Source organism: Xanthobacter sp. YC-JY1, from assembly GCF_021730305.1.
Taxonomy (GTDB): domain Bacteria; phylum Pseudomonadota; class Alphaproteobacteria; order Rhizobiales; family Xanthobacteraceae; genus Xanthobacter; species Xanthobacter flavus.
In genome coordinates, this window is sequence record NZ_CP032674.1 from 2305626 (window position 1) to 2416227 (window position 110602).

Below are 110602 nucleotides of genomic sequence, written 5' to 3' on the forward strand. Positions count from 1 at the left end.
TATCATCGGCGCGACCGCTGAGCTCGATCCGGCCGGCGGCGGCTACATCCTGACCTTCACCCTCGAAGAGGGCGATCAGTACCGCTTTGGCAAGGTCGATGTGATCTCCAACATTCGCGATCTGGCTGCCGACTCCTTGAAGCGCGTGGTTCGCGCTCAGGACGGCCAGATCTATAACGCCGAGCTCGTCGAGAAGTCGGTCGAGAACCTCACCATCGAGGCGTCCAAGGCCGGCTATGCGTTCGCCCAGGTGCGTCCGCGCGGCGATCGCGACTTCCAGAGCAAGCTCATCAACGTCTCGTTCGTGATCGAGGAAGGCCCGCGGGTCTACATCGAGCGCATCGAGATCCGCGGCAACACCCGCACTCGCGACTACGTCATCCGTCGTGAGTTCGATATCGGCGAGGGCGACGCCTACAACCGCGTGCTGGTCGATCGGGCCGAGCGCCGGCTGCGCAACCTCGGTTACTTCAAGAACGTGAAGATCACCACCGAGCCGGGCTCCGCCCCTGATCGCGTGATCCTTGCGGTGGACGTGGAAGACCAGCCCACGGGCGAGTTCTCCATCTCGGGCGGCTACTCGACCGCGGACGGTATCATCGGCGAGGTCTCGCTGGGCGAGAAGAACTTCCTCGGCCGTGGCCAGTACGTGAAGGTCTCCGGCACCCTCGGCCAGTACTCCCAGGGCGCGGAATTCTCCTTCACCGAGCCCTACTTCCTCGGCTATCGCCTCGCGGCCGGTTTCGACCTCTACTGGAAGAACACCGAGACCACGAGCTACACGCCGTACGGCACCAACATGGTTGGCGGTGGCCTGCGCTTCGGCCTGCCCATCACCGACGAGATCACGCTGGCCCTGCGCTACAACCTCTATCAGCGCTCGATCAACCTGTGCAGCGGCTATGGTGATCCGGGAACTGCCTATTATAACTATTGCGCAACCTCGATTTCCTGGGCCATTCGTGATGCAGAGGCTCAGGGCGCGACCATCACTTCGGCGCTGGGCTACACCCTCTCGTTCAATTCGCTGGACAGCAACCAGAACCCGACGCAAGGCATCTATGCCGAGCTCAAGCAGGATCTGGCTGGTATCGGTGGTGACGTGAACTTCATTCGCACCACGGGTGACATTCGCCACTACACGCCGTTGCCGTACGACAGCGTGCTCATTCTGCGCGCGCAGGCTGGCTATGTCTCGTCCTGGGGCAATCAAGACCTCGACGTGCTGGACAACTTCTACATGGGTCCGAATCTGGTCCGCGGCTTCGCGCCGTCCGGTATCGGTCCCCGCGATATCGCGCCCTGCGCGTCGACGAATAAAGACACGCCCCTTTACTATAACTGCGCCAACAACCAGCTGAATGCGCTGGGTGGCACGACCTATTGGGGTGTGTCCGCTGAAATCCAGTTCCCCTTCGCCTTCCTGCCTAAGGACATCGGCATGAAGGGTGCGATCTTCGCGGATGCCGGTTCACTGTTCGACTACGGCGGCCCGACGAAGTTCCCCGGCGTGTACAACTGGGATGGCAGCAACTTCTACGGAAAGCCGAACCTCGTGCCCTGCCCGGGTATCGGCAAGACGTGGGGCTACAACAACGTCTGCGTCTATGACGAAGACACCATCCGCTCGTCGGTCGGCGTGAGCTTGATTTGGCAGTCGCCGTTCGGACCCCTGCGCTTCGACTATGCTTGGGTGCTCTCGCAGGCATCTTACGACCAGACCCAGGCGTTCCGCTTCTCTGGCGGTACCCGTTTCTGATCGGGCTCTACGGAGGGGCTACGGCGGCATTTGCTTCCGAAGCTCCAACGGGATGAGATCTTCTCCCTGCCTCTCCGGTGCGTTGCATCGGGGAGGCAGTCTCGTTATGGGAGAGGCGCATTTCGACCACGCGAGCCCTTTCCTGCAGCACAGCCTCTCCGGCGAGGTCTTCCCCCTCGCGCTGTCTTCCGCGTCACGACGCCGTCGTCGTCGGTTAACGTTCCTTGCCCCGAGCGAGCCGGCCCAAGAACAATTCAATTGGGAGAACGACGCGTTGCAGATTGGCGCCGGCAGCAGGGCACCTGCCCGGTGGAATGTCTTGCTCAGGACAGACCCCGCAGCGGTTGACGGCAACCTCCAGCTGGGACTTGCGCGTGGTTGGGGCTTGCCCGGAGGCCCCCTTGCCGCGTACGTGAAATCTCCTGTTCCGTCCTCCGGCGTCTGGGCGTATCCGTCATGAGTCACGACCTCTTCTTCCCGCTTCCGGAGCCGCTGACCCTCACGGAAGTGGCAGCCCTCTCCGGAGCGCGGCTTGCCGCTTCAAGTCCCGCGGAGGAGGCCGAGCTTGGTGCCCGGCGTATCAGCGGCCTCGGTACGCTGGAAACCGCCGGCCCCGACGAACTTGCCTTCTGCGATTCCTTTCTCTTCGCGGAAAAGCTCGGCAGCGTGCGCGCCGGCGCACTCATCACCTCTGAGCGCTTCGCCCCGAAGGCCCCGGCCGGCCTGCCGCTGCTGATTGCCCCGCGACCTGCCGCGGCCTTCCTCGCCGTGTCACGGCGCATGTTCCCCGCTGCGCTCCGTCCGCTACCGATCTTCGGTCATGAGGGCGTTGCCCCCGGCGCTCAGGTCCATCCGAAGGCGCGGCTGGAGGACGGGGTAACGGTCGATCCCGGCGCCGTCATCGGGCCCGGTGCCGAGATCGGCGCGGGGACCGTCATCTGCGCCGGCGCCATCGTCGGGCCGAACGTACGCATCGGCCGCAGCTGCGCCATCGGCCCCGGCGCCAGCGTGATCCACGCTTACCTCGGCAACGGCGTCATCATCCATGCCGGTGCCCGTATCGGCTCCGACGGTTTTGGCTACCAGCCGAGCCCGGCCGGCCACGTGAAGGTGCCGCAACTCGGCCGCGTCGTTGTGCAGGACAATGCGGAGATTGGCGCCAACACCACCATCGACCGCGGTGCTATCACCGACACGGTGATCGGTGAGGGCAGCAAGATCGACAACCTGGTGCAGATTGCCCACAACGTGGTGATCGGCCGCCATTGCATCGTCGTGTCCCAGACCGGCATTTCGGGCTCCACCACCCTCGGTGATTTCGTGATGCTCGGCGGGCAGGTGGGCGTGGTCGGCCATGTCACCATCGGCACCGGGGCGCAGATCGCTGCCTCCAGCAATGTGAAGGGCGACGTGCCCCCCGGCGTGCGCTGGGGTGGCTCGCCCGCAAAGCCCGTGCGCGAGTGGTTCCGCGAGGTCGCGACGCTCAAGCGCATCGCTGCGGCGAGCGCCCGCCGCGGCAAGGACGACGAGGAAGGGGAAGGACCGCAGGAATGAACGACACCACGCGCGCAGCCGGCGAGGCCGGCGCGGCCCAGGCCGAAGCCCCCAAGGTGCTCGGCAGCGCGGACATCCAGAGGGTGCTCGCCTGCCTGCCGCACCGCTATCCCATCCTGATGGTGGATCGCGTGGAGCAGATCGACGGCGATCTCTCCTGCATCGGCGTCAAGAACGTCACCGCCAACGAGCCGCACTTCCTCGGCCACTTCCCGGGCAATCCGGTGATGCCCGGTGTCCTCATCATCGAGGGCATGGCGCAGACCGCGGGCGTCGTCTGCGTGCTGGGCAAGGAAAACAAGGAGAAGCCCTCGCTGGTCTATTTCATGACCATCGACGAGGCGAAATTCCGCCGGCCCGTAGTGCCGGGCGATGTGCTCGAATACCACATGACCCGCATCAGCCGCCGCCGCAACATGTGGTGGTATCGCGGCGAGGCCAAGGTGCGCGGCGAGCTGGTGGCCGAGGCCAAGGTCGGCGCGATGATCGTGGAGAACAGCTAGTGGCGAAGATCGATCCCACCGCCCGGGTGGAGAACCCGGCGGGGCTCGCGGATGATGTCGAGATCGGTCCCTATGCCATCCTCGGTCCCGATGTGGTGCTCGAAGCGGGCGTGAAGCTCCACGCCCACGTGGTCATCCAGGGCGTCACCACCATCGGTGCGCGCACCCAGGTCTTCCCCTTCGCCTCTCTGGGGTCCGCGCCCCAGTCCGTGCACTACAAGGGCGAGCCGACGAAGCTCGTCATCGGCACGGACTGCATGCTCCGTGAGCACGCGACCGCCAGCACGGGCACGGTGGGCGGCGGCGGCATCACGCGCATCGGCAACGGCGTGATGATGATGACGGGCTCCCATGTGGGCCATGATTGCACGGTCGGCAACGGCGTCATCTTCGCCAACAATGCGGTGCTCGGCGGCCATGTGAGCGTGGGTGACTTCACCTTCCTCGGCGGCCAGTGCGCGGTGCACCAGTTCACCCGCATCGGCGCCCAGTGCATGATTTCCGGCCTCACCGGCGTGCGCGAGGACGTAATCCCCTTCGCCAACGTGCTCGGGCAGGCCGGCAAGCTGGTCGGCCTCAATGTGGTGGGCATGAAGCGGCGCGGCTTCACCAAGTCCGATCTGCACGCGGCCCGCGCGGTCTACCGCGACCTTTTCTTCGGCGAGGGCACGTTCGACCAGCGCCTTGAGAAGGTCCGGCAGATGGTGGGGGAATCGGCGTTCGCGGCGGCCGTGGTGGCCTTCATCGATGCCGACCGCAAGCGCCCCATCTGCCATCCCGCCCGGGGTGTCATCAAGGAGGATTGAGCCGTGGGCCTGCCGGGGGAAGACGGGCATGGGCGTGCCGCGGGGGCGGCATGCGGCCCGGACGCGGCCGGCCTCGGGGCGTCGCAGAAGCCGAACCCCCATGGCAAGGCCCCGCTCGGCATCGTGGCCGGCGGTGGCTCCTTTCCGGCGGCGGTCGCCGAGGCGGCGGCGGCGGATGGACGCGAGGTGGTGCTGTTCCTCATCCAGGGCTTCGCCGATCCGGCGTTGGAGCGCTGGCCGCACCACTGGTTCCGCCTCGGCTCGCTCGGCTCTGTCACCTCGTGGGCCAAGGCGCGCGGGGTGCGCGAGGTGGTGATGGTGGGGGCGCTCACCCGCCCGCGCATGCGCGACCTCGGGTTCGATTTCACCATGCTGCGGCTGCTGCCGCGCATTGCCCGCCTGTTTCGCGGCGGCGACAATCATCTGCTCTCGGGCGTGCTGGGCCTGGTGTCGGAACAGGGCTTCACCCTGGTCGGCGCGCATGAGGTCGCGCCCCGCCTCCTACTCCCCCAGGGTGTGCTTGGCGCGCTCCAGCCGAACGAGACCCAGGAGGCGGACATCGCGCGCGGCCTCGACGTCATCCGCGCCCTCGGTCCGTTCGATGTGGGGCAGGGGGTGATCGTGGTGGATGGGTTGGTCGCGGCAGTCGAGGCGGCCGAGGGCACCGATCAGATGCTGGCGCGCTACGGGGAGATGCGCCGCTCCGGCCGGCTGCGTTTCGGCGCCGGCAAGGGCGTGCTGGTGAAGGCGCCTAAGCCGGGGCAGGACCGCCGGGTGGATCTGCCTTCCCTCGGCCCGCAGACCGTGACGCGTGCGGCGGAGGTGGGCTTGGCCGGCATCGCCTTCGAAGCGGGCGGCGCCATCGTGCCGGATGCGCAGGCGCTGGTGGAGGCGGCGGACGCCGCCGGCCTGTTCGTCGCCGGTATCGGAGGGCGTGGCGCGTGACCGCACAGGATGCGAGGCGCCCGCCGAAAATCTTCATCGTCGCGGGTGAGGAATCGGGGGATCAGCTGGGCGGTGCGCTGATGGAAGCGCTGGCCGAGGTCGCGCCGGGTACCTCCTTCCGGGGGGTCGGCGGCCGGCGCATGGGCGCGTCGGGGCTGGAAAGCCTCTATCCCATGGATGACCTGACCGCCATCGGCATCGCTGCCGTGGTCGGCAAGCTGCCCACCATCCTCCGGCGTCTCAGGGAGACCGTCGAGGCTGTGCTGGCCGACCCGCCGGACGTGCTGGTGCTGGTGGATGCGCCGGATTTCACCCACCGCGTCGCCGCGCGGGTGCGGGCGCGCAACCCGAACATTCCCATCGTCAAATATGTCTCGCCCACCGTGTGGATCTGGCGGTCGGGGCGGGCGGCGGCCATGCGGCCCTATGTGGACGCGCTGCTTGCCCTGCTGCCGTTCGAGCCGGAGGTCCATCGCAAGCTGGGCGGGCCGCCGACCTTCTATGTGGGCCATCCCCTGCTGCAGAGGCTGGGCGAATTGCGGCCGTCGCCCGGCGAGGCCGAGCGGCGACAGGCGAAACCACCGCTGGTTCTGGTGCTGCCGGGCAGCCGGCGGCGGGAGATTTCACGCATCGGTGCCGATTTCGGTGCGGCTTTGGCCGAGGTCGGTCGGGTCCACGAGATGGAACTGGTGCTGCCCACCCTGCCACGGCTGGAAGGGCTGGTGCGCGAGACCATCGCCAGCTGGCCGCTGAAGCCGCGCATCGTGACGAGCGAGGTGGAGAAGCTTGCCGCCTTCCGTTCCGCTCATGCCTCGCTTGCCGCCTCCGGCACGGTGACGCTGGAACTGGCGCTCGCCGGCATTCCCCACGTCGCGGCCTATCGCATCGGCTGGCTGGAGGCGCAGATCGGCCGGCGGGTGCTGAAGGGCACGACGGTGATCCTCGCCAATCTGGTGGCCGGGGAGAATGTGGTGCCCGAGTTCCTGCAGGAATATTGCACGGTGCCGGCGCTCGTCGGCGCCCTCTCAGCTCTGCTGGAGGACAGCCCCGCGCGGCGGCGCCAGGAGGCTGCGTTCGCGCGCTTCGACGATATCTTCGGCATTGCCGGGCCGAGCCCCAGCGCGCGCGCAGCCGAGGTGGTGATCCGCCTCGCGCGGGATGGGCGCCCGGGCGCCCTGCCGCCGCCGGCCTGAAGGTCGGCGCACCGATACGGCTCCCCAAACGAAAAACGCGGCCCGAAGGCCGCGTTTTCCTTTTTCAGACGACCTCCAGCGCTCACTTGCGCTTGGACATGGCCACGTAGTCGCGCTGGGCGGCGCCGGTGTAGAGCTGGCGGGGACGGCCGATGCGCTGGCTCGGGTCCTCGATCATCTCCTTCCACTGGCCGATCCAGCCCACGGTGCGGGCAAGGGCGAACAGCACGGTGAACATGGTGGTGGGGAAGCCCATCGCCTTGAGGGTGATGCCCGAATAGAAGTCGATGTTCGGGTAGAGCTTCTTTTCGATGAAGTAGTCGTCGTGCAGCGCGATGCGCTCCAGCTCCACGGCCACATCGAGCAGCGGATCGTCCTTGATGCCCAGCTCGGTCAACACTTCATGGCAGGTCTGCTGCATGATCTTGGCGCGCGGGTCGTAGTTCTTGTAGACCCGGTGACCGAAGCCCATCAGGCGGAAGGGATCGTTCTTGTCCTTCGAGCGCTTGATGTATTCGGGGATGCGATCCACCGAGCCGATCTCGGCCAGCATCTTGAGGGCCGCCTCGTTGGCGCCGCCATGGGCGGGGCCCCACAGGCAGGCGATGCCGGCGGCGATGCAGGCGAAGGGATTGGCGCCGGAGGAGCCGGCGAGGCGCACGGTGGAGGTAGAGGCGTTCTGCTCGTGGTCGGCATGGAGGATAAAGATCTTATCCATCGCCTTGGAGAGAACGGGATTGACCTTGTATTCCTCGCACGGGACAGCGAAGCACATGCGCAGGAAGTTCGACGTATAGTCGATATCGTTCTTTGGATAAACAAACGGCTGGCCGATGGAATACTTGTAGGCCATGGCCGCCAGCGTCGGCATCTTCGCGATCATGCGGATCGATGCGATCAGGCGCTGGGTGGGGTCGGAAATGTCGGTGGAGTCGTGATAGAAGGCCGACAGCGCGCCGACCGAAGCCACCATGATGGCCATCGGGTGTGCGTCGCGGCGGAAGCCCTGGAAGAAACGGGTCATCTGCTCGTGAACCATCGTGTGATTGGTCACGGACTTGTCGAACTCCGCCTTCTGCGCCGCAGTGGGGAGCTCGCCGTAGAGCAGCAGATAACAGGTTTCGAGGAAGTCACCGTTCTCGGCGAGCTGCTCGATGGGGTAGCCGCGATACAGCAGCACACCTTCGTCGCCGTCGATGTAGGTGATCTTGCTCTCGCAGGAAGCGGTCGAGGTAAAGCCGGGGTCGTAGGTGAACATCCCCGTCTGGCCGTAGAGCTTGGAGATGTCGACCACGTCGGGTCCGATGGAGCCTTCGTGGATCGGAAGGTCCCAGCTCTTCTCCCCCAAGCTTAGCTTGGCCGCTTTTGCCCCGGTGTTGGTGGTGGCGTCCATGGATCCCTCATCCTTTGGGCGGACAGACCCGTTTTCGGCAGAGGTCCGGAGGTGGCGGTCCGGTCTCCGAGCGGCAAGTCCGTCTCCGCTCCGGCATCTTCGCGAATGCGAAGCCGCCGTCCTGCAGTCCTAAACCCTCCCCAATCCTGCCGCAAGCATGACCATGCTTCATCGGCGGGCAGCGAGGCGTTTCTCTGCAATGGCAAGGTCTTCCGGCGTGTTCACGTTGAAGAATGGGTCATCCGGAAGGCCCTCCCAAGACACCGTTACGGCATTCAGGGCATCGAGGAGAAGCCCGACTTTCAGCCGTCCCGCCTCAAGGCTTTGCCGCAGCGCGGTGCAAGCCGCCACGGGCCACAGGGCGATCACGGGGTGCCGCTGCCCACCCGATTCTGCGCACACCACGGTGCCGCTCTCCCGGTACCGTTCCGTCAGTCGCGCGATGAGATCATCAGGCAGGAAGGGCGTATCGGCGGCGACCGTCACGAGGCTGGAGGCTGCGCCTGTTTCGGCCAGATGGTCGAGACCCGCCAGCACGCCGGCGAGCGGTCCCGGATAGCCGGCGATGGTATCGGGAAGTACTGGGAGGCCGAATCCCTCATAGGTGCCGGCCGGGGCATTGGCATTGATGAAGAGGGGGCCGGCCTGCGGCCTCAGGCGCACGATGACGTGCGCGATGAGGGGGCGACCGCCCAGCGGCACCAGCGGCTTTTCCAAGGCTCCGAGCGTCGGCGCATTGATCCGCCGGCCCAGGCCACCCGCGAGGATCAGGGCCGGGGGGAGCGGGGGGAGGGGGGAGACGGGCGGCTGATCGGACATCGCGGCTCAGGGGAGGACAAAAAGAAACGCCCGGCGCGAGGGCCGGGCGTTCGGTTCAGGTCTGGGGCCCCGCTCAGTCCGCGACGGCGGGGGGCGCATTGAGGCCGAGGCGGCGGGGCACCGCCGCGAGCTTGGCGCGGATGACCCGCCAGGTGGCGAAGTCATTGAGGCGCGAGGGCTCGAAGGCGCCGATCATCGCCGCAGCCACGAACGGCAGGCTCTGCACCAGCAGCGCGATGCCGTAGAGGTTGATCTCGCGGATATGGCGCCAGTCGTTGGAGGTCTTCACGATGGAAGAGCCCGGCAGATTGTTCGCCACCAGCATGTAGGCGCCCGCGGCGATCAGGAGACCGCCGATGATCGCTTCCGGCAGGGCCGGGAAGGAGCGCGCCGCCCCGGCGAGCCAGTTGTTGCCCTTGGCGGTGCGGGCGAAGGCGAGGTCCTTGTAGCGGAAGCCGTCGACCACCGCCTTCGCCACCGTGAACTGCACCGCGCTGGCCGCCACAGCCGCACCGAGCATGCGCAGCGGCGTGGTCTCCACCCTCAGGCGGTACAGGCTGATGAAGTGCAGCACGTACACCAGGAAGGTGATGAGGATCGGCAGCGTCAGCACGTGCGCCGGCACCGAGATGGAGAAATAGGCGACGAACGGCACGAACATCAGGGAGGCGATGGCCATGAAGGCGCCGACCGATTCCGAGCCGAGCCAGGAGATCCAGCCGAGCACGAAGTGCCGCTTCTGGGCCGTGGTGAGGCGAGAATTGTTCGGCAGGAACCGGCGCCAGTGCTTCTTGATGATCTGGAAGCCGCCATAGGCCCAGCGGTGACGCTGCTTCTTGAACGCCTCGAACGAGTCGGGCAGGAGGCCATAGCCGTAGCGCTTGCGGGTGTAGTGGGTCTTCCAGCCGTTCTCGGCGATGGAGAGGCCGAGGTCGGTATCCTCGCAGATGGTGTCGGACGACCAGTTGCCGGCCTCCACCATGGCCGCGCGGCGGATCAGGCACATGGTGCCGTGGACGACGATGGCGTCGTCCTCATTGCGCTGCACCATTCCGATGTCGAAGAAGCCGGCATATTCGGCGTTCATCGCCTCGTGCAGCGGGCTGCGGTGGCCGTCGCGGTGATCCTGCGGCGCCTGGACGAGGCCCACGGTCGGGTCGTCGAAGGCGGGGACGAGGTCCTTCAGCCAGTCGGGCGTCACCACATAGTCGGCATCGATCACGCCGATGATCTCGGCATCGGGAGCCGTCGCATCGAGGGCGATGCGCAGGGCACCGGCCTTGAAGCCCGCCACCTTCTCGGCGTTGATGAACTTGATGTGGTCGCCGAGCTTGGCGCAGTGCTCGCGCACCGGCTCCACCATCGCCGGATCCGGCGTGTTGTTGACGATGATGATCGCCTCGTAGTTGGGATACTCCAGCCGGGCGAGGGCATCGATGGTCTGGATCAGCATCTCCGGCGGCTCGCGATAGGCGGGCACGTGGATGGAGACCTTGGGGAATCGCGTGGGCGCGGCGTGCTTCTGCTCCTCGACGAGGCGCTTGGGACCGCTGCCGAAGGCCACGGCCGCCAGTTCCTCGATACGGTAGAGCAGCACGAACACCAGGGGCACCAGCATCACCACGCTCAAAGCGAGCGTGAGGTAGTCACCGCCCGACACGTAGTGGTTGAGCCAGTAGTCCACCACCAGTGCCAGCCACGCGGCGACACCGTTGGCCGAGGCGGCCAGCACGAGGCCCTGCGTCAGCGTGAGGTCACGCATGCGCAGCAGCGGCAAGGTGAAGAGCACGCCCAGCAGCAGCGCCAGGATGGCGGTCTGGTTGTAGGTCTTCTCGAAGATCGGTCCGGTGAGGGGGAACTTCAGGGTGCGGTCCGCATCGAACACGCCCCAATACTGGCCCACCGAGCCTTCGTTCTGCTTCTTGGGCAGGTCGAACGCCTCGATGATGTTGTACTCGATGCCCAGCGCATCGGCGCGGGCGACGAAATTGCGGATGATCTTGGCCTGCTCCATCGGGTCAGGCACGGAGGCGCCGCGGTTGTAGCCGTGCGAGGGCCAGCCGAACTCGCCGATCACGATGCGCTTGCCGGGATAGGCGGCGCGCAGGCGGTTGTAGGCGTTGATGGCGTAGTCGACCACCTGGTCGGCCGGCACGTCCTCCCAATAGGGCAGGATGTGGGCGAGGATGAAGTCCACGGACGCCACGAGCTCGGGCGCGCCCGGCTCCAGCCAGGTGTTCCAGATCTCGCCCGTGCTCACCGGCACGTTGACCTGACGCTTGACCTTGCGGATGACGGCGGCAAGTTCCGGCTTCGTCATGTCGCCGCGGAGAATGGTCTCGTTGCCGACGATGACCGCGTTCACGTTGCGGTTCTGGCGGGCGACCTTGACCACGTTCTCGATCTCGCGGTCGTTGCCCTCCTTCGCGAGAATCATCTCGCCGGTCTTCTTGTCCTTGACCTTGATGGGTTCGCCGGTCTTCTCGTCGACTTCCTTGTTGAGCCACGCACCGGCGGTCACGCGCAGGCCCTGCTCGGCCGCGACGGGGGCGATCAGCTCCTTGCCGTTGGTGGAGGAATAGGTGCGCACGCCGCGGCTGTAGGGCGCCACCACCGCCATGTCCGAGCGCACCTGCGCTTCGGTGGTGGGTGCATCGCCCTCAGGGCTCATGTTGCGCGCGAAGGGCGCGAAGGACAGGCTTTGAAAGCGGTCCGTGATGTTCGGAGCGCTCGCCTCGGGACGCATGGAGAGCCACATCGCGGCGTGGAACGAGGTCACAACCGCAATGACCGCTGCCGCAGCAGCAAGACCGGGACGCATGGCGATGCCCACCCATAGGGGAAGTCGGAACCCAACGCTGGCTTAAGGCACAGGTTCCAGAGGACGTTTCCGGGAGTTACGCGAACGTAGGATTTACGCGAACGGTGGGCACCCTTTCGACCTGCCCCAAGGTCGGCATTGCAGCATTAATGGTAAATTTACGCTGCAATGCATCGAGACACTAACACTCTCACGCAGAGAGATAAATCCCGATCATGGCGCCTCTTCGACGCCGCTGCGTCAGGCGGGTGTCTGCGTGATGATCTTATTGTTGCCCGGTAGCGGGAGCGGCAGGCGCTGCGCCCGGGGCGGTACCAGCCGCGGGGGCCGGAGAGGCGGCGACATATTCGGGGTTCACCCAGCACTGCTGAGCCCGGGCGGCGACCTTTTCGCCGGCCTTGGTGTCGATCTTGCCCTGCCGCACGAGGCAGCGCACCGCCACCTTCAGATGCTCGGTGGGGCAGCCGAAGCGCTCGTAGAATTCGAGATGCCGCCGCGCGGTGTCGACGTCGTCGTTCCAGATCAGTGCGGCGATCCGCCGCCCGGTGAAGACGCACTCGGGCAGGCCGGCCGCGCCGGGCAGCTTTGCGGCCTCGTTGAACTCCTCGACCGAGCGGCGCTGCTCGGCCGCGGCCTTCTGCTCGGGGGTCTGCTCCGCCGGCGGCTTCTGGTCGGCCGGCTGGGTCTGGGCCGAGGCCGGCGAGAGGCACGCGAAAACGATTGCGGCCGCGAGCAGCGGGAGGCGGTAGGGGTGCATGAGGATCATGATCTCGAGAAAATGGTCGGCGGGCGCCGCGCCCGACACCCTAGGAGAAGGAAGAGAATTTGTCAGCATGACGGCGCGTCGTTCGGCACATGCCGTAGGGAAAGCGTGGCTTTCGCTTACCGTCCCCCCATAGCTGCGCGCGGAGGCTTCACACCGCCTGTCCAAGGCTCTATGTGGCGCGGGGGACACCTTCACCTCTGGAGACGAGATGCCTTCCTCCGTGCGGCTGCCTCTGGTGCTGGCGCTCCTGGTCTGCGGCCTCATCGCGGGCCTGTGGACCTATCTGGGCCGTCCGGTGTCCATGCCCCCGTCGCCGCTGGCCGCGGGCGAGAAGTTGCCCTGCGTCTCCTACGCCCCGTTCCGCGATGGCCAGTCGCCGTTCCAGAAGGGGCTGGTGATTCCCGAGGCGCAGATCGAGGAGGATTTTGTCCGCCTCGCGCAGATCACGTCCTGCGTGCGCACCTATTCCATCGAGATGGGCCTCGACAAGGCGCCGGCGCTGGCCCGCAAGCACGGCCTGACCATGCTCCTCGGCATCTGGCTGGGGCCGGACGCGGACCGCAACCGCATCGAGCTGGAGACCGGCATCCGCCTCGCGAAGGAAAATCCCGACGTGGTTAAGGCCGTCGTCGTCGGCAACGAGGTGCTGCTGCGCGGCGAGATGTCGGCCACGGAACTTGCCAACGTGCTCGCCCGCGTGAAGCGGGAGGTGGGCGGAGTGCCCGTCACCTATGCCGATGTCTGGGAGTTCTGGGAGCGCAACAAGGGCCTCACCGAGAACGTGGATTTCGTCACCATCCACATCCTGCCCTATTGGGAGGACCTGCCGGTCTCCGCCGAGGATGCCGGCCCGCATGTGGACGAGATCCGCCAGCGCATGGCCGAGGCCTTTCCCGGCAAGGAGATTCTCATCGGCGAGACCGGCTGGCCCAGCGCCGGCCGCATGCGCGAGGATGCGCTGCCCTCGCCCGCCAACCAGGCGCGGGTGATGCACGACGTGGTGGCGCTGGCCAAGCGCCAGGGCTACCGGGTCAACGTCATCGAGGCCTTCGACCAGCCGTGGAAGCGGCGCAGCGAGGGCACGGTGGGTGGCCATTGGGGCGTGATTGACGCCGACACGCGCCTGCCCAAGTTCGCCTGGGGCCAGCCGGTGGAGGATTTCCCGGGCTGGCGCATGCATATCGCCGTGGGCATCCTCTCGGTCGTCGCGGTGTTCGGCTCGGCCCTCGCCGCCGCCCGCCGCCGCGAGGAGCCGGTGCGGCCGCTGGAATGGTATTCGGTCGCCGCCATCGCCCTGTTCGGCGGGGCGATGCTCGGCGCCGCGCTCTCGGCGCTGCCGCTGGAAAGCCTCGGCTTCGTGGGCTGGCTGCGCAACGGCCTCATCCTCGCCGCCGCCGCGCTGGCCATGGTGACCATGCCGGTCGTAATCGTGCGCGGGCAGGGGCTCGCGCCCTTCTCGGTCGCCCTCGATTCCCGCCGCTGGCCCGCGACTTCGGGCGCAGCGATCGCGTCCGCGGCGGTGCTGGCCATCGCCACGGTCGCGGTGGGTTCGGTGGCGTTCGAGCTGGTGTTCGATCCGCGCTACAAGGATTTCCCGGTGTTCCCGCTCACCGCGCTGGTGGCGGCGGTCGCGGCGCCGTTGTTCGTTCGGCGGGCGGATCGCGACGGTGCCGGCCTTGCCGAGCTGATCGCCATGTGGGGCCTGCTGGTGGCCGGCATCTATGTGCCGCTCAACGAGACCCTCGCCAACTGGCAGGCGGCCTGGTTCGGCGCGCTCTGCCTCGTCATGGCCTTCACGCTGTGGCGGGTCCAGGCCGTGCAAAGGAGAGGATGAGCATCATCGCCGCCAGCGCCCCGGCGACTTCGTTGTGGAAGACGAGGGCGAAGCTCGCGAACACCATGCCGACGGAGAAGGTGGCGAGGCCCGGCGCCAGAAGCTGGATCAGGGCCACCACCAGCGCCACGGCGCCGAACACGTTCCATAGCGACAGCGCCAGCACTGCGGCGCGGCCGTAGCAGCCGGCGCTCTCCAGCCCCGCCTCGCAAGCGAGGGAGACGAGGGTCGGCTCCACCACCATGTAGCGCATATAGAGGGCCCAGCCGACGGCGCCCATGCCCAGCGGGATCATCCAGTTGAGCGTGCGCGGCCCGGGGCGGAAGAGCGGGCGCTCCGAATAGGGCAGGGTGGTCATCTGGCGAAATCTCCGTCCGGTCGGCGGGGCGTTCATAATGACATGGAGACGGCGCGGTCCAGCGAAAAGGGCGGATTGCCGGCGGAAGGCTTCACAAACGGCGCGGGGATCACTAGACGCAGCGGGAGGCACCTGCCCCTCCGTCGCTTTGCGGAGCGGCCGGCGCCGCATCCCCAGATCCCGTGCCCGCATCCTCATCGGAGGCGGGCGCCCGTACCCGTCCCACCCCCCGGGAGGAGCGCATGCGCGACGATGCTGATGAGGCCGGCGCTGAGGTGATGCCTCTGACGGTGCGCGACGAGGACGGCAATCTTTCGGACTCCTTCCGCAACCGGGTCAACGAGGCCATCGAAGCCCGCGATGTGGATGCGCTGAAGGCGCTCGTCGGCGATCTGCACGAAGCCGACATGGGCGACCTCATCGAGGAGCTGGACGCCGACGAACGGCGCCGGCTCATCGAGCTGCTTGGGCCGGCCTTCGACTTCACGGCCCTGACCGAGCTGGACGAGACGGTGCGCGTCTCCATCCTGCGCAGCCTCTCGCCGATCACCGTCGCGCGTGGAATGCGGGACCTCGATTCGGATGATGCCGTCTACATCCTCGAGGATCTCGACGAGGACGAGATGGCCGCGGTGCTGGAGCACCTGCCGGCGCCGGAGCGGGTGGCCCTGCAGCGCTCCCTCGACTACCCGGAAGAAAGCGCCGGCCGGCGCATGCAGACGGAGTTCATCGCCGTCCCGCCCTTCTGGACCGTCGGACGCACCATCGACTACATGCGCGAGACCGCCGATCTGCCGGACACCTTCTATGAGGTGTTCGTGGTGGACCCCGCCTATCGCCTCGTCGGCTCGGTGCCGCTGGACCGTCTATTGCGCACCCGCCGCCCGGTGCTGATGAGCGCGGTGAAGGCCGAGCAGGCCAAGGTGGTGAAGGCCTCGGAAGACCAGGAGGACGTGGCGCGCATGTTCGAGCGCTACAACCTCGTCTCAGCGCCAGTGGTGGACGATGCCGGCCGGCTGGTGGGCGTCATGACCATCGACGACGTGGTGGACGTGATCCAGGAGGAGGCGGATGAAGACCTGCGCGCCCTCGGCGGCGTGCGCAGCGACGAGGAACTGTCGGACACGGTGGCCTTCACCGCCCGCAGCCGCCTGCCGTGGCTGGTGGTGAATCTCGGCACCGCCTTTGTCTCCGCCTCCATCATCAGCCTGTTCGAGGGCACCATCGAGAAGATGGTGGCGCTCGCCATCCTCATGCCCATCGTCGCCTCCATGGGCGGCAATGCGGGCACGCAGACCATGACGGTGGCAGTGCGCGCCCTCGCCACCAAGGAACTCTCCAGCCACAACGCCCGGCGCATCGTCTTGCGCGAGGTGCTGGTGGGGCTGGTGAATGGCACGACGCTCGCGTGCCTGCTCGGTGTCATCGCCGGGTTCTGGTTCGCCAATGTCCATCTTGGCGTGGTGATCTCCTCGGCGCTGATCCTGAACATGATCGCCGCCGGCCTGTTCGGGATCCTGATTCCCCTCGCCATCTCGAAGCTCAAGCTCGATCCGGCGGTGGCCTCGGGCGTTTTCGTCACCATGGTGACGGATACGGTGGGATTCTTCGCCTTCCTCGGCCTCGCCACATGGTGGTTCGCCACTTGATCGGCCCGGCTTGCATTCCCCTGCGATCTCCTCAACAAGGATGCGCCCGGCCGTTGCCGGGAAGCGGTGAAGGGTGAGCGCATGCGGACTACGGCTTGGAATTTGGCGGCGATGGCAGTGGCCGCAGGGCTCCTCTCGACGGCTCCCGCTTTTGCCGACAAGGCCGCCGCCGACCGCTGCGCAGCCAAGCTTTCCAACGATGCCCGCGCCATCTACGTGGCGAGCGCCCCCCTGCTGGTGAAGGGCGCCGACGGCCGCGCCGTGGTGACGGACCAGACCCGCTCGCTGGTGCTCTCGGGCAAGGTGAGCCACCTCACCGCGGCCGAATCGGCGCAGGCGGCCGCGGAGTGCCTGATCCTGCGCTGAGGCGTGCGTGCATGGGGCGCGGCGCCGTGTTCGGTTGCCTCGCCCGCGTGGCTTCACTATAGACGAAACAGACGAAACGGGCCGCCCGGCAGGGGCCGCCCGGCATTCTGACGGGTTCGAACCATGGTCGCTCGCATCTACAAGCCGTCGCGCAACGCCATGCAGTCCGGCGTGGCGAAGACCAAGCACTGGGTGCTCGATTACGAGCCGGAGCATGCGCGCCGGGTGGAGCCCCTGATGGGCTACACCTCCTCGGCCGACATGCGCAGCCAGATCCGCCTCTCTTTCGAGACGAAGGAAGAGGCCGTGGCCTATTGCGAGAAGCGCGGCATCCCCTACCGGGTGTCCGAGCCGCACGAGGCGGGACGCCGCCGCATGGCCTATTCCGACAATTTCGCCTTCAACCGCACCGGCCAGTGGACCCACTGAGCCGGCTGCGTTCCGATCCCGACCGGGAAAGGCGCTTCCGCTGTGCGGCCGCCCGCCGTAAAAGGCGGAACGAGGCCCCGTAGCTCAGCTGGATAGAGCAAGTGCCTTCTAAGCACTAGGTCGCAGGTTCGAGCCCTGCCGGGGTCGCCAATTGCTCGCCGTGCCCTGGCGCGCCCATTGAGCCTTCTCCATTTTCCGCCCCTGCTACCGCTGCCCTGCGTCGCGAACATCCGTGTTCTGCGTGTTGTGCAGTGCAACAATTATTCTTCCGGGTTACGCTCTTTCTGCCGCAGTGCAGCAAGGGTCCAGGAGATGCAGACCGTCGTCGCAATCATGCTCATCGGCTCCGTGGTCATGGTCGCCATCGCGGCGCTGGATCAGCCCAACAGCTGACAGCGCAGCGGGACCGACGGGAGCCTACATGCGGCCGGCGATGGTGCCGTCCGCCGCATGGAGTGCGCGCTCGGGCACCTTCTCGGCAGCGGCGCGCAGGCGGGGAAGGATGTCTTCCGCCCGATCAGCCGTGAGCATCTCCACCGGCGTGTCCGAGCGGATGAAGCCGGCGCCGCGCATGTGATCCACCAGCGTCACGAACGGGTCCCAGAAGCCCGCCGTGTTGAGGATCAGGATCGGCTTCTTGTGCCGGCCGAGCTGGGCCCAGGTGAGCTGCTCCACCAGTTCCTCCAGCGTGCCGACGCCGCCGGGCAGGGCCACGAAGGCATCCGCCCGCTCGAACATCAGCCGCTTGCGCTCGTGCATGTCCTCCACGACGATCATCTCCGCCTCGTGGGCGAAAGCACGCTCGCGGGTCATCAGGAAGCGCGGGATGATGCCGGTGACGGAGCCGCCGGCCAGCGCCACCGCGCTCGCCACTTCGCCCATCAGCCCGATGCCGCCGCCGCCATAGACGAGGCGCACGCCCTCCGCGGCAAGGATACGCCCGAAATTCCGGGCCTCTTCGGCAAACACCGGATCGCCGCCGGTGGCGGAGCCGCAATACACACAGACACTGTCGATTCTGGCCATGCGCGCACTTTACCAAACTTGGCGGCCGGTAGGGCAGGCCGCCCGAGGGCGAATAGAGCGCGAATAGTGCGCACCCGCGACGACGGCGTGACGCGGGCAGGGGCAACGAGCTTGTTCGATGGTCGTTCATCGTCTATCGTCGATGAACGATGAGTGCTCCCTCCTTCCCAACCCCGGACCCCGCCGCTGCCGATGAAACCGGCACCGCAAGGGCCGATCTCGCGGCAAAGCTGCGCGCGCTTGCTCATCCGGCACGGCTCGCCATGTTGGAGACGTTGGCGGGGCAGGAGCGGTGCGTGTGCGGCGAGATCGTCCGGGCATTGCCTCTTGCGCAGTCCACCGTCTCGCAACATCTCAAGGTTCTCCTCGACGCCGGGCTGATCCGCGGCCGCACCGAGGGGCAGCGGTCCAGCTACTGCCTCGACAAGGCGGCGCTTGATGCGCTGGCTGAAGAGATCGACGCGCTGTTCAAGGCGCTCCGCCGGCCGTCGGGTTGCTGCACCCCCGGCGCACCGGAACAACGTTAGGCCATCATGTCCCAATCCCAGAAGCCCGCAGCCCGGCGGGCCGCCGTCTCTTCCGACGCCATGTTCTCCACCCTGCGCGGCCTGTGGCCCTATCTGTGGCCGGCCGACCGGGCGGACCTGCGCGCCCGTGTCGTCGTCACCTTCGTCCTGCTCTTCGCCTCCAAGGGTGCCACCATGGCGGTGCCCTTCCTGTTCAAATGGGCGACCGACGCGCTGACCGCAGAGGTGGCCGCCGGCAAGGCCGCGACGCCGGATGTCGGCTTCTGGGCCCTCGTCATCGGCGCCCCGGTGGCGCTGACGCTGGCCTACGGGCTCGGACGTATCCTCATGGCGGGCGTCACCCAGCTGCGGGATGGTCTGTTCGCCAAGGTGGCGCTCAATGCCGTGCGGCGGCTCGCCATGGAGACGTTCGAGCATATGCACGCTTTGTCCCTGCGCTTCCATCTGGAGCGCAAGACGGGCGGGCTGACGCGCGTTCTGGAGCGGGCGCGCTCGGGCATCGAGACCATCGTGCGCATGCTGGCGCTGCAACTGGCGCCGACCATCGTCGAGCTGGTGATGGTGCTCGGCGTGCTGCTGTTCGCCTTCGACTGGCGCTATGTGGCGGTCGTGTCGGCGACGGTGGTGCTCTATTCGCTGTTCACCTATGTCGCCAGCGAGTGGCGCCTCGCCATCCGCAAGGAGATGAACGAGAGCGACACCGACGCCAACACCAAGGCCATCGACAGCCTGCTCAACTACGAGACGGTGAAGTATTTCGGCGCCGAGCGCTGGGAGACGGCCCGCTACGACCGCTCCATGGCGCGCTACGAGAAGGCGACGGTGAACACCTACACCTCGCTGGCGTGGCTGAACGCCGGGCAGGCGCTCATCTTCTCCATCGGCCTCGCGGCGGTGATGGTGATGTGCGTGCTGGACATCCGGGCCGGGCGGCAGACGGTGGGCTCGTTCGTCATGGTCAACGCCATGATGATCCAGTTCTACATCCCGCTGAATTTCCTCGGCTTCATCTATCGCGAGATCAAGCAGGCCATCGTGGACATCGAGGCCATGTTCGCCGTGCTTCAGGTGGCCCCGGAAGTCACCGATCGTCCCGGTGCGCCGGACCTCGTGGTCTCCGGTGGCACGGTGCGGTTCGAGGATGTGCGCTTCTCCTACGACGCCGGCCGGGAAATCCTGAAGGGCATTTCGTTCGAGGTGCCGGCGGGGCGGACGGTGGCCATCGTCGGGCCGTCGGGCGCGGGCAAGTCCACGCTCTCGCGCCTGCTGTTCCGTTTCTATGATGTCTCCGGCGGCCGCATCACCATCGACGGGCAGGATTTGCGGGAGGTGTCGCAGGAGAGCCTGCGCGCCGCCATCGGCATGGTCCCGCAGGACACCGTGCTGTTCAACGACACCATCGCCTACAACATCCGCTACGGCCGCCCGGCGGCGTCGGAGGCCGAGGTGGAGGAGGCGGCGCGGCTTGCCCGCATCGACGGCTTCATCCGCGCCACGCCCAAGGGCTTCAAGACTGAGGTGGGCGAGCGCGGCCTCAAGCTTTCCGGCGGCGAGAAGCAGCGCGTGGCCATCGCGCGCACACTGCTGAAGGCGCCGCCCATCCTGGTGCTGGACGAGGCAACTTCGGCGCTGGACAGCCACACGGAGAAGGAAATCCAGGACGCGCTGGACCGCGTGTCCGAGGGGCGGACCACACTGGTCATCGCCCACCGCCTGTCCACCGTGGTGAGCGCGGACGAAATCCTCGTTCTCGCCGATGGCAAGGTTGCCGAGCGCGGCTGCCACGTGGAGCTGCTGGCGAAGGGCGGGCTTTATGCCGCCCTCTGGAACCGCCAGCGGGAAGCGGAGGACGCCGCCGCGGTCCTCGCCCGTGCGCAGGCGGAGGAGGCGCTGGAGGCCTTGCCCGCCCGCCACCCCGACGAGGAGGGAATGGACGAGGAGCGCGTGCGCGCGGTCGGCTGACTTCGCGCGCGCCTCGAACCCGCTTCAGCGCGGCTGGTTGAACGCCCAGAGCACGCCGAACGGGTCGCGCACCTGCGCATAGCGGGCACCCCAGAACATGTCCTCCGGCGGCATCACCGGCGTCGCGCCGGCTTCCACCGCGCGGGCGAAGGCGGCATCCGTGTCGCCCACATGCAATGAGAGGTTGAAGCCGCCGAGCTTCTCCACGGGGCCGGAGCAATATTCCGGGTAGGGGTCGGCCAGCATCACCGACGAGCCGTTGATGTAGAGGTGGACGTGCATGGTGCGCCCGCTCTCGTCCGGCGGAATGGCGAAGGCGAGCTCCGCACCGAGGGCTTGTCTGTAGAAGTCGGCAGCCTTCATGGCGCCTTCCACGGTGACATAGGCCGTCACGCCGCCCTTCACCGGGGGCATGGCGGCGGGATCGATGGACGGCATGGTGGTCTCGGCAGTGTCGGACATGCTTTCCTCCTCCGGCGCCGGAGCGCGCCTTTTGTGATGACGGGCGGGCGGCGCCGATCCCGACAGCCTGCCCGCATTTTTCCTCAGGCCCGTGACTGGATGAGATCGATCTGCGCGCGGATGTGCTCCGCCTCGGCCGGCGTGTTGGCGAGCGCGATGGCCCGGTCGAAGGCGACGCGCGCCTCCTGATGCCGGCCCAGCTCCAGCAGGAATGCGCCGCGGGCACCGAAGAAATGGAAATAGCTGGAGAGCCGCGGCGCCAGTGGATCGATCATGGCGAGCGCGGCCTCCGCACCTTTGACCTTGCTCACGGCGACGGCGCGATTGAGCGTCACCACCGGGGAGGGTTGGAGAAATTCGAGCGCCGCATAGAGCGCGTCGATCTGCACCCAGTCGGTCTCCTCCGGCGTTGCCGCGCGGGAGTGGAGGCCCGCGACTGCCGCCTGGATCTGGTAGGCGCCGGGGCGGCGGTGGCGCATGGCCTTGTCGATGAGCGCCAGCCCTTCGGCGATGCGCTCGCGATCCCATCTCGTGCGATCCTGCCGGTCGAGCAGGATGGCCCGGCCGTCGGGATCGAAGCGGGCGGCGGCCCGGGCATGCTGGAGCAGCATGAGCGCGAGGAGGCCCATGATCTCCGGCTCGGTGGGAAAGAGCCGCAGCAGCAGTCGGCCAAGGCGGATGGCGTCGTCGCACAGGCCGGCGCGGCTGGGTTCGCCACCGGCTGAATAGCCTTCGTTGAAGACGAGATAGACCATGGCCGCCACCGTCCCCAGCCGCTCGGCCCGCTCCACCGGGCCGGGGGCCTCGAACGGCACGTCGGCGCGCGCGATCCGCGCCTTGGCGCGGGTGATGCGCTGCTCCATGGCCGCTTCGCTGACGAGGAAGGCGCGGGCGATCTCCTTCACCGTGAGGCCGGAGACGATGCGCAAGGCGAGGGCGATCTGCTGCGTCGCCGGCAGTTCCGGATGGCAGCAGATGAAGAGCAAACGCAGCACGTCGTCGCGATAGTGGGAATTGTCCAACCGCTCGGCCAAAGGCGCCTCAGCGTCGTCGAGGTCGGAGAGCTGGTCGTCCGGGGGCAGGGGATCGTGCTTCGCCCGCTTGCGCACGCCGTCGAGGGCGGCATTGCGGCCGACGAGGATGAGCCAGGCGGCCGGATCGCGCGGCGGGCCGTTCATCGGCCAGGTGCGCAGCGCCCGCAGGCAGGCTTCCTGAAATGCCTCCTCGGCGGTGTCGAGATCGCGGAAATAGCGCAGGAGCGCAGCCACGGCCTGGGGCCGGGCGGCGGTGAGGGTGCCGTTGATCCAGTCGGGATCGTTGAGGGCAGGGGTGGTCATGTCCCGGTCTTCTGGCCCACGCGCTCGTCGGGGAAGAAGGCGCGAACCGGCCGAATCTCATAGGTGGCGCCGGGATTGACCTCCGAGAGGTCCTTGACGATGGCGAGCACGTCGTCGAGGTCGGCGGCGTCCACGAGATAGAAGCCCAGCAGCTGCTCCTTCGTCTCGGCGAAGGGACCGTCAATGACGAGGGGCGCTTCCTGCGTCTTGCGCAAGGTCGTCGCCGCGGTTGTGGGCAGGAGGCGGAGCGAGGCGCCCATCTTGCCGGCCTTGGTGAGCCGTTCCTGAACCACGGCGATCTTGGCCATCACGGCGTCGTCCTGCTCCTGGGTCCAGGAACAGACCACATCTTCTTCGTGGTAACAGAGGATGGCGTACATCATGGCGGGGCTCCCTTGGTCATCTTCTGAAGGACGCCTGAGTATGACCATGGCCGACAATGCGGGGCAAAATCTGCGCGGCCAAAGGCGGGCGCCGCACCATGACGCCCGCTTGACGGCGCCGATGCCCGCTTATAGGCCGGACGCATGACCTCGCGCGCCTTCATTGCCGGCTGTGCCGGCCCGAACCTTTCGGCCACCGAGCGCAGCTTCTTCCGCGATGCGGAGCCCTGGGGCTTCATCCTGTTCGCCCGCAACGTGGCGGACCCGGATCAGGTGCGCGCGCTGGTCGCCGACCTGCGCGAGGCGGTGGGCTGGATGGCGCCAGTGCTCATCGACCAGGAAGGCGGCCGCGTGCAGCGCCTGCGCCCGCCCCACTGGACGGACGATCCCCCCGCCGAGGCCTTCGGCCAGCTCTACCTCTCCGATCCCAGCGCGGCGCTGGAGGCGGTGCGGCTCAATTCGCGGGCCATCGCCGCGGACCTCTACGCCCTCGGCATCGACGTGGACTGCCTGCCCTGCGCGGACCTGCGCCACCCGGATGGCCACGGTATCATCGGCAATCGCGCCTATGGCACCGAGCCGGTCGCAGTGGCGGCTCTGGCGCGGGCGGCTGCGGTGGGGCTGATGGAAGGTGGCGTGCTGCCCGTGCTGAAGCACATCCCCGGCCATGGCCGCGCGCCTGTCGACAGCCACGAGAAGCTTCCCGTCGTCACCGCCACGCGCGGCGAACTGGAAGGCATGGACTTCGCCGCCTTCCGCGACCTGTCCGACCTGCCCCTCGGCATGACCGCCCACGTGGTCTATGCCGATATCGACCCGGACCGCCCCGCCACCACCTCGCCGGTGGTGCTGTCCGAAGTGGTGCGCGGCTCCATCGGCTTCGACGGGATGCTGATGAGCGACGACCTCTCCATGGGCGCGCTCGCCGGCACCATGGAAACCCGGGGCCGCGACGCGCTGGCGGCGGGCTGCGACATGCTCCTCCACTGCAACGGCAAGATGGAAGAGATGGAGAAGGTGGCCGCCTCCGCTCCCGTTCTGACCGGCGAGGCCTATGCCCGCGCCGCCAAGGCCCTGTCGTTGCGGGTGGTGCCCGATCCGGTCGATGCCAGGCAGCTGCGGGCAGCGGTCGCGGCTCAGCTCAAGACGGTGGGCTGACCCCATGTCCGCGCCGACCTCGGGCGATTCCGGTCCGGACGCCTTCGAGCTCGGCACCGACCGCGCCCAGGTCGCCGCCGACGAGGCGTTCGTGGTGGACGTGGACGGCTTCGAGGGGCCGCTGGACCTGCTGCTCGCGCTGGCGCGGACGCAGAAGGTCGATCTCTCGAAGATCTCCATTCTCGCCCTCTCCGACCAGTATCTCGCCTTCATCGAGGAAGCCCGCCGCGGCCGGCTGGAGCTTGCGGCTGATTATCTCGTGATGGCGGCGTGGCTCGCCTACCTGAAATCGCGCCTGCTGCTGCCGGCGCCGCCGCAGGAGGAGGGGCCGAGCGCGGAGGAGATGGCCGCCGCCTTCGCCCGGCGCCTGAGGCATCTGGAGCGCATCCGCCGCGCCGCCGCGCAATTGATGGCGCGTCCGCAGATGGGCCGCGACGCCTTCGCCCGCGCCCTGCCGCCGCCCTCGAAGGAACCGCTCTACACGGTCTACACGGCCACCATCTACGACCTGCTCTCCGCCTATGCCCGCCAGCGCCAGACCAAGGCGCTCTCGCACGTCACGCTCAAGACCCGCACCGTCTGGTCTCTCGCCGAGGCCCGCGCCCGGCTGGAGCGTCTGCTCGGGGCGGAGGTGGTCGGCGAATGGATGCGGCTGGACCAATTCCTGCTAGATTACATGACGACGCCCGAGCAGCGGGCGACCGCGCTCGCGTCGAGCTTCTCGGCCAGCCTCGAGATGGTGCGGGAGGGGATGCTGGATATCCGCCAGGATGCCCCCTTCGCCCCCTTGTGGCTGCGTCCGCGCCCGGCGGTGGAGCCTGAGCCGCTGCTGCCGTTCGATGCGTCCGACCCGGCGCCGGGAGAGGAGAGATGACCCGTTCCGCCCCGCGCATCGACCTGTTCGACGTGCGTCCGGAGGACGAGCGCGCCTATGCTTTCGCGCGCGATTTGAGGGCCATCGAGGCGCTGCTGTTCACCTCGCCGCTGCCGGTGGACGTCAAGGCCATGAAGCCGCACCTCTCCGCCGACGCCGATATCGGCGCGCTGATGGAGGCGCTGACAGCCGATTACGCCCGGCGCGGCGTCAACATCGTGAAGGCCGCCGGCGGCTGGATGCTGCGCACGGCGCCGGACCTCGCCCGTGTCGTCGCCGGCCCGGTGCCGGAGGCGCGCAAGCTCTCGCGCGCGGCCATCGAGGTTCTGGCCATCGTCGCCTACCACCAGCCGGTCACCCGCGCGGAGATCGAGGAGATTCGCGGCGTCTCCACCTCCAAGGGCACGCTGGACGTGCTGCTGGAGACCGGATGGGTGCGCCTGCGCGGCCGCCGCAAGGCGCCGGGGCGGCCCGTGACCTATGGCACGACGCCGGCCTTCCTCGTCCAGTTCGGCCTCGATGCGGTGCAGGATCTTCCCGGCCTCGACGAGCTGAAGGGCGCCGGCCTCATCGACGGGCGCATCCCCGCCGGCTTCGCCATTCCGCTGCCGTCCGACGATCCGGGCCTGCGCGAGGACGAGGAGGCGCTGGAGCCGGACATGCTGGATTTCCACCTCTCGCCCCCGCCGGAGGACGAGGAGCCGGGCGCGAACGCGCCCGAAGATGATGGCGACGCGTGAGGAGGCGGTTCTGGTTGACGAGATCGAGACCCTGGGGATGACCCGCAGCCGCACCCCTGCCGCCTTCGCCAAGGGCCTTTCCTTCGAGGCCGTGCAACTCGCCTATGGCGACGTCGCCGCCGTGCGCGGCGTGAGTCTCGCGGTGGAGCCGGGGGAGGTGCTGTGCCTGCTCGGCCAGTCGGGCTGCGGCAAGACCTCTCTCCTGCGCCTCGCGGCGGGCATCGAGCAGCCGGACTCCGGCCGAATCCTCATCGATGGCGAGGTGGTGGCGGGGCAGGGGGCCTTCGTGCCGCCCGAGCGGCGCGGTGTCGGGCTGGTTTTTCAGGACTATGCCCTGTTCCCGCACCTCACCAACCTTGAGAACGTGATGTTCGGCCTCAACGGCCTGAAGCGGGCCGAGGCGGCGCGGGAGGCGCGCCTCGCGCTGGCGCGGGTAGACCTCGCCGATCTCGCCGAGGTCTATCCCCACGAACTCTCCGGCGGGCAGCAGCAGCGCGTGGCGCTGGCCCGCGCCATGGCGCCGCGTCCGGGCATCCTTCTCCTCGACGAGCCCTTCTCCGGCCTCGACCGCCGCCTGCGCGACCAGGTGCGGGCGGAGACGCTGGCGGTGCTGCGGGATGCCAAAGCGACGGTCGTCATCGTCACCCACGATCCCGAGGAGGCGATGCGCCTGTCCGACCGCATCGCTTTGCTGCGCAAGGGCGAGCTGGTGCAGCTCGGCCCACCGGAGGAGCTCTACCGCCGCCCGGCGGATCTCGGCGTGGCGCGATTCTTTTGCGAGCTGAACGAGATCGCGGCCGAGGTCGTCGGCGGCATAGCGGACGCGCCCATCGGCCGGTTCGCGGCGCCGGGACTGGTGGACGGGCCGGCCATCGTCGCCATCCGCCCGCAGGGCATCGCGCTGGCGCCAGCCGGGCGCGGCATCGCGGGACGGCTGCTTGAGCGGCGCTTTCTCGGCGAGCTCGATCTCGTGGAAGTGATCGTGGAAGGGGTGGAGCGTCCGCTGGTGCTGCGCCTGCGGGACGCGGGAAACGTGAAAAAGGGCGACGAAGTGGGCCTTCTGGTCGATCCCGGTGAAGTCCTTGTTTTCGCCGCGGGCCGAGCCTAGTGTCGCCGTCCGAACGGCCCTGCGGTCTGCCGCCGGGGCCACAAAGAATATCCTTGGAGGATGGTTAGATGGGTTCGTTGAGCATCTGGCACTGGATCGTAGTGCTGGCCGTGGTGCTCCTCCTGTTCGGTCGCGGCAAGATCTCCGATCTGATGGGCGACGTGGCCAAGGGCATCAAGTCCTTCAAGAAGGGCATGGCCGACGATGACGAGCCGGTGAAGGCTCCTCCGGCCGCCCCCGAGGCGCCGCGCCCGCTTCCGCACCAGACGTCGAGCGCCCCCGAAGCCGAGAAGAAGCCCGTCTGACGGACCTCTGCCCCTGAACACTTGAAGAGGGCGGCGGCACCACCGCCGGACAGACGGGCTCATGTTCGATATCGGCTGGTCCGAGCTGATGCTGATCGGCATTGTCGCGCTGATCGTCATCGGTCCCAAGGAGCTGCCTACGGTGCTGCGCACCGTGGGACGCACCGTCACGAAGCTGCGCCGGATGGCCGGCGAGTTCCAGGGCCAGTTCCAGGAGGCCCTGCGCGAGGCGGACCTTGCCGACATGCGCAAGGAAATCAGCGACGTCACCGAGACCGCCCGCTCCACCCTCGCCACCTCCGACATGTTCGATCCGCTGCGCTCCATCCGCGAGGAGATTCGCTCCACCGTGGAGGGCGCGAATCCGACCCCGCCGGCCGCCGCGCCCGACATCCCCGTCGCGCTGCCTGATCTGCCCCCGCCCGTGGAACTGCCCGATCCCATGGCCGCCATCCGCGCCGAAATCCGCCGCTCGGTGGAGGCCGCCGTGCCCCCCGCGCCGGTTGCGCCGCCTGCCGCAGCCGTTGAGCCGGCTCCCGAGAGCCTGCCCGTCGCCGGCGAGACGAAGAGCGCGTGATGAGCGACCAGGACGAAATCGACGCCTCCAAGGCTCCGCTCATCGAGCATCTGATCGAGCTGCGCTCGCGCCTCATCAAGTCGCTGGTGGCGTTCCTCGTGGCTTTCATCGCCTGCTTCATGCTGGCGAAGCAGATCTACAACATCCTGCTGTGGCCCTATGAGTTTGCCTCCGGCTTCGGCACCGGGGTGAAGCTGATCTACACGGCGCCGCAGGAATTCCTGTTCACCCAGATCAAGCTCGGCATGTTCGGCGCCGCCTTCATCTCCTTCCCGGTGGTGGCGACGCAGGTCTACATGTTCGTGGCGCCGGGGCTCTACAAGCACGAGAAGGCGGCCTTCCGGCCCTATCTCGTCGCCACGCCCATCTGCTTCCTGATTGGCGCGGCCTTCGTCTATTTCGTCGCCATGCCGCTGGCCATGACCTACTTCCTCGGCATGCAGCAGGTGGGCGGCGACGGGAAGGCCGAGATCTCGCTGCTGCCGCGGGTCTCCGAATACCTTTCGCTCATCACGACGCTGATTCTGGCGTTCGGCATCTGCTTCCAGCTTCCCGTCATTCTCACTTTGCTCGGGCAGATCGGCGTGGTGACGCGGGAAATGCTGGTGAAGGCCCGGCGCTATGCCATCGTCGGCGTGTTCGTGCTCGCCGCGGTGCTGACCCCGCCGGATGTCATCAGCCAGCTCTCCCTTGCCCTGCCGACGCTGCTTCTCTACGAGGTGTCCGTCTATCTGGTGGGCGTCGTCGAGAAGCGCCGGCTGGTGGCGGAAGCGGCGCGCAACGCAGCCGACGCCGCGACAGCGGACTGACGGCGGGGCCTTCCCGGATTATTGGAATTTGGGCGCGGGGTGGGTCTTCTCCCGGTCCGTCATGGCCGGGCTTGACCCGGCCATCCACGTGGCGCGGCTGGGCGCGTTTTCCGACCGCTAGCGCTGTCGGCCCGACGTGGATGCCCGGCACAAGGCCGGGCATGACGGTTGTGTTGGGGGGGGCACGCGGCGGCCCATGAGGCGGAGCTTGCCATGCACGACATCAAATGGATCCGGGACGAGCCGGCCGGCCTGATCGACGCCCTCGCGCGGCGCGGCAACCGCTCCGACGAAGCCAAGGCGGCAGCGGAGGCTCTGGTCGCCAAGCTCCTCGACCTCGACACCCGTCGCCGCGAGACTCTGACAAAGCTCGAAACCCTGCTCGCCCGCCGCAACGCCGCCTCCAAGGAGATCGGGCAGGCGAAGGCGAAGAAGGACGAGGCCACAGCTTCGGCCCTTATGGCCGAGGTGGCGAAGCTGAAGGAAGACGTGCCGGCGCTGGAGGCGGAAGCCAAGAGCATCGAGGCCGAGCTGAACGGCGAACTGGCCGCCATCCCCAACGCCCCCCTCGCCGAGGTGCCGGAAGGCGCCGACGAGCACGACAATGTGGAAAAGAGCCGCTTCGGCGCGCCCCGCACCTACAGCTTCCCGCCAAAGCAGCATTTCGAGGTGGGCGAAGGCCTCGGCCAGATGGATTTCGAAACCGCCGCCAAGCTCTCCGGCGCGCGCTTCGTGGTGAACAAGGGCCCGCTGGCGCGGCTGGAGCGGGCGCTGGGGCAGTTCTTCCTCGACGTGCATACGGATGAGCACGGGTACATGGAGGTCAATCCGCCGATCTTGGTGCGGGATGACGCGATGTTCGGGACGGCGCAACTGCCGAAGTTTGAGGAAGATCAGTTTGCCACGTCGCGAGCGCGAACGGACTTTGAACTCAGGGCTCATGCCTTCCTAAATGCTGTCGAAGAATTTAGGTGTAAAAATCCAGAAGTTCAGCTGGATCAGCAGCATCTGTCTGAGTTGCTGGAAATCCAGAAGCGCATAATTGGGACGGTTGAAACAACAGATCGCCTCTGGCTCATCCCCACCGCCGAAGTCCCGCTGACCAATCTCGTGCGCGAGTCCATCCTTTCCGAGGAAGAGCTTCCCATGCGCCTCACCGCCTGCACGCCCTGCTTCCGGGCCGAGGCCGGCGCGGCGGGGCGGGATACGCGGGGGATGATCCGCCAGCACCAGTTCACCAAGGTGGAGCTGGTCTCCATCACCACGCCCGAGAAGTCGGCCGAGGAGCACGAGCGCATGCTCGCCTGCGCCGAGGCGGTGCTGAAGAAGCTGGACCTCGCCTATCGCGTCGTCACGCTCTGCACCGGCGACATGGGCTTCGCCTCGCAGAAGACCTACGACATCGAGGTCTGGCTGCCCGGGCAGAACGCCTATCGCGAAATCTCCTCCTGCTCCGTCTGCGGCGATTTCCAGGCGCGGCGCATGAATGCCCGCTACCGGCCGGCGGAAGGGAAGGGGCCGCGCTACGTCCACACGCTCAACGGCTCGGGTGTGGCGGTCGGCCGCGCCCTCGTCGCGGTGCTGGAGACGTACCAGCAGGAGAACGGCTCCGTCGCGGTGCCCGAGGCGCTGCTGCCCTACATGGGCGGGCTGAAGATGGTCGAGAAGCTGAAGTAGTTGGCTTTCCCCTCTCCCCGCGAAGTCGGCTATTGCCGACTTCGCCCTTAAGTGAGCCGAACGCGGCAACAGCCGTGTTCGGGCGGGAGAGGGTGGATCGCGGCGCAGCCGCGAGACGGGTGAGGGGGCGCCGGCGGTTCACGCACCCGGCGTTGCTTACCCCTCACCCCCGGCCCCTCTCCCGCAAGGGGAGAGGGGAGCAGCGGTTGTGCCGCAACGAGGATTTTGCCATGCGCATTTTGGTCACCAATGACGACGGCATCCACGCGCCGGGCCTCGAATCCTGCGCAGCCATCGCGCGCACCTTCACCGACGACGTGTGGGTGGTGGCCCCCGAGTTCGACCAGTCGGGCGTCGCCCACTCGCTTTCCCTCTCCGATCCGCTGCGGCTGCGGCAGGTGGAGGAGCGCCGCTATGCGGTGAAGGGCACGCCCACCGACTGCGTCATCATGGCCGTGCGGCATCTGCTCATCGACAATCCGCCGGACCTCGTGCTCTCCGGCGTCAACCGCGGGCAGAACATCGCCGAGGACGTGAGCTATTCCGGCACCGTCGCCGGCGCCATCGAGGGCACCATCCTCGGCATCCCCTCCATCGCGCTCTCGCAGGCCTTCGGGATGCGCACGCGCGAGAACCCGAACTTCGTCACCGCCGAGACCCATGCCCCGCGCATCATCAAGATGCTGCTGGACGAGGGCATTCCCCCCGGCATCGTGATGAACGTGAACTTCCCCGACCGCCTCCCGGAGGAGATCACCGGCATCGCCGCCACCGCCCAGGGCAAGCGCGACCAGCGCCTGATGCGCATCGACGAGCGCCGCGACGGCCGCAACAACCCCTATTACTGGATCGCCTTCGAGCGCCGTATCTACGAGACGTCTCCCGGCACGGACCTGCGCGCGCTGGACGAGGGCCGCATCTCGGTCACGCCGCTGCGCCTCGACCAGACCGACGAGCCCTGGATGACCCGCCTCGCGCTGCTGTTCGACGGGAAATAGGCGATGGGGCGCCCTCTCCCCGTGCGGGGGGAGGGGAGATGCCTTCCGCTGCGGCATCTTCGCGAGGTGAGTCCCGCGTCGCCGAAACCGATGCGGTCCGGCGCCGCCCCAGTCTTTTCAACAGCTGCGTGAGCCAAGCGGCCCCGCGTTTGCATTCGACGGGGCGGCCGCTATAGTCCCGCCGCTTCGCCGGACCCCGGCGGAATGCGGATTCCCTTCACAGACGAACGAGGATCGAGATGTTCATCACGCCCGCTTTCGCCCAAGGCGCCACGGGAGCCGGCGGCGGGGCCGACATGCTCATTCAGCTCGCCCCGTTCCTGCTGATCTTTGTGGTCATGTACTTCCTGATCCTGCGTCCGCAGCAGAAGCGGGCCAAGGCGCATCAGGAACTGGTGAACTCCCTGCGTCGCGGCGACGTGGTGGTCACCGGCGGCGGCCTCGTCGGCAAGGTCACCAAGGTGATCGACGAGAACGAGGTCGAGCTGCAGATCGCCGACAACGTCCGCATCCGCCAGATTCGCGCGCAGATCGCCACCGTGCGCGCCAAGGGCGAACCGGCCAAGGACGAGGTCTCGGCCGGTTGATCCGGCCGCATCACGCTTTCTGAAAGACCGCGCGCGATATGCTGCACTTCTCCCGTCTCAAGACCACGGCGATCCTCGTCACCATCGCCATCGGGATGCTGTTCGCGGTGCCCAACGTGCTCTCCCCGGGCATGCTCGACCACCTGCCCTCGTGGCTGGCGTCGAGCCGGGTCACGCTGGGCCTCGACCTGCAGGGCGGCTCGCACATCCTGCTGGAGGTGGACGGGCCGGCGCTGCGCAAGGAGCGCACCGAACAGCTGCGCGACGAAGTGCGCCGCGTGCTGCGCGACCAGAAGATCGGCTATTCCAACCTCGCGCTGCGCGATACCAGCGTGACGCTACGCCTGCGTGACCCCAACGACACGCAGAAGGCCGTCACCGAGCTGAGGAAGCTCGCGGCGCCCGTCACCAACGCCTTGTTCGGCAATTCCTCCGGCGAGATGGACCTCACCGTCTCGTCGGGCTCCGACGGCACCGTCACGCTGCAGCTGACGGACGCCGGCCTCACCGCCAAGATGCGCTCGGCGGTGGACCAGTCCATCGAGATCATCCGCCGCCGTATCGATCAGCTCGGCACGGTGGAGCCCAACATCCAGCGCCAGGGTCTCGACCGCATCCTGGTGCAGGTGCCCGGCCTGCAGGACCCGCAGCGCCTGAAGAACCTGCTCGGCCAGACCGCCAAGCTTTCCTTCCGCATGGTGGACCAGTCCATGTCGCCGCAGCAGGCGCTGGAAGGCCGCGCGCCGCCGGAATCGGAAGTGCTTAAGGGCCAGGACGGCCAGCCCTATCTGGTGGAGAAGCAGGTGCGCGTCTCCGGCGAGGATCTGGTGGATGCCCAGCCGGGCTTCGACCAGAACTCCCGCGAGCCCATCGTCTCCTTCCGCTTCAACAATAACGGCGCCAAGCGCTTCGCCGCCGTCTCGCAGGAATCGGTCGGCCGGCCCTTCGCCATCGTGCTCGACAACCAGGTGATCTCGGCTCCGGTGATCCGCGAGCCGATCCTCGGCGGCGCGGGCCAGATTTCCGGCGCGTTCACCGTCCAGCAGGCCAACGACCTCGCCATCCTGCTGCGCGCCGGCGCCCTGCCGGCCCCGCTGAAGGTGGTGGAGGAGCGCACGGTCGGCCCGAGCCTCGGCGCCGACTCGATCCAGGCGGGCAAGACCGCGGCCTATGTGGCCGGCGGCCTCGTCACCGTGTTCATGCTCGCCGTCTACGGCCTTTTCGGCCTTTTCGCGCTCATCGCACTGGCCGTGCACATCATCCTGATGTTCTCGCTCCAGTCGGTGCTGGGCGCCACGCTGACCCTTCCGGGTATCGCCGGTGTCGTCCTCACCATCGGCATGGCGGTGGATTCCAACGTCGTCATCTTCGAACGCATGCGTGACGAGGCGCGGGAAGGGCGGTCCGCCATCTCGGCCATCGACAAGGGCTTCGTGAACGCTCTGGGCACCATCCTCGACGCCAACATCACCTCTCTCGCCACGGCGGTCATCCTGTTCCTCATGGGTGGGTCGGGTCCGGTGCGCGGCTTTGCCGTCACCTACATCCTCGGCCTTCTGACCACCATGTTCACCGCCTACACCCTGACGCGGCTCATGATCGCCTACTGGGTGAAGTGGCGGCGGCCGGCGAAGCTGCCCATCTGAAGGTGCGCCGCACATGCCTTTGATCGATTACATCCCGGCGCAGACCAACATCCACTTCATGCGCCTGCGGCACTGGACGTTCCCGTTCTCCGCGGTGCTGTCCATCGTCGCCTGCCTGCTGTTCGCCATCCACGGCTTCAACTTGGGCATCGACTTCAAGGGCGGCACGCTCATCGAGGCGCAGACCAGCCAGCAGCAGGCCGACATCGGCGCGCTGCGCGAGCACCTGACCGACCTCGACGTGGGCGACGTGCAGATCCAGGAGTTCGGCTCGCCCCGCGACGTGCTGATCCGCATCGGCGCCTTCGGCACCACGGACGAGGCCCAGCAGGCCATCCTCGCCAAGGTGCAGGGCGTGCTCGGCACCGACTACAGCGTCCGTCGCGTGGAGACGGTCGGCCCGAGCGTGTCCGGCGAACTGGTGCGCCAGTCCATCCTCGCGCTGGTGCTCGGCGCGGTGGCGGTGCTCGGCTATCTGTGGTTCCGCTTCGAGTGGCAGTTCGCGGTGGGCGCCATCGTTACGACGATGCACGACATCTTCGTCACGCTGATGATCTATTCGGCGTTCGGTATCGACTTCGACCTGACGTCCATCGCCGCCATCCTCACGATCATGGGCTATTCGCTCAACGATACGGTGGTTGTGTACGACCGTATCCGCGAGATGCTGCGCCGCTACAAGAAGCTGCCGCTGCCCGAACTGCTCGACATCGCGGTGAACGCGACCTTCTCGCGGACCATCATCGTTTCCACCACGACCTTCTTCGCCACCCTCGCGCTCTATTTCTTCGGCGGCGAGGTGCTGCGCGGCTTCTCGCTGGCGATGACGGTGGGCGTGGTGATCGGCACCTATTCCACCATCTTCGTCGCCGCCCCCATCCTCATCCATCTCGGCCTGCGCGCTTCCACGGTCAGCCTGCCGACGAAGGACGCGGCTGATCCGGAGGTGAAGGAGCTGGACGAGCTGGTGAAGATGGAGGCGAAGGACGCCGCCGCCGCAGTCCCGCCCGAGGCCGCGCCCGCGACCGGCGTGTCGGCCGGTGGCGGTTCGAACAAGGGCGGCAAGGGCAAGAACGGAAAGCCCAACGGCAAGGCTGGTCCCGCCCGCCCGGCCAAGGCCTGAGGCGCGGGTGGTGGCCGCCCCGGACGGCGCGCCCTTCCTGCCGCGGCAGGTCGCCATCGACGGTTATGGGGACACCTTCTTCCACTTTGCCGGCATGTCCCATGCCGGCTCCATCCTCGCGCTGCCCTCGGGCATCCGCGGCTGGCCGCCGCTGCGCATGGTCGAGATCGACGCCGCCTCGCTCGCCCCCGTGGTGGCGGATGCCGCTTCCGTCGAACTCCTCCTCATCGGCACGGGAAAGGACCCGGCGCACCTCAAGGAGCCGCTCAAGCAGATCCTGCGCGAGGCCGGCATTCGTTTCGAGCTGATGCCCACGCCGTCCGCCGCCGCCACCTACAACGTGCTCCTCGCCGAGGGCCGGCGGGTGGGTGCGGCGTTGATCGCGGTCTGAGCCATGGAAAACCCGGCGCTCGACGACAAGGCTCTCGACGAGGCCTATGCCTATTGCGCGGCGCAGGTGCAGGCGCAGGATCGCGATCGCTTCCTCGCCGCCTTGTTCGCCCCGCAGGACAAGCGCAGGCACCTCCTCGCGCTCTACGCCTACAATCTCGATGTCGCCCGCGTGCGGGAGGTGGTGCGCGAGGCGCTGCCCGGCGAGGTGCGCCTCGCCTGGTGGCGGGAGGTGATCGAGGGGGAGGGCAGGGGCGATGTCTCCGGCCACCCGGTGGCCGCCGCGCTGCTCGATACTGTCGCCCGCTTTCGTCTGCCGCGCGCAAGCCTGATCGCCATGGCCGACGCGCGGGTCTTCGACCTGTACGACGATCCCATGCCCACCGTGGGCGATCTTGAGGGCTATGCAGGCGAGACGGCCTCGGCGCTGCTCCAGCTTTCCGCGCTGATCCTGCTACCGGACGTCGGCCGCTCCGGCGACCTTGCGGGGCACGGGGGTGTCGCCATCGCCATGACCGGCCTGATGCGGGCCTTCCCCATCCATGCCGCGCGCGGGCAGTGCTACATCCCGGTCGATGTCCTCACCCGCCATGGCGTGGGGCGGGAGGAGGCAGTGTCGGGCACGGTCACGCCCGGGCTGCTGGCGGCGCTTGCGGAGCTGCGGGAGACGGCGGCCCGTCACCTGTGGGAGGCACGGGAAGCGGCCGGGCAGACCTATGCTGCCACCTCCATCGCCGCGCCGTTCCTGCCGCTGGCGCTGGTTTCCGGCGATCTCAAGGCGCTGGCCAGGGTGAGCGACCCGTTCCGCCAGCCCGCCGGCCTCTCTCCCTTCCGACGCCAGTTCGCCTTGTGGTGGGCGGCCCAGCAGGCGGTGCGTGGACGCATCTGGTTCTGAGAGTGGGCGTGATCCCTCCAGCTGTCATGCCCCGGCTTGTCCGAGGCATCCACTGCACCGTTTGAGCCGTGCCCCGGAAGAAAGATCCCGCCCGGCCGCCGGGTGGATCCCCCGGACAAGCCGGGGGATGACGGTGACGCGGTGGCGGTGAGCCCGGCGAACCGAATCCCCCTCAGCCTTCCCACAGCGGCAGGTCGCCCCGCGCCCAGCCGGCTTTGGTCTCGGCCACATAGTCCGCATAGCGTCCGGCCGCGATGGCGGCGCGGGCGCCGGCCATGAGCTGCTGGTAATAGTGGATGTTGGCCCACGAGATCAGCATGGCCCCCAGCATCTCCTCGCAGCGCACGAGGTGGTGGAGATAGGCGCGCGAATAGTCCCGCAAGGCCGGGCAGTCGCTCTCCTCGTCGAGGGGACGGGGGTCTTCCGCGTGCCGGGCATTCTTCAGGTTGATGCGGCCGAAGCGGGTGAAGGCGAGCGCGTGCCGCCCGGAGCGGGTGGGCATCACGCAGTCGAACATGTCGATGCCGCGCGCGACGCTCTCCAGAAGGTCGTCCGGCGTGCCGACGCCCATGAGATAGCGCGGCTTGGTGGTGGGCAGATGCGGCGCCACCGTCTCGATCATGGCGAGCATGACCTCCTGCGGTTCGCCCACTGCAAGGCCGCCGATGGAATAGCCGGGGAAATCCATGTCCGCGAGCGCGCGGGCCGACTCGACCCGCAACGCCGGCACGGCGCCGCCCTGGACGATGCCGAAGAGCGCGCGGCCCTTGGGCTGCGTCTCGAACGCACGCTTGGAGCGCTCCGCCCAGCGAAGCGACAGGCGCATGGCGCGCTCGGCCTCCTCGTCGGAGCAGGGCAGGCGCACGCACTCGTCGAGCTGCATCTGGATGTCGGCGCCGAGCAGGCCCTGGATCTCCACCGAGCGTTCCGGGCTCATCTCGTGAGTGGCGCCGTCCACATGGGAGCGGAAGGTGACGCCCTGCTCGGTCATCTTGCGCAGGCTGGACAGGCTCATCACCTGGAAGCCGCCGGAATCGGTGAGGATCGGCCCGTCCCAGCGCATGAATTTGTGCAGGCCGCCGAGCTTCGCCACCCGCTCGGCGCCGGGGCGCAGCATGAGATGGTAGGTGTTGCCGAGCACGATATCCGCGCCGGCCGCCTTCACCTGGTCGAAATAGAGCCCCTTCACCGTCGCGACTGTGCCCACCGGCATGAAGGCCGGCGTGCGGATGCGCCCGCGCGGGGTCGAGACGAAGCCGGTGCGGGCGGCGCCGTCAGTGGCGGAGAGGGTGAAGGAGAAGGTGTCGGCAGGCGTGTCGGACGTCATGCGCCGCCTTGTGGCAGAAGCAGGCACGCATCGCCATAGGAATAGAAGCGGTAATTTTCCGCGATCGCATGGGCATAGGCCCGCTTCTGCGGCTCGTGGCCGATGAAGGCCGCCACCAGCATCACCAGCGTCGAGCGCGGCAGGTGGAAGTTGGTGAGCATTCCGTCCACTGCGCGGAAGCGGTAGCCGGGGGTGATGAAGATGTCCGTCTCGCCCACGAAGGGGCGGATCAGGCCGTCCTCTCCCGCCGCGCTCTCGATGAGGCGGGTGGAGGTGGAGCCGATGGTGAAGATGCGCCCGCCCTTCGCCTTCACGGCATTGAGGGCGTCCGCCGTCTCGCGCGTCACCTCGCCCCACTCGGCGTGCATGGTGTGGCCGGAGGTGTCCTCCGCCTTCACCGGCAGGAAGGTGCCGGGGCCGACATGCAGCGTCACCTTGTGCAGGGTCGCGCCGCTGGCGGCCATGCGGGCAAGGAGGTCGGGCGTGAAATGCAGGCTCGCGGTCGGCGCCGCCACCGAGCCGGCGACGCGGGCGAACAGCGTCTGGTAGTCGTCCTTGTCGCGGGCATCCTCGTGGCGGCGGGCGGCGATGTAAGGCGGGATGGGCATGTGGCCCACCGCGGCCACCGCCTCGTCGAGCACGTCTCCGGCGAAGTCAAAGGCGAGGACGATGGAGCCGTCCTCCTCCTTGGCCGCCACTGCCGCATCGAGCGTGCCGAGGAGGCACGCGCCGCCCTCGCCGCCGAAGCGGATACGGTCGCCCACCCGCAAGCGCTTGCCGGGCTTGGCGAAGGCGCGCCAGCGGTCAGGCGCGAGGCGTTTGATGAGCGTCGCCTCCACCGCCACGTCCGAGCCGCCTTCGCGCGAGCGCACGCCTTCCAACGCGGCCGGTATGACGCGGGTGTCGTTCACCACCACTGCATCGCCGGGGCGCAGGAAGTCGGGCAGGTCGCGCACGATGCGGTCTTCCAGCTCTGGCGCGGCACCGGGGCGGACGACGAGCATCCGCGCCGTGTCGCGCGGCTCGGCGGGGCGCAGCGCGATGCGGTCCTCGGGGAGGTGGAAGTCGAAGGCGTCAACGCGCATGGGGCAAGGCAGAGATGGGGAAGGCAGGCATGGGGGAGGGCACGGCTCAGAAGATGGCGACGGCGCCCTGGTAGATGGCCCAACTCATCAGCGCTGTCACCATCAGGCCGAGGATCGTCGCGGCGAAGCCTGCGAGGATGACGAGGCCGTCCCGCTCCACCAGGCCGAGACCGAAGATGCAGACGGCGAATCCCGGCGGCAGATTGCCGAGGAAGGGGATGGGCAGCAGCAGGATGAAGCCCAGCAGCACCACCGTCGCGCCCACGACCCGGCGGGCCGTGGGGCCGGCGAACTTCTCGAAGCGGGGGCGGGAGACGCGCTCGAACCGCTCGATCCACGGCCGCGAGCGGGTGACGATCGATTCCAGCATGGCGCGGGAGAAGGTGCGGCGGGCGATCCACGCCGGCAGCCACAATTCCTGCCGGCCCAGCATCATCTGCAGGCCGATGAGGCCGAGGATGATGCCGCAGACCACCGGGATGCCCGGCGGCATGGGAATGCAGTTGGGGATGCCGAAGATGAGGAAGAGAATGCCGAAAGCGCGGTTTCGCAGGGCATTGACGAGATCGCCGATGGCGATCTGATCCTCTTCCTGCGCCGCGAGCACGGCGGCCAGCAACTCGGAAGTGCGTGGAGTGCGGTGGTCCAAGGCGCCCTCATGACGTGGACGCTTGAGCTACAACGGGAAAACGGCAGCGGGAGGGCACTGGCGCGCAAAAATTCCGCTAGGTCACGCTTGCGCTGGTCCCATCGCGCCGCGCATGCAGCTGCAATTGGAATTGAGCGGACATGCACGCCCCACCCCCGCGGGGACGTGCATGTCCTCACCGCCCCTTCGGAACCATAAAGACCGTTGACCGATACGGAAAGCCCCTGACGTTCCGAGACTGATCCACATCAGTTCAAAAGGAACATTCCGTCCACGGACCGCAACTCGGCGGGCTTGATGAGGCCGGAATGGGCGACACGCACGGAATGGAGCCGCCCCTCGATCTCACGTTGCCAGAATTCCAGAAACTTGTTCAGCTCCGGAAAGCGTGGGCACAGGTCGTATTCCTGCCAGAGGAAGGTCTGGAGCAGGCCGGGATGGTCGGGCATGCGATAGAGGATCTCGGCCGTGGCGAGGCCGTAGCCTTCCATCTGCAGGACGAAGTCACGCGACACCTTGGCAGCCATGGGTCACACCTCCAATCCACGGCCCCGCCGCCAACAGGGCTGGGGAAGACGGGACCGGACAACTTCATTGTCGGCTACACACTTTGCCGACGCCAAGGCTAAAGATTGGTTTCCGTCTGCAAAAACAATGCTCTAGCAGCCGTTCCCGCCGACTGCTGACAGTGCGGCCGACCGCCCGGTGCCCCGGGACGCCGGAGCCCCGGGGCGGGCGGCTCCCGCGCAAATCCCGCGGAATGCGGGCTGCTAGCACTCCGTTCCATCGAGTGCTAAATTTTTTCGGCCGACCCCTTGCGGCTCCAATTTGCGGCCCTTAGATCGCGGTCGGGCCGGGTGGAGGGGTTCCCGGCGCCTTCAAAACAGGCAACCCCGATGGACAACATCGAACCGGAGGTCTCCCTATGGGTTTCCGTCCCCTGCACGACCGCGTGGTCGTCAAGCGCATCGAGGCCGAGCAGAAGTCGGCCGGCGGCATCATCATCCCCGACACCGCCAAGGAGAAGCCGCAGCAGGGCGAAGTCGTCGCGGTCGGTCCCGGCGCCCGTAACGAGAAGGGCGAACTGGTGGCGCTCGACGTCAAGGCCGGCGACATCGTGCTGTTCGGCAAGTGGTCCGGCACCGAAGTGAAGATCGACGGCCAGGATCTCCTCATCATGAAGGAGAGCGACATCCTCGGCGTCATCGAGAATGCGGCCGGCGCCAAAATGGCGGCCTGAACTCAAGCGGCCTGTTTTTCAGTCGCAGGACCGAGGCAGCCCGAGGCGCCCTGTCCCGCGGCATTCGCCATCCCAATTAATCGTCCCAATCTGAAGGAGCATGCCACATGGCTGCCAAGGACGTGAAATTCTCCGTAGACGCGCGCGACAAGGTTCTGCGCGGCGTCGACATCCTCGCCAACGCCGTGAAGGTCACGCTCGGCCCCAAGGGTCGCAACGTGGTCATCGAGAAGAGCTTCGGCGCCCCCCGCATCACCAAGGACGGTGTGTCGGTGGCCAAGGAGATCGAGCTCGAGGACAAGTTCGAGAATCTCGGCGCCCAGCTCGTGCGTGAGGTCGCCTCCAAGACCAACGACCTCGCTGGCGACGGCACCACCACCGCCACCGTGCTGGCCCAGGCCATCGTGAAGGAAGGCGCCAAGGCGGTTGCCGCCGGCATGAACCCGATGGACCTGAAGCGCGGCATCGACGTGGCCGTGGACGCCATCGTGAAGGACCTCGCCGCCAACTCGCGCAAGGTGACCTCCAACGACGAGATCGCTCAGGTCGGCACCATCTCCGCCAACGGCGACGCCGAGGTCGGCAAGTTCCTCGCCGAGGCGATGAAGAAGGTCGGCAACGAGGGTGTCATCACCGTCGAGGAAGCCAAGACCGCCGAGACCGAGCTGGATGTCGTGGAAGGCATGCAGTTCGACCGCGGCTATCTCTCTCCGTACTTCATCACCAATGCGGAGAAGATGCGCGTTGAGTTCGAGGAGCCCTACATCCTCATCAACGAGAAGAAGCTCGCCGGCCTGCAGGAGCTGCTGCCCGTGCTCGAGGCGGTGGTGCAGTCGGCCCGTCCGCTGCTGATCATCGCCGAGGACGTGGAAGGCGAGGCCCTCGCCACCCTCGTGGTGAACAAGCTGCGCGGCGGCCTGAAGGTGGCTGCGGTGAAGGCCCCCGGCTTCGGCGATCGCCGCAAGGCCATGCTGCAGGACATCGCGATCCTGACCGGCGGCACCGTGATCTCCGAGGAAGTCGGCATCAAGCTCGACAGCGTGAACCTCTCCATGCTCGGCCGCGCCAAGAAGGTGGTGATCGAGAAGGAGAACACCACGATCGTCGACGGCGCCGGCGAGAAGGCCGACATCGAGGCGCGCATCGCCCAGATCCGCGCGCAGATCGAGACCACCACCTCCGACTATGACCGCGAGAAGGCCCAGGAGCGCCTCGCCAAGCTCGCCGGCGGCGTTGCCGTGGTGCGCGTGGGCGGCTCGACCGAGGTCGAGGTCAAGGAGAAGAAGGATCGCGTTGACGACGCCCTGCACGCCACCCGCGCCGCGGTGGAAGAAGGCATCGTCCCCGGCGGCGGCGTCGCCCTGCTGCGCTCCATCAAGGTGCTCGACGGCCTGAAGGTCGACAACGCCGACCAGAAGACCGGCATCGAGATCGTCCGCCGCGCCATCCAGGCCCCGGCGCGCCAGATCGTGCAGAATGCCGGCGACGACGGCTCCGTCGTGGTGGGCAAGATCCTCGAGTCCGACGACTACACCTTCGGCTACAACGCCCAGACCGGCGAATATGTGGACATGGTGAAGGCGGGCATCATCGACCCCACCAAGGTCGTGCGCACCGCTTTGCAGGACGCGGCTTCCGTGTCCGGCCTGCTCATCACCACCGAAGCCCTCATCGCCGAGCTGCCGAAGAAGGCCGGCCCGGCCGCCCCGGCCATGCCGGGCGGCGGCATGGACTTCTGAGGCAACACAAGCCTCTGACGCCGCCCGAGATTTTGGGCGGCCCTTGAACGGGAGCGGCCGGGCATTTTGCCCGGCCGTTTTCGTTCTGACGCTGCTGACATGCATTCCCCAGCGTCACGAGGATTCCCCTGCGCAGATTGAAATCGCTCTATGTAACAGGGCTTTGGCCACATTGTTGGCCGGCACGGGTTAGCGTCGGCGATGAATGGGGGTATAAGGGCGTCAGCCAGCAATTCCCGGTTGGAGGGATCGCCAGCCTGTCCGTTTTGACTATTGGTGATGCGCGATGCCTGTTCGCTCGATCTCGCGCACGTCTCCCGGGCGTGCTGTTTTCCGTGGTTCTTTCCTGGCGCCGAAGGGCGCTGCGATCCTTTCCCTCGGGCTTTTTCTGGCCGTGACCTCCGGGCCCGCCGCCGTTTGGGCGCAGCCGGCCGCTCCCGCCGAGACGCACCAGCACGCAGCGCCTGCTGCCGCGACGGCTCCCGCCCCGGCTGCGGCTCCCGCCACGACCGCCCCTTCCGCTGCCGTTCCCTCCGCTGCGGTTCCTGCCGAACCCGTGCCCGCCCCGGCGGCGCCTACGCCGGTCGAGGCAGTGCCCTCCGTGCCGGCGCCCGAGAGCGTGGCCGACGCGCGCTTGCCCCATGACCTGTCCCCCTGGGGCATGTTCATGGCCGCCGACCTGGTGGTGAAGGCGGTGATGCTGGGCCTCGCCTTCGCCTCCGTCCTCACCTGGAGCGTGTGGTTCGCGAAATCCCTCGAACTGCTGTTCGCCCGTCGCGCGGTCTCCCGCACGCTGAAGGCGCTGCGCGGCGCCGTCACCCTGTCCGATGCCGCGGCCGAGATGCCCAAGGCGAACAGCCCGGCCACCGCAACCGTGCGCGCCGCGCTCGCGGAGTGGCATGCCTCCGCTGGCCTTCCGGTGGACGGCATCAAGGAGCGTGTCGCTGTCGCCCTCTCGCGTATCGAGGCCAAGGCTGGCCGGCGCATGACGGCGGGCACCGGCGTGCTCGCCACCATCGGCGCCACGGCTCCTTTCGTGGGCCTGTTCGGTACGGTGTGGGGCATCATGAATGCCTTCATCGGCATCTCGAAGGCGCAGACCACCAACCTCGCGGTGGTCGCCCCCGGCATCGCCGAAGCGCTGCTCGCCACCGCCATCGGCCTCGTGGCGGCCATTCCGGCAGTGGTGATCTACAATGTGTTCGCCCGCGCCATCGCCGCCTACAAGGCCAATCTCGCCGACACGTCCGCCGAGGTGATGCGCCATCTCTCCCGCGACCTCGACCGCGCCGCGGCCGAGGTGGAGACCCCGCGCCTGCGCGCTGCGGAGTGACCCGGGATGGCCGCCAAGCTTGATCATGGCGGGGACGACCTCGCCGAGAATCACGAGATCAACGTCACGCCGTTCATCGACGTGATGTTGGTGCTGCTCATCATCTTCATGGTGGCGGCGCCCCTCGCCACGGTGGACGTGAAGGTGGACCTGCCCGCCTCCAACGCCCAGCCGCAGCCGCGCCCGGACAAGCCGCTGTTCCTTTCCGTCAAGAAGGACCTCACGCTGGCGCTGGGCGATGATCCCGTCTCCCGCACCGGCCTTGGCGCGATGCTGGACGGGCGCACCAATGCCGACCGCCAGCAGCGCGTGTTCGTGCGTGCCGACAAGACGGTGCCCTATGGCGACGTGATGGAGGTGATGAACCTCCTGCGCACCGCCGGCTATCTCAAGGTCGCTCTCGTCGGCCTCGAAGGCGGAGAGCCGGCCCCCGCAGCCCCCGCCGCGCTCCCTGCCGCCGCGCCTGCGCCTGCCGGAGCACCCGGAGCGGCCCGGTGAGTGCGATTCACCATCACCACCACTGGCACGACTTCGACCGCTACCATCTGCGCAACATGATCCTGCGGCTCGCCGCGGGCGTGTTGCTCGTCGTCGGGCTTCATGCCGCCGCGGTCTATGTGGCGCTGAACTGGAACAAGGAAGCGCCGGGCGAGCAGTCGCCGCCCGCCGCCATCATGATCGAGCTGGCGCCCATGGCGGTGAGCCAGCAGTCCCAGGAGGAGGTGGCGCCCGGCCCGCAGATGGTGCAGGCGCCGGAGCCGGTGCCTGACGCCAAGGATGAGCCCGAAGAGACTGAACCGCCGCCGCCGGAGCCCGAGGTTCAGCAGACGGTCGAGAAGTTGCCGGAGACGCCGCCGGCGCCGGCCGAGGCCGAGGTGGTGCTGCCCAAACCCGAGCCGAAGAAGGTGGAGGAGGCGAAGCCACGTCCGAAGGAGCCGGAGAAACCGAAAAAGGAGGCGAAACCCACGCGTCGTCGCTCGGCCCCTGTCACCTCCGCCGCGCCGCGCTCCGACGCTCCGACCGCCCAGACCACCGCCGCGCCCTCGCCGGGCGCCGCGGCCGCGCGCTCGGCTGCGCTGGCGGACTGGAAATCGCGTGCCTTCGCCCACCTCAACCGCTTCAAGCGCCCGCAGGGCTCGAACTTGGGGCGGCCGGGAATCAACATCTCCATCTCGGGGTCGGGCGCCGTCACCGGTGTGTCGCTGGCGAGCTCCTCGGGCAATTCGGTGCTGGACCAGGAGGCGGTGGCCATGGCTCGCCGCGCCTCGCCCTTCCCCGCGCCGCCCGACGGCAAGGGCATGAGCTTCGGCGTGGCCATCAACTTCCGGAACTGAGAGAAAGCGCGGCCCTGCGTCATGGCCGGGACAAAACCGGCCATGACGCAGGGGAGGGGGACGAGGAGCGCGGCACCCCAGTAGGCCTCCTTCGTCCCGGTTCAGCCCGCTCCAGCGAGCCGCCATCCCGGGCCTTTTCCGGGGGACCGAGCCCACACGCCGCACCAGCCGGCTTTGGACTTCACCTTCGCCCTGTGATAAGCGCAGGGTCCGCTCCGGCCGGGCGCCAGCCGCCCTTGCCCGGAGCCTCCACGCCATCACCGGAGACCTGCCATGGCCTCGCAGGACGCGAACCGCTCCTCCGTCACGGAGGAAATGAACCGCTTCTTCACCGCCTCTCTCGCCGAGACCGATCCCGAGATCGCCGGCGCGGTGCAAGCGGAGTTGGGTCGCCAGCGGGACGAGATCGAGCTGATCGCCTCCGAGAACATCGTCTCGCGCGCCGTGCTTGAGGCGCAGGGCTCCGTGCTCACCAACAAGTATGCCGAGGGCTATCCGGGCAAGCGGTACTACGGCGGCTGCCAGTTCGTGGACGTAGCCGAGAATCTCGCCATCGAGCGCGCCAAGAAGCTGTTCGGCTGCGGCTTCGCCAACGTGCAGCCGAATTCGGGCAGCCAGGCGAACCAGGGCGTGTTCTTCGCGCTGCTCCAGCCGGGCGACACCTTCCTTGGCCTCAACCTCGCGGCCGGCGGACACCTGACCCACGGCTCGCCGGTGAACATGTCCGGCAAGTGGTTCAAGCCGGTGCCCTACACCGTGCGCGAGGACGACCAGCGCATCGACTATGAGGCGGTGGCCCAGCTCGCCGACCAGCACAAGCCGAAGCTCATCGTGGCCGGCGGCTCTGCCTATCCGCGCATCATCGACTTCGCCAAGATGCGCGCCATCGCCGATTCCGTCGGCGCGCTGTTGATGGTGGACATGGCGCACTTCGCGGGCCTCGTCGCCGGCGGCGCCCATCCGAGCCCGTTCCCGCACGCCCATGTGGTGACCACCACCACCCACAAGACCTTGCGCGGCCCGCGCGGCGGCATGATCCTCACCAATGACGAGGACATCGCCAAGAAGGTCAATTCGGCCATCTTCCCCGGCATCCAGGGCGGCCCGCTGATGCATGTCATTGCCGCCAAGGCGGTGGCGTTCGGCGAGGCGCTGCGGCCCGAGTTCAAGCTCTATGCGAAGAATGTGGTGGAGAACGCCAAGGCGCTCGCCGAGACCCTGAAGGGCCACGGCTTCGCCATCGTCTCCGGCGGCACCGACACCCACCTCATGCTGGTGGACCTGCGCCCCAAGCGCCTCACCGGCAAGGTCTCCGAGGCTGCCCTCGGCCGCGCCCACATCACCTGCAACAAGAACGGCATCCCGTTCGATCCCGAGAAGCCGTTCGTGACCTCGGGCGTGCGCCTCGGCACGCCGGCGGGCACCACCCGCGGCTTCGGGGTGGCGGAGTTCCAGCAGGTGGGCAACCTCATCGCCGAGGTGCTCGACGTGCTCTCCCAGAAGGGCTCGGACGAGGACAGCCTGGTGGAGGCTGCCGTGCGCGAGAAGGTCTCGACGCTGCTCGCCCGCTTCCCCATCTATCCCTGAGGTTCGATCGACGGGGAAGGCGTGAAGGATGCGGTGCCCCTATTGCGGCGGCCTTGAGACGCAGGTGCGCGATTCCCGGCCGACGGAGGACAACACCGCCATCCGGCGCCGCCGCATCTGCCCGGATTGCGGCGGCCGCTTCACCACGTTCGAGCGGGTGCAGTTGCGCGAGCTGATGGTGCTCAAGCGCTCCGGCCGGCGCGTGCCGTTCGAGCGGGAGAAGCTGGAGAAGTCCGTTAGCGTCGCCCTGCGCAAGCGGCCGGTGGAGAACGAGCGCGTCGAGCGCATGATCAACGGCATCGTGCGCCAGCTGGAAAGCGTCGGCGAGGGCGACATCACCTCCGAGACCATCGGCGAGATGGTCATGGAGGGGCTGAAGCAGATCGACGACGTGGCCTATGTCCGCTTCGCCTCGGTCTATCGCAACTTCCGCGAAGCCAAGGACTTCGAGAACGCCCTCGCCGAGCTCTCTCACGAAGGCGAGCCTCGTTTGGGTGAGCCGCGTTTGGCCGATGCCGAGCCGGCGGTGGAAAAGCCGCGCACCCGCCCGACGACCCCGCGGAGCGGGGAATGAGCGGCCGTCCGGTGCCATCCGCGTCCGTCCTTTCGCCGCGCGAGGACGAGCTGTTCATGGCGGAGGCGCTGAAGGTCGGCCAGACCGGCCTCGGCCGCACCTGGCCCAATCCCTCTGTCGGCGCCGTGGTGGTGCAGCATGTGGATGGCGTTCCGCGCGTCGTCTCCAGCGCCGCCACCGCCGCCACCGGCCGCCCCCATGCCGAGCCGCAGGCGCTCGCCGCCGCCGGTGAGCTGGCGCGCGGATCGACGCTCTATGTCACGCTGGAGCCGTGTTCCCACCACGGCCGCACGCCGCCCTGCGCCGATGCCGTCATCAATGCCGGTGTCGCCCGCGTGGTTGCCGCCATCGAGGATCCCGACCACCGGGTGAAGGGCAGGGGCGTCGCCCGCCTGCGCGCCGCCGGCATCTGGGTCACCGTGGGCGTCGGGGCCGAACAGGCGCTGTTCGACCATGCCGGCCACATCCGCCGCGTCACCGAAGGCCGGCCCCATGTGCTGGTGAAGATGGCGGTCTCCGCCGATGGCAAGGCCGCCCATGCCGGGCCGAAGCCGGCCGTCGTCACCGGCGCCGAGGCACGGGCGCGGGCGCATCTCATGCGCGCCCATACGGACGCGATCCTCGTTGGCCTCGGCACCGTGCTCGCCGACGACCCCATGCTGACCTGCCGGCTGGAAGGCTATGAAAACCGCTCGCCGGTGCGGCTTGTGCTGGATGCCGAGCTGGACATTCCGCTTACCGCAGCGCTGGTGCGCACCGCCTGCGATGTGCCCCTGTGGGTGATCGCCGCCGAGGACGCTCCGGCTCACCGCGCGGCCGCCCTCAACGAGCGCGGCGTCGAAGTGCTGCGTGCGCCGCGTGGTGCGGACGGGCACATCAATATTCCGGCCGTGGTCAAGCTGCTGGGCCTGCTCGGCCTCACCCGCCTGATGGTGGAGGGGGGGCCGACCACCGCCGCCCGCTTCCTGGACGCGGGGGTGGTGGACGAGGTGGCGGTGTTCCGCAGCCCCGTCATTCTGGGGCCGGACGCCTACCCCGCTTTGGCCGGCCGTCCGCTCATCCGGCTGACCCAGCCGGTGGGATTTGCCGAGGTGGAGCGCGCTGAACTCGGCGCCGACCACCTCGTCCGCTTGTGGAGACGCTGAGATGTTCACCGGCATCGTGACCGACATGGGTGACCTCGTGAAGGTCGAGCGCAAGGGCGAGGTGAAGACCCTCACCGTCGCCACCGACTTCAACGCGGCCGGCATCGACATCGGCGCTTCCATCGCCCATGCGGGCGTGTGCCTCACTGTGACTTCGGTGACGGCTGGCGGCCCCCGCGCCACCCTCTTCACTGTGGATGCTGCGCCCGAGACCCTGGCCATCACCACCGTGGCGGGCTGGGACGAAGGCCGGCGCATCAATCTGGAGCGCTCGCTCAAGATGGGTGACGAGCTGGGCGGACATATGGTGTCCGGCCATGTGGACTGCACGGCCAAAGTGGTGTCGCGAGAGGATCTCGGCACCACCACGCGTTTCGTGTTCGAGGTGCCGGAGAAGCTGGCGCGCTTCGTCGCGGCCAAGGGCTCCGTGGCGCTCGACGGCACCTCGCTGACGGTCAACGAGGTGAACGGCAACACCTTCTCCTGCCTGCTCATTCCCCACACGCTGGCCGTCACCACCTGGGGCGGCGTGAAGGCGGGCGATACGGTGAATTTCGAGGCCGACCTGATGGCCCGCTATGCCGCCCGGCTTGCGGAGTTCCCCCGGGCCAGCTAGGCCTTCGGCCCAATTCCGGCGCGGTGCGCCGTCCAGATTTCGGAGAATGCCCATGGTCACGACGCGCAGGGAAACCGCCGTCGAAGCCGACTCCGCGCTTGAGGGCGCGCGTGTCGTCATCGTCGAAGGCCGCTATTACGAGGCACTGGCCGACGAACTGCTCGCCGGCGCCCGCGCCGTGCTGGAGGCCGCCGGCGTCGCGTTCGAGGTCATCACCGTGCCCGGCGCGCTGGAGATTCCCGTCGCCGCCGAGATCGCCATTGCCGCGTCCGAAGAGGGTGGCGAGCCGGTGGATGCGGTGGTCGGTCTTGGCGTCGTCATCCGCGGCGAGACCTTTCATTTCGACATCGTGGCCGGCGAATCCGCGCGCGGGATTATGGAACTGGGCATGGCCCACGCTTTGCCGGTGGGCAACGGCATCCTCACCGTGGATACCGAGGCGCAGGCCTGGGAGCGCGCCCGCGTTTCCGAGGGCAACAAGGGCGGCGGTGCCGCCGAGGCTGCGCTCAGCCTGCTCAGGCTGAAACGCCGGCTGGAAGCGTGACCGTCATGAGCGACCAAGCCAAGAGCCAGGCCGAGAAGACCGCGCCGCAGAAGCCCATGAAGAAGAGCGCGGCCCGCCTCGGCGCGGTGCAGGCGCTCTACCAGATGGATATGGCCGCCACGCCCCTCAACGACGTGCTCGCCGAGTTCGAGAGCCATTGGCTCGGGCAGGAAGTGGAAGGCATCGAGTTTCCCGAAGCCGACCGCCGGCTGTTCCGCTCGGTGGTGGAGGGCGTGCTGAACGCCCAGCGGCAGATCGACCCGCTGGTGGACGGCACCCTCTCCAAGGGCTGGCCGCTGAAGCGGGTGGAGGCGGTGCTGCGCGCCGTGCTGCGCGCCGGCGCCTTCGAGCTGATGGCGAAGGACCCGCCCGCCCGCGTGGTCATCACCGAATATGTGAACGTGGCCGGCGCCTTCCTCGACCGCGACGAGACCGGCATGGTGAATGCCGTGCTCGATGCGCTGGCGCACGAGCTGCGGCCCGACGAATTCAGGGGCGCCTGAGATGGAGGGCGGCGGCTCGGGCGAGGATCGCTTCATCGCCCGCTACTTCCGCCCCATCGCCGGGTCGCAGGGCGCGCTCGGCCTTCTGGACGACGCCGCGCTCCTGTCGCCGCCCGAAGGCTGCGACCTGGTCCTGACCAAGGATGCAGTGGTGGCCGGGGTGCACTTCTTCCCCGACGATCCGCCCGCCGCCATCGCCCGCAAGGCGCTGCGGGTGAACCTCTCAGACCTCGCCGCCAAGGGCGCCGCGCCGGTCGGCGCGCTCATGGCCATTGCCCTGCCCAAGGGCACGCCCGATGCGTGGATGGAAGCCTTCGCCGCCGGCCTCGGGGCCGATGCGGAGGCCTTCTCCTGCCCCATCCTCGGCGGCGACACGGTCTCCACGCCCGGCCCGGTGACGATCACCATCACGGCGCTGGGCGCGGTGCCCAAGGGTGAATTCGTGCCGCGCACCGGGGCGCAGGCGGGCATGGCCATCTTCGTGTCCGGCACCATCGGCGATGCCGCCCTCGGCCTGAGGCTGCGGCAGGACGGCGACGCGCCGGCCTTCGCCGGGCTGTCCGGCGAGCAGCGCGCGCATCTGCTGGATCGCTATCTGAACCCCCAGCCGCGCCTTGCCCTCGCCCGCGTCCTGCGCCGGCATGCAGCTTCCGCCATGGACGTGTCGGACGGGTTCGCCGGCGACCTCGCCAAGATGCTCGCCGCTTCCGGCTGCGGCGGGAAGGTGGAGGCGCGGCGCGTGCCCCTCTCGGCTGCGGCGGCTGCGGCGGTGAAGGCCGATCCGGGCCTGCTCGCGGTCGCCCTGTCGGGCGGGGACGATTACGAGATCCTGGCCTGCGTGCCCCATGCGGCCATTCCGGCTTTCACTATCGAAGCGGCGCAGGCAGGCGTGCCCGTGGCGCTGATCGGCGAGACGCGGGCGGGCTCGGGCCTCGACGTGACCGATGCGGGCGGCCATCCGCTCGACCTCGGCAGCGGCAGCTACAGCCACTTCTGAAGGCTGCGCTCAGCCGAGCGCCACCAGCACCGCCCCCGCCGCGATGAGCGCGACGCCGAGGGCGGCGACCGCCGACAGCTTCTCCCCCAGGAAGATCACGCCGAACACGGCCACCAGCACGACACTGAGCTTGTCCACCGGCGCCACGCGGGCGGCATCGCCCATCTTCAGGGCGCGGAAGTAGCACAGCCACGAGGCGCCGGTGGCGAGGCCCGAGAGCAGCAGGAACAGCCACGTGCGCCCCGACACGCTCGCCACCGGCTGCCACGCGCCGCGCGCGAAGGCGATGGCCGCCACCAGCGCGAGGATGACGACGGTGCGGATCAGCGTCGCGAAGTCGGAATCGACGCCCGCCACGCCGACCTTGGCGAAGATGGCCGTGAGTGCGGCGAAGGCGGCCGAGAGGACGGCCCAGAACACCCAGTTGGCGAGAAGCGACCGCGTCATGCCGGCTCCATCCTGTTGCTCCCGGCAGCATACGGGTCCGCCCGGCAGAGGATAGCGGGGGCATGGTCGCGGTGACCGGTGTTTGGATAACGAGCCGCTCTTCTCTGCGCGGCAATCGGGGCTACCTTAAGGGAGAACGAATCCCCGCTCTGCGAACGGTGCCCCGAGCTTCATGTCCACGGACCCCGGCTTCATCCACCTGCACGTCCATTCCTCCTATTCGCTGCTGGAGGGCGCGCTCTCCGTCGGCAAGCTGGCGGACCTTGCGAAGGCGGACTACCAGCCGGCCATCGCCCTCACCGACACCGGCAATCTCTTCGGCGCGCTGGAATTTTCCGAGAAGATGTCGGGCTCGGGCATCCAGCCCATTCCCGGCGTGTCGCTGGCGCTCGATCTGCCTGAGCCCGCCGGGCCGCGCGGTGGCTTGCGCCCGCGGAAGCCGCGGGTGGTGCTGCTGGCCAAGGATGATGCGGGCTGGCGCAACCTGATGCGCCTCGTGTCGCGCTCCTTCCTCGAAACCGCGAGCGAGGACGAGCCGCGCATCCTGCCCGAATGGCTGGCCGAGGCGAATGACGGCCTCATCTGCCTCACCGGCGGCCCCTCCGGCCCGCTGGACCGCGCCATTGTCGGCGGGCATCCGGAGATGGCGGCGGATCGGCTGGACCTGCTCACATCACTGTTTGGCGACCGCCTATATGTGGAAGTGCAGCGACACGGCGCCGATCCCGAGCGGCTGGCCGAGCCGGCGCTGCTCGATCTCGCTTATGCCAAGGGCGTTCCGTTGGTGGCGGCCAACGAGCCCTTCTTCGCGGCGAAATCCGACTATGAGGCCCATGACGGCCTCCTCGCCATCGCCGAGGGGCGTCTGCTCTCGGAAGGTGACCGGCGGCGGCTGACGGCGGAGCACCGCTTCAAGACCCGCGCCGAGATGCTGGAGCTGTTCGCGGACCTGCCCGAGGCGACCGCCAACACGGTGGAGATCGCCAAGCGCTGCGCCTACCGCGTGCGGACGGTGAAGCCCATCCTGCCGCGCTTCACGACGGCGGACGAGAAGGCCGAGGGTTCCGACCCGCTGGAGGCGGAGGCCGCCGAGCTGAAGCGGCAGGCGGAGGAGGGGCTCGCCGCCCGCCTCGCCAAGCACGGGCCGGCCCCGGGACTGGACGAGGCCGCCTATCACGACCGCCTCGCCTACGAGGTCTCGGTCATCACCAAGATGAAGTTCCCCGGCTACTTCCTCATCGTGTCGGACTTCATCAAATGGGCCAAAGCGCACGACATCCCGGTGGGGCCGGGGCGTGGTTCGGGCGCCGGCTCGCTGGTCGCCTATTCGCTCCAGATCACGGACCTTGATCCGCTGCGGTTCGGCCTCCTGTTCGAGCGCTTCCTGAACCCGGACCGCGTGTCCATGCCCGACTTCGACGTGGACTTCTGCCAGGAGCGCCGCGACGAGGTGATCCGCTACGTGCAGGAGCGCTACGGTCGCGCGCAGGTGGCGCAGATCATCACCTTCGGTACTCTCCAGGCGCGCGGCGTGCTGCGCGACGTGGGGCGCGTGCTGGAGATGCCCTATGGGCAGGTGGACAAGCTCTGCAAGCTCGTCCCGCAGAACCCGGCCAATCCCGTCACTCTCAAGCAGGCCATCGAGGACGAGCCGCGCCTTCAGGCAGCGCGCGATCAGGAAGAGGTGGTCAAGCGCGCCTTCGACATCGCGGTAAAGCTGGAGGGGCTGAACCGCCACGCCTCCACCCACGCCGCCGGCATTGTGATCGGCGACCGCCAGCTGCACGAGCTGGTGCCGCTCTATCGCGATCCCAAGTCCGACATGCCGGTCACCCAGTACAATATGAAATGGGTGGAGCAGGCCGGCCTGGTGAAGTTCGACTTCCTCGGCCTCAAGACGCTCACCACCATCGAGAAGGCGGTGAAGCTGGTTCACCAGAGGGGCATCGAGCTCGATATCTCGAAAATCCCGCTGGATGATGCCAAGACCTACCACATGCTCGGCAAGGGCGAGACGGTGGGCGTGTTCCAGGTGGAAAGCGCGGGCATGCGCCGCGCGCTCGTGGACATGAAGGCCGACCGCATCGAGGACATCGTCGCCCTTGTCGCGCTCTACCGGCCCGGCCCCATGGCCAACATCCCGGTCTATTGCGACTGCAAGCACGGGCGGGCGACGCCGGACTATCTCCACCCCATGCTGGAGCCGTACCTGAAGGAGACGTTCGGCGTCATCATCTACCAGGAACAGGTGATGCAGATCGCCCAGGCCATGGCGGGCTACTCGCTGGGCGAAGCCGACCTGCTGCGGCGCGCCATGGGAAAGAAGATCCGCGCGGAGATGGAAAAGCAGCGCGAGCGCTTCGTGTCCGGCGCCGCCGGGCGGGGCATCGAGAAGGCGCAGGCGGACACCATCTTCGACCTCTTGGCGAAGTTCGCCGACTACGGCTTCAACAAGTCCCACGCCGCCGCCTATGCGCTGGTGGCCTACCAGACCGCATGGCTGAAGGCGAACTACCCGACCGAGTTCCTCGCCGCCTCCATGACGCTCGATAAGGGCAACACGGACAAGCTCGCGGAATTCCGGCAGGAGGCGCAGCGCCTCGGCATCGAGGTGGTACCGCCGAACATCAACCTGTCCGCCCGCGAGTTCGGCGTGAAGGACGGCAAGATCATCTACGCCATGGCCGCCATCAAGGGCGTGGGCGAGGCGGCGGTGGAAGCACTGGTGGCAGCGCGGGGCGACCGGCCGTTCCGCTCCTTCGCCGACTTCGCGACGCGCCTGCCGGTGAAGCTCGTGAACAAGCGCACGCTGGAAAGCCTCATGGCTGCCGGCTGCTTCGACGTGATCGAGAAGAACCGCGCCCGGGCCTTCGCCGCCATCGAGCCCATCGTGGCCGAGGCGCAGCGGGTGGAAGCCAATGCCCAGTCCGGCCAGAACGACATGTTCGGCTCCGGCCCCGCCGCGGCGGCCTCCCTCCCCATCCCCGAGGCGTCGCCCTGGCTGCCGTCCGAGCGGCTGCAGAAGGAATATGATTCCATCGGCTTCTTCCTCACCGGCCATCCGCTGGACGATTACGCCGAGGCGCTGAAGAAGATGCGGGTGCAGTCCTTCGCCGACTTCTCCCGTGCGGTGCGCTCGGGCGCTGCGGCGGGACGGCTGGCGGCGACGGTGGTCTCCAAGCAGGAGCGGCGCACCAAGTCCGGCACCCGCATGGGCATTGTCGGCCTCTCGGACCCCTCCGGCCATTACGAGGCGGTGATCTTCTCCGAAGGCCTCGCGCATTACCGCGACCTGCTGGAGCCCGGCACCCCGCTGCTCATGATGGTCGCGGCCGAGATGAACGGCGAGGATGTGCGGGTGCGCATCAATTCCTGCGAGAAGCTCGATCCCGTTACCGCCAAGCACCAGAAGGGCCTGCGCATTTTCCTGCGCTCGCCGGAGCCCATCGAGGGCATCGCGCGGCGCCTGTCGGACGGCAAGTCGGGCGAGAAGGGCGCGGGCGAGGTGAGCCTGATCCTGCTGGTCGACGACGCCCATGCCGAGGTGGAGGTAAGCTTGCCCGGCAAATATTCCGTGTCGCCGCAGATTGCCGGGGCGATCAAGGCCATTCCCGGCGTCGTGGCTGTTGAAGCGGCGTGACGGTGCGTCTATCAGACCTTCGGTAAGCGGCGGGTGCGGGCGGCCCCGTCATTCGAGGAACCACCCGTGACGACAGACAAGCGCGCCGTCCTGGTGCTGGGCATGCACCGAAGCGGCACATCGGCGCTCACCCGCATCATCAACCTGATGTGCTTCTCCGCCCCGAAGACCCTCATGGCCGCCACCGAGGCCAACGAGGCGGGTTTTTGGGAGAGCGAGGTCTTCATGGACCTCGACGAGCGGATCCTGAAAGCGTGCGGCCAGAAGTGGTCCTCCCGCAAGCGGATGCAGGAAGATGTGATGGCGGTGGCCCGCCGCACCGGTCTGCTCGACGAGGTGCGCCGGGCACTCGCCAACGAATATGGCGACGCGCCGGACATCGTCCTCAAGGACCCGCGGATTTCCCGGCTCATGGCCATCTATGGGCCGGTGCTGAAGGAGGCCGGCTACCGCATCCTGCCGTTGCTGGCCCTGCGCAATCCCGTGGAGGTCGCCGCCTCCCTCACCAAGCGCGACGGCTTCGATTTGGGCAAGGGGCTCGGCATCTGGCTGCGCTACACGCTCGATTCGGAGATCGCGACCCGCGGGATGCCGCGTACCGTCATCTCCTTCGACGGCCTGATGGCCGACTGGCGCAGCACCATGGAGCGCGCCGCGCGCCAGCTGGGCGAGCCGTGGCCGCAGCTTCCGCCGGAAAGCCTCGCGGAGATCGATGGCACGCTGAAGCCGAACCTGCGCCACCATGCGCTGCCGCCGCCGTCCCGCACCAGCTGGCGGGGCCTTCTGGCCGCCCAGACCTACGATGCCATGCAGCGCCTGATGGTCGATCCGCAGGATCGCGCGGCCTGCCGCAGACTGGATCTGATCCGCGCGGTGTTTCGGCCCCTTTGACTTTCACGCGCGCGGGCCCGGCGGTTTCGCGCTATGAAGCCGCTGTTGCTTGAAACACCTGCGATCACCGCGAGCGTCTGGGGGAACCATGGTTTCGGACCGGGATGTGGCACGGCGTGTCGCCATCGCGTGCATCGTCATCGCGCTCGGCTGGCTCTCGTGGAAGATCTACGACGTCATCCTCCAGGTCTTCGCCGCGTGCCTCGTCTCGCTCGCGCTCCATGCTCTCGCCGAGCCCTTCGCCAAGTGGACGCGCTTCCCGGAGCGCTACGCGGTGATCCCGGTGGGGATCCTCGTCTTCGGCGGGCTCGGGCTCGCGCTCTATCTGTTCGGTTCGACCATTCAGACCCAGGTGACGCAGCTGGTGAACGAGCTGCCCACCGCCTGGTCGGCATTCGAGCAGCGCTTTCACTTGGAGGGGATGAGCGATGACCTGCTGAAGCGGGCGGAAGCGGCGGCGCCGTCGGGTGAAACCGTCCTCTCCTTTGTGCAGGGCTTCACATCCAACCTGTTCCAGGTGGTGCTGGGCACCTTCCTTGTCGTGGTTGGCGGCATCTATTTCGCGGTCTCCCCGGAACTCTACCGCCGCATGTTCCTGTCCCTGTGGCGCCCTTCGGAGCGGCCGGCGGCGGCGCGGCGGCTCGCCATGGTGTCGGAGGATCTCAGGCACTTCCTCAAGGCGCAGCTGATCGCCATGGTGGTGGTGGGCGTGCTCACCTTCATCGGCCTCACGGTGGTGGGCGTGCCCTCCTCGCTGGCTTTGGCCCTCTTCGCCGGCCTCGCGGAATTCGTGCCCATGATCGGGCCGGTGATGGCGGCCGCCCCGGCGGTGCTGATCGCGCTGACCATGGGCGCGGACACCGGGCTGTGGACGCTTCTCGTCTTCGTCGGTGTCCAGCAGGCGGAGAGCAACATCATCACGCCCCTGCTGCAGCAGCGCATGGTGTCGCTGCCGCCGGCGGTAACGCTGTTCGCGGTGGTGGCGTTTGGCAGCATCTTCGGCGCTCTGGGCGTGGTGCTGGCGACGCCGCTGACCGTCGTCGCCTTCGCCGCCTTCAAGGCACACAGCGAGCAGGTGGCCGAGGAAGACGCCGCGGCCTGAGGCCGCGTGCCCATCTCGATCAGTTCGGCAGAACCAGCCGCCCCGCCGCCCGATCATAGCGCCACATGGCGCCGGCGCAGATGCGCGTGCCGCCGAGGTGGCGCTCCACCCCGTTGTTCGCGGCATGGTCAAAGGCCCCCTTCAGCGCCGCGGCGCCGGCGGGGGTGAGGGACACCTCGGCCGCAGCATAGGCCCGATAGCTGCGCTCCGCCGCCCCGTCCTCGCCGGGTGTGAAGCTGAGGCTAGGTGCCTCGCTGGAGCGGAAGGGCAGGCCGGTGACGAGCGGCTCATGGGCGAAGGCGAGCCCGTCGAGCCGCAGGAAGAAGGGCAGGTCGGCCAGGAACTGCGCCTGATCCATGGAATGGACCGCGGCAAAGAGGTGGGCCACCTTCATTGGCCCGCCGGCCAGATGCCGCAGGATGCGCTCCTCGGTGAGCGACAGGCCGCTGTCCGGCGCCGGCAGCTCGCAGACGAGGCGGGAGAGCGCGGGCGACAGGTAAGGCAGCGCTTCGTGCGGTCGTTCGAGAAAGCTGGAGAGCAGACGCGGCGTCGGCGCGGTGAACGCCTCCCACGCCTGCCGTGCGGTCTCCATCTGGACATGGGTGACGGGGGCGCGGTGTGCTTCGAGGGCGCGCAGGTCCCCAAGCTCCATCACCGCGAGATAATGGGAGGCCTGCACCAGGCTCACCCCCATGCGCTCGGGCTCATGGGCGAGGTAGTCGAGGATCTGGATCAGCTGGAGCTGGTCATAGAGATCATGTTCGAACCACAGCTCCACCTCACCATAGGCCGAATGCACCTCCATCTGCGCGTCGCGATGGGCGAAATCGGCCCTCACCTCGTCGAACGGGAGCCCCAGCGCGGAGGAGAGGAAATCGGCGCGCACGTCGGAGACGTCGTCGAGCAGGGTGGCGGCGGGCACCGGGCCGTCATGCAGCATGTCCCGCCACGGGATGATGTGGCCCTTGATCCCCGCCTCGCGCAGCCGCTCGGCCGCGCTGTCGCCGTTGGTCACGATGAGCTTCGGCATCCTGATGCCCTCGGGTTGGCCCGCGCTGCGCGGCTTCCCCAGCGCGTGGCGGCGTCATTCATCCCCCCGGCAGTCGTCTCATGCGGCTGTCAGCCCCAGCTTCACCCGCGACCGCGATAGGGCGCAACCCCCGTGTCGGGCAGCCAGACGCCCTCGGGCAGCTTACCTGTTTGCCAGAACACGTCGATGGGAATGCCGCCGCGCGGATACCAATAGCCGGCAATGCGCAGGAAGCGCGGCTCCAGCAGGCTCACCAGCCGCTTGCCCACCGCGACCGTGCAGTCCTCGTGGAACGCACCATGGTTGCGGAAGCTGCCCAGATAGAGCTTGAGCGACTTGGATTCCACGAGGTGCAAATCGGGCACGTAGTCGATGACGAGGTGCGCGAAATCCGGCTGGCCCGTGACCGGGCAAAGCGATGTGAACTCAGGGCAGGTGAAGCGCGCCACATAATCGGCATCGGGGTGGGGATTGGGCACGCGGTCGAGCACCGCCTCCTCGGGGGACGGGGGCAGGGCGCTCTGGGCGCCGAGCTGCAACGGGCGGTCGGTCATCACGCTTCCTTGGGAATGGATCGGCGGCATAGCTTTCGGGCCGGCAATGTTCAACCGCCGTCGGGCGGTTTTGCGACCGATCACCTCTTTGCGATCAAGCCCCTTCGCATCCGCGAAGGTTCGCGCTAGAAGCACGGCGCCTGGAGGGCGCCTCGCCTTCCACTCCCGGGGGCGGGCGAGGTTGAAGGGTGAGGGGGGCCGTCACGGCCCCGCGGGCAGCCATCAGGCCGCCGCCGCTCGCCGCCACGGGACGCCCCCACGCGGGACACCAAGGAAGGGACCTTCATGACCGCCATCGTGGATATCATCGGCCGCGAGATTCTCGACAGCCGCGGCAATCCCACCGTCGAGGTGGACGTGGTGCTGGAAGACGGCTCCCTCGGCCGCGCCGCGGTTCCCTCGGGTGCCTCCACCGGCGCCCACGAGGCGGTGGAGCTGCGCGACGGCGACAAGAGCCGCTATCTCGGCAAGGGCGTGTCCAAGGCCGTGGACGCCGTGAACGGCGAGATCTTCGACGCCGTCGGAGGCTACGAGGCCGAGGACCAGGCCCATATCGACGCGGTGCTGCTCGGTCTGGACGGCACCCCCAACAAGGCCCGCCTCGGCGCCAACGCCATCCTCGGCGTGTCGCTGGCGGTGGCCAAGGCCGCGGCGCAGGCGAGCGGCCTGTCGCTCTACCGCTATGTGGGCGGCGTGAACGCCCGCGTGCTGCCGGTGCCGATGATGAACATCGTCAATGGCGGTGCCCATGCGGACAACCCCATCGACTTCCAGGAATTCATGATCCTGCCCGCTGGCGCCTCCTCCTTCGCCGAGGGCCTGCGCTGGGGTGCGGAGATTTTCCACACGCTGAAGAGCGGCCTGAAGAGCGCCGGCCACAACACCAATGTGGGCGACGAGGGTGGCTTCGCCCCCAACCTCGCTTCCGCCGAGGCGGCGCTGGACTTCGTGATGGGCGCCATCGACAAGGCCGGCTTCAAGCCGGGCGAGGATGTGTTCATCGGCCTCGACTGCGCCTCCACCGAGTTCTTCAAGGACGGCGCCTACCACTATGAAGGCGAGGGCAAGGTGCGCGACATCGAGGCCCAGGTGAAGTACCTGGCCCAGCTCGTCGCCGGCTACCCCATCGTCACCATCGAGGACGGCATGGCCGAGGACGACTGGGCCGGCTGGAAGCTCCTCACCGACACCATCGGCACCAAGTGCCAGCTGGTGGGCGATGACCTGTTCGTCACCAATGTCGAGCGCCTGTCGCGCGGCATCAAGGACGGCGTCGGCAACGCCATCCTCGTGAAGGTGAATCAGATCGGCTCTCTCACCGAGACGCTCGATGCGGTGGAAATGGCCCACAAGGCCGGCTATCGCGCCGTCATGTCCCACCGGTCGGGTGAGACCGAGGATTCCACCATCGCCGACCTCGCGGTGGCCACCAACTGCGGGCAGATCAAGACCGGCTCGCTGGCCCGCTCGGACCGCACCGCCAAGTACAACCAGCTGCTGCGCATCGAGCAGGAGCTGGGCGACTCCGCGCGCTACGCCGGCAAGGCCGCGATCAAGTCGCTGGCCTGATCCCTCTGCGCCGCGCGGACGCGCGGTAGGTGAGGACTTAAACAGGAAGGCCGCCGTGGGCTCCGGCTCGCGGCGGCCTTTCTTTTGGGTCGACCAAACGACGGGATGCGCCCCCCTCAGTCCGGGCCGCGCACCGCGATAGGGTCGCTATCGGGAAAGCTCTCCTCCAGCGCCTCGTCCAGCCGCGCGCTGATCTCGGCCTGCTCGTCGCTGACATCGGCCGCGTGCTTGAGGGCAACGATCTGGGTGAGCAGCGCATCGCGCCGCTGCGCCAGATCCGTTATGGAGCGGCCGGCGGCCTCGGCCTCCACGCCCGCCACCAGCGCCGCCTGAAGCTCCGGCGTCATGGCGGGGGCGCCGAGGTCGTCCCACCAGGTTTCCACCGCCGGCAGCAGGTGGTGCATGAAGTGCCCGAGCCCGCCCGCGCCGCCGCCAAGATGGAAGGTCATGTGCTGACCCATGAGGGCCCAGCGCAGGCCGGGCCCCTCGGACACCGCGGCGTCCACGTCTTCCACGGAGGCGACGCCCTCCGCCACCAGATGGATCGCCTCGCGCCACAGGGCCGCCTGCAGGCGGTTCGCCACATGGCCGGGCACTTCCTTGCGGATCTCGATGGGATGCTTGCCGAGCCAGCGATAGAAGGCCATGGCCCGGGCGATGGCGTCGCGGCTCGCATGCGCGCCGCCCACCACCTCCACCAGCGGGATCAGATGGGGCGGGTTGAAGGGATGGCCGATGAGGCAGCGCTCGCGGTGGCGGCAGCCCTCGGAAATGCGGCTCGCCAGAAGGCCGGAGGAGGACGAGGCGATCACCACCTCGGGCGGCAGCACCGCATCGAGGGCGGGAAACAGCTTCTGCTTCACCTCGTAGCGCTCGGGCGCGTTCTCCTGCACGAAATCGGCGCCTTCCACCGCCGCCACCGGGTCCGGCTCGAAGCGCCAGGCGGTGGGGTCGATCCAGCCCTCGCCGCCGAGCTGCGTCAGCACCGGCCAAGCCCCGGAAATCAGCGCCTGCGTCGCCTCGCGTGCGCCGGGGGCGGGATCGCTCACCACCACTTCCAGCCCGCGCGAAAGGAAGAGCGCGGCCCAGCTGGCCCCGATGGTGCCGGCTCCGATCACGGCGACGCGGCGGATGGGGGGCGACAGGTGGGACATGATCCGGCTCCGGGTCGGCAGTCAGGGAGGCATCGTTCTAGCAGCCGGGCGCGCCAGGCTGCACCGCCTGCGAAGGTATGACAGCATTGCGCGGGCCTCCGCCCTCAGCGCGGCAGCTGGATGATGAGCGCTTCCACGCCCAGCCAGATGATCTGCACGCCGATGGCGAACAGGATGAAGGCAAACAGGCGCACCAGCACATTGGTGCCGGTCTTGCCCAGCACCCGTTCCAGCGTTGGCGCTTCGCGGAACGAGAAATAGACCGTCAGCGACACCGCCAGCAGCCCGGCCAGCGCGCCCGCGACGGAGGAGAGCTGGAACAGCGGGTCCGTCTTCCAGGTGGGTGTATGGCCGGCCGCGAGTGCCACGGTCGCGGCGATGGAGCCGGGTCCGACCGTCAGGGGGAGGGTGAGGGGATAGAAGGCCTCGTCCTGCGCGCGCGCCTCGTCCAGTTCCACGCCCTGCGCCTTGTCGGGGGCGTTCTCATCCTCGTGCAGGATGTTCCAGCCCACCACCGCCACCACCAGTCCGCCCGCGACCCGCAGAATGGGAAGCGAAATGCCGAAGAACAGGAGGATCTGCGCGCCGATGGCCAGCGACCCGAACAGCAGCAGGAAGCCGTAGATCGCCACGCTGCGGGCGATGCGCTCGCGCACCTGCGGCGAGCAGCGGCGCACGAATGTGAGGAAGATGGGCGCCGTCCCGAGCGGGTTCACGATAGGAAAGAGCGCCGCGAAGACGGTGATGAAGATGTTGACCGCGTTGGTCAGATGCATCCGGCTCCCCCTGCGCGGTGCCTTGCTCCGGCTCTATTCCTCGATGCGCTCCCAGCCGTGGGGCGAGAGGCGTTCCTGCGGCAGGAAGCGCCGCTTGTAGTCCATCTTCCGCGACCCGTGCACCCAATAGCCGAGATAGACGTAGGGCAGCCCCATCTGCCGCGCCCGCGTCACGTGGTCGAGGATCAGGTAGGTGCCCAGCGAGCGGTCCTGCGCCAGCGGGTTGTAAAAGGAATAGACCATGGAGAGGCCGTCGGAGAGGATGTCGGTGAGGGCCACCGCCATCAGGTCTCCGGTGCCATAGCCGAGGATGCGGCTGTCCGGTCCGCGCTTGCGATATTCGACGAGGCGGGTGTGGACGTGGGTGTCCTCCACCATCATCGCGTAGTCGAGCACGCTCATGTCCGCCATGCCGCCGGTGCCGTGGCGGGAGGTCACGTAGGTGCGGAACAGGCTGTACTGCTCGGAGGTGGGCGTGGGCGGCTTCACCTGGCCCACGATGTCTTCGTTGTGCGCCTTCACCCGCCGGAAGCTGCGGCTCTCCTCGAAGTCCGCCACGCAGATGCGCACGGAGACGCAGGCCTTGCAGCCCTCGCAGGCGGGGCGATAGGCGATGGACTGGCTGCGCCGGAAGCCGCCCTGCGTCAGCACGTCATTGAGCGCGGCCGCGCGGTCGCCGACGAGGTGGGTGAACACCTTCCGCTCCTCCCTGCCCGGAAGGTAGGGGCAGGGGGAGGGCGCCGTCAGATAGAATTGTGGTGTGTCGCGGGGGTGCTCACTCACGGGGATCTGGCCTCTGAACCAGGATCATCGCGCCTGCGTGCAGGCAGGTCAAAGGCGCAGTCGCCGGGCGGGTGAAATTTCAGCGGATGCGGCGCAGCGCCTCGGCCCGCTCGGCGCTGTTGATGACCACGGTGCCGCAGAGAAAATCGTGCAGCAGCCGGCGCCGGTCGTTGAACAGGCCCACCAGCAGCACGAACGGGGTCAGCACCGAGATGGACACCCAGAAGCACACCGCGCGGACGCCGCCGAGCAGCGCGTAGCAGGGCGCGCCGTACCAGGTGCGCAGCTCGATCTCCATGAGTCGCATGCCGAGGGTGGCGGAGGCGGGCGAGCCGAGGGTGAAGGCGTAATAGGCGACGGCCCACAGGATGAAGACCGGCCCGATCAGCCAGAACAGCAGCCAGCCAAGGCCCAGGGTCACGATGCCGAACACGAAGACGAACACCCCGAACAGAACCACCGGTCCGATGACCATCAGCGCATCCACGAGGAACGCGATGATGCGGCGGGAGAGGACGCCCTCGAACAGTTCCGGCTGCGTCACCGGATCAAACGCGTGCGGCCGATACGCGATGTCGGTGTCGGCAGGCTCGCGGGACGTGTCGCCGGTGTAGCTCATGGTAATGCAACTCCTTCAGCACGCAAACGTGGTGACGCAGCGCGGGCGACGCAAGGGGACGCAATGACCGGGAGAGGCACGGGAGACGATAGGCTGGCCGGCGGGGAACGGGCGGGGAGGCCTCCCGCGACGCTCACCCACCGGCCAAACCCCACGGACCCAGGAGATGCGGCGGACCTGAGCACTCCGTAGGGTTGTCTGGGAGCGAAAGGGCCTCTTGACCGGCATGGCCGGCCGCGCACCTTCCGCCTCGCATCTGGAAGCCACGAAGACTAGCACAACGGGCCGAAAGGAAAAGCCGGTGATTCGGCCGTCCCCACCTCAGCCGCCGGTATACTGGCGCACCGTCTCGAGGAAGCGCGCCACCGAAATGGGCTTGGAGAGATAGGCCTCGCAGCCGCCGGCGCGGATGCGTTCCTCGTCGCCCTTCATGGCGAAGGCGGTGACGGCCACCACCGGGATGGCGCGCAATTCGGGATCGGCCTTCAGCTTGCGGGTGACGTCGAGCCCGGAAATCTCCGGCAGCTGGATGTCCATGATGATGAGGTCCGGCCGGTTGGCGCGGGCAAGCTCCACCGCCTCCACGCCGGAGCGCGTCTCCACCGTGCGATAGCCGTGCGCCTCCAGGAGATCGTGGAAGAGCTTCATGTTGAGCTCGTTGTCCTCCACGATCATCACCGTCTTGGTCATCGCGTCCCCCGAACCGGCCCGACTTCGCCGCATCCTGCCACCCTTCGCAGCACGCGGCGAACGTGCTGGAATGCCGCCGACAGCTAGACCCCAATCCTTGCGGAAGCGCAAATGCCCATTCAGGACAAACCAAGGGGCCTCAAGGCCCAGCGTGACGCGGCGCAGGAGGTGGCGGTTTCCGCCCTTTCCTTCATCGCCGCCGATGGCGAGCGCCTCGTGCGATTCCTTGCCGAGACCGGCCTGACCCCCGCCAGCCTGCGCGAGGCTGCGAGCCGGCGCGATTTCGGTGCCGGCGTGCTCGCCTTCGTCATCGCCGACGAGCCCCTTCTTCTCGCCTTCGCCGCCGAAAAGGGCCTCGACCCGCGCCATGTGGTTGCTGCCCACGAGATCCTGTCGCCGCCCATCGATCCGGACGCCATCGTCCGCCGTCCCATGTAGCCGGCGGCGCCGCCCCCTGAAGCCATGACCGCGCCCGGCCTCTGCCGCGACTGCCTCTCGGACGTTCCCGCGCTGGATGGGCCCCGGGGTGCGCGGTGCCCTGCGTGTGGCAGCCCGCGGGTGGTGCAGCATGGCGAACTGCGCAGCCTCAGCGTCGCCCATGTGGATTGCGACGCCTTCTATGCGGCAGTGGAAAAGCGGGACAATCCCGACCTCGCGCATGTCCCGCTCATCATCGGCGGCGGCAAGCGCGGGGTGGTCTCCACCGCCTGCTACATCGCCCGCATCCACGGGGTGCGCTCGGCCATGCCCATGTTCAAGGCGCTGGCCCTGTGCCCGGATGCGGTGGTGCTGAAGCCGAACATGGAGAAATACGTGAAGGTCGGCCGCGAGGTCCGCGCTCGCATGAAGGCGCTGACCCCGCTGGTGGAGCCGCTCTCCATCGACGAGGCCTTCCTTGATCTCTCGGGTACCGAAGCCCTGCATCAGGCCAGCCCTGCGCGGACGCTCGCGCGTTTCGCCCGGGATGTGGAGCGGGAGGTGGGCATCACCGTCTCGGTGGGGCTCGCGGCCAACAAGTTCCTCGCCAAGATCGCCTCGGACCTCGACAAGCCGCGCGGCTTCTCGGTCATCGGCCAGAGCGAGGCGGCGGAATTCCTGGCGCCCCGCCCCGTCACCTTCATCTGGGGGGTGGGGGCGGCCTTCGGCGGCAAGCTGGCGCGGGATGGATTCTCCACCATCGGCGATCTGCAGCGCGCCGAACCGGCCGACCTCGCCCGCCGCTACGGCGCCGAGGGCTTGCGGCTCTCGCGCCTCGCCTTCGGCCTCGACGCGCGCAAGGTGGAGCCGGAGCGGGAGGCGAAGAGCGTGTCCGCCGAAACCACCTTCGACCGTGACATCGGAGCCCTGCGCCCGCTGGAGCAGACGCTCTATGCGCTCTCCGAGGAAGTGAGCGATCGGCTCAAGCGCGCCGGCATCGCCGGGCGCACGGTGACCCTGAAGCTGAAGAGCGCGGATTTCCGCCTGCGCACCCGCTCGCGCACGCTGGACGCCCCGACCTGCCTCGCTGCCCGCATCAACGCGGCAGCCCACGAGCTGCTGGTGAAGGAGACGGACGGAACCCTCTTCCGGCTGATCGGCGTCGGCGTCTCCGACCTCGGCCCCATCGCCGATGCCGACCCGGCCGATCTCGTGGACACCACGAGCCAGCGCCTCAAGGCCACGGAGACGGCCATGGACGCCCTGCGCGCCAAGTTCGGCCGGGGCGCCGTCTCCCGCGGCATCCTGCTCGACGCCACCACCGATCGCCGCAACCGGAAAAAGTGACGGAACGGCCCGCGCGCAGGCGGAACGCGGAAGGCACCCTTGCGCTTTCCTCCTTCAGGAGGACGCGCCATGAACCATGTGATCGGCATTATCCGAGAGGAAGAAGGCGGGTTTCGCCTGAGCTTCCCGGATTTTCCCCGGCTTCAGGCGGATGGCGAGACGCTCGCCGCGGCCGTGGGCCGGGCCACCGAGGTGGTGGCAGCGGAGATTTCAGACGGAAAGGTCCCGTTCCCCACCTCAGCCAACATGGACATGCTGGACACGGGACAGCCGGACTGGATGGGGCGGGGCATCGCCGTGCTGGTCCCGTTGCCGCTCCAGACGGCCACAGAGCAGGCGGACGAAGAGGAGAAGCCCTCACCGGGCGATGGGCCGCCGGCCGAAGGTCAGGTGCCCCTCAGCGGCCGGGTGTCACCGGAGGAAGTGCCGACCGACCAGGCAAGGTCTGCGGCGCGCCAAATGACGGACGGTGGAGCGGCGGCGGTTCAGCGGTCCACCGACGACTTGTAGACCCAGCCGCGCTTGTCGCCGGTCGAGACCTCGCACCAGCTCTTGCACGAATAAAGCTTCACCTTCGTACCACCCTCCAGCGTGCCGATGGCCGAGGCGGAGCGGCGTGGGCCGGAGCGCAGCGTGACCGCCGAGCGGATGCGGGCGGATGTGGCGGACTCGTCGTCCGAGGCTGCGGTCTCGGCGGACGCCATTTTCACAGGCCGGGGCGCGGGCAGTGGCGCGGCGGCGTCGGGCGGGGTGCGTTCGGCCACCGTCTCCACGGCGCTCGCCGGGAGGGTTTCCTCGTCCGTATCATTGAGAGGCTCAAGAAAGGCAGGTCGGGAAAAGTCGGCGGCCGTCGGCCCGACTTCCGCTGGAGCGGGGGCGGCCGTTTCCCCGCCAGCGCCGAGAATGGAGGCCACCTTCATGGCGGACTGGCCGTGCCCTGCGTCGGCGATGCGCTTGGGCTGAGCGGGCGTCGCGGGTTTCGGTGCCGCCGTAGCGACTGCGGTGGCAGGGGCGGCTGGCGTCGGTTGGGTCGGAGCCGCTGCGGTCTGTGATGTGTCGGAGCGCGGAGCAACAAGATTGTAAGCCAGCAAACCACCCATCCCGAGGATGAGCACCGCCGCAGATGCGCCGAGCACCCGCCAAAGCATGAGCCCGTCGCGGCGCTTGGAACTGCGGCGGGGGCGGCTTCCGGCACCGATGCGGGCCGGAACAGTGGGGCGCTGGTTCTGCGCGGTCTCTGTGCGATAGCGCATCGGGTATTCGGGGCGGGTGGCCTCGAATTCATCCCGGCCGCGCGCCGCAAGTCCAGGGCGAGCCATCGAATTCACCTCCCAACGGAGCCCCTCTTGCCAGAACTGGCGGAGGCCGGCGTTGAAGACACTCACGGACGAACCATCCCCTGACCCGATGGTCCCTGCCGAACTCCTTGTATTCACCGCGTTTTTGGATTTCGCGGCGGTTTCCGGCGCATTCGGCGCCAAGCGGCGTGCATCCTCACGCCATTTCGTAGTTGCGACCAAGTACAGCGGACCAAGTATTGCCGCAAGGTACTACCGCAATCAACACGCCGGAGCTTCTTCGCCAATTGCGGCCGATATTTGCCCTTGCGGCATAACGTGCTGCGTTGCGATGGCGCTGTCCAGCCCAAGCCGGATGTATTTGCGCGCCTCCAAACTGGCCGTCGATGCAGGCCGAGCCGCAAAGACGGGGCGTGCGGAAAGCTTGACGCTGCGGCATCATGATCCAGCACAGCGAGGGGGCAGACATGTTCGACCCGACCACACTCACCGGCCTGCACACCTGGATCAGCCTGATCGCCATCGTTCTCGGGATCCCGGTCACGCTCGCCTTGATGCGCGGCGAGCGGGCAGGGGCGGGGATCACCGCCGCCTTTCTCGCCCTCGCCTTCCTCACGAGCGCGACCGGCTTTCTCTTTCCCTTCTCGGGCGTGAAGCCATCGCACGTGGTGGGCGCCATCGCACTCGTGGTGGTGCTGGTCGCCGCCTATGCGCTCTACGGTGCCGGCCGTGTGGGCGTGTGGCGCCCGGTCTATGCGGCTGCTGCCGTGGCGAGCCTCTATTTCCTGGTGTTCGTTGCCGTCGCGCAGGCGTTCGCCAAGGTGCCGGCGCTCGCGGCGCTGCCGCCCACCCAGTCGGAGCCGCCGTTCGCCATCGCTCAAGGCGTGGTGCTGCTGGCTTTCGTGATCCTTGGAACGTTGGCCGCGCGGGCCCGGCCCGCCTCCGCGCCGGCCTGAGGCGTCACTTGCCCGGCACCCGCCACCACGTTTCCGGCAGTGTGCCATAGAGCGAGGCCCGCTCCGGCCGGGCGATGCGCGTCCAGCGCGCGAGCCATTGCCCGGGCGTGTGGAACAGCGGCACCGCATAGGCGCCCGAGATCAACACCCGGTCCAGCGCCCGCGCGGCGGCGACATACGCCTCCTCGTCCCGCGCGGCGATGAGGGCAGCGATGGTGGTGTCGATGGCCGGCGCCTTCGCGCCCATATAGTTGCGGCTGCCCGGCGTATCGGCGGCGGCGGCGCCGAAATAGAAGGCCTGCTCGTTGCCCGGCGACAGGGATTGCGACCAGGCGTAGGGCATCATGTCGAAATCATAGGCCTGCCGGCGGGTGTCGAACTGCACCGCATCCACGCTGCGCACGTTGAGGGTGATGCCCGCCCGCTTCAGCTGCGCCTGCCAGGCGAGGGCGAGGCGCTCCTGATCGCGTGTGACCACCATGAGTTCCAGCGCAAACGGCCGCCCGTTCCCCGCATCCACCAGCGCGCCCTTGCGCAGCACGAAGCCCGCCTGTTCCAGAAGGTCGAGCGCCGCCTTGAGCCTAATGCGGTCGCGGCCGGTTCCGTCTGAGACCGGCGGGCGATAGGTGCCGGCGAGCACGTCCGGCACCACGGAGCCGGGGAAGGGCGCCAGCAGCGCGCGTTCGCGTGCATCCGCCGGCCGACCGATGCTGGACAGCGCCGAGCCTTCGAAGAAGCTGCCCGTCCTCCGGTAGAGCCCATGATAGAAGCTGCGGTCCAGCCATTCGAAATCGAACAGCTCGATCAGCGCCTGCCGCACCCGGATATCCGCCAGCAGCGGGCGGCGTGTGTTGAAGACGAACGCGGAATAGGGCTTCGGGATGCCGGTGGGGATGGTCTCCTTCACCACCTCGCCGCTGCGGACGGCGGGGAAATCGTAGGCCGTCTCCCATCTGCCGGGATCGCTCTCGAACCGGGCGTCGATCAAACCTTTGCGGAACGCCTCGAACTCGCTGTTGGCGTCGCGGAAATAGACGGTGTCGAGCCGGTCGAAATTATAGAGGCCGCGATTGAAGGCGACGTTCCGCCCCCAATAGTCCGGATTGCGCTCCAGCGTGAGCGCCGCGCCGGCATTGACGTTGGTGACCCTGTAGGGACCGGAGCCGAGGAGGGGGGTGAGGGTGGTCTCCTCGAACCGCGCCCGGTCGGTCGCCTGCTCGCTGAAGACCGGCATCAGCCCCATGATGAGCGGCAGCTCGGGGTCCGGCTCGGCGAAGGTGAAGCGCACGGTGTGCGCGTCCGGCGCCTCCGCCTTGGTGATCTTGCCGTAATAGAGCCGGTGGTTCGGCCGGCCCATGTCCCGCATGAGGGCGAACGAGAACAGCACGTCCGCGCTGGTCAGCGCACTGCCGTCGGAAAAGCGGGCGGCCGGGTCGATGGCGAATTCGACGAAGGAGCGCTTTTCGTCGGTGGAAACGGTGCGGGCGATCAGCGGGTAGAGGGTGAAGGGCTCGTCGAGCGAGCGCGCCATCAGGCTCTCGGTCACCGTGCCGCGCAGGACGCCGGGCGACGTGCCCTTCACGATGAAGGGATTGAGGCTGTCGAAGGTGCCGAGCAAGGAGAGCGTCAGCCGACCGCCCTTGGGCGCGTTGGGATTGGCATAAGCGAGGGAAGAGAAGCCGGGGGGCAGGGCCGGCTTTCCCCGCATGGTGATGGCGGAAGCCTTGTCAAGCGCCTGGGCTACCGCCGGTTTGGCGGCGCCGAAAACCAGCAGCAGAAGCGCGAGGACCGCAGGAGCCGTCCTCGTCAGGCGCGCGGCGTTTCCGCAGCCGGTCATCATGGCGCCTCCGATGCTGCATCGCGTCACACGAAGCCAAGCCTTGCAAAGGCGGCCTCATGATTCGTATGCCATGATAGGGGCTCGCGGGCGGCCGCCTATCAGCATTTCCCATGGGTTGCAGAATGCGCCGTCAGTTGGCCGCATTCCTCCGCAATCTAGCGCCCGCCGCCAGATGTGAAGATGACGGCCGGTTTGTCACCTTCTCGCCTTAATTGGGCCGGAGAGAGCCGGTGTCCGAGAGGGGGCGCGGGGTGCTCCGGCGTGCGCGTGCGCCTGCGCATGCGGGAGCCCGGCGGCAGAGACCACAGGAAAGGCCACAATGACGAAGACCCATTCCACCGCGCGGCTCACGGCGTCCGTCGCCGCCACGCTGCTCACTGTGGCGCTCGCCGGTCCGGCCTTTGCCCAGACCCAGCCCTCCACGACCCAGCCGGCGAAGCCCGCGGCCAAGCCTGCGGCACCCGCCGCGGCCAAGCCGGCCGCTCCCGCCGCCGCTGCCCCGGCTCCGGCCGGTGCCCCCCAGCAGGGCCAGGCGCCGCAGGGCGAGCCTGACGTGAAGTTCTCCGCCTCGCCGTGGCAGAAGATCTGCCAGGAAGTGCCCGAGCGGAAGAAGCAGGTCTGCGTGCTGACCCAGGTGCTCGGCGTCGAGAGCCAGGCGATCGCCAAGGTCGACATCATCGAGATGCAGGATGAGCCGAAGAAGCACATCAACATCTCCGTGCCGCTCGGCATGCGCCTGCAGCCCGGCCTGCGCATCACCCTCGACAAGGATCCCGTGAACATCCCGTTCGTGCTGTGCCAGCCCATCCAGGGCGGCGGCGCGACCTGCATCGGCGACCTCGAGGTCGACGGCACCTTCGTCGCCAAGCTGCGCAAGGCCAATGCGGTCTATCTGCAGATGGTGAACGGCACCGGCCGCACCCTCAGCCTGCCCATCTCCAACACCGACTTCGGCAAGGCCTATGACGGCCCCGGCATGGACGCGAAGGTCGCCATGGAGCTTGAGCGCAAGCGCATGGAAGAAGCCCGCGCCGCCGCCCAGCAGCAGGAAGAGCAGAGCAAGGCCGCCCTCCTCAAGAAGGGGCAGGAGCTCGAGAAGGCCAAGACGGGCCAGTGAGGTCCTGCCAGTGATTTCCGGCCGGCGATCTCCGGCCGGTGTCTGGCTGAAACGAAAAACCCCCGGCAGTGCCGGGGGTTTTTGTTTGCCGGCCCTCTTGTGCAAAGGGCCGGGTCTCACGTCGGGGCAGACGGGTCAGGTCACTGCGGCTCCAGCACGGGCTCGGTCGCAGCGGGAAGGAACATGTCGAGCAGGCGGCCGGTGGCGAGACGCTGCGCCTGGAGCACGGCACCTGCCATGCCCTGGGCGTCCGCCGCCGCTTCCTGCGCCAGAGACAGCGCAGTGGGGAAGGGCGCGACCAATTCGGCCGTGACCTCGTCGTGCTCGAACTTCAGCTCGGCGTCATACTTGCGCGCGATCTGCTGCATGCGCCGATTGTGGGCGAGGCAGCTCATGAACAGCGAGCGGATGCCGCGATTGCGCGCGGACAGGATCACCCGGTCGAGCAGCAGCGTGCCGAGGCCGTGGTTCTGGTATTCGGTCTCGACGCTGAAGGCGGCTTCCGCCTCGCCGGGCAGCACGTCGCCCATGGGATAGAGCTCGGCAGCGGCACGCAGCTCGCCGTCGACGAAGCAGCCATGCACGATGGCTCCCGTGCGGAACACCCGCGACGCATAGCGCTCGATGAATTCAGGGGATACTGCGGAGCCGAACCTGAACCGGCGGCTCTCCGTATCGAGCCTCAGGAGATGGTCCCGGAACCGTCCGGTCTCTCCGCTCCAAAGCTTCCGGATGATCCCCGGTGCGACCTCATCGGTCATTGTGGTCTCCAGACTGGCGTCTAAAACCCCGGTTTCCTCCCGGTCGCCCCCCGGTTTGTTCGTGCCTCAAACTATGTGCAGCGCAGCAAAGGTCAATAGGGTTTACCTTGACCAATACGGCAAAGCGATGCCGATTTGGTGGCCAGACCGCTCAGCGTTTTGATATCGCTCAATTTAATTGAGCCATGCGCCCGCTGCAGCTCTGCTGCGCTGCAACAGGCGCGTGCAGGCCTACGCCTGCCGCAATCGGCTCTGCTGGTGTCAGCGCACCAGAATCGCGCGGAAGTCGTTGACGTTGGTCAGCGTCGGGCCGGTCATCACCAATCGGTCGAGGGCCGAGAAGAAGCTGTAGCCGTCATTGTTGGCGAGGTAGTCGTCGGGCTTCAGCCCACGGCTCGCGGCATCGGCGAGCAGCGCGGCGTCGAACCAGGCGCCGGCATTGTCTTCCGTGCCGTCCACGCCGTCCGTGTCGCAGGAGATGGCGGAGACGCCCTCCCGGCCCTTGAGCGCGATGGCCAGCGCGAGGAGGAATTCCACGCTTCGGCCCCCGCGTCCCTTGCCCCGCACCGTCACCGTGGTCTCGCCGCCGGAGAGCAGCACGCAGGGCGCGGCCGTGGGCAGGCCGTGCTCTGAGGCGGAGCGGGCGATGCCGGCGAAGACATTGCCGGCCTCCCGCGCCTCGCCCTCTATGGCGTCGCCGAGGATGAGGGGAGTAAGGCCGAGCGTTTTCGCCTTTGCCTCGGCAGCCTTCAGCGCCATGAGCGGGGTCGCGATCATGTGCACCTCCTGGCCGGGGATGGTGTCGCCCGCCACTGTGTTGGCGCGGATGACCTGCTCCAGCTTGTCGGTGATCTCGATGCCCCAGGTGCGCATCAGGCCGAGCACGGCCTCCGGATCGGACGCCTCGGGAATGGTGGGGCCGGAGCCGATGGCGGCGGGGTCGTCGCCCGGTACGTCGGAGATGAGGTAGGTGACGGCCCGCGCCGGCGCGATGGCGGCGGCAAGGCGGCCGCCCTTGATGGCGGACATGGACTTGCGCACCCGGTTCATCACGCCGATGGGCGCGCCGGACTTGAGCAGCGCGGAGTTCAGCGCCTGCTTGTCGGCGAGCGTCAGCCCCTCGGCCGGAAGGGTGAGCAGCGAGGAGGCGCCGCCGGACATAAGGCACACCACGAGATCATCCGGCCCCGCGCTGCGCGCCAGCTCCAGGATGCGCCGGGCGGCGTCGAGCCCCGCCTGGTCCGGCACCGGATGGGCGGCCTCGACGATCTCGATGTGCTGCGTCTCGCAGCCATGGCCGTAGCGGGTGACGATGAGGCCCTCGCAGGGGCGGCCCCATTCCTCCTCGAAGGCGCGCGCCATGCGGGCGGAGGCCTTGCCGGCACCGATCACGATGGTACGGCCGCCCTTGGCCGCGTCGGGCGGGGCGGGGAGGCGGTCCTTGAACTTGCCTTCCGGCAGAGCGGCGGCGAGGGCGGCATCGAAAAGCGCGAGCAGGATCTCCCTGTCGGAGGCCGTGTTCGTGCCGTTTGCCTTGTCCATGGCCGCTCTCCCGTGCCCTTGTGCGAAAGTCTTATGGGTCCCGTGGCCTGTAGCGGCTCCCCGGGCGCCGATCAATAAGCGCAGCCGGAAAGGCATCTTTCCCGCGACGGGGGGAAACGGCGGGCGCGTGCATCCGGCACGGCAAGCGCTTATATGCGCGCCATGAGCCCTGCCTCCGAAACCGCGCCCCACCTCGTCTTCGATCGCAATCTGCTGCGCCGGCGGCTTGCCCGTGCGGCTGCTCTGGGGCCGGAGACATTCCTGCTGGAGCGCGCTGCGGAGGATATGGCGGACCGGCTCTTGGCCGTGAAGCGGACCTTTTCGACCGCCGTGGACATCGGCACGCCGACCGGGGCGCTCGCCACCGCCCTGTCCGGGCATCCGGCCGTGGAGCGCCTGATCCGCGCCGCGCCTTTGGCGGGCGATCTCGTACCACCCGCCGTGGTTGCCGACGAGGAGGCGCTGCCCTTTGCTGCCGGCAGCCTGGATCTGGTGGTCTCGGTGCTGGCGCTGCAATCGGTCAACGACCTGCCGGGCGTGCTGGCGCAGGTGCGCCGGGCGCTGAAGCCGGACGGGCTGTTCATGGGCGCGCTGCTTGGTGGCGGCAGCCTCACCGAGCTGCGGCAGGCTTTCGCCATCGCTGAGAGCGAGACCACGGGTGGCCTCTCGCCGCGCGTTGCGCCGTTCGCCGATGTGCGCGATCTCGGCGCCCTGCTCCAGCGGGCGGGGTTCGCCCTGCCGGTGACGGACGTGGACCGCGTGGTGGTGCGCTATTCCTCGCCCTTCACCCTGTTTGCGGACCTGAGGCGGATGGGCGGTGCCAATGCGCTCAACGAACGCCGCCGCGTGCCGCTGCGCCGGGCGACACTGCTGCGCGCGGCGGAAGTCTATGCCGAGCGGTTCGCGGACCCGGACGGCAAGGTGCGGGCGACGTTCGAGATCGTGTTCCTTTCCGGCTGGGCGCCGCACGAAAGCCAGCAGAGGCCGCTGCGCCCCGGCACCGCGCGCATGCGCCTCGCCGACGCCCTCAAGGTGCCCGAGCAGCCGCTGCCGCCCGGCGACGAGCCCGGCTGAAGCTCCGGCCCGCATTGCTTCGCGGCTCGCCCTTGGCCTCGCCCGTCCGCTCCCTCTAAATGGCGGCGGATGCGACTGGGAGGCTGGAATGAGCGGTGGGGCAGGGACGGGCGCAGGAGGAGGCACGGCGGCGCGCGAGGAGCCCGTGACGATCGACGGCTTCAAGCATGTGCTGCCGATCACGACCCGATGGATGGACGTGGACGTCTACGGCCACGTGAACAACGTGGTTTATTATTCCTACTTCGATACGGTGGTGAACGAGCAGCTGGTCTCGGCCGGGCTGCTGGACCCGCAGACGAGCCCCGTCATCGGCCTCGTGGTTGAGACGCGCTGCACCTATTTCCGCAGCCTCACCTATCCGGCGCCGGTCAAGGCGGCCATGCGGGTGACGAAGCTCGGCTCGTCCTCGGTGCGCTATCAGATCGCCCTGTTCCAGGGCGACGACCCGAGCGCGGCCGCGCAGGGGCATTTCGTCCATGTCTATGTGGAGCGGGCGACCCAGCGGCCGGTGCCGATTCCCGAGCCGGTGCGGGCCCTGCTGCAGACGCTGGTGGTCTGAGACGGGCGATGGCCTGAAACGCGAACGGCCCGCGTCCAGAGGGGACGCGGGCCGTCTTGTGTCGCCGGATGGCGCGATCAGCAGATGTACTGCGCGCCGTTGACGGTCATGGTCGAGCCGGTGACGAAGCCGGCGTCGTCGGAGGTGAGGAAGACCACCGCGCGGGCGATGTCCTCAGGCTCGCCGAGGCGGCCGACCGGGATCGTCGCCACGATCTTGGCCAGCGCGTCCGCCGGCACCGCCTTCACCATCTCGGTGGCGATGTAGCCGGGGGCGATGGCGTTCACGGTGATGCCGAGCCGCGCGCTTTCCTGCGCGAGGGCCTTCACGAAGCCGATCTCGCCGGCCTTGGCGGCCGAATAGTTGGTCTGGCCGAACTGGCCCTTCTGGCCGTTGATCGACGAGATGCAGACGATGCGGCCGAACTTGCGGTCACGCATGCCCTCGATGACGTTGCGCGTCATGTTGAAGGCGGAGTTGAGGTTGGTGTTGATCACCGCGTTCCACTGCTCAAGCGACATCTTGTGCAGCTGGCCGTCGCGGGTGATGCCGGCATTGTTGACGAGAATTTCGATCGGGCCGACCTCGGCCTCCACCTTGGCGATACCCGCCTTGCAGGCCTCGAAATCGGACACGTCCCACTTGTAGGCGGGAATGCCGGTCTTTTCGGTGAAGGCCTTGGCGGCCTCTTCATTGCCCGCGAAATTGGCGACGACGGTCTTTCCGGCGGCCTTCAGCGCCACCGAGATTGCCTCGCCGATTCCCCGCGTGCCGCCCGTGACCAATGCGACGCGTCCCATGGTTTCCCTCCTTCACTTCACTCTATTGGCTCGACCTGGAGACTCCCCCACCCAGCCCTAGCGGGTCGAGCCACGCTCGGGCGGTGTGTAGCAAGTCGGTATTTCCGTTCGGAAACGGAGGGCCGCGATTGAAGGTCGCGGCCCTGATCTGGAGGGATCGGCCCGGGGCGAGGCCTTCCGTCCGGTTGCCTGAAACGACGCGCTCAGTCGCGCGCGAGGCACATGGCGATGCCCATGCCGCCGCCGATGCAGAGGGTGGCGAGGCCCTTCTTGGCATCGCGCTTCTGCATTTCGTGCAGCAGGGTCACGAGGATGCGGGTGCCCGAGGCGCCGATCGGATGGCCGATGGCGATGGCGCCGCCGTTCACGTTGACCTTGGACGTATCCCAGCCCAGGCCCTTGTTGACGGCGATGGCCTGCGCGGCGAACGCCTCGTTGGCCTCGATGAGGTCGAGGTCGTCCTTGGACCAGCCGGCCTTCTCCAGCGCCAGCTTGGACGCCGGGATCGGGCCCGTGCCCATCACCGACGGATCGACGCCGGCCTGCGCCCAGGAGACGATGCGGGCGAGAGGGGTCTTGCCCTCGGCCTTGGCGCGGGCGGCGCTCATGAGCACAACGGCGGCGGCGCCGTCATTGATGCCCGAGGCGTTGCCGGCGGTCACGGTGCCGTCCTTGGCGAAGGCGGGCTTCAGCTTCTGCATCGCATCGAGGCTGGAGCCGTGGCGGATGTACTCGTCCTGGTCCACCACCACGTCGCCCTTGCGGGTGGAGATGATGACGGGGACGATCTCGTCCTTGAACTTGCCGCCCTTCTGGGCCGCCTCGGCCTTGTTCTGGGAGGCGACGGCGAACTCGTCCTGCTCGATGCGGGTGATCTGGAATTCCTTGGCCACGTTCTCGGCGGTCACGCCCATGTGGTAGCCGTTGAAGGCATCCCACAGGCCGTCCTTGATCATGGTGTCGGCGAAGTCGGCATTGCCCATGCGCACACCGTTGCGCAGGTGCGCGGCGTGGGTGGACTGGCTCATGGATTCCTGGCCGCCGGCCACCACGACCTCGCTGTCGCCGTTGGCAATGGCCTGGGCACCGAGCGCGACGGAGCGCAGGCCCGAGCCGCACACCATCTGCACTTCATAAGCGGGCGCCTCGATGGGCACGCCGGCCTTGATGGAGGCCTGGCGGGCGGGGTTCTGGCCCTGGGCGGCGGTGAGCACCTGGCCCAGAATCACTTCGCTCACGGCAGCCGGCGCGACGCCGGCGCGCTCGAGGGCGGCCTTGATGGCAATGGCACCGAGCTCATGCGCGGGCAGCGTGCCGAGCGCGCCGTTGAACGACCCGACAGGGGTGCGCGCGGCGGCGACGATGACGACCTCGTCCTTCATGGAAGTCTCTCCTGGGAAGATCGGGCGGGTGGCTCCGCGCCTCTTTGCCGAATGGCGAGTGGGAAGGCTTGACCTCTATCGTGTCCGGGCCGGACCATGTGTCAATGACCCATCGCATGGCAAGGGGGCCGGTCAAAAGCAGCTATTCAACCTTGGTCGGCCGCAGGCCCGGCGCGCTTCGCCAAAGGGCGGAGTCTGCGCTGCGAAAGGATGGATGGGCAGCGCACACAAAGTGGTAGCTCTGCACTTGGAAACGCCTTAACCTACCGTTCCGCCCAAGGAAACGGATGACCGGACGATGGCAAAAACGCAAGAGCCAGTCACCATCAAGAAATACGCGAACCGCCGTCTCTACAACACGGGGACGAGCACCTATGTAACCCTCGAAGACCTCGCCAACATGGTGAAGGAAGGCGAGGACTTCGTGGTGTACGACGCCAAGAACGGCGAGGACATCACGCATTCGGTGCTGACGCAGATTATCTTCGAGCAGGAAAACAAGGGGCAGAACCTTCTCCCCATCGCTTTCCTGCGCCAGATCATCCGCTTCTACGGAGACAGCATGCAGATGCTGGTTCCGCGGTACCTGGAAGCGTCCATCGACAGCTTCACCAAGGATCAGGGCAAGTTCCGCGATCACCTCTCCCAGACGCTCGCGGGGACGCCCTTTCCGGTGCCGGGCGCTCCGTTCGCCGGCCTGGACGAGACGGTGCGTCGCAACATGGAAGTGTTCGAGCGCGCCTTCCACATGTTCCTGCCCTTCCCCAAGGGGGACGAGCCGGCCACGGCCGCCACCACCACTCCGGCCGCTGCACCTGCGCAGCCTGCGCCGCAGACCGAGCGGGTGGATGAGCTTGACGCTCTCAAGCGCCAGATGGCCGACATGCAGGCGAAGCTGGAGCAGCTCGTTCCCAAGCCCGAGCCCAAGCTCGTGGCCAAGAACGATGCGCCGAGCGAGATCCGCAGCCCCAAGGAAGGCAGCGGTAGCTGACAAGCCGACGCCGGCACCCGATGCGGGGCCGGCGTCTTGAAGCCAAGAGAGATGCGATGGCCGGTTCAGCCCGGCCGCGGCACGTGGTGCAGTCTTTACTGCTGCCCGCGCGGGTCGACCGTGAAATCGCGCTGGGCGACACGGATCGAGACCGAGAAGCCGGCCACCACATCCAGCAGCATGATGCACAGCAGGATGGCGAATACCGAGTTGCCGGCCGGGCGCACCAGCAGGAACTCGGCAAGGCCGGCTGCGAACACCAGCATCGACAGCATGTGATCGATGATCGAGCGCGAGCTGATGCGCGTCGACTTCAGAATCTCGAAAAACAGGAAGAACAGGCTGAGAACGATGAACCCTTCCGCAAGGGTGATCGTCCAATGGGCCCCTGACATCATCTCGACCGTGGTGAGCACGGTGGTCCATTCCGTGCCGGGCATCAGAAAGACCATGATGTTGTAGAGGGCGAGGGGGACGATCAGCAACGGGACGGGCGTCAGCATTGGTGCTCCTCGGGGCCGCTCAGCCGGGAAAATGCCTAGGGCCTTCGCCCATGGCGCCGCCCCGGCTCCGCCGATGCGATGACACATCGGGCGCCGAATGTCACGAATGCGGAGGCATCTGGGATTGCGCGCGCCGGCCGATCGCCTCGGGCCGATCCCGGGAGAATCAAGCGCTGAGCAGGGCCGCAACCGGATGGCCGCATGGCGCACGCAGCGGCACAGGCGCGATGTCGCGCGCCGGTCAGCGTTAATGAATGATGGTGGGATCAGGTCGTCCCGCCCGCAGGGAAGAGCGAATCGCTCGGCGGTTGCGGGGGGGCAGAATCACCCTCAGAGAGGGTAGGTGCGCCGGCGGCGAGCGCCGGCGCTGCAGCGGGCGGCCGTGAGGGCCGCCGCGACGTGAAGCTCAGGCCTCGGCCTTGGGCTTCAGGATCTGCCGGCCGCGATACATGCCGGTCTTCAGGTCGACGTGGTGCGGACGGCGCAGCTCGCCCGAATCCTTGTCTTCCACATAGGTGGGCTGCTTCAGCGCGTCGGCCGAGCGGCGCATGCCGCGACGGGACGGCGAGGTCTTTCTCTTCGGGACAGCCATTGTCCAAACTCCTGAACGGCGTAACGAGCCAGGTGACTCGCCAACTGGCGCAACATGCGAGCGCGCCGGCTGGCGCCCTTGCGGCTTTCGAACTTGTGATCGGTGCGCGCCGAACCCGAAGACGGATGACGAAGCCTGTGCGCGTTCGTCTCGAGCCCGGTTGCGAACTGCGTGAGGGCAGTGCGCGGGGCTCGCCCGTGGGCCAGCATTCCCGATTGAAGGCGCGCCTTATACAGGCTCGCGCGTGGGAACGAAAGCCCCACGCTGCGTTTTCCGGTCGCGGGTATGCCGCAACAATGCCCTCTTGTCAGCGGAGGACACGTGAGCAAGGTTGCGCGCGCATCGGCGCATCCGACGACACATATCCGAGGAAAACGGCCCTATGAAGCGTTCCGCTCAGCTTTCCCTCTTCGCCGCCCTGCTCGCGGCCTCGGTTTCCGCGGCCTCCATGGGGGCGGCGTTGGCGCAGGGAGCCCCGGCACCCGCGGCCGCTCCTGCTGCGGCCCCTGCGGCAGCCCCCGGCGCCGATCCGGTCCTCGTCACCGTCAACGGGACGCCGATCCGCCAGAGCGAGCTGAACATCGCCATCGAGGACATCGGCTCCGGCCTGCCGCCCGAAGTCCGCGGCCCGGCCCGCGATGAATATGTCCTGTCGTTCCTGACCGACATGACCCTCATCGCCAAGGCGGCCGAGGCGCAGAAGGTCGACCAGACCCCCGAGTTTCAGAATCGCCTCGCCTACGCCCGCATGAAGGCGCTGATGGAAGCGCTCATGATGCAGGAGGCCAAGAAGGCCGTTTCTGCCGAGCTCAAGCGCAAGACCTACGACGAGCTGGTGAAGTCGGCGCCCGCCGACATGGAAGTCCACGCCCGCCATATCCTGGTGGACGACGAGGCCAAGGCCAAGGAAATCGCCAAGAAGGCCAAGGCCGGCGAGGATTTCGCCAAGCTCGCCAAGGAGAATTCCAAGGACAGCGCCGAGGACGGCGGCGACCTCGGCTATTTCACCAAGGACCAGATGGTGCCGGAATTCGCCGAGGCGGCGTTCAAGCTGGAGAAGGGCCAGGTCTCCGACCCGGTGAAGACCCAGTTCGGCTGGCACGTCATCAAGGTCGAGGACAAGCGCCAGAAGGCGGTGCCGTCCTATGAGCAGGTCGAGGACCAGGTGGAGCAGTATCTCGTCCGCAAGGCCCAGGCCGACATGGTGACGAAGCTGCGCGCCGACGCGAAGATCGAGAAGACCGCCGCGCCGGCCAAGCCTGCCGCTCCCGCCCCGGCAGCGCCTGCCGCTGATCCGGCGAAGAAGTGAGCCGGCGGCATTTGCCGTTGCCTTCTCTCCAAAAGAAAAACCCCCGGCTTATGGCCGGGGGTTTTTTTTATTGACTCCGGCGCTGCGTAAACGGCGCGTCAGTTCACGAGATCAGGCCGCACCCGCCAGCCGCCGGCGCCATCCTCGGACAGGGCCTCGGTGACCTTGGGGTGGCGCACCGGCTCCTCGGAGGGGTCGCGCTCCAGATTCTGCTCGGAGACGTAGGCGACGTATTCGCTGTCCGCATTCTCGGCGAGCAAATGGTAAAACGGCTGGTCCTTGTGGGGGCGGATGTCCTCGGGAATCGACAGCCACCATTCCTCGGTATTGTCGAACACCGGGTCCACGTCGAACACCACGCCCCGGAAGGGGAAGTGCTTGTGGCGCACCACCTCGCCGATGCGGAACTTCGCCTGACGCATGCCTGCGCCGAGTTCTGACCCAACGTAATGCGTGGGGTCTTCGGGGATGCCGTCGCCAATGGGAGCAACGATTGCGGGCTTTGCGCGCGCTTTGTCCTGGCTGGCCATATCCCGCCTCTTCCTGACTTTTCCGCTCCGCCCGAATTCGGGCGGGGAGAGCCGCGGCGACCTTCGCCGCGGCCGTTGGTTAATCAATTCTCTCACAATCCGTAGGCTTTGCCCATTTCCGGGTCCTTGGCTGCGACAATCCGGGCAAGGTCGACGATCACCTTGGCCTGCTTCCAGGTGGCGTCATCCTGCATCTTGCCGTCGATCATCACCGCGCCGGCACCGTCCGGCATGGCTTCCAGGATCTTGAGCGCGAACGCCACCTCGCCCGGATCGGGCGAGAAGACGCGCTTGGCGATCTCGATCTGCGTGGGGTGCAACGACCAGGCGCCGACGCAGCCCTGGAGGAAGGCATTGCGGAACTGGCTCTCGCACGCGGCGAGGTCCGCGAAATCGCCGAACGGGCCGTAGAAGGGCTTGATGCCGTTGGCGGCGCAGGCATCCACCATCTTGCCGACGGTATAATGCCACAGGTCCTGCTGATAGCCGATGCGCGGCTTGTCGCCGTCCGGATCGGCCAGCACCTTGTAGTCGGGGTGGCCACCGCCGACGCGGGTGGTCTTCATGGCGCGCGAGGCGGCAAGATCGGCCGGTCCGAGGCTCATGCCGTGCATGCGGGGAGAGGCGGCGGCGATCTCCTCAACATTCTTCACGCCCTCGGCGGTCTCCAGAATGGCGTGGATGAGAATGGGCTTCTCGATGGAGTGGCGCGCCTCGAGCTGGGCGAGGAGCTGGTCGAGATAGTGGATGTCCCAGGCGCCCTCGACCTTGGGCAGCATGATGACGTCCAGCTTGTTGCCGATCTCGCTGACGATCTCGATGATGTCGTCCAGCACCCACGGGCTGTTGAGGCAGTTGATGCGGGTCCACAGGCCGGTGGAGCCGAAATCGGTGGCCTTGGCCATCTCGATGAAGCCCTTGCGGGCGGCTTCCTTGGCATCGGAGGGAATCGCGTCCTCCAGATTGCCGAGAACCACGTCCACCTGCTTGGCGATATCCGGCACCTTGGCGCGCATCTTCTCCAGATGCGGCGGCACGAAATGGATCATGCGCTCGAGCCGCACCGGCAGCTCGCGATATGGTGCGGGCGCGCCGATGGCGAGCGGCTTGAAGAATTGGCGCGGCAGCTTCATGAGTCCCCCCGTGTGGATGCGGCAGGGGGTGCATAACCCCCCGCAGAACCTGTTGATTGCAATGCAGCATAGGTCGCCGGCCTGCGCAACACGACTTCAGGGCGACCACGCGGGCGCCCATCGGGCAGGGGGAATCGAGGCATGACGATTACGCGGCGCGGTGTGCTCGGCGGTCTCGCCGGGCTGGCGGCTTCTTCAACCCTGCCGGCGGCGGCTAAGGATTTCTGGGGCCAGCGCCTCGCCAATGCCCCGCGAGAGTTCCTGTTCGGCTACGGCTCACTCATCAGCGGGCCGTCCCGGACCGCAACGTCCGGCCGCCCCGTGCCGGCCATCGCCGCCCGAATCTCCGGCAGCTTCGGCTATGTGCGATCATGGGCCTCTCGCTTCACGCCACGGGAAGGCACGGCGGGGTTCACCGCCCTCGGCATCCGGCCGCGCATGCCGGGCGAGGAGCCGGGCAGCATCAACGGCGTCATCTTCCCCGTGAAGGACGAGGCCGAGCTTGCCGCCTTCGATGCCCGCGAGGGCGGCTATGACCGGGTGGAGCTGGACCAGGCCCATGTGGAGGCCATCGACTGGGAAGGCCTGCCGCGCGTCGGCAAGATCTGGGTCTATGTGCCCAAGGAGTCGGACGGCAAGGGGCCTGCCGATCTTCAGCAGCCGGACGTGAACTTCCCGCTGCTCCAGTCCTATATCGACGTGGTGATGCAGGGCTCGCTCGATGAGGGGCCGGACTTCGCGCGGGAACTCATCGAGACGACGCTCGACTGGAGCCCCTTCTGGCTCGATGACCGGCCCATCGCCCGCCGTGCCTGGGCCGACACGCCCCGCTCGGGCGCCATCGACCGGCTGCTTGCGACGGTGGAGCCGGCAGCGAGCCAGTTCCGCAACCGGCTCTATCCGGAACTCTATGCCGTGCGGCATCTGATGGGCAAGGCCGCGACGCCGCCGCGCTGATCGGCGCTCGCGCTTTTCATCTGTCGCCGGGATTTGTAGGAAGGGGGCACCCCGTTGCCTCCCTCCTCCGCCTTCCGGCCAGCTTCCGGCGATCATGAGCGACCTCTTCGGCCTCGCCTTTCCCTTCTTCGGCCTGATCCTCCTCGGCTATTTCTGCGGCCGCAGAGTGAAGCTGCCGGAGGCGGGCCTCGCCTGGCTTTCCTTCTTCATCATCTATGTGGCGCTGCCGGCGCTGTTCTATCGCATCGTTGCGCAGACGCCGTTCCACGAGCTGGCGAATCCCGCCTTCATCCTGGCCGTGCTGGCCTCCACCGCCACCATGTCCCTGCTGGCGCTGGGCGTCGGCCTCTGGTTCCGAAAGGGCAATATCGGCGAGGCGGCCATCGCGCTCACGGCCGGCGCCTATGCCAATGTGGGCTATATGGGCCCGGGCCTTACGCTCGCCGCCTTCGGGCAGGCCGCCGCAAGCCCCGCCGCGCTCATCTTTGCCACTGACAGCGTGTTCTTCTTCACCGTCGTGCCGCTGCTGATGGCGACGCGCGGGCGGGGAGAGAGCCTCGGCCACACCTTCGTGCTCATCGCCAAGAGGGTGCTCACCCACCCCTTCAACATCGCCACGCTACTGGGCGTGCTGGCGGCGGCGCTCGAATTCAAGGAGCCGGACGCCCTCTCGCGGATGCTGGACTATCTGAAGAACGCGGCCGCGCCCTGCGCCCTGTTCACCCTAGGCGTGACCGTTGCGCTGCGGCCGCTGAAGCGCGTGCCTGTGGAACTCGCGCCGCTCCTGAGCCTGAAGCTGTTCGTCCACCCGTTCGTGGCGCTGGTCTCGCTCTCGGTGTTCGGTCCGTTCTCGCCGGTGTGGGAGCATACGCTGCTGCTCATGGCCGCGCTGCCGCCCGCGCTGAACGTGTTCGTGCTGGCGCGGCAATACCATGTGTTCGTGGAGGAGGCGTCCACCGCCGTCCTCCTCGGTACCCTGTCATCGGTCGTGACGGTGACGCTGATGCTCTATCTGCTGCGCGAGAACCTGATCCCGCTCAGCCTGTTCTGAGGCTCACGCCGCCAGCCTCAAGCGGCCTTGTCGCCGATGCCGAGGCGCATCAGCGTCCGCCGCAGCGGGCCGACGCGATCGAGCAGATAGAGGCCGAAGCCGCGCACGCTCTGCACCGGCACGAGATCGGACAGCAGCGAGCGGTTGAGGAGGTCCACGGCAGTCATGCGGCCGCTGATGTCGCGCTGGCGCTTGTCCGCATAGCGGGCGAGCACCTCCCGGCTGCCGGGATCGCGGCCCGTCGCGACCGCGTCCGCTGCGAGACTGACCAAGGCCGCCGCATCCCTGAGGCCGAGATTCAGCCCCTGCGCGCCGATGGGCGGCATGATGTGGGCGGCTTCGCTCAAGAGCGCCACGCGGTCGCCGACGAGGCTTTCGGCCGTCTCAGCCGCCAGCGGGAAGGCGCCGCGGCCGCCTTCCATCTCGAACCGGCCGAGCACGGAGGAAGCGCGCGCCTCCAGCTCCCGTGCCAGCGCTTCGTCGCTGAGGCCGAGCAGGCGGATCGCCTCGCGCTCGGTGACCACGCACACGATGGAGGAGCGGTCGCCCGTCAGCGGCACCAGGGTGAAGGGGCCGCTCTCGGTGTGGAATTCGGTGGAGGTGTCCTCGTGGGGCCGTGTGTGCTGCACGGTGGCGGTGAAGGCCACCTGCGGATAGGCGCGGTTGCGCATCTTGATGCCGGCGGCGGCCCGCACCGTGGACTGGCGCCCGTCCGCCCCGGCGACCAGCCGTGCGGCGAGGCTCGTTCCGTCCGCCAGCTTCAGGGTGACGGCATCCGGCCCGAAATCGATGCGCTCCACGGACGTGCGGGCGATGTGGAGGTTCGGCATTTCCATCGCCGCGGCGAGGAGGCCGTTGCGCAGCGCGTCATTCTCGATGTTGTAGCCGAAGGCGTCGAGGCCGATCTCGGCGGACCGGAAGGTCACTTCCGGCGCGCGCACCAGCCGGCGCGTGGCATCCGCGATGCGCATGTCGCGCAGCGGTGCGGCTCGGGGCGCGATCTGCGACCACACGCCGAACTCTTCCAGGATGCGCACCGAGCCTTCCAGCAGCGCCGTGGTGCGGTGGTCCGCGCCGCGATCGGGGCCGGTGACGAGCGCGGTCGACACGCCCCGCGCGGCGAGGCCGATGGCGGTGGCAAGTCCGGCGGGACCCGCGCCGACGACGACCACCTCGTGCATCACGTCGTGTTCCATCGCTGCCTCCTCATGGTCGGATCCCGGGACACTAGAGCCGACTTTGCCGCGGCGAAAGCTGCGGAGATGCCGCGGATACGTGCGGGACGCGGCCGCGGACCAGCGCGTGCGCGCCTGGTGTTGCTGCGCTTCGCACTTGCAGTCGCGCCGCGTTCCGATCAGCCTTCGCGAATCTGGGGCAGGGGAGCGCGCCGATGTTGGATTGGATCACGTCGCCGGAAGCCTGGGCGGCGCTGGTAACGCTGACGGCCATGGAGATCGTGCTCGGCATCGACAATGTCGTGTTCATCTCGCTGGTGGTGCAGCGCCTGCCGCCGGCTGAGGCGTTGAGGGCAAGGCAGATCGGCCTTTCCGCCGCGCTCCTGTTGCGCATCGGCCTGCTGTTCGCCCTCTCCTGGCTTATTGGCCTCAGAGAATCCCTGTTCACCGCGTTCGGGCATGACTTCTCCTGGCGCGACATCATCCTCATCGGCGGCGGCGCCTTCCTCATCGCCAAGGCGACGTCGGAGATGCACGGCGCCCTCGAAGGCGAGGACGAGCCGAGCGAGGAGAGCGTGGCCGGCGCCGCCAAGCGGGCCTTTGCCTCGATTGTCGTGCAGGTGATCCTGCTCGATCTGGTCTTCTCGGTGGATTCCATCCTCACCGCCATCGGCATGGCCGAGCATCTCGCCATCATGGTGCTGGCCGTCATCATCGCGGTCGGCATCATGTTCGTGGCCTCCGGCCCGCTCTCCGCCTTCATCGCCACCCACCCCACCACCAAGATGCTGGCGCTCGCCTTCCTGGTGCTGATCGGCGTGACGCTGGTGGCCGACGGCTTCGGCGCCCACATCTCCAAGGGCTACATCTATGCGGCCATGGCCTTCTCGGTGATGGTGGAGGTGCTGAACGTCGCCGCCGCCGGCAGGCGCAAGCGGCGGATCGTGGTGCACAGGGGAGGCGAACAATGAACGCGGACAAGGTTCTGCTGGTCACGGGCGGCAGCCGGGGCATCGGCGCGGCCTGCGTGCGGCGCGCGGCGGAAGCCGGCTACGGGCGCATCGCCATCAACTACACCCGCGACGCGGCGGCGGCGGACGATGTGGCCGCCGAGGCGCGAGCGCTCGGGGCGCAGGTGCTGGTCGTCAAGGGTGACATGGCCCGTCCGAAGGACATCATGCGTCTCTATGAGGAGGTGGACGCCAATCTCGGTGCCGTCACCGACCTCGTGAACAATGCCGGCATCACCGGCCGTGCCGGCCCCTTCGCCGATGCCGACCCGGCCGAGATGGCCCGCGTCATCGATCTCAACGTGACGGGGGCGATCCTCGTGGCGCAGCAGGCGGTGCGGCGCATGTCCACCGCGCGGGGCGGCAAGGGCGGCGCCATCGTCAACATCTCTTCCATGGCGGCGACGCTCGGCTCGGCGGGCGAATATGTCTGGTACGCCGCAAGCAAGGGCGCCATCGACAGCTTCACGCTGGGTCTCGGGCGCGAGGTGGCGCGCGAGGGCATCCGGGTGAACGCCATCGCCCCGGGCCTCATCGCCACCGACATCCACGACACGAGCGGCGTCGTCGGGCGCCTGGAGCGACTCGCGCCCTCCGTCCCCATCGGCCGGCCCGGCACGGCCGAGGAGGTGGCCGAGGCGGTGCTGTTCCTGCTGTCGGAGGCGGCGAGCTATACCACGGGCGCGGTGCTCAAGATTTCGGGAGGCCGCTGACCGCGCTTGCGGCCCACTCGGCCCGCCCTATGATCCGGGCCATCTCGGGAGGATAGGGGTTGGTGGTCATGGTCCATGCGGTTCAGGTGCATCAGACGGGCGGTCCCGAGGTGCTCACCTATGAAGAGGTGGTGGTTCCCCCGCCGGCGCCGGGCCAGGTGCAGGTGCGCCACACCGCCATCGGCCTCAATTTCATCGACGTCTATTTCCGCACCGGCCTCTACAAGGCCGCGACGATGCCCTTCATTCCCGGCAATGAGGGCGCCGGTGTCGTCGAGGCGGTCGGTCCCGACGTGACCGATTTCCACCCCGGCGATCGTGTGGCCTATGCCATGACCATCGGGGCCTATGCGGAGCTGCGGAACGTTCCCGCCGCCGCGCTCGTCCACCTGCCCGCCGCCATCGACGACCGCACCGCCGCGGCCATGATGCTCAAGGGCATGACGGCGCAGTATCTCGTGCGCCGCACGCACCACATCAAGCCGGGCGACGTGATTCTCGTGCAGGCGGCCGCCGGCGGCGTCGGCCTCATCCTGTGCCAGTGGGCCAAGCACCTCGGCGCCACCGTGATCGGCACGGTCGGCTCCAAGGACAAGGGCGAACTCGCCCTCGCCAATGGCTGCGACGAGGTGATTCTGTACCGGGACGAGGACTTCGTTCACCGGGTGAAGGAGATCACCTCCGGCAAGCTGTGCGACGTGGTCTATGACGGCGTCGGGCAGGCGACCTATCCCGCCTCACTCGACTGCCTGAAGCCGCTCGGCCTGTTCGTGAGCTTCGGCAACGCTTCGGGCGCCATCAAGAACTTCGACCTGCTGCACCTGTCGGCCAAGGGGTCGCTGTTCGCCACCCGCCCGACGCTCGGCACCTTCGTCGCCAAGCGGGCCGACCTCATCGCCACCGCCAACGACCTGTTCGAGGCGGTGCTGACCGGCGCGGTGAAGATCCCGATCCACCAGACCTATGCGCTGAAGGATGTGCAGAAGGCCCACCGCGACCTGGAAGGTCGCAACACCACCGGGGCGACGCTGCTTCTGCCGTGATACTGGCGCCTCCCTCTTCCGCATGGGGAGGGGGGGCAGGCGGGCCAAGGCATGCGCGACATTCCCACACCCATGCAGTGACAATGGCTTGCGCATCCCGCCCCTCCTCATGATATCTACGGTTCAACAAGGATGGGGCGGTCGCGCTGACCCGCTCCGCCGTGCTGCGACGGATCGTTCCGGCCATGATGCGCCAATACGAACTCGTCGAGCGCGTTCGACGGTATAATCCCAACACCGACGAGGCGCTGCTCGACCGCGCCTATGTCTACGCCATGAGGGCGCACGGCAGTCAGCTGCGTGCGTCCGGCGATCCCTATTTCTCCCATCCGCTCGAAGTCGCGGCGATCCTCACCGATCTCAAGCTGGACGATGCCACCATCGTCTCGGCCCTGCTGCACGACACCATCGAGGACACCAGCGCCACCAAGGCGGAGATCGAGCGGCTGTTCGGCCACCAGATCGCGACGCTGGTGGAGGGGCTGACCAAGATCAAGAAGCTCGACCTCGTCTCCAAGCAGGCGAAGCAGGCCGAGAATCTTCGCAAGCTGCTGCTTGCTATCGCCGACGACGTGCGCGTGCTCCTCGTGAAGCTCGCCGACCGCCTCCACAACATGCGCACCCTGAAATGGGTGCCGCCGGAGAAGCGGGACCGGGTGGCGCAGGAGACGCTGGACATCTACGCGCCGCTCGCTGCCCGCATGGGCATGCAGGACATGCGCGAGGAGCTGGAGGATCTCGCCTTCCGCCAGCTCTCCCCGGAAGCCTATGAGAGCATCACCACCCGCGTCTCCGAGCTGCGGCAGTTCAACGGCCCGGTGGTGCAGGAGATCGAGCGCGAGCTGAAGGACGAGCTTGCCCGGCGCGGGATCGTCGCCGAGGTCAAGGGGCGCGAGAAGCGGCCCTTTTCCATCTGGGGCAAGATGGAGCGCAAGGCCATCGGCTTCGAGCAATTGTCGGATCTCTACGGCTTCCGCGTGCTCGTCTCCTCGGTGGAGGACTGCTACCGGGCGCTGGGCGTCGTCCACACCAAGTGGGCCATCGTGCCCGGCCGGTTCAAGGACTACATCTCCACGCCCAAGCCCAACGATTATCGCTCGCTGCACACGACGGTGGTTGGCCCGCGCCGCCAGCGCGTCGAGATGCAGATCCGCACCAAGGACATGGAGGAGATCGCCGAATACGGCATCGCCGCCCATGCCCTCTACAAGGACGCCTCGGGTGCACCGGGGGAGATGCTCTCCCACGAGAGCCGCGCCTATGCCTGGCTGCGCAAGACCATCGAGAACCTGTCGCAGGGGCTCTCGCCCGAGGAATTCCTTGAGCACACCAAGCTTGAGCTGTTCCACGACCAGGTGTTCTGCTTCACCCCCAAGGGCCGGCTCATCGCTCTGCCGCGCAAGGCGACACCCATCGATTTCGCCTATGCGGTGCATACCGACGTGGGCAACACCGCGGTGGGGTGCAAGATCAACGGCACCATCGCGCCGCTGGTGTCGGAGCTGAAGAACGGCGACGAGGTGGAGATCATCACCTCCAAGGCGCAGACGCCGCCGGGGGCGTGGGAAACCATCGCCGTCACCGGCAAGGCGCGCGCCGCCGTGCGCCGTGCCACCCGTGCCGCCGTGCGCGCCCAATATGCCGGCCTCGGCCGCAAGATCACCGAGCGGGCCTTCACCCGCGTCGGCAAGCCCTTCACCGAAGATGCCGTGGCCAAGGCGACACCACGGCTCGCCCGCGCGTCGGCCGAGGATGTGTTCGCCGCCATCGGTCGGGGCGAGATCAAGACCGACGACGTGATCCGCGCCGTCTATCCGGACTGGGTGCCGCCCCGCCCCGAGGAGCGGGCGGAGCGCGCCGCCAGCGGTGAGGGCTGGTTCGAGCTGAAGCGCGGGCACAACCTCAAGTTCAAGATTCCCGAGGGCACTACGTCGGAACGGCTGGACGCCATCCCCATCCGTGGCATCAATGGTGACTTGCCGGTGCGCTTCGCGCCGGATGGGGGGGCTGTGCCGGGGGACCGCATCGTCGGCATTCTCACGCCCGGCGAGGGTATCACCATCTATCCAATCCAGTCGGCCTCGCTGCAGGGCTTCGAGGACGCGCCCGAGCGCTGGCTGGACGTGCGGTGGGACGTGGACGAATTGTCCGACGGGCGCTTCCCCGCCCGCATCATCGTCACCGCCCGCAACGAGCCCGGCTCGCTGGCGCAGATCGCCGGCGCCATCGGCGACCGGGGCGGCAATATCGACGGGCTGCAGATGCATGCGCGCTCGGCCGATTTCCACGAGATGGTGATCGACGTGGAGGTGTTCGACCTCAGGCACCTCAACGCCATCATCGCCGACCTCAAGGCCCGCGAGGTGGTCTCGCAGGTGGAGCGCGTGAACGGCTGAGGTTGTTATGATTGGGCGTGTCTCACCGGTCGAGGTAGGTCCTTGAGTTGTCATGCCCCGGCTTGTCCGGGGCATCCACTGTCCCGTTTGCCGCGTGATCGATGACGGGGCACCGGTCTGTCGGCTAGGTGGATCCCCCGGACAAGCCGGGGGATGACAACGCGGGTAACGGTGTTCTGGAGCATGCAGGAACGCGCGCGACGGACGGCAGGAGCGGAAACTATGGCGGTGCTGAAGCCGGTGCGGCTCGGGGTGAACGTCGACCACGTGGCGACCGTGCGCAACGCGCGGGGCGGGCTCCTGCCGGATCCGGTGCGCGCCGCTCTTCTCGCCGCCTCGGCGGGCGCGGATGGAATCACCGCCCATCTGCGCGAGGACCGGCGCCACATCCGCGATGCCGACATGGCGCGGCTGAAGGCCGAGATCGACCTGCCGCTCAATTTCGAGATGGCCGCCACGGAGGAGATGGTGGGCATCGCCGTCTCCGTCCGCCCCAATGCCTGCTGCCTCGTGCCGGAGCGGCGGGAGGAGCGCACCACCGAGGGCGGGCTCGATGCGGCGGGGCTCGCCGCCGAACTCGGCCCGCGCATCGCGCGGCTGAAGGCGGCGGGCATCCGCGTCTCCCTCTTCATCGCAGCAGAGGAGCGGCAGATCGCAGCGGCGGCAGCCCTTGGCGCCGATATCGTGGAACTGCATACCGGCGGCTGGTGTGACGCGGTGGCTGAAGGACGCACGGCGGAGGCCGAGGCCGAGTTCGCGCGGCTGAAAGCCGGGGCGCGGCAGGCCCACGCCCTCGGGCTGGAGGTCCATGCCGGCCACGGGCTCGATTACGCTACAGCGGAGCGCATCGCGGCGTTTCCCGAAATCGTGGAGCTGAACATCGGCCATTTCCTCATCGGCGAGGCCATCTTCGTCGGGCTGGAGGCGGCCATCCACACCATGCAGGCGGCCATCGCCGCCGGGCGGGCGGCCGCAGCGGGCGAGGCGGCATGATCCTCGGCATCGGCTCCGACTTCTCCGATGCACGCCGCATCGCCAAATCCATCGAGCGGTTCGGCGACCGGTTCCTGAACCGCGTCTTCACGCCCGTCGAGCGGGCGAAGGCAGATCGACGCAAGCTGAGGGCGGAGACCTATGCCAAGCGCTTCGCGGCCAAGGAGGCCTGCGCCAAGGCGCTCGGCACCGGGCTGAGCCGGGGCGTGTTCTGGCGCGACATGGGCGTCGTCAACCTGCCTTCGGGCCAGCCGACGCTGGTGCTGAAGGGCGGCGCGGCGCGGCGTCTCGCCCAGATGGTGCCGGAGGGGTACGAGCCGCATATCCACCTCTCCCTCACCGACGAGGGACCGCTCACCGCCGCCTATGTCATCATCTCGGCGGTGCCCCGCTCCGGCGCCTGACGCTGGAGGAGGTCGAGGGCGTGCGTTGCCGGGAGGCCGGGAAGCCTCTATAGGGGCGGTCTTGCCTGTCGAGACCGGCGCGCATCTGCCGGTATCTCCTCAGTTTCGGCGCAGTTTGTCGTACCCTGCGCCTCATTTGGGAAACCTTGGACACCCGATGACCGCGACCAGCGATTCCAAGAAGGACGGCGGCTTTCTCGAAACCGTCCGGGTGATTGTCCACGCGCTGCTGATCGCGCTGGTGATCCGGACCTTCCTCTTCCAGCCGTTCAACATCCCCTCCGGGTCGATGAAGGACACGCTGCTGATCGGCGACTACCTGTTCGTCTCCAAGTACAGCTACGGCTATTCCCACTTCTCGATTCCCTTCTCGCCCAACCTGTTCTCCGGCCGCATCTTCGGGTCCGAGCCGACCCGCGGTGACGTGGTGGTGTTCAAGCTGCCGAAGGACAACGAGACCGACTACATCAAGCGCGTGGTCGGCATGCCCGGCGACAAGATCCAGATGATCAACGGTCTCCTGCACATCAACGGCGTGCCGGTGCAGCGCGAGCGCCTGTCGGACGTGAGCGAGGACGACGGCTCCGGCCGCAAGGTGCCGGTGAAGCGCTGGCGCGAGACGCTGCCGAACGGCGTCTCCTACGAGACGCTGGACCTGGTGGACAACGGCTTCTACGACAACACGCCCGTCTATGAGGTGCCGCTCGGGCACTTCTTCATGATGGGCGACAACCGGGACAATTCCGCCGACAGCCGCGTGCTGAGCCAGGTGGGCTATGTTCCGTTCGAGAATCTCATCGGCAAGGCGCAGCTGATCTTCTTCTCGATCGACGAGGGCGCTTCTGCGTGGCAGGTTTGGACATGGCCTTGGACGGTGCGATGGGATCGGCTGTTCACACGGGTACACTGAACGGGGCAGGGCGGGATCTCGCCCATCTCGAGGAGCGGATCGGCTACCGCTTCCGCGATCGCTCCTTCCTTGAGCTGGCCCTGTCCCACATCAGCGCCGTGAAGGGCGAGGCGCCGCGCCTGCGCTCCTACCAGCGGGTGGAATTCCTGGGCGACCACGTGCTCGGCTCGGTGGTGTCGCACATGCTCTATCTCGCCTTCCCGGAAGGCGAGGAGGGGGAATTGTCGCGCCGGCTCGCCGAGCTGGTGCGCGAGGAGGCCTGCGCGGAGGTCGCCGAGGACATGGACCTCGGCCCGTTCATCCGCCTCGGCCCCGGCGAAAGCCAATCCGGTGCGCACAAGCGCCGCGCCATCCTCGCCGACGTGGCCGAAGGCGTGGTGGCGGCGGTGTTCCTCGATGGCGGGTATGAGGCGGCCCACGCTTTGGTGGAGCGCTTCTGGCGTCCGCGGCTCGAGGCCCCGCGCCGGCCGCTGCGCGATGCCAAGACCGTGCTGCAGGAATGGGCGCAGGCCCGTGGCCTGCCCCCGCCCGTCTATCGCGAGGTGATGCGCTCCGGCCCGGACCACGCACCCCGCTTCACCGTGGCGGTGGACCTGCCCGGCCTCGTCTCGGCGCAGGCGGATGGCGCCTCCAAGCAGAATGCACAGAAGGCGGCCGCTGCCGCCTTCCTCGTCCGTGAGGGCGTTTGGGAGAAGGACGAGGCCTGATGGCACCGAGGAAGAAGGCGGGCGCCGACACGGCCGCCCCGGATCAAAACCCTGCCGTTGCGGAAGAGGAAGCCCTCGCCGCTGCCGCCGTACCGCAGGATGACGTCGCCGAAGAGGATATCGCGGAGGATGAACTCCTCGATGACGATCTTCCGGATGACGACGACGAGGACGACGATTTCGACGACGAGCTGGACCGGGAGGAGCGCGGCCCCCTTGCGCCGCTCGAAGGCCCGACCCGCTGCGGCTTCGTCGCTTTGCTCGGCGCGCCCAATGCCGGCAAGTCCACCCTGACCAACGCGCTGGTTGGCACCAAGGTGTCCATCGTCTCGCACAAGGTGCAGACGACGCGCTCCATCGTGCGCGGTATCGCGCTGGACGGCGCGGCGCAGGTGGTGCTGGTGGACACCCCCGGCATCTTCGCGCCCAAGCGCCGGCTGGAGCGGGCCATGGTGTCGAGCGCCTGGACCCATGCCGCCGACGCCGACGTCATCGCGCTGCTGGTGGATGCCAACCGCGGCCTCGATGAGGATATCGAGGCGCTGCTCGGCCAGCTGAAGGACATCCGCAAGCCACGTGCCCTCATCCTCAACAAGATCGACCTGATCCGCCGCGACAGCCTGCTGGCGTTGGCCGCCGCAATCACCGAGCGGGTGCCGTTCGACCGGGTGTTCATGGTCTCCGCGCTCACGGGCGATGGCGTGGTGGATGTGCGCCGCTGGTTCGCCGAGACGGTGCCGCCCGGCCCCTGGCTCTATCCCGAGGATCAGGTTTCGGATGCGCCCATGCGCATGCTCGCGGCCGAGATCACCCGCGAGAAGATGTTTCTGCGCCTGCACGATGAACTGCCTTACCGCTCCACGGTGGAAACCGAGAGCTGGAAGGAATTGCGCAACGGCTCGGTGCGCATCGAGCAAACGATATTCGTGGAGCGCGAAAGCCAGCGGAAGATCGTGCTCGGCAAGGGTGGAAACACCATCAAGACCATCTCGACCGAATCCCGGAAGGAGATCTCCGAGATCATCGAACAGCCCGTGCATCTCTTCCTGTTCGTGAAGGTGCGCGAAAGCTGGGCGGATGATCCCGAACGCTACCGCGAGATGGGGCTGGAATTCCCCAAGGGCGGCTGAGCACGCCGTCGTGCGTTTGCGAAAGCGCAAGGCTGGATTGCGATCTTACGGCTGGATGTGGGCATCCATGCACGGCATAACCGGTGGCGAACCCAACGGGGAGACGTGTCATGTCCAAGCCAGTCGTCGCGATCGTGTATCACTCGGGCTACGGCCACACCAAGGCGGTGGCTGAATCCGTGCTCGCCGGCATCAAGGAAGTCGATGCGGTCGAGGGCGTCCTCGTCTCCGTGGACGAAGTGGACGAGAAGTGGGACGTGCTGGACGGCGCCGCCGCCATCATCTTCGGCGCGCCGATCTACATGGGCAACGTCTCCGCCGGCTTCCAGGCGTTCGCCGAGAAGTCCTCGAAGCGCTGGTTCGAGATGAAGTGGAAGGACAAGCTGGCCGCCGGCTTCGTCAATTCCGGCGCGCAGAACGGTGACAAGCACCAGGGCATCCATGCGATGTTCGGCCTGTCGCAGCAGCACGGCATGGTGTGGGTGGGCCTCGGCCTCCATCCCGGCAACAACAATTCCAAGGGCTCGCTGGAAGACCTGAACCGCCTCGGCGGCTTCGCCGGCGCCTATGCCCAGTCCAACATTGATGAAGGCCCGGACGTGGTGCCGCCCGCCACCGACCGCCGCACCGCCGCCCATCTCGGCCGCCGCGTCGCCGAGGCGACCGTGCGCTGGACCCGCGGCGCCTGAAAAACGCCATCTGCGGCGCGCTTGCGTCTCGCCTTCTCCCCGCTTCCGCTTGCTGCGGCGGCGGGGTAATGGGGGGCGGAACGCTAGCGCCGCGGAGGAATCGCGATGAGTGACCGGAGCCTGCTCGTGGTGGTGCTCGCCGCCGGGGAAGGGACGCGCATGAAGTCGCGCCTCCCCAAGGTGCTCCACAAGGTCGCCGGCCGCACCATGCTCCATCATGTGCTGGCGGCAACCCGCGCCGCCGGCGCCACGCGCACCGCCGTGGTGGTCGGCCCCGGCCGCGAGGATGTCGCCGCCGAGGCGACGCGCATCGTGCCGGACGCGCAGGTGTTCGTGCAGACCGAACGGCTCGGCACCGCACACGCCGTGCTCGCCGCCCGCGCCGCGCTGGAGCAGGGCGCCGACGACGTGCTCGTGCTCTACGCCGACACCCCGCTGGTGCGACCGGAGACGCTGGCCCGCCTGCGTGCCCCGCTGGCCGAGGGCGCTGCGGTCGCCGCGCTTGGCTTCGAGCCGGAAGATCCCACCGGCTACGGCCGCCTCGTCACCTCCGGCGACGAACTCGTCGCCATCCGCGAGGAGAAGGACGCGACCGCCGCCGAGAAGGCGGTTCGCTTCTGCAATGCCGGGCTGATGGCGCTCTCGGGCAAGGATGTGCTCTCCATCCTCGACCGGATCGGCAACGCCAATTCCAAGGGCGAATATTATCTCACCGACGCCGTGGAGATCGCCCGCGCCGACGGGCGCTCCGCCGTTGCGGCGAAGGCGGACGTGGACGAGGTGGCCGGCGTCAACAGCCGCATCCAGCTCGCCGAGGCCGAGGCCATCCTGCAAAAGCGCCTGCGCCTGTCCGCTATGGCCGAGGGCGTGACGTTGATCGCACCGGAGACGGTATTCTTCTCCGCCGACACCGTGCTCGGCCGCGACGTGATCGTGGAGCCCAACGTGGTGTTCGGGCCGGGTGTGACCGTCGGCGACGATGTGGTGATCCACGCCTTCTGCCATCTCGAAGGCGCGCAGCTCGCGCCCGGCGTCTCCATCGGCCCCTATGCGCGGCTGCGGCCGGGCACACGGCTGGATGAGGGCGTGCGCATCGGCAATTTCGTGGAGACCAAGGCCGCCCATATCGAGAGCGGGGCCAAGGTGAACCACCTGTCCTATGTGGGCGATGCCCATGTGGGCGCGGGCGCCAATCTCGGCGCCGGCACCATCACCTGCAACTATGACGGCTTCTCCAAGTATCGCACCGAGATCGGCGCGGGGGCCTTCATCGGCGTGAATTCCGCCTTGGTGGCTCCGGTGACGATCGGCGCAGGGGCCTATGTGGGGACGGGCGCCGTCATCACCTCCGACGTGCCGGACGATGCGCTCGCCATCGCCCGCAGCCGGCAGGTGGTGAAGGAGGGCTGGGCCAAGGATTTCCGCGCCGCCCGGGCCGACGCGAAGAAGAAGGGCTAGCCTTCGCCTGACACCAACGGAAAGGCGATGTGATTCCGGCCCTGGCCCAGTGAAGGGTAGGACTTGCGGGTTAGGAACGGTCCATTCAGTTTTTGCAGTGCACCTTGGGCGCGACTGTCAGCCGGGCCCATCAGGGCGCCACCAACATCGGAGCTAGATCGCATGTGCGGGATCGTCGGCATTCTGGGCAAGAGCGCCGTCGCGGACAAGGTGGTCGAATCCCTCCGGCGCCTGGAATACCGCGGCTATGATTCCGCCGGCATCGCGACACTGGAGAACGGGCACCTCGAGATCTGCCGCGCCGAAGGCAAGCTGCGCAATCTCGAGAACAAGCTCGACAAGCACCCGCTCAAGGGTCACGCCGGCATCGGGCACACCCGCTGGGCGACCCACGGCAAGCCCTCCGAGCGCAACGCCCATCCCCACGGCACCAAGCGCGTGGCGGTGGTCCACAACGGCATCATCGAGAATTTCCGCGAGCTGAAGGAAGACCTCAAGGCCGCCGGCGTCGTCTTCAGGAGCGACACGGACACCGAGGTCGTCGCCCAGCTGGTGGACCGAGAACTGCTCTCCGGCAAGGAGCCGGTCGCGGCGGTTGCGGCTGTGCTGCCGCGCCTCAAGGGCGCCTTTGCGCTCGCCTTCCTGTTCGACGGCAAGACCGACCTGATGATCGCCGCCCGCCGCGGCTCCCCGCTCGCCATCGGCTACGGCAATGGCGAGATGTTCCTCGGCTCGGACGCCATCGCCCTCGGCCCGTTCACCGATCGCATCGCCTATCTGGAAGAAGGTGACTGGGCCGTGCTCACCCGCGAGGGCGCGGAAATCCGCGACGAGACGGGCCGCATCGTCGAGCGCGCCGTGCAGAAGGTACCGGCCGGTGCCCTCCTGGTGGACAAGGGCAACCATCGCCACTTCATGGCGAAGGAGATCTACGAGCAGCCGGAGGTCATCTCCCACACCTTCGGCCACTATCTCGACCTCGCCGACGAGACCGTCTCGCTGCCCGAGCTGCCGTTCGACGCCAAGGAGGTGCAGCACATCTCCATCACCGCCTGCGGCACGGCGCTTTATGCCGGCGCGGTGGCGGAATACTGGCTGGAGCGTTTCGGCCGCGTGCCGGTCTCCACCGACATCGCATCCGAGTTCCGCTATCGCGAGACGCCGCTGGCGCCGGGTGGCGTCACCATCGTCATCTCCCAGTCGGGCGAGACGGCGGATACGCTCGCTTCGCTGCGCTACGCCAAGGAGTGCGGGCAGAAGGTGGTGGCCGTCGTGAACGTGCCCACCTCCACCATCGCCCGCGAGGCGGACGTGGTGCTGCCCATCCTCGCCGGTCCGGAAATCGGCGTCGCGTCTACCAAGGCCTTCACCTGCCAACTGGCGACCCTCGCCTGCCTGTCCGTCGCGTTCGGCCGCGCCAAGGGGGTTCTGTCGGCGGAGGACGAGCACAAGCTGGTGCGCGCTTTCATGGAAGTGCCCCGCCTGATGACCGAGGCGCTGAAGCTCTCGCCCGAGATCGAGGTGCTGGCCCGCACGCTGGCGAAGGCGCGGGACGTGCTCTATCTCGGCCGCGGCACCAATTATCCGCTGGCGCTGGAAGGCGCGCTGAAGCTCAAGGAAATCTCCTACATCCACGCCGAAGGCTATGCCGGCGGCGAGCTGAAGCACGGCCCCATCGCGCTCATCGACGAGAAGATGCCGGTGGTGGTCATCGCCCCCCACGACCGCATCTTCGACAAGACCGTCTCCAACATGGAGGAGGTGGCGGCGCGCGGCGGCAAGATCATCCTCGTCACCGACCCCAAGGGGGCCGAGGCCGCGCCTGTGAATGCGGTTCAGAAGCTGATCCTGCCGGAGATGCCGGCGACCGTCTGCCCCATGGTCTATTCCATCCCGGTGCAGCTGATCGCCTACCATACGGCCGTCATCATGGGCACGGACGTGGACCAGCCGCGCAACCTCGCCAAATCCGTGACGGTGGAATAGGCGGTCACGTTGCGCAATCCGGCCGCAGGGGCCTGAAAAGTGTTGCGCCGGACCACGATTCGGCGCCTTGATTCTCCGAGTTTAGCCAACGCTTGAGCCTGGGTCCGGACGCCGGTCGATGCCTGCTGCGACCTTCCCGATCGTCATGAACGCCGTGGTGGCTGCGCTGTTCGCCGCGAGCTACCTCGCGCTGGCGCTGCTGCACCGTGGCAATACGGCCCCCCTGTGGTTCGCCGCCAGCTTCGGCGCCATCGTCATCACGCCGCTCGCGCTGCTGGCGCAGTCCTACACCGGCTGGGTGGTGCTGTTCGCGCCGGTGATCTACCTGTCCTTCGCCGCCTGCCTCATCCTGATGGTGCCGGGACTGGCGGTGCTCTACCGCAAGCCCATCCCGTGGGGGCTGGTGACGGTGCTGGGCATCGTCACCGTCGTGAGCGCCGCGCTGGCGCTGCAACTGCCGGTCAACACGCTCGTCCGGGTGGTCAGCTACCAGACGCCGTTCGTGCTCGCGACGGCGGCGAGCTGCTGGGTGGTGCTGCGCGACAGCCCCCGCCGGCTGCGCGATCTTCTCCTCGCCGGCCTATTCGCGCTGCTGTGCATGCACGTGCCCCTCAAGGCCGCGCTGGCGATTAGCCTGCATACGGGGCCGCACCAGATCAATTACATGGACACGCCGTTCGCGGTGGTGGCCCAGATCAGCACTGGCATCCTGATGGTCGCCACCGGCCTCCTGATTCTGGTGATCTCGGTGCTCGAACTGGTGCGGGAGACGCTGGAGGTGGCGGATACGGACGCCCTGTCCGGTCTCCTCAATCGCCGCGGGTTCGAGCAGCGCGCCTCGGACCTCGTGCACGGACGGACCGGGGCGGCGCCGTTCGCTCTGCTCCTCATCGACATCGACCACTTCAAGGCCATCAACGACACGTTCGGCCATGGCGTAGGCGACCAGACCATCCGCGGCTTCGGCGACATGCTCCAGCACACGCTGCCGCAATCCGCGCTCATCGGCCGGGTGGGCGGGGAGGAGTTCGCCATCCTGCTGGAGCGCGCATCGCCCGAAATGGCGCGGCTGCAGGCGGAATCGGTGCGCCTCGCCATCATCGGCCATGACGATCCGGACGTGCCGCCCTTCACCGTCAGCATCGGCGTTGCGCTGGCCTCGCGGGAGGAGCCGCTGCTCGCCACGCTGGAGCGGGCGGATGCGGCCCTCTACGAGGCGAAGCGGTCCGGTCGCAACCGGGTCTGCTGCGCGGAGGAGGAAACCCTCCCCCACAACGTGGTGCCGCTGCGCCGCTGAGGGGCCCGCGCGCTATCGGTTCGGCCGCGTCGCGATGAACACCGCAAGCACGGTGAACAGCACGCCGAGAAGGGCGAGCACGAAGGTCGGTGCGCCCAAATACCAGCTGCCGGTGAAGGTGCCGATGAAGCTCGACAGGGCGAACAGCTTCACCATGGGCGGGATCGCCCCGGTTTCCCGCCAGCGCACGACGCCGGGGCCGAGCCAGCGGTGATTGAGGAGCCAGGCCTCGAATTTCGGCGACGATCGGGTGAAGCACCAGGCGGCGAGGATCAGGAACACCGTGCCCGGCAGCATGGGCACCACCATGCCGATGGCGCCGATGACGAGGAAGACGAAGCCGGCCGCGAACAGGAGCTTGCGGTAGATCGCGTCGCGGCTCCAGCGCCCGGCGGCCAGTGTCTCGCTCTGCGTCAGCCGTTTGTCCTGCGGGGGCGGGGGAGGGGCATCGTCGTCGGCGGCCATTGCCGGACCATGGCGCCTCATCCAGCGGAGAGCAAGCGCACCGCCGCATCCCGCTCTTGCAGGTGCAGCAGCGTGTGCAGCACCCGCGCGGACGGCAAAGCGAGATCGGGATCGGCCCGCACCTGCGCCGCCGCGGCGTTGCGCGCGGCCTCCACCTCGCCGCCGTGCCATTCCATGCGCGCGAGCCGGAAGCCGGGCAGGCCGCTCTGCCGCGTGCCCAGCACGTCGCCCTCGCCGCGCAGGCGCAGATCCTCCTCCGCGAGGCGGAACCCGTCCTGGCTCTCGCGCAGGATGGCGAGGCGCGCCTTCGCCGTCTCGCCCAGCGGGTGACGGTAGAGCAGCAGGCACACGGACGGCTTGTCCCCGCGCCCCACGCGGCCGCGCAGCTGGTGCAATTGAGCGAGGCCGAAGCGCTCGGCGTGCTCGATGACCATCACGGTCGCCTCGGGCACGTTCACGCCCACCTCGATCACGGTCGTGGCCACCAGCAGCCGCGTCTCGCCGCGGGCGAAGCGGCCCATGGCCTCGTCCTTGGCGGTGCCGGACATGCGGCCGTGCACCAGCCCGACCGATGCGCCGAAGATGGATTGCAGCGTCTCGTAGCGTTCCGTCGCTGCGGCGAGGTCGGAGGTGTCGGTCTCTTCCACCAGCGGGCAGATCCAGTAGGCGCGGGCACCGGACGCCAATGCCCGGCCGACCCCGGCCACCACCTCGTCCAGCCGGTCGAGGGGCAAGGCGCGGGTGTCGATGGCCTGCCGGCCCGGCGGTTTCTCGCGCAGCTCGCTGGAATCCATGTCGCCGAACAGGGTGAGGACGAGGGTGCGCGGGATGGGCGTCGCCGTCATCACCAGCATGTCCACCGCCTCGCCCTTGCGCGCCAGCGTCAAGCGCTGCTCGACGCCGAAGCGGTGCTGCTCGTCCACCACCGCAAGGGCGAGATCGTGGAACACCACGTCGTCCTGAATCAGGGCATGGGTGCCGATCACGAGGTCGGTGCGGCCGGAGGCCAGCTCGGCCAGCACGGCCTCGCGGGCGCGGCCCTTTTCCCGGCCGGTGAGGATGGCGGTGGAGAGCCCGGCGGCTGCGGCCAGCGGGGCGATGGTTTCCAGATGCTGGCGGGCGAGGATCTCGGTGGGCGCCATCAGCGCCGTCTGCCGGCCGGCCTCGGCCACGGTGGCGGCGGCCATCAGGGCGACGACCGTCTTGCCCGAGCCCACATCGCCCTGGAGCAGCCGCAGCATCCGCGTGTCGGCGGCAAGGTCGGCGCGGATGGAAGCGATGGCCTGATCCTGCGCGCCGGTGAGGCGGAAGGGCAAAGCGTCTGCGAGACGCGTTGCGATACGGCCGTCGCCCACAGTGGAACGCCCGCCGGCCTTCTCCTCCTGCGCCCGCACGAGGGCCAATGTGAGCTGGTGGGCCAGCAATTCGTCGAACGCGAGCCGTCGCCATGGCCCGCCGGCCGGCGTCGCCTCATGCGGCGAGGCCGGCTTGTGGATGCGCATCAGCGCGTCGCGGAAGGAGGGCCAGCCGCGCGCGGCGCGCAGTTCGTCCGGAATCCACTCGGGCAGGTCCGGCACGCGCTGGAGCGCGGCCTCGATGGCCCGGCGCAGATGGCCGGAGGCGAGGCCCTCCACCAGCGGATAGACCTGTTCCACCGCCGGCAGCCGCTCGACCCCGGCGGCGTCGAGGATGCGGTCAGGATGGGTCATCTGCCGCATCCCGTCGTAGATCGAGATGCGCCCGCACAGCCAGCGCTTCGACCCCACCGGCAGCATCCGCTCGATGCGCGCGGGCTCGATCTTGAAATGCACCACGACCATGTCGCCGCTGGCATCGGACACATAGGTGCGGTGCGGCGCCCGGCTGCCGGGCGGGGGCGGCTGGTGGGCGTCCACCGTCACTTCCACCGTCACGTCGGTCTCGGGAACGGCTTCGGCGAGCAGGGGGCGGGCGCGGCGGTCCACGAAGCCGGACGGCATGTGGAACAGGAGGTCGATCACCCGCGGCATGTCCCGGCCGAGCAGGCGCGCATACGGCTTCATCAGCTTGGGGCCGATACCGGAGAGGCTGTCGAGCGGCGCGAAGAGGGGGGACAGGACATCGGGGCGCATGGCGGCGCGAGGGTGTCCGATCGGCCGTTGCGGCGCAAGCCGGGGCAGGGCGCGCCGGATGGGAAGATGGTGGAAAGGCACCGGCTGGAGATCGGCGGCAATCTGCTATAGGTTTCAACAGTTAGGCGGAGATGGACACCGGGATGAGTACCGGCGAGGGCGACGGCGAGCAGGCGGAACGTGCGGCCTTCATCCTCCGGCTGCGCCAGCGCGGGATCAGGGATCTCGCGGTGCTGCGCGCCATCGAGCTGGTGCCGCGACCGCTGTTCGTGGATCCCATGATGCGCCGCCACGCCTATGACGACGTGGCGCTGCCCATCGCCTGCGGCCAGACCATGTCGCAGCCGAGCCTCGTCGCCGCCATGACGGAAGCCCTCGGCGTCACCGCCGACCAGACCGTGCTGGAGGTTGGCACCGGCTCCGGCTACCAGGCCGCCGTGCTCTCCCATCTCGCCGCCCGCGTGGTAACGGTGGACCGCTATCGCTCCCTCGTCAGCGAGGCGCAGACGCGGTTCGAGGTGCTCGGCCTGCGCAACGTCACCGCCTATGTCGGAGACGGCATGAACGGGATGCCCGCACGGGCGCCGTTCGATCGCATCCTGGTTACCGCAGCGGCAAACGACATTCCCGCAGCCCTGATGGACCAGCTCAAGCTCGGCGGCGTCATCGTCGCGCCCCTCGGTGCGCCGGAGGAGGTGCAGACGCTCGTCCGCATCGTCAAGGAGCAGTCCGGCCGCAGCCGCACTGACCTGATGAAGGTGCGCTTTGTACCGCTCGTTCCGGGCGCGGCGGCCACACTCTGAGCGAAAGCAGCGCTTTCGCGGTACCGCGGTACCGAAGCCCGTTGCGGGGGTGCGAGCCCTCGTCTATCGGATCGGGAGTTGCGTTCCGGGGGATCAAGAATTGAAGGTCGTTTCCGGCCGTGGGCGGCATGTTCTGGCGTGTGCGCTGCTGTTCGGCCTGTTGACAGGCTGCGCCGGGCGCCCCGATGGCGCGCTCATTCCCGTGCCCGATGCGGTTCCCGGCACGTCCCGCGTGGATATGGTCGTCGCCACCGTCCGTGAGCGGTCCGATGGCCCGGACATCTTCAACGGTGAGCGCGCCCGCACGCCGAGCTATGCCGAGATCGAGGTTTCCATCCCGCCCGCCGGCGCCCGCAAGATCGGCGACGTGCAGTGGCCGCGGAGCATCCCCGGTAACCCAGCGACGGACTTCGTCACCACCAAGCTCGACGACCTGACGCAGGATCAGGCGATCACGTGGTTCCACAACCGCATCAACCGCACCCCCGGCCGGCAGGCGCTGGTGTTCGTGCACGGCTATAATCAGCGCTTCGACGATGCGGTGTTCCGCTTCGCCCAGATCATCCACGATTCCGGGGCGCCGGTGACGCCGGTGCTGTTCACCTGGCCCTCGCGCGGCAGCCTGCTCGCCTACGGCTATGACCGGGAAAGCACTTCCTTCTCGCGGGATGCCCTCGAGCGGCTGCTCACCTTCATGGCCAAGGACCCGAACGTGGGCGAGATCTCGATCCTCGCCCACTCCATGGGCAACGTCGTGACGCTGGAGGCGCTCAGGCAGATGGCGATCCGCAACGGCCGCATCCTGCCCAAGATCAAGTATGTGATGCTGGCGGCGCCGGACGTGGACGTCGACGTCTTCTCCACCTTCTTCAACGAGATCGGCAAGGCCAGCCAGCGCCCGGACTTCACCCTTTTCGTCTCGCAGGATGACAGGGCGCTCGCGGTTTCCCGCCGGGTTTGGGGCGACGTGCCGCGTGTCGGCGCCGTGGATCCGGAGCAGGAACCGTTCCGCACCGAGTTCGAGAAGAACAACATCAACGTGGTGGACCTGACAAAGCTCAGGACCAACGATCCCCTGGCCCACGGCAAGTTCGCGGCGAGCCCCAAGGTGGTGCAGGCCATCGGCGCCCGCCTTGCGGAGGGCCAGACCATGACCGACTCCCGCGTCGGTGTCGGCGAGCACATCATCAAGGCGACCTCGGACGCCGCCGCGACCGTCGGCACCGCCGCCGGCCTCGTCATCGCTGCGCCCGTCGCCGTGGTGGACGAGAACACCCGCTCCCACTACGGCCAGCATGTGAACCAGCTGGGCCGCTCGGTGTCGGACACCGCCGAGAGCGGCGCCAGCGTGGTCACCGCCCCCAAGGGCAACTGACGAAACGGCAGGTCGGGGGCTCCGACCTGTTGCAGGTTTGTCACGGGGGAGTCGAAAGTTCGGCAGGACGACGCCGAAGATGCGCCATTTAAGCCGCCGTTTACGCATGGGACCCTTAACTGCGGGCCGTAATGTTTGCGTGCGAGTTCGGTCACATGCGTACTTCCTGCGGGACTCACGGGCGTAACGTCTTCGCGCGGCTGGCACTGATCGGGCTCGTGTCCGGAACGGTCGCAGGCTGTAGTTCGGATACGCTTCGCTTCTCTGCCGACTCTCCCCAGCCGCCGGCCGGGACCCCCGTCGCGGGCTATCAGGGCCAGCCTGGGGGCTATCCGCCTGCAGGCAGCGGGGATGTCACCGGCTCCCTCGGCTCCGGCCGTGTGGAAGCCATGCCGGCGCCCCCGCCGGGCCAGGCCGCCGCGCCCGGTTACCAGCCCTCCTCCTACGCCTCCACCGGCCCGGGCCAGCCGCTCTACGGCGCGCCCGGCTACGCGGCTGCGCCCGCTGCAGCTCCGGCCGCCCGCGGCCCCACGGCCGGCACCCATGTGGTGGTGGCCGGCGAGACGCTCGGCTCCATTTCGCGCATGTACAACGTCTCGGTGGCGTCGCTGACCATCGCCAACAACATCCCGGCCGGCGGCACCGTCCGCACCGGGCAGACGCTCATCATCCCGCCCGGCGGCAATGGCGCGTCCCAGGCCAAGGCCGCGCAGGCCGCTGCCCAGACCACCGCTGCCGCCAAGCCGCCGCAGCTCGCCGCTGCGGCTCCGGTCGCCAGCACGCTGCAGGTTCCCGGCTCGGCGAAGCCTGCCACGGTCGCCGCCGCGCCGGCTCCGGCGCTGACTGCCGCTCCTGCCGCCAAGCCCACCCCGGCCACTGCTGCCACCAAGCCCGCTGGCTCTGCCCCGACGCAGGCGGTCGCCAAGTCCGCCGCGCCCGAGCCCAAGGTCGAGACCGCCGCCAAGGTGACCCCGGTGGAGGACACGGACGATGGCCCGCGTGCTTCCGGCTCCGGTCCCCAGTTCCGCGCTCCGGTGCGCGGCCGCGTCATCGCCTCCTTCGGTCCTAAGCCCGGCGGCGCCCACAATGACGGCGTGAACTTCGCCGTGCCGGAAGGCACTGCGGTGCGCGCTGCGGAGGACGGCACCGTGGCCTATGCCGGCAACGAGCTGAAGGGCTACGGCAACCTCGTGCTCATCAAGCACGCGGATGGCTATGTGACCGCCTATGCCAACAACAGCGAACTGACGGTGAAGCGCGGCGACACCGTGCGGCGCGGCCAGATCGTGGCCAAGGCCGGCCAGAGCGGCAATGTGGGTTCGCCCCAGCTGCACTTCGAGATCCGCAAGGGCTCGACCCCGGTGGACCCGAGCCGCTACGTCGCTGGTCTCTGACGCCGGCTTCATCTCCAAACGAAACGGCCGGGCTTCTGCCCGGCCGTTTTGCATTTGGGGGACGCGCTTCAGGCCGCCGCGGAATGCTCCATCTCGCCGCCATAGCGCCGGCGCAGGTGGGCCTTGAAGACCGAGGCATCGAGCGGACGGCCGGTGGCGCGGGTGAGAAGCTCGTCCGTCTCCAGCAGAGAGGCCTGTCCGTGCACGTTCACGCGGAGCCACGCCAGCAGGGGCGCGAAATCGCCCTTGGCGATGCCGGGCAAAATGCCGGGATCGGCGCGGCAGGCGGCATCGAACAGCTGCGCGGCGGTCATCGCGCCCAGCGTGTAGGTGGGGAAATAGCCCCAGCCGCCGCCCGGCCAGTGGATGTCCTGGAGGCAGCCCAGCCGGTCGTCGGGCGGCGTCACGCCGAGCAGGGACTTCATGCCGTCTGCCCAGGCGCCGGGCAGGTCGGCGAGCTTCATCTCGCCGCCGATCAGCGCCTTTTCCAGCCGGTAGCGCAGGATGACGTGGGCGGGGTAGGTCACCTCGTCCGCATCCACCCGGATGAAGCCGCGCTCCACCTTGGTGTAGAGCCGCCACAGGGCATCCGCCTCCCAGGCCGGGCCGGAGCCGTTGAAGGCGGCGCGCATGCGCGGGGCGGCGAAGGTTAGGAACTCCCGGCTGCGGCAGGCCTGCATTTCCATGAGCAGCGACTGGCTCTCATGAATGCTCATGGAGCGCGCCTGTCCCACCGGCTGGTGGATATAGTCCTGCGGGCGGCCCTGCTCATAGAGCGCGTGGCCAGTCTCGTGCAGCACGCCCATGAGGGCGCGGGAGAAGTCGCTCTCGTCATAGCGGGTGGTGATGCGTACGTCGTTGTCGGCACCGCCGCAGAAGGGATGGGCGGAGACGTCGAGGCGGCCGCGCTCGAAATCGAAGCCCACCGTCTTCATCAGCTCCAGCCCAAGCTGGCGCTGCGCCTCCACGGCGAAAGGGCCCTCCAGCGCGGGCGTCGCCGGCCGGCGGGCCTGGATCTCCAGCACTTCCTCGGTGAAGCCGGGCAGGAACTGGGCGAGGTCGTCGAACAGCGCATCGATGCGGGCCGAGCGGCCGCCGGGCTCGTAGCCGTTCAGGAGGGCATCATAGGGGGAGAGGCCGAGCTTCTCGCCCTTCACCCGGCCGATCTCGCGCTGGAGCCGCAGCACCTCCTCCAGATAGGGCAGGAGGGCCGGGAAGTCGGCATCCGCCCGCGCCTTGCGCCAGGCCATCTCGCAGCGGGACGAGGCGCGGCTGGAGGCTTCCACCAGATCGGCTGGGACGGCCGTGTCCACGGTGAAGCTGCGGGTGATCTCGCGCACATTGGCGCGCTCCCACGGGCCGAGGGCCTCGCTCTCGGACGCGGCGATCCAGTCGCCGATGCGAGGGTCGGTCGCCATGTTGTGGTGGAGCACGCGCAGCAAGGCGAGGCTCTCCGCGCGGGTCGAGGCGGCCCCCTTGGGCATCATGGTGTCGCTGTCCCACTGGAGGATGCCGATGCCGTTGGCGAGCGCCGCGGCACGGTCGAAATGGGCTGCGAGGTCGGAATAGGCCGTCATGGCGCGATCCTGTTGGCTCTGGGGCCGGGAAAAGGGCCAAGACGGTAGCCAAGCGGAGCCGGCAAGGAAAGGCCGGACGCTGCGCCCCCTTTGTCCGGGCAATCCTCCCATCTCCCCTTGCGGGAGAGGGGCAGGGGGTGAGGGGATTCTCAGGTCGACGACCGCCCCCCGGATTATGTGGCGGCATACCCCTCCGCCCAGCCCCTCTCCCGCAAGGGGAAAGGGGGGCGCTCTCCTCCTGCCGCGGAACCGGCAAAAGAAACCCGGCGCGGACTTTTGGTCCGGCCGGGCTGGAGGTAACACCGTGGTTCGGGTCAGTGGGCCGTCAGGCCGCCTTCTCGCCGGGGGTGAGCGAGAGCACCGACTCAAATCCTTCAAACTCCGGACCGCCGATATAGTTCACGCGGTTGGATGACGCACCCGCGTCGCGGTGGGCGAGGCGGAAGGCCTCGGACTTGGTCCAGGCCTCGAAATCGGCCTTCCCGGCCCAGACGGTGTGGGAGATGTAGAGGGTGTATTCCTCCTTCTCCGGCCCGCGGCACAGATCAAAGGCGACGAAGCCGGGCACGGCGGCAATGTAGGTGTCGCGCTCGCGCCAGACCCGCTCGAACTCGGCCTCGGACCCGTGCTTCACCTTGAACCTGTTGGTTGCAATGAACATTTCGACACTCCGTGTTGGCAATGGGATGGGCTGGTGGCCGCCTATTTCACCGGATAGGGCGTCGCCGCCGCGATGGTATCGGCGCCGATCTTGAACTTGAGGCCGGCCTTCGCGGTGATGCCGGCGCTCGGCAGGAACTGCTGATACTGAACGTACTGCTCGTTGAAGAGGTTCTCAACGGAGAGCTGGGCGAGCACGTTCGGATCCGGCTGGTAGCCGAGATAGACGTTCACGAGGTTGAAGCTCGGCGTCGGCTCGTAGGGGGAATCGGCCGGCAGGTCGGCCGCGGTCTTGGCGGCCACCCACTGCCAGCGCACCGAGACGGTGAGCTTGTTCTCGAAGAAGCGCGCACCCAGCGTGGTGGCGATGGTGTTGGGCATCACGTTGGCGAGGGGCTGGCCATTGTTCGTGTTTTCGCCCTCGGACACGGTGGCGTTGAAGCCTGCGAACCAGACGCCGGCGTCGTAATTGCTCTCGAACTCGAAGCCGCGCAGGCGGGCGTTGGCGATGTTCTGGTACTGGTAGTTGGCATAGGTGCCGAACGGCGTCTTGTCGTAGCCCACCAGCTCGATGTAGTCCTCCACGTCGTTCTGGTAGACGTTGGCCTTGGCGCGGAACTTGTCGCCCTTGGTGAAGATGTCGTCGAACCGGAGGTTGAGGCCGATTTCCTTGTTCTTGCCGATTTCCGGCTTGAGATACGGGTTCGGCACGAAGCAGAACACGCCGAAGCTGCCATCCGGGCAGAAGACGAGCGGGATGTTCGGCGGGTGCGCGCCGTTCACCAGCGTCTCGGTGACGGCGGGCGCGCGATAGCCTTCCGCGAAGGTGCCGTAGAGCGTCACCCACTGCCACGGCGTCAGGCCCACCGTGATCTTGGGCGAGAGGTGGTCGCCGCTGGTGGAAACGCCGTCGCCGCTGAGATTGTAGGTGTCGTAGCGCAGCGCGCCGATGGCCTCGAACCAGGTGGAATAATTGGCCTTCCACTGGATGAAGGCGCCGCCCACGCCACGCTCGCCGGACGGGTTGTAGCCGTCGCCGAACCCGTAATTGTCCACGTTGTCCACGTCATCGTGGAAATAGTCGCCACCGATGGTGATGGCGTTGCGGATGTCGGCGAAGGTGAAGCGCGAGGTGTTGTTGAGGTCGAAGCCCAGGGTGTCGATGGTGAAATAGCGGGGATCGCCGACCGAGCCGGTGATGGAGCTGGGCGTGCCCGCCACCTTCAGCTGATCCTGCTTCACCCGGTTCCAGTAGATCTGGCTGCGCCAGTCGAAAATGTTGTCGTCCGGATTCGAGTAGTTCCAGCTCGCCGTCAGGGTCTGGTTGAGAACGGTGGTGCCGTATTGGGTGGAGCCGGTCGGAATCTCGTTGTTCACCAGCGCGGCGTTGTAGGTGGTGTAGTCGGCACTGTAGTTGATGCCGGTGATCTTCACCTCGTGATGGTCCGCCGGCCGGAAGGTCAGCTTGGCGACGCCGGTCCAGATGTCGGAGCCGGTGCCGGGCACCACGTTGCCGTCGCCGTCCGTATAGTCGCCCTGCGAGCGGTAGGTGCCGCCGAAGAACAGGTCGATGTTCGGGTTGACCTTCGCCGCCGCGAACAGGGCGCCGTATCCCATCGGTCCGTTGGAGCCGAACTCCCCGGCGGATTCCACGCCCCAGGTCTGGCCGGGCTTGATGATGTCGTTGGCGTCCTTGGTGCGGAAGGTCACCACGCCGCCGATGGCGCCGGAGCCGTAGATGTTGGCCACCGGGCCGCGCACCACGTCCACGTCCGCCAGAAGTCCGGGCTCCAGGAAGAAGGAGCCGGCGCCGGTGCCGTGGCCCAGCTGGGTGAAGTTCTGCCGCGCGCCGTCGATGAACACCGCGACGCGGCCGTAATCCTCCATGCCGCGAATGTTGATGGAGGCCTGCGTGGAATTGCCGTTCTGGATGACGGTGGTGCCCGGCATGCCGAAGAACACGTCCTGCGTGCGCGACGGCATCAGCTGTTCAAGATCGTCCGGCCGCACCACGCTGATGGCGGCGAGCGCATCAATGGCGCGCTCTTCCGTGAGGCTGGCGGCGACCGTGATGGTGTCGAGGGAGATGGCCGTCGTGTCGTCGGTCGGGCCGGCATCCGGCGCGCTCTGGGCGCGTAGCGGCGTGGCCATCAGGACGGCACAGAGAGCCACGCCCGCGAGCAGCGCCTCTTTCCCGCGGCGATGTCCTTCGCCCTTGAACACGGCCATGCGCTGCGGTTCTCCCGCCATGATCTTCTCCCCGGCTGATGTTCGGAGGCTGGCTGGCGTCGATCCGGAAGCCGGGGACGTGGCGGGCCGCAGGCGTGTTGCCTGAGCAGGCGTCTTGCCTGACACGATTTGGCTACCGTTGCGCCACGGGAGCGTCAAGAAGAATACATCCAACTTGCCAATGAACTGAAATAACGTCAGATACTGT

At 68.0% G+C, this 110602-nt stretch carries 106 protein-coding genes and 1 tRNA gene (1 of these 107 running past the window's edge); 70 read left to right on the forward strand and 37 right to left on the reverse strand.

Annotated features, from left to right (window positions below; all coding sequences use genetic code 11):
* From bamA to lpxB, 6 genes are all read left to right on the forward strand, one after another.
* On the forward strand, nucleotides 1-1759 hold the 3' portion of the coding sequence (bamA, locus tag D7006_RS10690) for an outer membrane protein assembly factor BamA (RefSeq protein ID WP_229644645.1). It extends 740 nt beyond the left edge of the window; 1759 of the gene's 2499 nt are visible here — the last part of the coding sequence; its start codon lies beyond the left edge, outside the window; it ends in the stop codon at nucleotides 1757-1759.
* A gap of 456 nt (nucleotides 1760-2215) precedes the next feature.
* Entirely contained in the window at nucleotides 2216-3313 is a 1098-nt protein-coding gene (gene lpxD / locus D7006_RS10695) for a UDP-3-O-(3-hydroxymyristoyl)glucosamine N-acyltransferase (RefSeq protein ID WP_237356594.1), read from the forward strand.
* A complete protein-coding gene (gene fabZ, locus D7006_RS10700; protein WP_051679217.1) occupies nucleotides 3310-3816 on the forward strand; it encodes a 3-hydroxyacyl-ACP dehydratase FabZ in 507 nt (168 codons plus the stop codon). Before lpxD ends, fabZ begins: the two co-directional genes overlap by 4 nt.
* The gene (gene lpxA / locus D7006_RS10705; protein WP_237356595.1) at nucleotides 3816-4622 is read left to right on the forward strand and encodes an acyl-ACP--UDP-N-acetylglucosamine O-acyltransferase; all 807 of its coding nucleotides are present in this window, start codon (nucleotides 3816-3818) and stop codon (nucleotides 4620-4622) included. Before fabZ ends, lpxA begins: the two co-directional genes overlap by 1 nt.
* Before the next feature lie 3 nt (nucleotides 4623-4625).
* Nucleotides 4626-5567 (forward strand): LpxI family protein, encoded by a 942-nt coding sequence (locus D7006_RS10710; RefSeq protein WP_237356596.1) that lies wholly within the window; start codon nucleotides 4626-4628, stop codon nucleotides 5565-5567.
* Nucleotides 5564-6760 carry a lipid-A-disaccharide synthase gene (lpxB, locus tag D7006_RS10715; RefSeq protein WP_237356597.1) on the forward strand — a complete coding sequence of 399 codons (1197 nt, stop codon included), beginning with the start codon at nucleotides 5564-5566 and terminating at the stop codon, nucleotides 6758-6760. Before D7006_RS10710 ends, lpxB begins: the two co-directional genes overlap by 4 nt.
* 82 nt (nucleotides 6761-6842) lie before the next feature.
* Here the strand turns inward: lpxB and gltA are convergent, their stop codons facing one another.
* From gltA to D7006_RS10735, 4 genes are all read right to left on the reverse strand, one after another.
* A complete protein-coding gene (gltA, locus tag D7006_RS10720) occupies nucleotides 6843-8153 on the reverse strand; it encodes a citrate synthase (protein ID WP_169120854.1) in 1311 nt (436 codons plus the stop codon).
* A 168-nt stretch (nucleotides 8154-8321) separates the two neighbouring features.
* On the reverse strand, nucleotides 8322-8972 hold the full coding sequence (gene mobA, locus D7006_RS10725) for a molybdenum cofactor guanylyltransferase MobA (RefSeq protein ID WP_237356598.1): 651 nt from the start codon (nucleotides 8970-8972) through the stop codon (nucleotides 8322-8324).
* Nucleotides 8973-9045: 73 nt separating this feature from the next.
* A complete protein-coding gene (locus D7006_RS10730; protein WP_237356599.1) occupies nucleotides 9046-11793 on the reverse strand; it encodes a glycosyltransferase in 2748 nt (915 codons plus the stop codon).
* A gap of 265 nt (nucleotides 11794-12058) precedes the next feature.
* The gene (locus D7006_RS10735; RefSeq protein ID WP_237356600.1) at nucleotides 12059-12559 is read right to left on the reverse strand and encodes a hypothetical protein; all 501 of its coding nucleotides are present in this window, start codon (nucleotides 12557-12559) and stop codon (nucleotides 12059-12061) included.
* A gap of 208 nt (nucleotides 12560-12767) precedes the next feature.
* On the opposite strand from D7006_RS10735, the gene D7006_RS10740 reads away from it, so the two are divergent.
* Nucleotides 12768-14393 carry a glycosyl hydrolase family 17 protein gene (locus tag D7006_RS10740; protein ID WP_237356601.1) on the forward strand — a complete coding sequence of 542 codons (1626 nt, stop codon included), beginning with the start codon at nucleotides 12768-12770 and terminating at the stop codon, nucleotides 14391-14393.
* On the opposite strand, the gene D7006_RS10745 is transcribed toward D7006_RS10740, so the two are convergent.
* Nucleotides 14353-14751 (reverse strand): hypothetical protein, encoded by a 399-nt coding sequence (locus D7006_RS10745; protein WP_169120848.1) that lies wholly within the window; start codon nucleotides 14749-14751, stop codon nucleotides 14353-14355. The genes D7006_RS10740 and D7006_RS10745 overlap by 41 nt on opposite strands.
* Before the next feature lie 242 nt (nucleotides 14752-14993).
* Here D7006_RS10745 and mgtE point away from each other — a divergent pair, with 242 nt between their 5' ends.
* The 4 genes from mgtE to D7006_RS10765 all read left to right on the forward strand — a co-directional run bounded on the left by mgtE (nucleotide 14994) and on the right by D7006_RS10765 (nucleotide 17345).
* Entirely contained in the window at nucleotides 14994-16400 is a 1407-nt protein-coding gene (mgtE, locus tag D7006_RS10750; RefSeq protein ID WP_169120846.1) for a magnesium transporter, read from the forward strand.
* Nucleotides 16401-16511: 111 nt separating this feature from the next.
* Nucleotides 16512-16766 (forward strand): hypothetical protein, encoded by a 255-nt coding sequence (locus D7006_RS10755; protein WP_169120844.1) that lies wholly within the window; start codon nucleotides 16512-16514, stop codon nucleotides 16764-16766.
* Between the two features lie 123 nt (nucleotides 16767-16889).
* Nucleotides 16890-17195: an ETC complex I subunit gene (locus tag D7006_RS10760; protein ID WP_169120842.1), complete on the forward strand. Its 306-nt coding sequence runs from the start codon at nucleotides 16890-16892 to the stop codon at nucleotides 17193-17195.
* A gap of 73 nt (nucleotides 17196-17268) precedes the next feature.
* Nucleotides 17269-17345 (forward strand) — tRNA-Arg (locus D7006_RS10765).
* Between the two features lie 267 nt (nucleotides 17346-17612).
* On the opposite strand, the gene D7006_RS10770 is transcribed toward D7006_RS10765, so the two are convergent.
* Nucleotides 17613-18221, reverse strand: a complete 609-nt coding sequence (locus D7006_RS10770) for a TIGR00730 family Rossman fold protein (protein WP_229644608.1) — start codon at nucleotides 18219-18221, stop codon at nucleotides 17613-17615.
* Between the two features lie 149 nt (nucleotides 18222-18370).
* Between D7006_RS10770 and D7006_RS10775 the strand changes: the two genes are divergently transcribed.
* Nucleotides 18371-18748: a helix-turn-helix transcriptional regulator gene (locus D7006_RS10775; protein WP_237356602.1), complete on the forward strand. Its 378-nt coding sequence runs from the start codon at nucleotides 18371-18373 to the stop codon at nucleotides 18746-18748.
* 6 nt (nucleotides 18749-18754) lie between these two features.
* Nucleotides 18755-20710, forward strand: a complete 1956-nt coding sequence (locus tag D7006_RS10780; RefSeq protein WP_237356603.1) for an ABC transporter ATP-binding protein/permease — start codon at nucleotides 18755-18757, stop codon at nucleotides 20708-20710.
* Nucleotides 20711-20734: 24 nt separating this feature from the next.
* Here the strand turns inward: D7006_RS10780 and D7006_RS10785 are convergent, their stop codons facing one another.
* The 3 genes from D7006_RS10785 to D7006_RS10795 form a co-directional block, all read right to left on the reverse strand.
* On the reverse strand, nucleotides 20735-21172 hold the full coding sequence (locus D7006_RS10785; protein WP_237356604.1) for a glyoxalase/bleomycin resistance/extradiol dioxygenase family protein: 438 nt from the start codon (nucleotides 21170-21172) through the stop codon (nucleotides 20735-20737).
* A gap of 83 nt (nucleotides 21173-21255) precedes the next feature.
* Nucleotides 21256-22509, reverse strand: a complete 1254-nt coding sequence (locus D7006_RS10790) for an RNA polymerase sigma factor (RefSeq protein WP_237356605.1) — start codon at nucleotides 22507-22509, stop codon at nucleotides 21256-21258.
* Nucleotides 22506-22892, reverse strand: a complete 387-nt coding sequence (locus tag D7006_RS10795) for a YciI family protein (protein ID WP_237356606.1) — start codon at nucleotides 22890-22892, stop codon at nucleotides 22506-22508. Before D7006_RS10795 ends, D7006_RS10790 begins: the two co-directional genes overlap by 4 nt.
* Nucleotides 22893-23036: 144 nt before the next feature.
* Here D7006_RS10795 and nagZ point away from each other — a divergent pair, with 144 nt between their 5' ends.
* The 14 genes from nagZ (at nucleotide 23037) to D7006_RS10865 (ending at nucleotide 35779) form a co-directional block, all read left to right on the forward strand.
* Nucleotides 23037-24050, forward strand: a complete 1014-nt coding sequence (gene nagZ / locus D7006_RS10800; protein WP_237356607.1) for a beta-N-acetylhexosaminidase — start codon at nucleotides 23037-23039, stop codon at nucleotides 24048-24050.
* Between the two features lie 4 nt (nucleotides 24051-24054).
* Nucleotides 24055-24924: a ScpA family protein gene (locus tag D7006_RS10805; protein ID WP_237356608.1), complete on the forward strand. Its 870-nt coding sequence runs from the start codon at nucleotides 24055-24057 to the stop codon at nucleotides 24922-24924.
* The gene (gene scpB, locus D7006_RS10810; protein WP_237356609.1) at nucleotides 24921-25664 is read left to right on the forward strand and encodes an SMC-Scp complex subunit ScpB; all 744 of its coding nucleotides are present in this window, start codon (nucleotides 24921-24923) and stop codon (nucleotides 25662-25664) included. The genes D7006_RS10805 and scpB overlap by 4 nt, the downstream gene beginning before the upstream one ends.
* Nucleotides 25651-26772, forward strand: a complete 1122-nt coding sequence (locus D7006_RS10815; RefSeq protein WP_371745112.1) for an ABC transporter ATP-binding protein — start codon at nucleotides 25651-25653, stop codon at nucleotides 26770-26772. The genes scpB and D7006_RS10815 overlap by 14 nt, the downstream gene beginning before the upstream one ends.
* A gap of 68 nt (nucleotides 26773-26840) precedes the next feature.
* Nucleotides 26841-27077: a twin-arginine translocase TatA/TatE family subunit gene (locus D7006_RS10820; protein WP_169120823.1), complete on the forward strand. Its 237-nt coding sequence runs from the start codon at nucleotides 26841-26843 to the stop codon at nucleotides 27075-27077.
* A 61-nt stretch (nucleotides 27078-27138) separates the two neighbouring features.
* Nucleotides 27139-27654, forward strand: a complete 516-nt coding sequence (gene tatB / locus D7006_RS10825; protein WP_237356611.1) for a Sec-independent protein translocase protein TatB — start codon at nucleotides 27139-27141, stop codon at nucleotides 27652-27654.
* Nucleotides 27654-28463, forward strand: coding sequence for a twin-arginine translocase subunit TatC (gene tatC / locus D7006_RS10830; protein WP_169120819.1), 810 nt, complete (start codon nucleotides 27654-27656; stop codon nucleotides 28461-28463). The genes tatB and tatC overlap by 1 nt, the downstream gene beginning before the upstream one ends.
* Nucleotides 28464-28676: 213 nt before the next feature.
* Complete coding sequence (gene serS, locus D7006_RS10835; RefSeq protein WP_237356612.1) at nucleotides 28677-30140, forward strand: serine--tRNA ligase; 1464 nt, start codon at nucleotides 28677-28679, stop codon at nucleotides 30138-30140.
* Between the two features lie 230 nt (nucleotides 30141-30370).
* The gene (gene surE, locus D7006_RS10840) at nucleotides 30371-31138 is read left to right on the forward strand and encodes a 5'/3'-nucleotidase SurE (RefSeq protein WP_237356613.1); all 768 of its coding nucleotides are present in this window, start codon (nucleotides 30371-30373) and stop codon (nucleotides 31136-31138) included.
* Between the two features lie 239 nt (nucleotides 31139-31377).
* Nucleotides 31378-31725: a preprotein translocase subunit YajC gene (gene yajC / locus D7006_RS10845; RefSeq protein WP_169120813.1), complete on the forward strand. Its 348-nt coding sequence runs from the start codon at nucleotides 31378-31380 to the stop codon at nucleotides 31723-31725.
* A gap of 38 nt (nucleotides 31726-31763) precedes the next feature.
* Nucleotides 31764-33371 carry a protein translocase subunit SecD gene (gene secD, locus D7006_RS10850; protein WP_237356614.1) on the forward strand — a complete coding sequence of 536 codons (1608 nt, stop codon included), beginning with the start codon at nucleotides 31764-31766 and terminating at the stop codon, nucleotides 33369-33371.
* Nucleotides 33372-33384: 13 nt separating this feature from the next.
* A complete protein-coding gene (secF, locus tag D7006_RS10855; protein ID WP_237356615.1) occupies nucleotides 33385-34494 on the forward strand; it encodes a protein translocase subunit SecF in 1110 nt (369 codons plus the stop codon).
* 10 nt (nucleotides 34495-34504) lie between these two features.
* The gene (locus tag D7006_RS10860; protein WP_237356616.1) at nucleotides 34505-34885 is read left to right on the forward strand and encodes an Mth938-like domain-containing protein; all 381 of its coding nucleotides are present in this window, start codon (nucleotides 34505-34507) and stop codon (nucleotides 34883-34885) included.
* A gap of 3 nt (nucleotides 34886-34888) precedes the next feature.
* On the forward strand, nucleotides 34889-35779 hold the full coding sequence (locus D7006_RS10865; RefSeq protein WP_237356617.1) for a phytoene/squalene synthase family protein: 891 nt from the start codon (nucleotides 34889-34891) through the stop codon (nucleotides 35777-35779).
* 172 nt (nucleotides 35780-35951) lie between these two features.
* On the opposite strand, the gene tgt is transcribed toward D7006_RS10865, so the two are convergent.
* The 4 genes from tgt to D7006_RS10885 all read right to left on the reverse strand — a co-directional run bounded on the left by tgt (nucleotide 35952) and on the right by D7006_RS10885 (nucleotide 39367).
* Nucleotides 35952-37106 carry a tRNA guanosine(34) transglycosylase Tgt gene (gene tgt, locus D7006_RS10870; protein ID WP_237356618.1) on the reverse strand — a complete coding sequence of 385 codons (1155 nt, stop codon included), beginning with the start codon at nucleotides 37104-37106 and terminating at the stop codon, nucleotides 35952-35954.
* Nucleotides 37103-38191, reverse strand: coding sequence for a tRNA preQ1(34) S-adenosylmethionine ribosyltransferase-isomerase QueA (gene queA / locus D7006_RS10875; RefSeq protein WP_237356619.1), 1089 nt, complete (start codon nucleotides 38189-38191; stop codon nucleotides 37103-37105). Before queA ends, tgt begins: the two co-directional genes overlap by 4 nt.
* Nucleotides 38192-38237: 46 nt before the next feature.
* Nucleotides 38238-38840 (reverse strand): exopolysaccharide biosynthesis protein, encoded by a 603-nt coding sequence (locus D7006_RS10880; RefSeq protein WP_210257534.1) that lies wholly within the window; start codon nucleotides 38838-38840, stop codon nucleotides 38238-38240.
* Nucleotides 38841-39088: 248 nt separating this feature from the next.
* Nucleotides 39089-39367 carry an usg protein gene (locus D7006_RS10885; protein WP_169120799.1) on the reverse strand — a complete coding sequence of 93 codons (279 nt, stop codon included), beginning with the start codon at nucleotides 39365-39367 and terminating at the stop codon, nucleotides 39089-39091.
* Between the two features lie 398 nt (nucleotides 39368-39765).
* Here D7006_RS10885 and groES point away from each other — a divergent pair, with 398 nt between their 5' ends.
* The 12 genes from groES (at nucleotide 39766) to thiL (ending at nucleotide 50452) form a co-directional block, all read left to right on the forward strand.
* The gene (gene groES, locus D7006_RS10890; RefSeq protein WP_237356620.1) at nucleotides 39766-40080 is read left to right on the forward strand and encodes a co-chaperone GroES; all 315 of its coding nucleotides are present in this window, start codon (nucleotides 39766-39768) and stop codon (nucleotides 40078-40080) included.
* 107 nt (nucleotides 40081-40187) lie between these two features.
* Entirely contained in the window at nucleotides 40188-41819 is a 1632-nt protein-coding gene (gene groL, locus D7006_RS10895; protein ID WP_169120797.1) for a chaperonin GroEL, read from the forward strand.
* Nucleotides 41820-42105: 286 nt separating this feature from the next.
* Nucleotides 42106-43152 carry a tonB-system energizer ExbB gene (exbB, locus tag D7006_RS10900; protein ID WP_237356621.1) on the forward strand — a complete coding sequence of 349 codons (1047 nt, stop codon included), beginning with the start codon at nucleotides 42106-42108 and terminating at the stop codon, nucleotides 43150-43152.
* A 6-nt stretch (nucleotides 43153-43158) separates the two neighbouring features.
* Nucleotides 43159-43650, forward strand: coding sequence for a TonB system transport protein ExbD (gene exbD / locus D7006_RS10905; RefSeq protein WP_237356622.1), 492 nt, complete (start codon nucleotides 43159-43161; stop codon nucleotides 43648-43650).
* Nucleotides 43647-44486 (forward strand): TonB family protein, encoded by an 840-nt coding sequence (locus tag D7006_RS10910; protein ID WP_237356623.1) that lies wholly within the window; start codon nucleotides 43647-43649, stop codon nucleotides 44484-44486. The genes exbD and D7006_RS10910 overlap by 4 nt, the downstream gene beginning before the upstream one ends.
* A gap of 273 nt (nucleotides 44487-44759) precedes the next feature.
* Nucleotides 44760-46073, forward strand: coding sequence for a serine hydroxymethyltransferase (glyA, locus tag D7006_RS10915; protein ID WP_281408733.1), 1314 nt, complete (start codon nucleotides 44760-44762; stop codon nucleotides 46071-46073).
* A 28-nt stretch (nucleotides 46074-46101) separates the two neighbouring features.
* Nucleotides 46102-46647 carry a transcriptional regulator NrdR gene (gene nrdR, locus D7006_RS10920; RefSeq protein ID WP_169120789.1) on the forward strand — a complete coding sequence of 182 codons (546 nt, stop codon included), beginning with the start codon at nucleotides 46102-46104 and terminating at the stop codon, nucleotides 46645-46647.
* Nucleotides 46644-47792, forward strand: a complete 1149-nt coding sequence (gene ribD, locus D7006_RS10925) for a bifunctional diaminohydroxyphosphoribosylaminopyrimidine deaminase/5-amino-6-(5-phosphoribosylamino)uracil reductase RibD (protein WP_237356624.1) — start codon at nucleotides 46644-46646, stop codon at nucleotides 47790-47792. Before nrdR ends, ribD begins: the two co-directional genes overlap by 4 nt.
* A gap of 1 nt (nucleotide 47793) precedes the next feature.
* Nucleotides 47794-48408 (forward strand): riboflavin synthase, encoded by a 615-nt coding sequence (locus D7006_RS10930; RefSeq protein ID WP_237356625.1) that lies wholly within the window; start codon nucleotides 47794-47796, stop codon nucleotides 48406-48408.
* Between the two features lie 52 nt (nucleotides 48409-48460).
* Nucleotides 48461-48952, forward strand: coding sequence for a 6,7-dimethyl-8-ribityllumazine synthase (gene ribH / locus D7006_RS10935; protein ID WP_169120783.1), 492 nt, complete (start codon nucleotides 48461-48463; stop codon nucleotides 48950-48952).
* A 5-nt stretch (nucleotides 48953-48957) separates the two neighbouring features.
* On the forward strand, nucleotides 48958-49455 hold the full coding sequence (gene nusB / locus D7006_RS10940; protein WP_169120781.1) for a transcription antitermination factor NusB: 498 nt from the start codon (nucleotides 48958-48960) through the stop codon (nucleotides 49453-49455).
* 1 nt (nucleotide 49456) lies between these two features.
* Nucleotides 49457-50452, forward strand: a complete 996-nt coding sequence (gene thiL, locus D7006_RS10945) for a thiamine-phosphate kinase (protein ID WP_237356626.1) — start codon at nucleotides 49457-49459, stop codon at nucleotides 50450-50452.
* A 9-nt stretch (nucleotides 50453-50461) separates the two neighbouring features.
* Here thiL and D7006_RS10950 read toward each other — a convergent pair whose 3' ends face one another.
* A complete protein-coding gene (locus D7006_RS10950; RefSeq protein ID WP_237356627.1) occupies nucleotides 50462-50899 on the reverse strand; it encodes an EamA family transporter in 438 nt (145 codons plus the stop codon).
* 172 nt (nucleotides 50900-51071) lie between these two features.
* Here D7006_RS10950 and dnaE point away from each other — a divergent pair, with 172 nt between their 5' ends.
* The 3 genes from dnaE (at nucleotide 51072) to D7006_RS10965 (ending at nucleotide 56532) form a co-directional block, all read left to right on the forward strand.
* Complete coding sequence (dnaE, locus tag D7006_RS10955) at nucleotides 51072-54539, forward strand: DNA polymerase III subunit alpha (protein ID WP_237356628.1); 3468 nt, start codon at nucleotides 51072-51074, stop codon at nucleotides 54537-54539.
* A 66-nt stretch (nucleotides 54540-54605) separates the two neighbouring features.
* Complete coding sequence (locus D7006_RS10960; RefSeq protein ID WP_237356629.1) at nucleotides 54606-55430, forward strand: sulfotransferase family protein; 825 nt, start codon at nucleotides 54606-54608, stop codon at nucleotides 55428-55430.
* An 88-nt stretch (nucleotides 55431-55518) separates the two neighbouring features.
* Nucleotides 55519-56532 (forward strand): AI-2E family transporter, encoded by a 1014-nt coding sequence (locus D7006_RS10965; RefSeq protein ID WP_169120771.1) that lies wholly within the window; start codon nucleotides 55519-55521, stop codon nucleotides 56530-56532.
* Between the two features lie 19 nt (nucleotides 56533-56551).
* Here the strand turns inward: D7006_RS10965 and D7006_RS10970 are convergent, their stop codons facing one another.
* Nucleotides 56552-57562 (reverse strand): DUF1835 domain-containing protein, encoded by a 1011-nt coding sequence (locus tag D7006_RS10970; protein ID WP_237356630.1) that lies wholly within the window; start codon nucleotides 57560-57562, stop codon nucleotides 56552-56554.
* 101 nt (nucleotides 57563-57663) lie between these two features.
* Nucleotides 57664-58116: a preQ(1) synthase gene (queF, locus tag D7006_RS10975; protein WP_169120767.1), complete on the reverse strand. Its 453-nt coding sequence runs from the start codon at nucleotides 58114-58116 to the stop codon at nucleotides 57664-57666.
* 285 nt (nucleotides 58117-58401) lie between these two features.
* Between queF and eno the strand changes: the two genes are divergently transcribed.
* Nucleotides 58402-59685: a phosphopyruvate hydratase gene (gene eno, locus D7006_RS10980; protein WP_169120765.1), complete on the forward strand. Its 1284-nt coding sequence runs from the start codon at nucleotides 58402-58404 to the stop codon at nucleotides 59683-59685.
* Between the two features lie 116 nt (nucleotides 59686-59801).
* Here the strand turns inward: eno and D7006_RS10985 are convergent, their stop codons facing one another.
* From D7006_RS10985 to D7006_RS11005, 5 genes are all read right to left on the reverse strand, one after another.
* Nucleotides 59802-60839 carry a 3-hydroxyacyl-CoA dehydrogenase NAD-binding domain-containing protein gene (locus tag D7006_RS10985; protein ID WP_237356631.1) on the reverse strand — a complete coding sequence of 346 codons (1038 nt, stop codon included), beginning with the start codon at nucleotides 60837-60839 and terminating at the stop codon, nucleotides 59802-59804.
* A gap of 104 nt (nucleotides 60840-60943) precedes the next feature.
* Nucleotides 60944-61615: a MarC family protein gene (locus D7006_RS10990; RefSeq protein ID WP_237356632.1), complete on the reverse strand. Its 672-nt coding sequence runs from the start codon at nucleotides 61613-61615 to the stop codon at nucleotides 60944-60946.
* A 33-nt stretch (nucleotides 61616-61648) separates the two neighbouring features.
* Nucleotides 61649-62398, reverse strand: a complete 750-nt coding sequence (locus D7006_RS10995; RefSeq protein WP_237356633.1) for an arginyltransferase — start codon at nucleotides 62396-62398, stop codon at nucleotides 61649-61651.
* 79 nt (nucleotides 62399-62477) lie between these two features.
* Complete coding sequence (locus D7006_RS11000) at nucleotides 62478-63017, reverse strand: RDD family protein (protein ID WP_237356634.1); 540 nt, start codon at nucleotides 63015-63017, stop codon at nucleotides 62478-62480.
* 321 nt (nucleotides 63018-63338) lie between these two features.
* Nucleotides 63339-63707: a response regulator gene (locus tag D7006_RS11005; protein WP_024279231.1), complete on the reverse strand. Its 369-nt coding sequence runs from the start codon at nucleotides 63705-63707 to the stop codon at nucleotides 63339-63341.
* Between the two features lie 111 nt (nucleotides 63708-63818).
* On the opposite strand from D7006_RS11005, the gene D7006_RS11010 reads away from it, so the two are divergent.
* The 3 genes from D7006_RS11010 (at nucleotide 63819) to D7006_RS11020 (ending at nucleotide 65981) form a co-directional block, all read left to right on the forward strand.
* On the forward strand, nucleotides 63819-64145 hold the full coding sequence (locus D7006_RS11010) for a DUF3572 domain-containing protein (RefSeq protein ID WP_169120755.1): 327 nt from the start codon (nucleotides 63819-63821) through the stop codon (nucleotides 64143-64145).
* Nucleotides 64146-64169: 24 nt separating this feature from the next.
* Nucleotides 64170-65471, forward strand: a complete 1302-nt coding sequence (locus D7006_RS11015) for a DNA polymerase IV (RefSeq protein ID WP_237356635.1) — start codon at nucleotides 64170-64172, stop codon at nucleotides 65469-65471.
* 69 nt (nucleotides 65472-65540) lie between these two features.
* Nucleotides 65541-65981, forward strand: coding sequence for a type II toxin-antitoxin system HicB family antitoxin (locus tag D7006_RS11020; protein WP_237356636.1), 441 nt, complete (start codon nucleotides 65541-65543; stop codon nucleotides 65979-65981).
* Here D7006_RS11020 and D7006_RS11025 read toward each other — a convergent pair.
* Complete coding sequence (locus tag D7006_RS11025; RefSeq protein WP_237356637.1) at nucleotides 65957-66952, reverse strand: SH3 domain-containing protein; 996 nt, start codon at nucleotides 66950-66952, stop codon at nucleotides 65957-65959. The two genes, D7006_RS11020 and D7006_RS11025, sit on opposite strands and share 25 nt — an antisense overlap.
* Nucleotides 66953-67209: 257 nt before the next feature.
* On the opposite strand from D7006_RS11025, the gene D7006_RS11030 reads away from it, so the two are divergent.
* Nucleotides 67210-67725, forward strand: coding sequence for a hypothetical protein (locus D7006_RS11030; RefSeq protein WP_237356638.1), 516 nt, complete (start codon nucleotides 67210-67212; stop codon nucleotides 67723-67725).
* 4 nt (nucleotides 67726-67729) lie between these two features.
* Here D7006_RS11030 and D7006_RS11035 read toward each other — a convergent pair whose 3' ends face one another.
* Nucleotides 67730-69565 carry an extracellular solute-binding protein gene (locus D7006_RS11035; RefSeq protein ID WP_371745088.1) on the reverse strand — a complete coding sequence of 612 codons (1836 nt, stop codon included), beginning with the start codon at nucleotides 69563-69565 and terminating at the stop codon, nucleotides 67730-67732.
* A gap of 319 nt (nucleotides 69566-69884) precedes the next feature.
* Here D7006_RS11035 and D7006_RS11040 point away from each other — a divergent pair, with 319 nt between their 5' ends.
* Complete coding sequence (locus D7006_RS11040) at nucleotides 69885-70682, forward strand: invasion associated locus B family protein (RefSeq protein WP_237356639.1); 798 nt, start codon at nucleotides 69885-69887, stop codon at nucleotides 70680-70682.
* A 140-nt stretch (nucleotides 70683-70822) separates the two neighbouring features.
* Here the strand turns inward: D7006_RS11040 and D7006_RS11045 are convergent, their stop codons facing one another.
* Nucleotides 70823-71443 carry a GNAT family N-acetyltransferase gene (locus D7006_RS11045; protein WP_169120745.1) on the reverse strand — a complete coding sequence of 207 codons (621 nt, stop codon included), beginning with the start codon at nucleotides 71441-71443 and terminating at the stop codon, nucleotides 70823-70825.
* 261 nt (nucleotides 71444-71704) lie between these two features.
* A complete protein-coding gene (locus tag D7006_RS11050; RefSeq protein WP_237356640.1) occupies nucleotides 71705-72985 on the reverse strand; it encodes a glycerate kinase in 1281 nt (426 codons plus the stop codon).
* A gap of 153 nt (nucleotides 72986-73138) precedes the next feature.
* Here D7006_RS11050 and D7006_RS11055 point away from each other — a divergent pair, with 153 nt between their 5' ends.
* Nucleotides 73139-74059, forward strand: coding sequence for a methyltransferase domain-containing protein (locus tag D7006_RS11055; protein WP_371745089.1), 921 nt, complete (start codon nucleotides 73139-73141; stop codon nucleotides 74057-74059).
* 88 nt (nucleotides 74060-74147) lie between these two features.
* On the forward strand, nucleotides 74148-74621 hold the full coding sequence (locus tag D7006_RS11060; protein ID WP_229644634.1) for a thioesterase family protein: 474 nt from the start codon (nucleotides 74148-74150) through the stop codon (nucleotides 74619-74621).
* 77 nt (nucleotides 74622-74698) lie between these two features.
* Here the strand turns inward: D7006_RS11060 and phbB are convergent, their stop codons facing one another.
* The gene (gene phbB / locus D7006_RS11065) at nucleotides 74699-75421 is read right to left on the reverse strand and encodes an acetoacetyl-CoA reductase (protein WP_229644633.1); all 723 of its coding nucleotides are present in this window, start codon (nucleotides 75419-75421) and stop codon (nucleotides 74699-74701) included.
* A gap of 203 nt (nucleotides 75422-75624) precedes the next feature.
* Complete coding sequence (locus D7006_RS11070; RefSeq protein WP_169120735.1) at nucleotides 75625-76803, reverse strand: acetyl-CoA C-acetyltransferase; 1179 nt, start codon at nucleotides 76801-76803, stop codon at nucleotides 75625-75627.
* Between the two features lie 298 nt (nucleotides 76804-77101).
* Between D7006_RS11070 and phaR the strand changes: the two genes are divergently transcribed.
* Nucleotides 77102-77794, forward strand: coding sequence for a polyhydroxyalkanoate synthesis repressor PhaR (gene phaR, locus D7006_RS11075; RefSeq protein WP_237356642.1), 693 nt, complete (start codon nucleotides 77102-77104; stop codon nucleotides 77792-77794).
* Nucleotides 77795-77889: 95 nt separating this feature from the next.
* Here phaR and D7006_RS11080 read toward each other — a convergent pair whose 3' ends face one another.
* Together D7006_RS11080 and rpmF are read right to left on the reverse strand one after the other, a co-directional pair.
* Nucleotides 77890-78297 carry a hypothetical protein gene (locus D7006_RS11080; protein ID WP_237356643.1) on the reverse strand — a complete coding sequence of 136 codons (408 nt, stop codon included), beginning with the start codon at nucleotides 78295-78297 and terminating at the stop codon, nucleotides 77890-77892.
* 406 nt (nucleotides 78298-78703) lie between these two features.
* Nucleotides 78704-78889, reverse strand: a complete 186-nt coding sequence (rpmF, locus tag D7006_RS11085) for a 50S ribosomal protein L32 (protein WP_024279215.1) — start codon at nucleotides 78887-78889, stop codon at nucleotides 78704-78706.
* Nucleotides 78890-79271: 382 nt separating this feature from the next.
* On the opposite strand from rpmF, the gene D7006_RS11090 reads away from it, so the two are divergent.
* On the forward strand, nucleotides 79272-80198 hold the full coding sequence (locus D7006_RS11090; RefSeq protein WP_237356644.1) for a peptidylprolyl isomerase: 927 nt from the start codon (nucleotides 79272-79274) through the stop codon (nucleotides 80196-80198).
* Between the two features lie 98 nt (nucleotides 80199-80296).
* Here the strand turns inward: D7006_RS11090 and hspQ are convergent, their stop codons facing one another.
* The gene (gene hspQ, locus D7006_RS11095; protein WP_024279213.1) at nucleotides 80297-80620 is read right to left on the reverse strand and encodes a heat shock protein HspQ; all 324 of its coding nucleotides are present in this window, start codon (nucleotides 80618-80620) and stop codon (nucleotides 80297-80299) included.
* Between the two features lie 200 nt (nucleotides 80621-80820).
* Entirely contained in the window at nucleotides 80821-81861 is a 1041-nt protein-coding gene (locus D7006_RS11100; RefSeq protein ID WP_229644630.1) for a CoA ester lyase, read from the reverse strand.
* Nucleotides 81862-82002: 141 nt separating this feature from the next.
* On the opposite strand from D7006_RS11100, the gene D7006_RS11105 reads away from it, so the two are divergent.
* Both D7006_RS11105 and D7006_RS11110 read left to right on the forward strand, forming a co-directional pair.
* Entirely contained in the window at nucleotides 82003-82818 is an 816-nt protein-coding gene (locus D7006_RS11105) for a gamma-glutamylcyclotransferase family protein (protein ID WP_237356645.1), read from the forward strand.
* Nucleotides 82819-82912: 94 nt separating this feature from the next.
* The gene (locus D7006_RS11110) at nucleotides 82913-83869 is read left to right on the forward strand and encodes an AEC family transporter (RefSeq protein ID WP_169120725.1); all 957 of its coding nucleotides are present in this window, start codon (nucleotides 82913-82915) and stop codon (nucleotides 83867-83869) included.
* Nucleotides 83870-83886: 17 nt separating this feature from the next.
* Here D7006_RS11110 and D7006_RS11115 read toward each other — a convergent pair whose 3' ends face one another.
* The gene (locus D7006_RS11115) at nucleotides 83887-85065 is read right to left on the reverse strand and encodes a UbiH/UbiF family hydroxylase (protein ID WP_237356646.1); all 1179 of its coding nucleotides are present in this window, start codon (nucleotides 85063-85065) and stop codon (nucleotides 83887-83889) included.
* 194 nt (nucleotides 85066-85259) lie between these two features.
* Here D7006_RS11115 and D7006_RS11120 point away from each other — a divergent pair, with 194 nt between their 5' ends.
* The 13 genes from D7006_RS11120 to D7006_RS11180 all read left to right on the forward strand — a co-directional run bounded on the left by D7006_RS11120 (nucleotide 85260) and on the right by D7006_RS11180 (nucleotide 99780).
* Nucleotides 85260-86015 carry a TerC family protein gene (locus D7006_RS11120; protein WP_237356647.1) on the forward strand — a complete coding sequence of 252 codons (756 nt, stop codon included), beginning with the start codon at nucleotides 85260-85262 and terminating at the stop codon, nucleotides 86013-86015.
* Nucleotides 86012-86767: an SDR family oxidoreductase gene (locus D7006_RS11125; protein WP_237356648.1), complete on the forward strand. Its 756-nt coding sequence runs from the start codon at nucleotides 86012-86014 to the stop codon at nucleotides 86765-86767. Before D7006_RS11120 ends, D7006_RS11125 begins: the two co-directional genes overlap by 4 nt.
* Nucleotides 86768-86835: 68 nt before the next feature.
* Nucleotides 86836-87810 carry a quinone oxidoreductase gene (locus D7006_RS11130; RefSeq protein ID WP_237356894.1) on the forward strand — a complete coding sequence of 325 codons (975 nt, stop codon included), beginning with the start codon at nucleotides 86836-86838 and terminating at the stop codon, nucleotides 87808-87810.
* 185 nt (nucleotides 87811-87995) lie between these two features.
* Entirely contained in the window at nucleotides 87996-90206 is a 2211-nt protein-coding gene (locus D7006_RS11135; protein WP_169120717.1) for a bifunctional (p)ppGpp synthetase/guanosine-3',5'-bis(diphosphate) 3'-pyrophosphohydrolase, read from the forward strand.
* A 222-nt stretch (nucleotides 90207-90428) separates the two neighbouring features.
* Nucleotides 90429-91199, forward strand: a complete 771-nt coding sequence (locus D7006_RS11140; protein ID WP_237356649.1) for a pyridoxine 5'-phosphate synthase — start codon at nucleotides 90429-90431, stop codon at nucleotides 91197-91199.
* Nucleotides 91196-91603, forward strand: coding sequence for a holo-ACP synthase (gene acpS, locus D7006_RS11145; RefSeq protein WP_237356650.1), 408 nt, complete (start codon nucleotides 91196-91198; stop codon nucleotides 91601-91603). The genes D7006_RS11140 and acpS overlap by 4 nt, the downstream gene beginning before the upstream one ends.
* A 157-nt stretch (nucleotides 91604-91760) precedes the next feature.
* Complete coding sequence (lepB, locus tag D7006_RS11150) at nucleotides 91761-92513, forward strand: signal peptidase I (RefSeq protein WP_029558371.1); 753 nt, start codon at nucleotides 91761-91763, stop codon at nucleotides 92511-92513.
* Entirely contained in the window at nucleotides 92483-93220 is a 738-nt protein-coding gene (gene rnc, locus D7006_RS11155; protein ID WP_237356651.1) for a ribonuclease III, read from the forward strand. Before lepB ends, rnc begins: the two co-directional genes overlap by 31 nt.
* Entirely contained in the window at nucleotides 93220-94350 is a 1131-nt protein-coding gene (gene era, locus D7006_RS11160) for a GTPase Era (protein WP_237356652.1), read from the forward strand. The genes rnc and era overlap by 1 nt, the downstream gene beginning before the upstream one ends.
* Before the next feature lie 110 nt (nucleotides 94351-94460).
* Nucleotides 94461-95039, forward strand: coding sequence for a flavodoxin family protein (locus D7006_RS11165; protein ID WP_229644618.1), 579 nt, complete (start codon nucleotides 94461-94463; stop codon nucleotides 95037-95039).
* A 105-nt stretch (nucleotides 95040-95144) separates the two neighbouring features.
* Nucleotides 95145-96497: a bifunctional UDP-N-acetylglucosamine diphosphorylase/glucosamine-1-phosphate N-acetyltransferase GlmU gene (gene glmU, locus D7006_RS11170; RefSeq protein ID WP_237356653.1), complete on the forward strand. Its 1353-nt coding sequence runs from the start codon at nucleotides 95145-95147 to the stop codon at nucleotides 96495-96497.
* A 162-nt stretch (nucleotides 96498-96659) separates the two neighbouring features.
* Nucleotides 96660-98483 carry a glutamine--fructose-6-phosphate transaminase (isomerizing) gene (gene glmS, locus D7006_RS11175; RefSeq protein WP_169120705.1) on the forward strand — a complete coding sequence of 608 codons (1824 nt, stop codon included), beginning with the start codon at nucleotides 96660-96662 and terminating at the stop codon, nucleotides 98481-98483.
* A 118-nt stretch (nucleotides 98484-98601) separates the two neighbouring features.
* Complete coding sequence (locus tag D7006_RS11180; RefSeq protein ID WP_169120703.1) at nucleotides 98602-99780, forward strand: diguanylate cyclase; 1179 nt, start codon at nucleotides 98602-98604, stop codon at nucleotides 99778-99780.
* Between the two features lie 12 nt (nucleotides 99781-99792).
* Here D7006_RS11180 and D7006_RS11185 read toward each other — a convergent pair whose 3' ends face one another.
* Nucleotides 99793-100245: a YbaN family protein gene (locus D7006_RS11185; protein ID WP_237356654.1), complete on the reverse strand. Its 453-nt coding sequence runs from the start codon at nucleotides 100243-100245 to the stop codon at nucleotides 99793-99795.
* A gap of 17 nt (nucleotides 100246-100262) precedes the next feature.
* On the reverse strand, nucleotides 100263-102356 hold the full coding sequence (recG, locus tag D7006_RS11190; RefSeq protein ID WP_237356655.1) for an ATP-dependent DNA helicase RecG: 2094 nt from the start codon (nucleotides 102354-102356) through the stop codon (nucleotides 100263-100265).
* Nucleotides 102357-102499: 143 nt separating this feature from the next.
* On the opposite strand from recG, the gene D7006_RS11195 reads away from it, so the two are divergent.
* The 3 genes from D7006_RS11195 (at nucleotide 102500) to D7006_RS11205 (ending at nucleotide 105928) form a co-directional block, all read left to right on the forward strand.
* A complete protein-coding gene (locus tag D7006_RS11195) occupies nucleotides 102500-103159 on the forward strand; it encodes a protein-L-isoaspartate(D-aspartate) O-methyltransferase (protein WP_237356656.1) in 660 nt (219 codons plus the stop codon).
* A gap of 100 nt (nucleotides 103160-103259) precedes the next feature.
* A complete protein-coding gene (locus D7006_RS11200; protein WP_237356657.1) occupies nucleotides 103260-104534 on the forward strand; it encodes an alpha/beta hydrolase in 1275 nt (424 codons plus the stop codon).
* Nucleotides 104535-104923: 389 nt separating this feature from the next.
* Nucleotides 104924-105928 (forward strand): M23 family metallopeptidase, encoded by a 1005-nt coding sequence (locus D7006_RS11205; protein WP_237356658.1) that lies wholly within the window; start codon nucleotides 104924-104926, stop codon nucleotides 105926-105928.
* A 68-nt stretch (nucleotides 105929-105996) separates the two neighbouring features.
* Here the strand turns inward: D7006_RS11205 and D7006_RS11210 are convergent, their stop codons facing one another.
* From D7006_RS11210 to D7006_RS11220, 3 genes are all read right to left on the reverse strand, one after another.
* Complete coding sequence (locus tag D7006_RS11210; protein WP_237356659.1) at nucleotides 105997-107505, reverse strand: carboxypeptidase M32; 1509 nt, start codon at nucleotides 107503-107505, stop codon at nucleotides 105997-105999.
* 325 nt (nucleotides 107506-107830) lie between these two features.
* Complete coding sequence (locus tag D7006_RS11215) at nucleotides 107831-108166, reverse strand: antibiotic biosynthesis monooxygenase (RefSeq protein ID WP_029558383.1); 336 nt, start codon at nucleotides 108164-108166, stop codon at nucleotides 107831-107833.
* 41 nt (nucleotides 108167-108207) lie between these two features.
* Nucleotides 108208-110415: a TonB-dependent hemoglobin/transferrin/lactoferrin family receptor gene (locus D7006_RS11220; protein ID WP_237356660.1), complete on the reverse strand. Its 2208-nt coding sequence runs from the start codon at nucleotides 110413-110415 to the stop codon at nucleotides 108208-108210.
* Between the last annotated feature and the right edge of the window lie 187 nt (nucleotides 110416-110602).

Excerpts from the sequence above, each read along its gene's own strand:
- lpxD (WP_237356594.1), top strand. The coding sequence starts at position 2,216 with ATGAGTCACGACCTCTTCTTCCCGCTTCCGGAGCCGCTGACCCTCACG.
- fabZ (WP_051679217.1), top strand. The coding sequence starts at position 3,310 with ATGAACGACACCACGCGCGCAGCCGGCGAGGCCGGCGCGGCCCAGGCC.
- gltA (WP_169120854.1), bottom strand. The coding sequence starts at position 8,153 with ATGGACGCCACCACCAACACCGGGGCAAAAGCGGCCAAGCTAAGCTTG.
- mobA (WP_237356598.1), bottom strand. The coding sequence starts at position 8,972 with ATGTCCGATCAGCCGCCCGTCTCCCCCCTCCCCCCGCTCCCCCCGGCC.
- D7006_RS10730 (WP_237356599.1), bottom strand. The coding sequence starts at position 11,793 with ATGCGTCCCGGTCTTGCTGCTGCGGCAGCGGTCATTGCGGTTGTGACC.
- D7006_RS10735 (WP_237356600.1), bottom strand. The coding sequence starts at position 12,559 with ATGATCCTCATGCACCCCTACCGCCTCCCGCTGCTCGCGGCCGCAATC.
- D7006_RS10740 (WP_237356601.1), top strand. The coding sequence starts at position 12,768 with ATGCCTTCCTCCGTGCGGCTGCCTCTGGTGCTGGCGCTCCTGGTCTGC.
- D7006_RS10745 (WP_169120848.1), bottom strand. The coding sequence starts at position 14,751 with ATGACCACCCTGCCCTATTCGGAGCGCCCGCTCTTCCGCCCCGGGCCG.
- mgtE (WP_169120846.1), top strand. The coding sequence starts at position 14,994 with ATGCGCGACGATGCTGATGAGGCCGGCGCTGAGGTGATGCCTCTGACG.
- D7006_RS10755 (WP_169120844.1), top strand. The coding sequence starts at position 16,512 with ATGGCAGTGGCCGCAGGGCTCCTCTCGACGGCTCCCGCTTTTGCCGAC.
- D7006_RS10760 (WP_169120842.1), top strand. The coding sequence starts at position 16,890 with ATGGTCGCTCGCATCTACAAGCCGTCGCGCAACGCCATGCAGTCCGGC.
- D7006_RS10770 (WP_229644608.1), bottom strand. The coding sequence starts at position 18,221 with ATGGCCAGAATCGACAGTGTCTGTGTGTATTGCGGCTCCGCCACCGGC.
- D7006_RS10775 (WP_237356602.1), top strand. The coding sequence starts at position 18,371 with ATGAGTGCTCCCTCCTTCCCAACCCCGGACCCCGCCGCTGCCGATGAA.
- D7006_RS10780 (WP_237356603.1), top strand. The coding sequence starts at position 18,755 with ATGTCCCAATCCCAGAAGCCCGCAGCCCGGCGGGCCGCCGTCTCTTCC.
- D7006_RS10785 (WP_237356604.1), bottom strand. The coding sequence starts at position 21,172 with ATGTCCGACACTGCCGAGACCACCATGCCGTCCATCGATCCCGCCGCC.
- D7006_RS10790 (WP_237356605.1), bottom strand. The coding sequence starts at position 22,509 with ATGACCACCCCTGCCCTCAACGATCCCGACTGGATCAACGGCACCCTC.
- D7006_RS10795 (WP_237356606.1), bottom strand. The coding sequence starts at position 22,892 with ATGATGTACGCCATCCTCTGTTACCACGAAGAAGATGTGGTCTGTTCC.
- nagZ (WP_237356607.1), top strand. The coding sequence starts at position 23,037 with ATGACCTCGCGCGCCTTCATTGCCGGCTGTGCCGGCCCGAACCTTTCG.
- D7006_RS10805 (WP_237356608.1), top strand. The coding sequence starts at position 24,055 with ATGTCCGCGCCGACCTCGGGCGATTCCGGTCCGGACGCCTTCGAGCTC.
- scpB (WP_237356609.1), top strand. The coding sequence starts at position 24,921 with ATGACCCGTTCCGCCCCGCGCATCGACCTGTTCGACGTGCGTCCGGAG.
- D7006_RS10815 (WP_371745112.1), top strand. The coding sequence starts at position 25,651 with ATGGCGACGCGTGAGGAGGCGGTTCTGGTTGACGAGATCGAGACCCTG.
- D7006_RS10820 (WP_169120823.1), top strand. The coding sequence starts at position 26,841 with ATGGGTTCGTTGAGCATCTGGCACTGGATCGTAGTGCTGGCCGTGGTG.
- tatB (WP_237356611.1), top strand. The coding sequence starts at position 27,139 with ATGTTCGATATCGGCTGGTCCGAGCTGATGCTGATCGGCATTGTCGCG.
- tatC (WP_169120819.1), top strand. The coding sequence starts at position 27,654 with ATGAGCGACCAGGACGAAATCGACGCCTCCAAGGCTCCGCTCATCGAG.
- serS (WP_237356612.1), top strand. The coding sequence starts at position 28,677 with ATGCACGACATCAAATGGATCCGGGACGAGCCGGCCGGCCTGATCGAC.
- surE (WP_237356613.1), top strand. The coding sequence starts at position 30,371 with ATGCGCATTTTGGTCACCAATGACGACGGCATCCACGCGCCGGGCCTC.
- yajC (WP_169120813.1), top strand. The coding sequence starts at position 31,378 with ATGTTCATCACGCCCGCTTTCGCCCAAGGCGCCACGGGAGCCGGCGGC.
- secD (WP_237356614.1), top strand. The coding sequence starts at position 31,764 with ATGCTGCACTTCTCCCGTCTCAAGACCACGGCGATCCTCGTCACCATC.
- secF (WP_237356615.1), top strand. The coding sequence starts at position 33,385 with ATGCCTTTGATCGATTACATCCCGGCGCAGACCAACATCCACTTCATG.
- D7006_RS10865 (WP_237356617.1), top strand. The coding sequence starts at position 34,889 with ATGGAAAACCCGGCGCTCGACGACAAGGCTCTCGACGAGGCCTATGCC.
- tgt (WP_237356618.1), bottom strand. The coding sequence starts at position 37,106 with ATGACGTCCGACACGCCTGCCGACACCTTCTCCTTCACCCTCTCCGCC.
- queA (WP_237356619.1), bottom strand. The coding sequence starts at position 38,191 with ATGCGCGTTGACGCCTTCGACTTCCACCTCCCCGAGGACCGCATCGCG.
- D7006_RS10885 (WP_169120799.1), bottom strand. The coding sequence starts at position 39,367 with ATGGCTGCCAAGGTGTCGCGTGACTTCGTCCTGCAGATGGAAGGCTAC.
- groES (WP_237356620.1), top strand. The coding sequence starts at position 39,766 with ATGGGTTTCCGTCCCCTGCACGACCGCGTGGTCGTCAAGCGCATCGAG.
- groL (WP_169120797.1), top strand. The coding sequence starts at position 40,188 with ATGGCTGCCAAGGACGTGAAATTCTCCGTAGACGCGCGCGACAAGGTT.
- exbB (WP_237356621.1), top strand. The coding sequence starts at position 42,106 with ATGCCTGTTCGCTCGATCTCGCGCACGTCTCCCGGGCGTGCTGTTTTC.
- exbD (WP_237356622.1), top strand. The coding sequence starts at position 43,159 with ATGGCCGCCAAGCTTGATCATGGCGGGGACGACCTCGCCGAGAATCAC.
- glyA (WP_281408733.1), top strand. The coding sequence starts at position 44,760 with ATGGCCTCGCAGGACGCGAACCGCTCCTCCGTCACGGAGGAAATGAAC.
- nrdR (WP_169120789.1), top strand. The coding sequence starts at position 46,102 with ATGCGGTGCCCCTATTGCGGCGGCCTTGAGACGCAGGTGCGCGATTCC.
- ribD (WP_237356624.1), top strand. The coding sequence starts at position 46,644 with ATGAGCGGCCGTCCGGTGCCATCCGCGTCCGTCCTTTCGCCGCGCGAG.
- D7006_RS10930 (WP_237356625.1), top strand. The coding sequence starts at position 47,794 with ATGTTCACCGGCATCGTGACCGACATGGGTGACCTCGTGAAGGTCGAG.
- ribH (WP_169120783.1), top strand. The coding sequence starts at position 48,461 with ATGGTCACGACGCGCAGGGAAACCGCCGTCGAAGCCGACTCCGCGCTT.
- nusB (WP_169120781.1), top strand. The coding sequence starts at position 48,958 with ATGAGCGACCAAGCCAAGAGCCAGGCCGAGAAGACCGCGCCGCAGAAG.
- thiL (WP_237356626.1), top strand. The coding sequence starts at position 49,457 with ATGGAGGGCGGCGGCTCGGGCGAGGATCGCTTCATCGCCCGCTACTTC.
- D7006_RS10950 (WP_237356627.1), bottom strand. The coding sequence starts at position 50,899 with ATGACGCGGTCGCTTCTCGCCAACTGGGTGTTCTGGGCCGTCCTCTCG.
- dnaE (WP_237356628.1), top strand. The coding sequence starts at position 51,072 with ATGTCCACGGACCCCGGCTTCATCCACCTGCACGTCCATTCCTCCTAT.
- D7006_RS10965 (WP_169120771.1), top strand. The coding sequence starts at position 55,519 with ATGGTTTCGGACCGGGATGTGGCACGGCGTGTCGCCATCGCGTGCATC.
- D7006_RS10970 (WP_237356630.1), bottom strand. The coding sequence starts at position 57,562 with ATGCCGAAGCTCATCGTGACCAACGGCGACAGCGCGGCCGAGCGGCTG.
- queF (WP_169120767.1), bottom strand. The coding sequence starts at position 58,116 with ATGACCGACCGCCCGTTGCAGCTCGGCGCCCAGAGCGCCCTGCCCCCG.
- eno (WP_169120765.1), top strand. The coding sequence starts at position 58,402 with ATGACCGCCATCGTGGATATCATCGGCCGCGAGATTCTCGACAGCCGC.
- D7006_RS10985 (WP_237356631.1), bottom strand. The coding sequence starts at position 60,839 with ATGTCCCACCTGTCGCCCCCCATCCGCCGCGTCGCCGTGATCGGAGCC.
- D7006_RS10990 (WP_237356632.1), bottom strand. The coding sequence starts at position 61,615 with ATGCATCTGACCAACGCGGTCAACATCTTCATCACCGTCTTCGCGGCG.
- D7006_RS11000 (WP_237356634.1), bottom strand. The coding sequence starts at position 63,017 with ATGAGCTACACCGGCGACACGTCCCGCGAGCCTGCCGACACCGACATC.
- D7006_RS11005 (WP_024279231.1), bottom strand. The coding sequence starts at position 63,707 with ATGACCAAGACGGTGATGATCGTGGAGGACAACGAGCTCAACATGAAG.
- D7006_RS11010 (WP_169120755.1), top strand. The coding sequence starts at position 63,819 with ATGCCCATTCAGGACAAACCAAGGGGCCTCAAGGCCCAGCGTGACGCG.
- D7006_RS11015 (WP_237356635.1), top strand. The coding sequence starts at position 64,170 with ATGACCGCGCCCGGCCTCTGCCGCGACTGCCTCTCGGACGTTCCCGCG.
- D7006_RS11020 (WP_237356636.1), top strand. The coding sequence starts at position 65,541 with ATGAACCATGTGATCGGCATTATCCGAGAGGAAGAAGGCGGGTTTCGC.
- D7006_RS11030 (WP_237356638.1), top strand. The coding sequence starts at position 67,210 with ATGATCCAGCACAGCGAGGGGGCAGACATGTTCGACCCGACCACACTC.
- D7006_RS11035 (WP_371745088.1), bottom strand. The coding sequence starts at position 69,565 with ATGATGACCGGCTGCGGAAACGCCGCGCGCCTGACGAGGACGGCTCCT.
- D7006_RS11040 (WP_237356639.1), top strand. The coding sequence starts at position 69,885 with ATGACGAAGACCCATTCCACCGCGCGGCTCACGGCGTCCGTCGCCGCC.
- D7006_RS11045 (WP_169120745.1), bottom strand. The coding sequence starts at position 71,443 with ATGACCGATGAGGTCGCACCGGGGATCATCCGGAAGCTTTGGAGCGGA.
- D7006_RS11050 (WP_237356640.1), bottom strand. The coding sequence starts at position 72,985 with ATGGACAAGGCAAACGGCACGAACACGGCCTCCGACAGGGAGATCCTG.
- D7006_RS11055 (WP_371745089.1), top strand. The coding sequence starts at position 73,139 with ATGCGCGCCATGAGCCCTGCCTCCGAAACCGCGCCCCACCTCGTCTTC.
- D7006_RS11060 (WP_229644634.1), top strand. The coding sequence starts at position 74,148 with ATGAGCGGTGGGGCAGGGACGGGCGCAGGAGGAGGCACGGCGGCGCGC.
- phbB (WP_229644633.1), bottom strand. The coding sequence starts at position 75,421 with ATGGGACGCGTCGCATTGGTCACGGGCGGCACGCGGGGAATCGGCGAG.
- D7006_RS11070 (WP_169120735.1), bottom strand. The coding sequence starts at position 76,803 with ATGAAGGACGAGGTCGTCATCGTCGCCGCCGCGCGCACCCCTGTCGGG.
- phaR (WP_237356642.1), top strand. The coding sequence starts at position 77,102 with ATGGCAAAAACGCAAGAGCCAGTCACCATCAAGAAATACGCGAACCGC.
- D7006_RS11080 (WP_237356643.1), bottom strand. The coding sequence starts at position 78,297 with ATGCTGACGCCCGTCCCGTTGCTGATCGTCCCCCTCGCCCTCTACAAC.
- rpmF (WP_024279215.1), bottom strand. The coding sequence starts at position 78,889 with ATGGCTGTCCCGAAGAGAAAGACCTCGCCGTCCCGTCGCGGCATGCGC.
- D7006_RS11090 (WP_237356644.1), top strand. The coding sequence starts at position 79,272 with ATGAAGCGTTCCGCTCAGCTTTCCCTCTTCGCCGCCCTGCTCGCGGCC.
- hspQ (WP_024279213.1), bottom strand. The coding sequence starts at position 80,620 with ATGCGTCAGGCGAAGTTCCGCATCGGCGAGGTGGTGCGCCACAAGCAC.
- D7006_RS11100 (WP_229644630.1), bottom strand. The coding sequence starts at position 81,861 with ATGAAGCTGCCGCGCCAATTCTTCAAGCCGCTCGCCATCGGCGCGCCC.
- D7006_RS11105 (WP_237356645.1), top strand. The coding sequence starts at position 82,003 with ATGACGATTACGCGGCGCGGTGTGCTCGGCGGTCTCGCCGGGCTGGCG.
- D7006_RS11110 (WP_169120725.1), top strand. The coding sequence starts at position 82,913 with ATGAGCGACCTCTTCGGCCTCGCCTTTCCCTTCTTCGGCCTGATCCTC.
- D7006_RS11115 (WP_237356646.1), bottom strand. The coding sequence starts at position 85,065 with ATGGAACACGACGTGATGCACGAGGTGGTCGTCGTCGGCGCGGGTCCC.
- D7006_RS11120 (WP_237356647.1), top strand. The coding sequence starts at position 85,260 with ATGTTGGATTGGATCACGTCGCCGGAAGCCTGGGCGGCGCTGGTAACG.
- D7006_RS11125 (WP_237356648.1), top strand. The coding sequence starts at position 86,012 with ATGAACGCGGACAAGGTTCTGCTGGTCACGGGCGGCAGCCGGGGCATC.
- D7006_RS11130 (WP_237356894.1), top strand. The coding sequence starts at position 86,836 with ATGGTCCATGCGGTTCAGGTGCATCAGACGGGCGGTCCCGAGGTGCTC.
- D7006_RS11135 (WP_169120717.1), top strand. The coding sequence starts at position 87,996 with ATGATGCGCCAATACGAACTCGTCGAGCGCGTTCGACGGTATAATCCC.
- D7006_RS11140 (WP_237356649.1), top strand. The coding sequence starts at position 90,429 with ATGGCGGTGCTGAAGCCGGTGCGGCTCGGGGTGAACGTCGACCACGTG.
- acpS (WP_237356650.1), top strand. The coding sequence starts at position 91,196 with ATGATCCTCGGCATCGGCTCCGACTTCTCCGATGCACGCCGCATCGCC.
- lepB (WP_029558371.1), top strand. The coding sequence starts at position 91,761 with ATGACCGCGACCAGCGATTCCAAGAAGGACGGCGGCTTTCTCGAAACC.
- rnc (WP_237356651.1), top strand. The coding sequence starts at position 92,483 with ATGGGATCGGCTGTTCACACGGGTACACTGAACGGGGCAGGGCGGGAT.
- era (WP_237356652.1), top strand. The coding sequence starts at position 93,220 with ATGGCACCGAGGAAGAAGGCGGGCGCCGACACGGCCGCCCCGGATCAA.
- D7006_RS11165 (WP_229644618.1), top strand. The coding sequence starts at position 94,461 with ATGTCCAAGCCAGTCGTCGCGATCGTGTATCACTCGGGCTACGGCCAC.
- glmU (WP_237356653.1), top strand. The coding sequence starts at position 95,145 with ATGAGTGACCGGAGCCTGCTCGTGGTGGTGCTCGCCGCCGGGGAAGGG.
- glmS (WP_169120705.1), top strand. The coding sequence starts at position 96,660 with ATGTGCGGGATCGTCGGCATTCTGGGCAAGAGCGCCGTCGCGGACAAG.
- D7006_RS11180 (WP_169120703.1), top strand. The coding sequence starts at position 98,602 with ATGCCTGCTGCGACCTTCCCGATCGTCATGAACGCCGTGGTGGCTGCG.
- D7006_RS11185 (WP_237356654.1), bottom strand. The coding sequence starts at position 100,245 with ATGGCCGCCGACGACGATGCCCCTCCCCCGCCCCCGCAGGACAAACGG.
- recG (WP_237356655.1), bottom strand. The coding sequence starts at position 102,356 with ATGCGCCCCGATGTCCTGTCCCCCCTCTTCGCGCCGCTCGACAGCCTC.
- D7006_RS11195 (WP_237356656.1), top strand. The coding sequence starts at position 102,500 with ATGAGTACCGGCGAGGGCGACGGCGAGCAGGCGGAACGTGCGGCCTTC.
- D7006_RS11205 (WP_237356658.1), top strand. The coding sequence starts at position 104,924 with ATGCCGGCGCCCCCGCCGGGCCAGGCCGCCGCGCCCGGTTACCAGCCC.
- D7006_RS11210 (WP_237356659.1), bottom strand. The coding sequence starts at position 107,505 with ATGACGGCCTATTCCGACCTCGCAGCCCATTTCGACCGTGCCGCGGCG.
- D7006_RS11215 (WP_029558383.1), bottom strand. The coding sequence starts at position 108,166 with ATGTTCATTGCAACCAACAGGTTCAAGGTGAAGCACGGGTCCGAGGCC.
- D7006_RS11220 (WP_237356660.1), bottom strand. The coding sequence starts at position 110,415 with ATGGCGGGAGAACCGCAGCGCATGGCCGTGTTCAAGGGCGAAGGACAT.